Raw genomic sequence first — 89,966 nt, 5'->3', positions numbered from 1 at the left:
GGTGGCCGCGGCGCAGGCCGTCGGCCGGGTCCCGGCCGGCGCCCTGGGCGCCCACGTGCACGCGCCCGCCGCCGGAACGGTGGTCCGCGCGGACGACGTCGTGGTCATCGCCACCGCCCCGCCCCGCGCCCGAAGATCCCGTGGAGGAGACATCGCATGATTGCCAGCGCCATCGGAGCCCTGGAGTTCAACAGCATCGCCCGCGGCATCTTCGCCGCCGACGCCATGGCCAAGGCGGCCGCGGTGGAGCTGTTCGCGTCGAAGAGCATCTGTCCGGGCAAGTACATGACCCTCGTTCACGGCGAGGTGTCCAGCGTCGAGGCCGCCATTGCCACCGGCAAAGCCGCCGCGCCGGGCGCCGTCGTCGACGAATTCATCATCCCCAACGCGCACCCGCAGGTGTTTCCCGCGCTCACCGGCACCGCCGCCATCGCCGCGCTGGCCGCGGTGGGCGTGCTGGAAAGCTACTCGGCCCTGACGGGCATCCTTGCCGGCGACGCGGCCGCCAAGGCCGCCGCCGTGGACCTCATCGAGATCCGCCTCGCCAACGGCATCGGCGGCAAGGCGGTCCTGACTCTGACCGGATCGGTCGCCGACGTCGAGGCGGCGATCCAGGCCGGGGAGGCGGCCATCGCCCATACCGGCCTGTTCGTGGCTGCGGTGATCATCCCGGCGCCCCATGGGGATGTCCAGAAATTCCTCGTCTGAGGCACGACACCGGATGGCCGTCGACCGACTGAAATTTCCGGAACTGGAATCCGACCCCCGCCGGCGGCCGCGGCTGATTTCCCAACGCTGATCCGGACGCTGCTGGGCCATCCCGACGCCATCGCCGAAATCAGCCCGCCCGTCCTCGATCGGCTGGGGCTTGAAGCCGCCACCGACTGGCTGGTGGAGCACCTGAACCAGCAGTCGGGTCTCGCCATCACGCTCGATTCCGACCCCAAGCCCGAACCGTCGACCATCGAGAAGCGGGCTCTGCTGTTCCAGGGTGTGCGGGAGCCGCTGGTAAACGCCATCAAGCACGCGGGCGCCCGCCGGATCCGGGTGTTGCTGCGACAGGAGCACGGGCAGGTGCTCACTGTCGTCGAGGACGACGGCAAGGAATTTGCCGCCGATCCGGCTCCGCCCCAACCCCTCACCCCGCGCGAGTTGGAAATGCTGCAACTCATCGCGGAAGGCAAAATCACGAAGGAAATCGCCGGTATCCTCTGCGTGAGCGACAAGACCGTTGACTCGTACCGGCTGCCGATCATGGCCAAACTCAATCTGCACTGCATCGCCGAGCTGACCAAGTACGCGATCCGCGAAGGCCGCGCGCCGCTCTGACCCGCCCGGCGGCCAATCGCTGCCCCGCGGCAGCGGACATCAGGATATTTGAAGGCCGTTATCAGGAAATCTCTGATTTACGCTCCAGATTCAGCGGCCTAAACTGGCAGCAGGGTGCGGATCGGGCTCTGATTATTGGCACTCATGTTCAGGGAACCCAGGACTTGGCGCATGAGCCGGACCCGACATACGGTGATTTGACAGCAATGAGTCGGGCCATCTGGGATTTTTCATCTCGACGGCTTTTGCAAACCCTTTGCCGGGCCTGCGGTTTCAGGGAGGCTGAAGAAGCCGGTTGTTTTCGCCCGCCGCCGGACGGGCCGCCTCACAATGGAAACTGCTTCGCGCCTCATCCGGTCCGGGTTACAATGTCCGTGTCATGAACCGCTCGCTCGCTGTCCAGGTGATCCGAATCGGTCTGGCCGGATGGCTGGGCTGCGCGCTGGCCGCCCAGGCGCCGGTCGCGCCCGCCGCCGCAGGACCGATGCTCACCGCCACCGACCGCTATTACGACGCGGGCCGCATCTCCGCCGCCGGACCGCCGATCGTCCACACCTTCACCATCGCCAATACCGGTACCGCCCCGCTGAATATCCTCGAGGTCGAGCCCATGTGCGAGTGCGCCCGCTTCAGCCTGGGCGCCAACCGGCTGGCGCCGCAGGAATCCACGTCGCTGGAAATCGTGCTGGACGTCCGCGACAAGCGGGGCTCATTTTACGACGGCGTCTGGCTGGTGACCGACGACCCGCGTCAGCCGCGCGCCGCGTTCTACATCGTTGGCGACGCGTACACCCGCCTCGATGTCTCACCGGACATCCTGAGTTTCAGCATGGCGCCGAAAGAGCATGTCAACGGCGCGACCGCGGAGCTGGCCGTCGCGATCAACGACGACGACGTCCACGCGCTCCAGTCGGTGAGCGGATCCTCCCCAACCGTCACGGCTGCCTTCACGCCCGTGGACGACCGCCACTACCGCGTGTCCGTCCGGCTCCAAGTGGCGGAGGCCGAAGTGATGCTGGACGAATGGGTGGAGCTGGTGTTTTCGGGAAAGGCGGAGGAGCGGGTGCGTGTGCCGGTGCGCGGCCTGGTCACGGGGCCCATCCAGCCGTCCACCCGCTATCTGGACCTGCTCGATTTCGCCCAGAGCAGCCCGCCGGAGCGGGTGGTCTACCTGTGGGACAGCGTGCCGTTCACCGTCACCCGTGTCGAGACGCCGCCCTGGCTATCGGCGGTCGCCCGGCCCCTGGAACGCACCGCGGGGGGGAAACCGGTCCACGTCCAGAAAATCACGTTCCGCCTGGATTTGGAAACCACACTCCCCATGCAGCCGCCGACGCACCTGGTCGTGCACACGGATCACCCCGCGGCGCCGCGGGTGATCCTGACGCTGGAGGATCGCCGCCACGCGGCCGGGCTGGTGCCGCCAGCGGAGCCCGCCGCACCGCCGCCGCCTCGCTGAGCGGCTCCGGGCGCAGGCCGGCCGCACCGCGGAATGTGCCTTGCGCGCCCCTGACGGGTGTGATAATTTGGCACGCTTGAGATGACCACCCAGGCGCCGACACCATGTTGAAAGTACGTCTCCTTGGCAGCGGCAGCGGCGGCAACTGCACCCTCGTTTCCTCGGGGGACTGCCACATCCTCATCGACTGCGGGCTCAATGCCCGGCGCATCAGCCACGGTCTGCGGGAGGCGGGCATCCGCCCCGATCGCCTGTCCGGGATCCTGATCAGCCACGAGCACCGGGACCACATCGGCGGACTGCCGGTCTTCCTCAAATCCGCGCCGGTGCCCGTATTCCTGTCCCCAGGCACCGCCGCCGGCACCGCGCTGAACGGCACGGAAGCCCCCGCGGAGCACTTCCAGGTCGGGCAGCCGTTCGGTGTCGGGCCCCTTGAGGTCATCCCCTTCGCCGTCTCCCATGACGCCGTGGACCCCTGCGGCTTCATCATCCGCTGCCGGGGCGTCCAATTGGCGCACGTCACCGATCTGGGCTGCATGACGGAGCTGGTCCGCCAGCGGATCCGGCAGTCCCACTGCCTGGTCATCGAGTCCAACCACGACGAGGAGATGCTCAAAATAGGCCCCTATCCCTGGCCGCTCAAGCAGCGCGTCCTGAGCCGGGTGGGCCACCTGAGCAACCGGGATCTCGGCCGGTTTCTGGCCCAGGACTTCGATGGCGCCGCCGCCACCATCGTGCTGGCGCATCTGAGCCGGAAGAACAACCACCCCGAGATCGCCCGCCAGAACGTCCGGGACGCGCTGGCGGAGCGCACGGCAGCCCGCGCCGACGCGTTCGAGATCATCGTCGCCGACCAGGACCGGCCCACCCCGCTGATTACCATCGACTGAAGGAGGCGCGCCCATGATTCCCCGCTACACCACCCCGGAGATGGCCAGGATCTGGAGCGAGGAACGCAAGTTCGACAGCTGGCTGCAGGTGGAACTGGCCGTCTGTCGGGCGCTGGGCCGGCGCGGTATGATCCCGGCGGAGGCGGTCGCGGCCATCGAGGCGAAGGCCGCGTTCTCGATCCCGCGCATCCAGGAGATCGAAGCCGTCACCCATCACGACGTGATCGCGTTCACCACGGCGGTGGCCGAACAGGTGGGCGAGCACTCCCGCTTCTTCCACTACGGACTCACCTCCACCGACGTGGTGGACACCGCCCAGGCGCTGGTGCTCCGGGAGGCGGTGGCGGCGATCCGCACCGAGACCGACGCGCTGGCCGCCGCACTCAAGACGATGGCTTTCCGCCACAAAACCCTCCCCGTCATCGGCCGCACCCACGGGGTCCATGCCGAGCCCACCACCCTCGGCCTCAAGTTCGCCCTCTGGTACGCCGAGCTGCAGCGCCAGCGGCCCTTTCTCGATCTGGCCGGCCGCGGAGTGGTCTGCGGCAAGATCTCCGGCGCGGTGGGCACCTTCGCCCACCTGAACCCGGAGATCGAAGCCGAAGTCTGCGCGGAGCTCGGGATCGACCATGCGCCCATCAGCACCCAGGTGCTGCAGCGCGACCGTCACGCCCAGTTCCTCTCCACCCTCGGCGTTCTGGCCGGCACTCTCGAACAGATCGCCCTCGAGATCCGCCACCTCCAACGGACCGAGGTGCGCGAGGCGGAGGAGCCGTTCCGCACCGGGCAGAAGGGCTCGTCGGCGATGCCGCACAAGCGCAATCCGGTCAGGTGCGAGCAGATTTGCGGTCTGGCCCGGGTGGTCCGCAGTCACGTGCTGGCCGCCCTCGAGGACCAGGCGCTGTGGCACGAGCGGGACATCTCCCACTCTTCGGTGGAGCGGATCATCCTGCCCGACAGCACCACCCTGGTCCACTACATGCTCCGCACCCTGACGGGCATCGTCGCCGGCCTGCACGTCTATCCGGAGGCCATGCGGCGCAATCTCGCGTTGACCCGCGGGCTCATCTACTCGGGTCAGCTGCTGTTGGCGCTTACCGAACGGGGTGTCCTGCGCGAAACCGCCTACGCCTGGATCCAGCGGGCGGCCATGCGCGCGTGGGAGACCGGCGGCGACTTCCAGGCGCTGGTCCTGGCCGACGCCGACATCCGGCGCCACCTGTCGGAGGCCGAGATCGCCCGCCACTTCAGCCTCGAGCACCAGCTGCGCCACGTCGATGCGATCTTCCGGCGGGTGTTCGCCGAGGAGGCCGTGGAATCATGAGGATCACGCTCCGCTCCGTCGCCGCCCTGTTGTTCGCCGGGCTGGCTCCAGCCGTCGCCTGCCCCGCCGGGCCAACGACCGACCGCATTGCGCTCGCCGCGCCCATGGTGCTGGAGTACACGGGCCAGGTGGCCGGGTTGAACGCCCAGTCAGGAACCCGGACGGTGTTCCGGATCCGCGCCGTCGCGCCGGAGTGGCGGGTGGAGTGGGAGGAGGCGTTCCGCCTGGGCGCCTTCGTCGTCCCGGCCAGGGTGCTGGCGGAATCTCGCCGCTATTACCGCAGCGTCGTCCTGGAGAACGGACGGGAGCTGCCGCTGGACGGTACGCTCCTCGTGCTCAGCGCCGCGGTGTATGACGAACTGGAAGGGGGACGGCAGGCCAAGCTCCAGATCCAGCGCTATCCAAGCTGGCTGCGGCAAACGGGGGAAACGACGATGACCGTCGATGGCCGGTCGGTGCCTGCGCTCGCGGCCACCGACAGCCTGGGCCGTACGTATTGCTTCCAGCGCGACCGGGCCTTTCCCCTGCTGCTCCGCTACCAGGCCAACGCGTACACCGAGTGCCTGACGCGCATCCACCACGGCGACGTGCTGTTCCGCTGGTATCACTGACGCGCCGCCCGCGCCCGGTCCGCCTCAGGTCGTCTCGGCGGCGACACCGTCGGGGCCGTTGACGATGGTCACCCGGCGACGGTCGTCGCCGAGATGTTCCATCCGGACTTCCACCGCCCCCGGCTGCGCCGCCTCGAGCCGCTCGGCCCATTCAACCAGCAGCAGGTCGGCCGTCTCGTCCAGATCGTGATACCCGATGGACTCGAGGTCGGCCGGTCCGCTCAGCCGGTACAAATCGACGTGCGCGACGCGGCAGCGGCCGCGGTACTCGTTGACGAGGGTGAAGGAGGGGCTGCGCACGTCGGCCGGCGACACGTCCAGCTCGCGGCACATCCCCCGGATGAAGACGGTCTTCCCCGCGCCCAGCTCTCCGAAAAACAGGACGGTGGCCGGCAGCGCCAGCCGCCGCGCCAGCGCCCGGCCCAAGGCGAAGGTCTCCGCCTCCGATTCAGTGATGAACCGCGTCCGGCTCACGATTCGCGGATCCGCCGGATGGCGGGGCAGATGAACCGGACGATGTCGCGGGCGATGACCGACTCCTCGCTCAGTTTCTCGGTGGCCAGGTCCCCCGCCAGGCCGTGGACGTAGACCGCCGCGTTGCACGCCAGCGCCCACGCCTCCGGGTTCTGGTGGTTGATCCGGGCACAGAAGGCGCCCAGGATGCCGGAGAGCACATCCCCGGAGCCGGCTGTGGCCATGCCCGGATTACCGGTGGGGTTGATCCAGACCTGGCCGTCCGGATCGGCGGCCACGGTCCGATGTCCCTTGAGGATGAGGTAATGCCCGTACTTGCGGGCGAAATCCTGGGCGATCATCTCGCGGTTTTCCTGCACCTCGCCCGTGCGGCGGGCCACCAGCCGGGCCATCTCGCCGGGGTGCGGCGTCAGCACCGCCGAGACCTGGATCCGCTTGAGCAGCTCGGGATCTTCCGCCAGGCAGTTGAGGGCGTCGGCGTCCAGGATCACGGGGACCTCCAGTTGGGGCAGCAGGTCCCGAATCAGGGCGACGGAATCGGGTTGGCATCCGAGACCGGGCCCAATCACCAGCACGTCGCGCGTCTTGAGCAGCTCCAGGATGCGGCCGGCGGCGGCCGGGCTGAAACACCCGTCGTCGCCGCCCGGCAGCGCTTCCACCATCAGCTCGGGGACGTCGCCTGCGGCCACGGCGGCCAGCGCGGCCGGCACGGCGATGGTCACCAGGCCGGCGCCGCTGCGGAGCGCCGCCAGTCCGGCCAGTTTCACGGCGCCGGTCTTGCCGCGCCCGCCGCCGACCACCAGAATGTGGCCGAAGTTGCCCTTGTGGGTGTCCTTCTTGCGGGGCAGGAAGAAGCCGCGCACGTCGTCGGCCGACAGCAGGTTCAGGGCGTGTTCCGGAACATCGAGCAGGAAATCCGGTGTGCCGATGGACACCGTGTACAGATCCCCCGTGTAAACGCCGGCGTCGCCCAGGATCAGGCCCGGCTTGGGCGCGGTGAAGGTCACAGTGAGGTCGGCGAACACCGCGGTTTCCACCGGGCGGTATTCGTCGGCGAACAGGCCCGAGGGTAGGTCCACGGCCACCACGGTCGCCGGTGAATCGTTGACGGCGCGGATGACGTCGGCCTGGAGCCCCTCCGCCGGCTGGTTGAGGCCGGTGCCGAGGAGTGCGTCCACAACGAGATGGAACGACTGCAGATCCTGGCGGAGCGATTCGAGGTCGTCCGACGCGGTGACTTCTGCGATGGGGATGTCCCGGTAATTCCGGATGATTTCCAGGTTGACCCGGGCGTCGCCCGTGATCCCGTCGGCGCCGCCGATGACGTAGACGTGGGGCGTGATCCCTCGCAGGAACAGGTGCCGGGCGATCACGAAGCCGTCGCCGCCGTTGTTGCCCCGGCCGCAGATCACACCGATGTGGAACGAGTCGAGCTTGTCGAACTCCTCCTCCAGGACCTGCACGACGGCAATGCCGGCGTTCTCCATGAGGGTGGTGCCGGGGATGCCGATCTCTGTGGTGGTGCGGCGATCCACTTCACGCATCTGCGCGGATGTCAGCAATTTCATATGATCACCTTCCGTCGGTTGATTTGACGATCCGGTCCAGGCGGATGAACGCCTCGGCCACCTCTTCGGCGGTGTTGTAAAAATGGGGCGACATGCGGACGGCGCCGTTGCGGACCGCCGCTTGGACGCCGGCCGCCGACAGCCGCGCCACCAGGTCGACGGCATCGCAGCCGGGCACGCGGAACGACACGATCCCCGAACGCGCCGGTCCGTCGGGCGAGAGCACCGTCCAGCCCCGCTGTCCGGCCGCTTCGGCCGTCAGTTCCGCCAGGGTCAGGATACGGGCGGCCACGGCCGCCGGTCCCAGCCGGAGGTAGTGGCCCACCGCGGCTTTCAGGTTGTGCACGCCGAACGCCGACAGGTTGCCGGTCTCAAACCGCCGGGCCGCCGGGGGAAACTCCAGCCGGTAGTTGAGCATGTGCTCCCAGTCGCGCACGCCCATCCACCCCACTGCGGCCGGATGGAGCCGGTCCAGCAGTTCCGCCCGGCAGTAGAGGAACCCGATGCCCTCGCCGGACATCAGCCACTTGTGCCCGCCGCAGGCGAGGAAGTCCACGCTCCCGCTGCCCACATCAAGTGGCAGCGCGCCCAGTTGCTGGATGGCATCCACGCAGAATAACACTCCGCGGTCGCGGCAGAACGCGCCCAGGGGCGCCAGATCCAGACGAAAACCGTTGAAGAACTGGACCGAACTCACCGAAACCACCCGCGTGCGCCCGTCCATTCGGGCGATGATGTCCGCCGCCTCGCAGCGTCCGTCCCGGAGCGGGACGTACCGGACATCCACGCCCCGGCGGGCCAGGTTCTGCCAGGGAAACACGTTGGCGGGAAACTCGATGGCCGGCAGGACCACGTTGTCGCCCGGCTGCCAGTCCAGGCCGTTGGCCAGCACGCTGATCCCCTCGGAGGCGTTCCGGGTGAATGCGATCTCCTCTGGCCGGGCCCCGACAAGCTCGGCGAGGAGCGTGCGGGCATCCTCCACCACCTGGAGGGTTTCCTGCCAGTGGTGGTCGCCATCCCGCGAGATCGCCTCAAGATAGTGGCGGGCGGCGTCCAGCACGTAGGCCGGCAACGGACCCACGGCGGCGTGGTTGAGGTAGATCCACCGCCGCGTCACCGGGAAGAGCTCGGCGCGCCGGTTCGGGTCAACTAGGGGTTCGGTCCGATTCATGACGGTGGCTCACTGGGTGATAACGTATAATTATATCATCGAGATGGTGGGTGGGCCGAGTCGGTTGTTGATGAGAAAAATCCATCGCCCGGCCGAAACATCCAACTCGACACTCCGTAGGAGTATGTATCAGCGTCGAGGAGACGTTATGCGTCGTGGAATATGCTTCAGTTTGCTTTTGATACTCTGCCTGGCCGCCGTGCCCGCAACGCCCACGCGGGTCAAGGTGGAAACCGGCGGCCGGACCATGACACCGCAAACCCGCGACCAGGTGTACCGGCTCATCCACCTCCACTTCGAATACAACGTGGAACGACGGTTCGAGGCGGCGGAAAACACACTCCGGCAGGCCCTGCAACTGAACCCGGACCATCTCATGACCAACTATTTCATGGCCAATGTGATGGAATTCCGGGGCATGGACGATGAAGCCCGCCGTTACAAGGCCCGGGTGGACGCCCTGATGCCCGGCGCCCCGCCGGCCGAGCAGATCTGGCTCCGGTTACCCCAGAAATGGCGCATGGGCAAGGAGCAGGTTCAGGAGACCCATCTCAAGCTCAAGGAACTCATGGTTCAAAACGGCAGCGACCCGGTGCCGTTCTATGTGGCCGGGCTCTTCTACACCACCATCAACAAGCAAACGCTCGCCGCCGAGTGCTTTGAGCGGGCGCTGGAGCTGGCTCCCTACATGGGCCAGGCGCACAACCTGCTGGGCTATACGTACACGTACATCTACAAGTACGACTTGGCGATCAAGCACTTGGAAATGTACGCCAAGTTGTACCCGGACCATCCCAACCCGCATGACAGCCTCGGCGAGATCTACCTGATGACCGGCCGGTACGACGAGGCCATCGCCCAGTTCCAGGACGCCCTGGACCTGGATCCCAACCTGGACTACGTCCACGAACACATGATCCAGGTGCTCAACGCCAAGGGCCAGCACACCCGAGCCATGAAGTACGCCCAGAAGATGTGGGAACGGGCCACCAGCAGCGATGCGAAGACCACCGCGCTCCTGCAGATGGCCGAAATCCATCACCACAAGGGCGAGTACGACAAAGCGTTGAAAAAAGCCCAGGCCGCACTGGAGCTGGCGCCGCGCTCCCCGCTGGCCTATTACGCGCTGGGAATCTCCAACCTGCAGTCCGGCCGGATGGACGAGCTGCGCAAACTGCTGGACGCCTGGCAGAAGCTGATTGCTACCCGTCAGAGCACCGATCCTAAAGACGCGAACAGCATGTCGAGATACAAGGGCGATCCCCTCTATGATTATCTGGTGGGCCGGATGAACACCTCGCTGGGCAACTTCAGCACAGCCATCGAGCTGTTCCGCAAGGTATCCGATGCGATCGCCATACCGCACCGCGCTATCTTCGCCCGTTGGGCGCTCGCTGAGGCCTACCTGGCTTCGGGCCAGATCGATCTGGCGCGGGACGTCATCAACCAGAACCTCTCCATCAATCCCAACCACGCGCCCAGCCTGTTGCTGAAAGCCAAGATCGCCGCGGCCACGGCGCAGAAAGATGAGGCGCGCCAGCTGGTGGCGCGCTGCCTGAACGTGCTGCAGGACGGCGACAAGCGCGCCCCACTCTACCAGGACGTCAAGCAACTCAGCGCCCAGCTGGTGGAATGACCCCCGGGCCGGATGCGCCCCGCGCCAGCGGCCCCAATAGACGAGAGCGCATGATCGCATCACCCGCCGAATTCGGTTGGCACTGGCGAATGCTCAAGCTGGCGGCGTTCGGCCTGTCTGTGGCCGTGCTGGCTCTTCTGCTGTATGCCGCATCCATCCTGAACCGGACGCCGACCCCCGGCTTCGACGTGGAAAACCACTATCGCTGCGTGCTCAGGGGTTCCGCCGGCCTGCCGCTGCAAACGGGCGACATCATCCTGTCCGTTAACCGCCAGCCCATCGTCCGCCCGCAGGATTGGGTGGAGATCCGGCGCCAGATCGCCCCAACGGACATGGTCAACGTCAGCGTGCGCCGCAGCGGCAAGACCTACCAGCTCCGGGCCACGCTGGGCGATCTGGTCGCGGCGGGCCCTGTGTTCAACCCCGACAACCTGGCCCTGCAGGTGGAATCCGCCCCGATTCTCACGCCGCTCCGGCCCGGAGACCGCATTCTCAACATCAACGGTCGGATCGTCCAGAGCGGCCGCGCCGAGGAAATCCGCGCACAGCTGGCATACCGCGACGGCCCCTCGACCCTGCTGGTGCTCCAGACGGGTCGGCTGCAGCTCGTCACGCTGTCGCCCGCCGAGATGGACCGCCTCCGGACGAACCTGGTGGAAAAATACGGCGTGTTCGTCAGCGCCGTCCACCCCTCGCTCGCCGACCGCCTGACCGTGGGCGACCAGGTCCTGAGCATCGACCAGCAGCCGGTCTTCAACCGCACGCAGGTGCTGCACAAGCTCAACCGGCTCGGTTTCGGCGCCACGTACTCCCTGAACATCCGCACGGCGGACGACTTCAACTGGGCGGACCTGACCGTCCAACTGTCGCTGTGGGAGGCGCGCCACCCGGCAACGTTGCTGGGGCTGCTCTTCGGCTTGGTGGGTGGGCTCATCTCGATCTTCCTGCTCGTTCGCTATCCCAACCCGCTCCTCAGCCTCCTGCAGTCGCTGGTCTACTTCGGGATGGCCAGCCTGCTGCTGCTGGGCTGGACGCTGACCTTCCCCCCGCTGGCCGGACTGGTCGGGTGGGCGCTGCCGGGCGCCCTGGCGCTGCCCGTGGTGCTGCTCGTCCTGATCGCCCACCATCCCGTCCGCGTGCCGGTGATCGCCAATCCCCGCGTGCTGGTCCTGGCCGGTGCGGCGCTGCTGGCCGCTGCCGGCGCGGCGTGGTTCGGCGGCGCCGGCGTCATCCCGCCGGAGGCTGGCGACGTCTCGCCTGGCCTGACCGTGCTGGAAACCGCCGCCCGGCTGGCTGCCCTGGCGGTCAGCGTCGGGCTCATCGCAGTCAGCCTCGTCGCGTTCCAGTCGCAGCGCCAGCCGCACGAGCGCACCTCCGCCAACATCCTGTACTTCGGCCTCATCGCCGGCACGGTCCTGCCGGCTGCCGGTTTCGCCACGGAGAGCCTCTTCCCCGAAACGCGGCTGTCGACAGGCACCGCCCTCGCAATCCTGGCCGCGGCGCTGTTCGGCCTGACCCTCCTGTTCGACTTTGTACGCAAACGCGTGTTCTACGCCGACATCGTCCTGAAGAAGAGCATCGCCTATACCCTGGTCTCGGGCGTCATCCTGTTCCTCTACTTCCTGCTCCTGGTCTGGTACGGCGACGACCTGCAGCGATATCTCAAGATCGGCCCCATGTGGCTCATGATCCTGTTTCTGCTGGCGGCGGCGTTCCTGATCGAGCCGCTGAAGGCCTCCATCGCCAAGCTGTTGGACCGCGTCTTCTACCGGGCCCACATCAACTATCGCGAAACCATCCTCGAGACGTCCCGGCAGCTGAACTACACGATGGACATCCCCACGGTCATCGACCTGAGCCTGAACAAGATCTCCGCCGTGGCATACCTGAAAGGCGGCTACTTCTTCCTCCGCAGCGGTGAGGCCGAGGTGTTCGAATGCGCCGCGGCCCGCAACCCCGAGATCGAGGATTTCCGCTCGGTCCAGATTCCCGCGTCGTGGCAGGTGGTCCACTGGCTGATGGACAAGCGGGACCCCATCGAGCTGTTCGACCGGCTCAACCACCGGCGCTTTCTCGCCCTGCCCCCCGAGGAGATCGCCCTTCTGCGGTCACTGGAAGCTTCGGTGATCGCCCCGCTGTTGTCGCGCGACCGGCTGCTGGGCATCCTGCTGCTGAAAGCCAAGCTGTCCGGCGAGCTCTTCTCGTACGAGGACATCAACTTCCTCGGGATTCTGTGCAACAACGCGGCCATCGCTCTGGAGAACGCCCGGGCCCGGGAGAAGGAACAGGCGTTCATGCAGACCATGCACCACCAGAAGCGGCTGGCCCTGATCGGGCAGATGGCCGCCAACATCGCCCACGAGATCCGCAATCCCCTGGTCGCCATCAAGGGCCTCGGCCAACTGGTGAGCGACAGCTTCGACGGCGGCGACCCGCGCGCCCAGCACATGAAGGTGCTCAATGCCGAGGTGAACCGCCTGCAGAACGTGGTCTCGGAGCTGGTGCGTTTCGCCCGGCCCATGGAGCTCGCCAAGGATCTGATGGACCTCAACGCGTGCATCCAGGACGCGGTGGACCTCTATGCGGAGGAGAGCCGCAAGCGCCGCGTCAACCTGGAATTCCGGCCGGGCCGTGAAGCGATCCGACTGACGGCCGACTTCGAGAAGGTCAAGCAGGTGCTCATCAACCTGCTCCAGAACGCCCTGGACGCCACGCCGCCCGGCGGCCGGGTGCTGGTGGAGTCGTTCCTTGACGACGCGGCCGGCGCCTTCGAGGCGGCCGGCATCCGCGTCACGGACACCGGCCCGGGCATCCCCGCCGAGTTGCGGGAGAAGATCTTCGAACCCTTCTTCTCCAACAAGGAGTCCGGCACCGGACTGGGTCTGGCCATCGCCCGGAGCATTGTGGAGGAACACGATGGCGCCATCGCCGTCGGGTCGAGCGCCGACGGCGCCGGTGCTGTGTTCGAGGTCCGCTTTCCCGTCCTGGAGGCCAAGGGGGTCAATTCGCGATGAAACGTGCCGATTTGCTGGTCATCGACGACGAGTTTCCCGTGCTCTACACGATCAAGGCGATCCTCGAGAAACATTACACCAGCATCGCCACATTCACCGATCCGAAAGAGGGGCTGGCCTTCCTGGCGGAAAAAGGCTGCCGCGTGCTCATCACCGACCTGCGGATGCCCAAGATCAACGGCGTTGAGGTGCAACGTCGCGCCCTGGCCGCGGACCCGGACATCCAGGTGATCATGCTCACCGCCCACGGCTCCGAGAAGGTGGCTGTCGAGGCGCTCAAGATGGGGGCGTTCCACTACATCACCAAGCCGTTCGATCCCGAGGAGCTTCTCCTGCTGGTGCGCAAGGCGCTGGACCAGTATGCGTTCCGCAAGCGAATCCAGTATGACACGGAGATGGCCCGCTCCCTCCAGATCAACCTTCTCCCCGCCACCACTATGGCCACCGACCGCTTCCGGATCAGCGCCCGCTACATCCCCGGCGGCAACGTGGGCGGCGACTACTACGACTACCAGCTTCTGTCGGGCGGCGCGCTCGGCGTCATCATCGCCGACGCCGCCGGGCACGGCGTCAGCTCCGCCATGATGATGGCGATGCTCAAGATGGCGTTCACCACCGCCGCGCCCGCCTGCGGAAATCCGTCCACCCTGCTGGAGATCATCAATCGGTCGTTCATCCCGATCCTGAAGGGGCGGACATTTTTCACCGCCTTCTACGGTATTTTCCAGCCCGAGCCGCTGCGCCTGACCTTCGCCAGCGCCGGTCACCCATTCCCCCTCTTCCTGCGCACCGCCGAGCAGCGGTTTCTGGAGTCAGACATCACCGGTCCGGCCATCGGCCTATTCCACGACGCCGCTTATGTCGACAACGAGATCTCCATTCAGACCGGCGATCGCATCTTGCTCTACACCGACGGCCTCACAGACCTGGACGAGGACGGCGCCGCCTTCGCCGAATTCCGAAACCAGATGCAAGCGCTTGCGTATAGTAATCAGCCGGATTTACTGGACGTGCTCAGTCAGCCCGTCGTCCAACGGCACCCGTCCCACGCGGACGACATCACCATGGTGCTGATCGAGTGTTGACAGCGCCGCCGCGGGAGGATTCGTGCGAGATCGAATGAACCAACTCGTTGAAAAAACAGACCTTACTTTCCACGAACGGGTCAAGGAGTTCGAAAAACTCCTCATGCTCGACGCCCTCGATCGGACTAACTGGGTGAAGCTGCGCGCCGCCCGCTCCCTTCGAGTCACCTACCGGATATTCAACTACAAATACGAGAAGTTCGGGCTCCGCGCACTCAACCCGCGCCGCCGGAAAAAGCGCGAATCGCAGCTCGTGTGCTGATTGTCTGCGGCGGACGCTGTTATTCTCTCCATGGCGCCGGGTCGACCTGGATCAGTCCGTCTCCCTGGCGACCGCATCCTTTCTCCATCCAACTCGGTTTCGCAGGATTTCTGCTTGATGCAGTCCGTTGTTTCGCCGACGGATCCTTGGTCAACCGCGCATGGATCAGGTCCGGTTCATCGGACTGGATTGACCCCGCGCCCCCCGCGCGAACGAGAGTCCAGATTGAAGAATTCCGCGAACTGTCGCTGCGCGCGCTCCGGCAGAAGGGGATTGGCCGTCTGCCACCCGGCCAGGCGCTCGGCCAGATTGGCATCCGGAATCAACTCCGCCACCAGTTCGTATTCCCGCACCAGATCCGTTTGAAACAGAGCCGGGTCGTCGGTGGCCACGGTCAGCGGCACGCCCCACGCGTACATCGTCCGGAGCGGGTGCGCCGCCAGGTCCGGGACCACTCCCGTGGCCCGGTTGCTCGTGGGGCAGACGTCGATCACCGCGCCGAGCGCCGTCACCAGTTCGGCCACGCGCTCCGACCGCCCGGCAGGCAGGCCGTGGCCGATCCGGTGTGGCCGGGCCGCCCGCAGATCCCGCAGCATGCTCTCGGCCGAGCCGGTCTCGCCCGTGTGCAAGGAGATGCGGAGACCGCGTTCCCGCGCCGCCTGAAATGCCGGCGTCAGCGGCTCAAGCGGCGCTGCGGTCTCGTCGCCGCCCACGCCGATGCCGACGACACCCCGGCTCTGGTGGCGGCACGCCAGTTCCAGCGTGCGATGGAAGTATTCCTCGGGGAACTGCCGCACGTTGTCCAGCACCACGCCCCAGCTGATCCCCCGCGCCCGCCCCTCGTCGGCGGCGGTCTCCAGGATGGCCGCCAGCGCCCGGTCGGGATCCAGACCGTACTTCATGCACGCGGCGGGCGTGTGGAAAAATTCGCAATGGACCACCCCGTCGCGCTGCAGCCGGCCGAAAAACGCGGCGGTGATGTCGCGGAAGTCGTCCTCACTGTGGATCGCTTGAATGACGGCCTTGTAGGCGTCGAGGAACCCGTGAAAATCGCTGAAGGCCAGCTCCGCGCAGATCGATTCCGGCGGGCGCTCCGCCCACGGAAGGCCATGACGGCGGTGGAGCATCTGCAACAGCGACGCGTCCACGCTCCCCTCGAGGTGGACGTGGGTTTCCGCCTTCGGTGCGGCCCGCCAGTCGACGACCGGTGCCCGTCCCGGATCGCCGGCTTCCCGCCCGGTCATGACGCCTCCCCGGACGCGGCGTCCTCGAAGAGCTGGAGGATGCGCAGCGTCTCGATGAACTCACCGGAGATGAAATCCTGGAAGGTGCGGAGATCCACACCGGCGGGGGTGATGCGGCGCACCGCCTCCCAGCACAGCGGCGAGGTGAACACGATGTCCGACTCGCGGGCGATCCGCTCCAGCAGTGCGGTGTTGTCGACCGGGGCGATGAGAAACTGCTTGTCGGTGGCCGGCCGGAAGATCTTGGCAAAGACGTCGAACGAGGTGTGGAGGGTGCGCATGTCGCGGACCACCACGCCCACGTTCCGCTCGCGCATCACCTGGGCGATCTCGCCGAAGACGCCGGGATTGATCTTGATCTCCAGCAGCCGCTTCCCCAGCGCGGCGGCCAAAGGGCGCACCGCGGCGATGTGCCAGGAGGTGGTGAGCACATACGGCACGGCGCGGATGGCGGTGTTGGCGGGCGCCAGCTCCCGTTCCAGATTCTCGAGGAGCACCGGATGAATGACGATGTCCAGCCGGCGCTGGAGCTCGGCGGTGAACACTTCGATTTCCTCGGCGTCGTCCACCACAGCGCAGCGCAGCGGATGGAGCCCGACGCCGGTGGTGTAGCGCAGCAGCAGGTGGGCGAACTGCTCGTGGGGCACGCCGAGCAGGTGGGATTTCTCCAGCGTCGTCTTGATGAGGTTCATGATCGCCCCGCGGCGGCGCTGGGTGAAATCCTCGCCGGCGAGCTTGCGGACAAAAACCCCCTTGCTGCGCACCATCTGGACGTAGCCCTCGACCTGCAGGGCGCGGTAGATCTTGAGGATGGTCTTGGGATTGACCGCGGCCAGCTCCGCCAGCTCCCGCACCGACGGCAGCGGATCGCCCTCCTGGATCTTGCCGGTGTAGAGCGACGAGATGATCTGGTTCTTGATCTGCTCCTGGAGGGGCATGCCGCAGTCGGCGACGATCCGGAAACTCACCCGCTGCATGGATTCACCTCCCGCGCGCGCCGTGGAGCTCCGACCGACTGGGGCCACCTTTGGGGTGGACGTCCGGAGCGGGGTTTGCTATACTCGGCGTCCCGCTTTCGGGCGGTCGGTCTTTGGATGGTCCCCATCCGCGGAGGAGTACCGAAGTGGTCGTAACGGGGTCGACGCGAAATCGACTTGCCCCGGCAAAACCGGGGCACGTGGGTTCGAATCCCACCTCCTCCGCCATTTTTTCTCCCGTCTCCGTCATCTCCACCCACCCCGGCACCATTCGCGTCCATACTCGCAATCCGTAATCGTAATCGGGGCTCGAGGCTTGAGGCTTGAGCCTCGATTACGATCACGATCACGATTACAAATTACGATCACGATTACGAGTACGTCTCACGACTTCGACTCACCTTGCTCCCCTGATCTCCTATCTCCTATCTCTGTTCACCGTTCACTGTTCACTGCTCACCAACTCACCGACTGTTTTCCAGCACCTCCTTGCCCGACGGGAGGGACGCGTCGAGGAACTCGCGGTAGGAGATCCGGCGGTAGTCAGCCGGAACCTGGAAGGCCGCGGCATCTCCCGCCCACTCGCTGACCTCGGTCACCTTCTTTCCACTCATCGTCCGGCCGGCGCGGTAATCCACCGACTGAAGCTCCAGCCCCTGCAGAAACAGCGTACCCAGCGCCTCCTGGATCGCCTGCTCGCGCGCGTTGCGCGCCGCGCTCCGGAGCTCCCGCTCGAAGATGGCCGTCACCGCGTGGAAGCGCGCCACCACTTGCCGGAGCCTTTCGGCAGGAAAGTAGTCCCCCGGACGGATCGCCTCGTCGAGCCAATATTCGCCCTCCAGGCTGTCGCCGAGCCAGAGCTTAAAGTGACGTGCCGGGCGCCCCCCTACCCGCTCGCGCCCCACCTCCTCCAGCCGTGCCGGCGGCGCCGGGGCTGCGGAGACGGGCGGCTCCGGCTGCGGGCCGTACGTGTCCCGGACCCGCGCCGCCAGCCGGGTGATTTCGCGCTCCATTTCCGCCAGCATGGCGTCCACCGGACCGCCGCACCAGGTCTGTCCTTCGCGATCCATCAGCACCAGCCGGTCGTCCCGCAAATCGATGATGACCGCGGCGGTCTCGGCCTCCTCCTTCCATCGCCCGTCAAACCAATAGATCCGGCTCGTATCGCGGGTCTCGACGCCGGCGCCGCCGGCTCTGGTCTCCAGACGGAAGGTCAGGCCCGCCTTGTCGGCGGCCGCGGCGGGGACAGCGGCAACCAGCACGGCCAGTCCCCAGGCCAGTAATCTAATCGGTTTCAGGTTCATGGTAGGGATCTCCAAATTGGTTCACCGACGCAATCTCGGCCAGGGGCTTGCGCCGGCGCTCCACCTCCACCGGCTCGTCCATCCGGACGCCGCCCGCGGGGTAGCCGATGACGATGAGAGCCAGGATCTGGTGGCTGGCGGGCACCGCCAACAGCTCTCGCACCCGGCCCTCGGAGAACCAGCCGATCCAGCAGCTGCCCAGGCCCAAGGCGGTGGCCATGAGGCAGATGTGCTCGCCCACGATGCCGATGTCAAGGCGATGGCAGTCGCGATCGATCCACCCCGCCGCCTGGTGGATCAGCGGGTGCGGCCGGGCGCACAGCACCAGCACCAGCGGCGCGGTGTCCATCCACTTGTTGACGCGTGTGCCCACCGGCGCGGCGGTGGCCAGCTCCCCGATCAGCTCCGACCGGTCCACGGCCACGACGTGCCACGGCTGCAGGTTGCACGACGACGGCGCCCACTGAGCGGCCTTGAGCAGCAACGCCACTTTCTCCGGCTCCACGGGCCGGGTGTCGTACCCGCGCACACTGCGGCGGCAGCGCATCAGACGGCTGAGATCTACGGCATTCATGCGGACGCCCCCGTTGGCTTGAGTCATCCAATGTGCCATTATATAATAGCGGTCCAGACGGCGCCAAAACCTATCCCGGGAGCAACCCATGAGCCAGCCGCCCGATCACACCATCGAGGTGCAGTGCCCGCACTGCCAGTCCCGCCTCACCGTGGACCGCGAGACGGGCGAGGTGCTGCTGTCGAAAAAGCACGAAAAGCGGGAGGTTGAATCGTTCGACTCGGCGATGGCAAACGCCCGGGACTGGGACCGCCGCAAGGAGAACCTCTTCGAGCAGGCCTTCGAGCAGGAAAAGAAGCGCAAGGACATGCTCGAGAAAAAATTCCGCGAGGCGCAGAAGCAGACCGAAGGGGATGACACCCCGCCGCCGAAACCCTTCGATTTCGACTGACGCCCGGTCGCCTGCGCCGGCCGCCCCGTCGCCCCGACATTCTCACTTGGAGGAACCATGGCCCCCAGAACCGGACTGAGCCGATCCGCCCTCATCGCCCTGCGGGACTGCCTGCTGCTGAATCCGGACGAACGCGTGCTGATCCTGACCGACCCCACGTGCCACCGCATCGGGATGGCCCTGCTCACGGCCGCCCGGAAGATCGGCGCCTACGCCGTGTACACCGAGATGCCGGCCATGGAACGCAACGGCCAGGAGCCGCCGCCGGCGCTGGCCGAACTGATGAAGGGCTTCCCGGCCGTGGTGGCCGCCACCAGCAAGTCGCTCACCCACACCGATGCCCGCCGCGAGGCGTGTCGCGCCGGAGCGCGGGTGGCCACCATGCCGGGCATTCTGGAAGAGACCATGATCCGGTGCCTGGCCGCCGACTACTACGCCATCGCCGAGCGAACCGAGCGGGTCACCCGGCTGCTCAACGACGGCCACCGGGTGCGCGTAACCACCGCCGCGGGAACTGACCTGTCGTTTTCCATCGAGGGGGTGAACGCGATCTCCTCCACCGGACTCATCCACCAGCCGGGCGCCTTCGGCAATCTGCCGTCGGGCGAGTCGTACATGCGCCCGCTCGAAGGGACCGCCGCGGGCGTCGTGGTGGTGGACGGCTCCATGGCCGGCGTGGGCAACCTGCTGGCCATGGGCGAGACCATCCAGATCGCCGTGAATGGTGGTATCGCCACCACCATCACCGGTCGCGAGGCCGCACGCAAGCTCGACGGACTGCTCCGCGCCGTGGGTCCCGATGCCTACACCGTCGCCGAGTTCGGCGTGGGCACCAACGACGCCGCACGGATCATCGGCAACATCCTGGAAGATGAGAAGGTGATGGGCACGATCCACATCGCCTTCGGCAACAACGTCTCCATGGGCGGCATGGTCAACGTCCCCATCCATCTGGACGGCATCATCCAGTCGCCCACCGTGGAGCTGGACGGCCGGCTCCTGATGGACAATGGCAGGCTGTTGCTGGATTGATCGGGCGCTGTCGCGCGCCCCGGCTCCGGCTGCCGCCTACTCCGCAACGAGGCGGTGAAAGCGCTTTTTGCCCAGCTTGATGACGACGGCGCCGTCCGTCAGGTCCGCCTCGCCGAGGCGACGGGCGGCGCTCTCCACCTTCCGGTCGTTGACGGTCACCCCCCCTTGGCTGACGAGGCGGCGGGCCTCGCCCTTGGACGGCACGAGCCCGGTCTCGACGAGCGCCTGGACGATGTCCAGACCGTCGATGAAACGCTGCCGGGGCAGCGTCGTTGACGGGATGATGTCGGCGGCCTCGACCCGAATGCCGGCGACAGACGACGAGGTGGCCACGCACCCCTCCGGGTCGGCCGAGCCGAACTGGCCCACCGCCGACAGGTAGGCCTGACGGGCCTTCTCCGGCCCGTGGGCCAGCGCGGTCGCCTCGTAGGCGAGAATCTCCTTGGCCCGGTTCAGCAGCGGCGGCTGCAGCGCCCCGAGGCGCCGCACCTCGTCCATGGGCAGCAGGGTGAACAGGCCGAGAAAGCGCGTCACATCGGCGTCCTCGGTGTTGCGCCAAAACTGGTAGAAATCGAACACCGGGGTCCGCGCCTCCGCCAGCCACACGGCGCCGGCGACGGTCTTGCCGAACTTCTCGCCGCTGGCGTTCATGAGCAGCGGGAACGTCAGGCCGTACGCCTGCCGGTTGAGCATCCGCCGGCACAGGTCGGTCCCGGCCACAATGTTCCCCCACTGGTCCTGCCCGCCCATCTGGACGAGGCAGTCGTGGTCGCGCATGAGCACGTAGAAGTCGTACGCCTGCAGGAGCTGGTAGTTGAACTCGAGGAAGGTGAGGCCCGTTTCGAGCCGGATCCGGTACGACTCGGCGGTAAGCATCCGGTTCACGCTGAAGTGGCGGCCGACGTCGCGCAGGAATTCGATGTAGTTGAGCGGAAGCAGCCAGTCGGCATTGTTCAGCATACATGCCCGGCCCGCGTCAAACGAGATGAAATGGGCCAGCTGCCGCTGCATGGCGTCGCCGTTGGCGCGGATCCGCTCCAGCGTCATCATCTGGCGCAGCTCGCACTTGCCGCTCGGGTCACCCACCATGCACGTGCCGGCGCCGATGAGAACGATGGGGCGGTGTCCGGCGCGCTGCATGTGCACCAGGGCCATGATGGGCACCAGACTGCCCACATGGAGGCTGTCCGCGGTGGGGTCAAAGCCGATGTAGCCGGTGACGGAGCGCCCCTGTCCGAACAGCTCCCGCAGGGCCGGCTCGTCGGTGCACTGGTAGATGAAGCCCCGCTCTTCCAGGATATCGTACAGGTTCTGCGCGCTCATGATGTTCCTCTCCGCACGTCAATGGCCGATTATTATACCAATCGGCGGACCGAAGCGCGCACGGAAATAATTCGAGGCCGCCTCCGGGGGCGGCCTCGATGTTCACAGTCCGGTTCCGTCGGGCGGATCAGGCCAGCGGCTTGCCGCAGCCGGAGCAGAACTTCGCCCCGCCCGGGTTTTCGAAGCCGCAGGCGCATTTGACCGGCGCGGCGGCCAGGGGCGCGCCGCATGCCGAGCAGAACTTGCCGCCCGGCGGGTTGTCCGCCTTGCACTTGGGGCACGGATTCAGGCTGACCGACTGGCCGCAGGCGGAACAGAACTTCGCCCCCGGCGCCACAGCCGCTGCCTTGCAGTGCGGGCACACAGCCGCCGCAGCGCCTTGGGCGGCGCCTGCCGCCTGCCCGGCGGCCATCGCCTGAGAGATCATCCCGGGCATCATCATGCCGAACCCGGCGCCCATGCCGAGGCCCATGCCGGCGCCGGCGCCACCTTCACCGCCGCCCTGCTCGGCGGCCTTTTCCATCGCCTTGGCGGCCTTGAACTGCATGAAGCGGCCCATGTCGCCCACCGCGCCCATGCCGGCCCGCTCGTCGATCATCTTCTGCACTTCTTCGGGCGGCGTGATGGCGGTGATGAAAAAGTCCACCAGCTCGATGCCGTACTTGCTGAAATCGTCGGTGATGCGCGACTTGCAGGCGACGCCCAGTTCGTCATAGATGCTCGGCAAGTCGAAGATGCTTTCGAGGTTCTCGCCCAGGACGTCGTTGAGGCGGGCGACGATGAAGTCGCGGAAGTAATCCTCGATCCCCTCGGTGGTGACCACACCCCGCGTCCCCACCACCTCGGCCACGAACACCCGCGGGTCGCGCACCTTGCACGAGTACTTGCCGAAGGCGCGCAGCCGGACCATGGCCAGTTCCTTGTCACGGAACACGATGGGCTCCTTCGTCCCCCACTTGAAATCGAGGAAGGTCTGCAGGCTGACGAAGTAGACCTGGGCTCGGAACGGCGAGGTCCCGCCAAACGGCTTGCCGATGAGCCCGCCGAGCAGCGGGATGTTCTGGGTGGTCAGGGTGTGGCGCCCGGTGAGGAAGGTGTCCAGCGCCTTGCCGTCGCGGAAGAAGACGGCGGCTTGGTTCTCCTGCACAATGAGCTGGGCGCCCAGCTTGATGTCGGCCGAGCCGCCGCTCTCGGGCCAGCGGTGGACGAACTCCTTGCCGGTGTTGTCGAAATACTGAATGATTTCAAGCGCCATGTGGATATCCCTCTACGGTTCGGATTCGGTCACTCACCGGCCAGGCCGCGAATGGAATTCTCGCGGTCGTTCCACCGGCTGTCCAAGGCTTCGAGCCGGTCTCGGCAGCCGTCCAGCACCGCTTGAAATGCGTCGGCGTCCTTGGCCAGGCCGCGCAGCGTGGCCAGCTCGGCCACCAGTTCTTCCACGTCCTGGAGGGCCGCCTGGTCGAAGGCGTAGAGCTGGTCCAGTTCGGCCTCCCGGACCTTGACGGCGTCGAAGAAGCCGCTGTAACCGTGGCTGGCGTAGCGGATCTTGCTTTCCACCTGGTCCAGCAGATTGCTCACCGGCGTCACCCCGCCCAGTAGCTTGACCTTGCCGGCATCGGTCACCGCCCGGGTCGCCTTGCGGAGGCTTTTTTTCCCCTCCATCAGCCGCTGGCTGATAAACTGCCGCAGCAAGTGGTCGGTTTCCCGGCGGTATTCCTTCTCCAGGTAACCTTTGAAGCCGGGAATTTTCAGCAGGATGTTCTCGAGCCAGTTGCGCTGGCTGCCGCTCTTCTCTCGTGGATCCATGGACATCTCCTTGTTAAAGATCACGGCATCTGTTTGCCGCGGAGGTCTTTGATAGCAGCCGGCGTCCGCGCCGGCGGCTCAGATCACGGTGTTGTCCGGCAACATGGTGTTCTTCGGGATGATCACGATCCCGTCGCACACCACATACTGGTCGGTCTCGAAGTTCTGCGCGTTGTCCTTGTTGAGGATCTGGACGTTGTTGCCGATGCGGACGTTCTTGTCCAGGATGGCCCGGCGGATGGTGCAGTAATTGCCGATGCCGATGTCGGGCCGGCCCAGACGGCGGTTTTCGTTGAGCATGGCCGTGTCTTCGAGATAGTCGGCGCCCATGATCATGGAGTCCCGGATCTCGGTGCCGCTCCCCACCCGCGAGCGGATGCCCAGGATGGAATTCCAGACCAGCGCTCCGCTCAGCACGCACCCTTCCGAGACGATGGAGCTGTGGATCTGGCAGCGGAAGATTTTCGAAGACGGCAGGAAGCGGGCGTGTGTGTAGACGGGGTAGGCGGCGTCATAGATCTCGAACTCCGGGTTGGCCTTCGTCAGCTCCAGGTTGGCCTGGTAGAACGATTTGATGGTCCCGATGTCGGACCAGTAGCCGTCGAAGGGATAACCGTAGACGTTCAGGTTCTTGATGGCGTGGGGGATGATGTCTTTGCCGAAGTCGTTGAACCGCTCGATGCGGAGCAGCTCGGCCAGCACGTCGGTGTTGAACAGGTAGATGCCCATGGAAGCCAGGTACGGTTTGGCGTTGAGCACCGCGTGGTACTTCTCGGGGATCGCCGCGATCTCCTCCGCCGTGAGGCGCAGCGGCGCCGCCCGATCCAGAGGCGGCTTCTCGACGAAGTCCACGATGCGGGTGTTCCGGTCCACCTTCATGATGCCGAAGCCGGGCACGTCCGCCTCGGGCACGGGGATCATGGCCACGGTGACGTCGGCGCCCTTCTCCTGGTGGAAGCGGAAAAAGTCGCGGTAGTCCATGCGGTAGAGCTGGTCCCCCGAGAGGATGAGGAGGTGGCTGGTGTGGCCCGTGTCAAAATGCCGGAAGCACTTGCGCACGGCATCGGCCGTCCCCTGGAACCAGTCGCGCGACTCGTGGGTCTGCTCGGCGGCCAGGATGTCCACGAAGCCGTCGGTGAACATGTCGAAATGGTAGGTCTGGGCGATGTGCCGGTTGAGCGACTCGGAGTTGAACTGGGTCAGAACAAAGATCCGCCGGATGTCCGAGTTGAGGCAGTTGCTGATGGGGATGTCGATGAGGCGGTACTTGCCGGCTAGAGGGACGGCGGGCTTGGAGCGGTCCTTGGTCAGCGGGTACAACCGGGCGCCTTGGCCGCCGCCCAGGATGATGGCACTCAGGTTCTTCATGCACGCCCTCTCGGTAGCGGTGCCCTCATTATAAGCGGAAAAACTGGTCACGACGCAAGGGAAATGCTGTTTTCTTCAGGGGATATCCCACCGATCGCCGGGCGGGGCAGCGGCGCAACCGCAGCGCGGGCCGTCAGGATCGCAGGCGGGGGTCCTCCGCCGCCGGGTCGAGCTGGTCCACGTCCGCCTGCGCCACGATTTCCAGGCCGTAGCCGTGCAGCGCCGTGAACCGGCGCGGATGGCTGGTGAGGAGGATGATGCGATCCAGTCCCAGCGAGCTGAGGATCTGGGCCCCGATGCCATAACTCTTCTGGTCGTCCTGCTGGTACAGCTCCGCGCCGTAGGAGTAGCCGGGGCCGTGCGCGCCGACGCGGCAGGCGCGGATCTCCTGCAGCAGGCGCGGCTCATCCTGCCCCACCCGCAGGTAGAGCACCACGCCCCGCCCCCGGGCCTGGATGAACTGCAGGCATTTGCGCAGGTAGGCGCCGGACGGGTTGTGGCGCGACAGGAACACGTCGCCCGGGACCGACTCGGCATGTACCCGCACATGGACCGGCTCGCCGCCCCGGACGTCCCCCATGACCATGGCCAGGTGCTGGCGGTGGTTCAGGCGGTTCTGGAACACCCGGGCGGTGAAGCGGCCGAATTCGGTGTCCAGCTCGGCGTTTTCGACCTCGGTGACAAACTGCTCCGTGCGGAGCCGGTACTGGATCAGGTCGGCGATGCTGACGATCCTGAGCTGAAAGCGCGCAGCGAACTCGCGCAGTTGGGGCAGGCGGGCCATGGTCCCGTCCGGGTTCATGATCTCGCAGATCACACCGGCCGGGTAGAGTCCGGCGATCCGGGCCAGGTCCACGGCCGCCTCGGTCTGGCCGGCGCGCTCCAGCACTCCGCCCGGGCGGGCCCGCAAGGGGAACACGTGGCCCGGCCGGGCCAGGTCGCACGGCCGCGTGGCGGGATCGATGGCGGCGCGGATGGTGGTGGCCCGGTCGGCGGCGGAGATGCCGGTGGTCACCTGGCGTTTGGCCTCGATGGACACGGTGAACGCCGTCCCGAAGTTCGACGTGTTCTCCGTGACCATGAGCGGAATCTGCAACTCCTCCAGGCGCTCGACGGTGAGCGGCAGGCAGATGAGTCCGCGGCCGTGCATGGCCATGAAATTGACGGCTTCGGGGGTCACCCGTTCCGCGGCCAGGGTCAGGTCGCCCTCGTTCTCCCGGTCCTCGTCGTCGATGACGATGACCATCCGCCCGGCGCGGATGTCCTCGATGGCTTCTTCGATGCGGTCCAGTGTCACCGGCTGACGTCCTCCCGTACCCGAATCCGCTCAATTGTAATACAGTTGCCCGCCGATTGGAACCGGCCAGCCGCGCGGGCGCGTCCGCTGACGGACGGGTCACTCGCCGGTTGTATCCCCCGACGCGGTGTCTTCCAGGTCGGCCGGGTTTTCGATCCCCTTTCCCAGCGCCCGGGTCAGCACCGTGATGCCCAGCAGGAACAGGAACGTGGACACGTGGATGCAGATGGCCCACCCGGCATGTTCCGCCAGATGCTCGCGCATGCCGGGCAGAAAATCGTACTCCTCGAGGTAGATGACGTTCCAGTGGCCGTCGAGGACGGGGTACGCGTCGAGGAAAAATCCGCGGCCCCGATGCGTCTGATGGAAGCGGTCCGGCGCGTCCAGCGGCAGCCGTGACAGGGTGGTGTCCCCCCAGATCACCCGGCCGTTCCGGTCCGCCAGCAACACCCGCCCCCGCTCGGGCAGCAGCGCCTGGTTCCGGACGAACTCCTCGACGACGGGTCGGGCGCCGCACCGGAGCATGAGCCAGCCGGCCTCCCGGCCGTCGGCCAGGAAAATCCGCTCCCCCATGGTGAACCACGGCTCCGCCGAATCCGTGAACAGCCGGGTCACTCCGAACGTATCCCGTGCCCAACCGTCCAGCCCCTGCTCCGAACCCACATAGAAGGCGGTCCGGCTGCGGAAATCGGCGTCGTCGCGGGAGACGAATTCCAGATTCCGGATCCCGTCGTGGGACTTAAGGACCAGGAGCAGCAGCTCGTCGATCGCATCCCGGTTCTCCGGGATCATCCGGATCCGCCAGGCGCAGAGCCGCTGAACCTGGCGCAGCTCGTCGAGCTGCGCCTGGATCTTCATGCCGTGCACCTTGTTCCAGTAGGTCCGGTTGCGGATCCACTGGGTGCGCGCCGCTTCACGGTGCTGGAACCACGCCTGGTACGCCAGCACCGCGTGGACCGGCAGCGGCAGCAGGCACAGCACCAGCGCCCCCACGACAAGCCAGTTGCTCTGGAAAACCAGCGTCCGGCGGCTCCAGAGGCCCCAACGGTTCTCGATCAGGACGCCCATGCGACGCGCCTCGGGCGGGATGAACTGGAAGATGAGCTCGCCCGGAAACACGAGCAGGATGGCGAAGTAGAGACTGGTGGACAGCAGCAGTTCCCACCCTGGCGCCTCCACCCACTGCAGGAAGTACACCCGCCGGAACACCGCGTAGAACAGCCCGTTCACCAGGGGCACCAGCAGCAGGCCGGCGGCGCCGTACGCCAGCAGTGCCCGCACGTCCAGGCGGCGCATCCGGGCGAAGCAGCGGTCCCGAACGATCGGCACCACCGTGCCGTTGATCATGTGCACCGCCAGCGAGGCCAGGTACAGCGCGGCCGAGTGCTCCCCCGGCCGGATGAGGTAGGCCGCCGTGACGGCGATGAACGGGCTGACGACGCCGCCCCAGATACCGAACAGGATGCCTCCGAGGATCACCAGCACGTAGCTCGGGTCGATGAGCACGGGGAATGAGCCGAGGAACACCCGGACCGGGCCGATGAGCACCCCCGGAAACAGGAGCACGGCCCAGAACAGGCTCACGGCCAGAATCTTCCAGCTGAACTCATCCGACGTCAGAGTCATCCGAGCTTCCGCCGCGGGACGTTGATGGAAATACCTTTCCAAATTACCAAAACGGCCCCGCGTTGCAAAGAAAAAACATCTGTGCTACCATCGCACCACAAGTGCTACCCCCACGGACTTTTGCCCGAGGATGCCGGGTTCGGCGGAACGGGCGAAGCGGGAGATGAGATGGGAGACTCCGCGTTCCAAACCGATTTGAACCAGCTGGTAACCTCGTTCTTCAAGTACCTGAGTGACGAGATCACCCCGGCCAACGCCCAGGACACCCTGCAGCTCATCCTGCGCACCGAGGGGAAGGGCCTCCTGGACCCGGCCCAGGTGGCCAAGCTCTGCAACCACTGGGCCGTCGGCCAGAACAAAAAATCGGGCATCCCCATCTACCAGTGCCTCGGCACCACCGTCCTGCGGATCTACCAAGCGGATTCATTCTGCTCCCTGCGCCTGTTCCAGCTGGACAAATTCATCCGGCCGTTTATCAACGAGCTGTACCGCCTCTGCCCGGCGGAGGAGCGGGACATTTTCAAGGAAGAGCTACCCAACATCAAGCGCCAGTTCCTCAAATCGCTCGAGGCGGAAACTCAGAAGGCCATGCCGGAATACGAGGTCCAGTTCCACGTGGACGACACCACCCAGGTCACGGAGGGCGAGTGGATCCAGATCACCGGCGAACGGTTCACCCTCCTCATGGACAAGCTGACCCCGGTCATCGACGACCCCGCGCTGGCCCCGGACGTCCGCCGGACCCGGGTGCACGAGCTGATGGAGGAGATCCAGAAGACCTTCATCAACATTATCCACGACCAGACCCTCAAGGAACGGCTCATCGCCTTGATCGAAAAGGCCCGCCTGTTGCTCAACCGGCGGCATATCGAGGCGGCCAACGAGATTCTCGGGTTCGTGGCCCAGACGGTGGATCAGCGCAAGGATCAGTTCTTGGAGCGGGAGGTTGCCAGCGTGCTCACGCTGAGTTCCATCGACACCTCGTTCCTCGATGAGTACCTCCGCGATCCGGAGCGGAAGAAGATCCTGAAGCCCCTGTTCTCCAACATTTTCGAGACCCGTCCCACCAATCTGCTGGGCAGCCTGGTGCAGGAGCAGGACGCCGAGGGGCGCAAGCGCCTGCTGCAGTTCCTGACGGTCTACGAGCCGGAGATCTTCTATCAGATCATCGCCGAGCTCCAGAGCCAGCAGCTGACCCGCTGGTACTACAAACGCAACCTGATTTACCTGCTGGGCCGGCTGCAGAAGCCGGCGGATTACCCGGTGCGGGACATCCTCGACATGATGCTCGCCTACATCCATCCGGACGTCTTTCCCGCCCTGACGCAGGAGGCAGTCCGCTGCTACCTCAACTACGACACCATGGGCGGGCTGCAGCTCGTGCTCCAGATCGCCACAGCGTCCCACGTCTCGGACGCCATCCGGCTGGAGAAGTTCTACAAACCGGAGGTGCTGGACGAGTTCAAGGCCAGCGTTCTGAAGGGCGCCGGCGAGTTCGATTTCTCCAAGCAGACGCGAGCCGTCCAGATGATCCTGGACGCCATCCGCCAGGAACTGGGCAAGGCGACCATCGTCATGGGCCGCGCCATCGGGGGGTTGAATCCGAAGATGGTCACCGGTCTTATCGAACTGCTGTCGACCACGCCGTCGCGCCAGGCCGAGGACGGTCTGAAGGGCATCGCGGGGGACTTCAAGATCGCCGTGGTCCAGACTGCGGTCCAGCAGACTCTGGAGGCGATGGCCCGGGAGCGGAAAACGTTCCTCTGAGGCGCGGGGAGGGGGAGACGCCCGGGATCACGGGCCGGAATCGGTGCGCCAATACTCTTCCGCAAAAACAGGCAGTTCGATCACGTAGCCGATGCCCTTGCCGGTTTCAGCCTCGGTGAAGATCACGCCGCCGTGGTTGCGGATAACGTTGAAGCAGAACGCGAGCCGGACACTGGCGTCTTCAAGCGGCTGATCCGAAACCTGGACGAGCGCCCGGACTTCCGGCATGTTCGACGGCTCAACGCCGGGGCTGCCGTCGGTGATCACGACCTGGACCATTTCCAGGCGTTTGAGCATCGCGATGTCGAGGATGCCGCCGCCGTGATCCTGAGCCATGGTCTGGGCGGCCAGCTCGATCAGGGTGCGGAACACCTGGGCGATGTTCTCGCGCTCAAGGTACAGCTCGGGCAGATCCGGCTCCATGTTCAAGTTCAGGGTCACGCCCAGCTTGTGGATCATGGGCTGGAGCTCGTCCGCCAGATGCTCGAGGAGAGCGTTCAGCCGGACCGGCACCTTCTCCAGAGGGCGGCGCTCGGCCGAGGCCACCAGGTTCTTGACGATGACGATGGCCCGCGTCAGCTCCCGGTCGATCTTGCCCAGGATATCCCGCGCCCCCTCGTCGTCGGCCAGTTTCCGGCCCAGCATCTGGATGTAGCCGGACACGGCGGCCAGCGGGTTGTTCAGCTCATGAGAGATCCCCTCGATCAGCGAACCCACCGAGGACACCCGCGTCTGTAGACGCGCCTGCCGGGCCATTTTCTTCTCGCCCGTGATGTCCTTGGCGACGATGATGGCGCCCTGGAAGCCCGACACCGGGTCGTGCAGCGGCGTGGCCACGAGGCGGATCACCTTGCCGTACGGATCGGCCAGCGGCAACTCGATCTCCATCAGTTCCTGCCCCTGCCGGCCCAGCCGGTCACAGATCGTCCCCTGCACCTCGCTGAACTTGTCAAAGAACGCGCCCTTCTCGAACTCGCTCAGATCGCCGAGGAAGGCCTTCCCGGACGGGTTCAGCAGGGTCAGGTGGAAGTCGTCGGTCATCAGCATGACGCCGTCGGCCAGCTTCTCCATCATTTTCTGGAGACCGAGGCCGGACATCCGGCTCAGGTCCCCGGCCTGTCGCTGCCGGCACTGCTCCAAGTTCAGCAGGCTGGAGATCACCCCCGCGATGACCGAGAAGAACTGGATCTCGTGCCGGGACACCCGCCGGTGGTTGCCGGCAGCCACATTGAGCACGCCCCAGACCCGGCCGGGGAGCCGGAGCGGCACCGCCAGGTGGGTTCGGATCACGGTCCCGGCCGCGGGACCGAAGCACGGCTCGAGGCGCTTGAGCGAGATGGGCTGGGCCGTACGGAAGACATGGTCCATCACCGCCGCCCGCAGCTCGGCATTCTGCTCGGGATCCACCGTGTCGCGGGCCACACCTTTGTGGGCGATGAGTTGAGCCGGTCCGGACTCGTCCGGCTGGTGGTAGATCCAGACGGCGGTGTAGTCGCGGAAGCTCAGGATCAGGTCGAAGATGCGCTCCAGGTTGATCTGGATGTTGTCCTGTTCGGCCACGTGCTGGAACACGTCCACCAGGGTGAGGAGCATCTCCTGATAGACGTACACGATGTTGCTGGGTGGGTTGCTGGCGTCTGAACCCATTTAAGCCGCCGGACGCGATCTTTTTCTTGACCCTGTTTGCAATTTTACTTAAAGTATCAATATCCTGTGACAGACGTTACGGTTTCATGAAGGAATCGCTGTTATTCGAAGAAGCCCTCGGCGAATTCGGGAAAGGACTCTACCACAAGGCCATCGCGTCCTTCCGCGAAGCCGCCGCCCGTGATTCCGAAGCCGAAGGCACTTACGCGTCTCTCTCTAAAGGTTTCATTCTAGAATGCTACAAGCTCCTTGGCATCAAATATACCTCACAACAACTGCACAAGCAAGCACTGGACATCCTGGACCAGGGGCTGACCGAATACCCGGACCACAGCATCCTGCTGCTTAACAAGGGGATCATTCTCAACAACTCCGGTAACTTCCCGGCAGCGGTGCGGGTGTTCGAAGCGATCTTCACCCGCGAACCCAACTTCCCCAGCATCCGGATCTGCCTGGGGATCGCCCGCCTGAATCTGGGCAGCCTGGACCGCACCGAAGAAATCCTGCACGACGCCATCGCGCTGCCTCCCTTCGATGCCACGGTCTATCACCTGCTGGCCATCGCCCGGTTCCGGCGGCGTATGTACCCTGAAGTCGAAAAGATGCTTCTGCGGGCCCTGGAATTCAAACGCCCCTTCCCCGAAGCCCAATTGGACCTGATGGCCGCCTACATCGTGCTTAAGCGCTACGCAGACGCCTTCCGGATCCTGGAGGAGCTGATCCCGTTTCTCAAACAGCGGAACCGCTTCCAGATCCCCCTCGGCTTCCTTGCCCGGCAGCTGCGGATGGACGCCGGTCACCCGTTGTTGCGCAAATACCCGTTACCCAAAAATGACAGCGACGTTTCCGAGGCCGCCGTGCAGAAGTGGGTGGACGAGCGGTTCCACAAGACCATCGAGATTGACGTGCAGGCCCTGCCCTTCCAGGACCCGGAGGGGGACATCATCCGCAACTCCTGGTTTCGCCAGCTCCTGGTGAAGCATTACCAGAACCTGCTGGTGGATGGCGTGGACCTGCCGGAGGTGTATTTCCGTCTGGGCCGGGAGGCCCAGCGCCTCAAGAAACACTCCGAGGCGCTGGAGTACTTCCGCCGGTGCCTGCTTCGCAATCCGAAATTCGTGCCCGCCAAGATCAGCATGGGCTTCTGCTACAAGGACTTGGGGCGCGCCGCGGAGGCGCTGGAGAAATTTGAGGAGTCATACCGCGACTTCAAGAGCATTCCCGAGACCATTCTGTTCAGCAACGAGTCGCCGGAAGATGAGCGGATCGGCTCGGAAAAAGCCGATCTGCTGCGCGCCGAGGTCCACATTCTGAACCTGGCCCTGGGGCAGAACCCCGGCTTTGCCGACCTGTATTACAACCTGGGCCGGCTCTATTACTACCTGGAGCAGCCCGACGAGGCGTACCAGAATTTCGAGAAGGCCTGCACGCTGAACCCCTTCTTCATCCGGGCCATCATCGGTCAGGCGCTCACGCTGATGCAGCTGAACCAGACTGAGAAGGCCAGCGCGCTGCTCAACTCGTTGACCACTCGCAACAACCTGTTCTGGAAAGTGGTATACAACCTGGCGAACTTGCACCGCGAAACCGGCAACTTCGCCCGGGCCCGCGAACTGCTCGAAGAGCTGCTCCCCCTGGAGAACGAGTTCGCCGCCATGGCCCGCGACCTGCTGGCCAAGCTGCCGTCCTGACACCCCCCACGACATGCGCGTGGCGCAGGCGTCCCGCGCGATCCGGATCCTACCGGAGCGCGCGCTCGATGAGACTGGTCAGGCTTCAAAGCGCGCCGTCAAGCATACCCCCTGCGTTTCACTGTTTACCGCTCACTGTTCGCACGGCATGACGCCGCTCCGGATCCGCACGCGGAGCGCGGTGCGGCGTCACACGACTCCGGTACCCATCCGCGGTCCGACGCCGGATCCCGCCGCGCCAGCGACAGTACGATTTCAGTCCTCACGGCCTCTGGCCGCGAGCTCGGTCACGGCACGATCGCGCAATACTCGCGTCATCGCCGTCTGTCACCTTCGCCGAACGCGGCCCGCGGCACGATCCCGCCGCGCCAGCGGCGGCGGGGTGTAGACCCCGGAGCGAAAGATCCGGGAAGGCGACGGGCGCGGGAGGGCAAAAAGCTCCACAGGAGCGGGGGAAGGCAAGGCCCGAGCGGCCCCGCAGCAAAGGTTCTTCCCAGACCCAACACGAACGCGGCGCGTGGATCCCGCCGCCGTTGGCGCGACTTCCCCTGTCTCTCAAAAAAAAAAAAAAAAAAAAAACCGGCGACCCGGGCCTCTCGGCCCGGGCTACATGCCTCGGCCGCTGGCGCGGCCTCAGGCGAAGCAGCGCCCGTCCGCCGGACGGGCGCCGCTACACATGGCAGGAGGTGGCGGGATTTCGATTGATCCTCGCCACCATGAGACGCTGAGCCTTGGGCGAACCACTCAACCGTGCCGAGGTGGCGGGCCGCGTCCGGCGGACGCGGCCTACGGCGGGCAAGTATCGATCGGGGGTGAACGAGATCCTGGGCTCGATGACGATTACGAGCACGATTACGAATTACGAGCGCGAGATCCCAACTCCTATCTCCGATCTCTTCACTCCTCACCGTTCACTATTTACTGTTTATTCTTCCCGCCCCGCTCAGGACAACAGGTCGCGCAGTCGGTCCATGGTGAGGCCGCCGGAGCCGTCCGGCTCAACGGGGGGGCGGCCGCCGGTCACATCGAGCCAGCGGGCCACATATTTGCCCAGGATGTCGAACTCGAGATTCACTTCCTGCCCCGGCGCCGCGGTGGCCAGGGTGGTGTTCCGGATCGTGTGGGGGATCAGGGCGATGCGCACGGCGCGCGCCGCCAGCTCCGCCACGGTGAGGCTGACACCGTCCACGGCGATGGCGCCGCGGGCCACCACCAGGTGGCTGAACCCGGCGCCGTACTCCACCGTCAGCATCCAGGAGTCGGCGGCTTTTTCCACCGCATGGACGCGGCCCACACAGTCCACGTGCCCCGTGAGCAGGTGGCCCCCCAGCGGCCGCTCCAGGGTCAGCGCCGTCTCCAGGTTGACTGCCTGCCCCGCCGCCAGCCGGCCCAGGTTGGTCTTGGACAGCGTCTCCGTCGAGATATCCACCCAAACGCGCTCGCCCTGCGTGCGCGTCACCGTCAGGCACACGCCGCTGACCGCCAGGCTGTCGCCCACGCGGAGCCGCGGCGCACAGCCGGGCGCGGCGAGCTGCAGCTGATGGGCGCCCGCGGCCGTCACCCGGCCCACTTCCTCGATCAATCCCGTGAACATGGGTTCCCCCGCCGCTGCTCCACCAGCGCCTCGATGCGGTCCAGCACCTCGTCGATGGTCAGACCGGTGGAGTCCAGGTAGTAAGCGTCGTCGGCGCACCGCAACGGCGAATCCTCACGGGTCTTGTCTCGCCGGTCCCGCTCCCGGATCGCCTGCCGGGTGGCGGCCATGTCGGTTCTCACTCCGCGGGCGGCGTCCTCGGCGCAGCGCCGGCGGGCCCGCTCCTCCTCCGAAGCATCGAGGTACACCTTGACCTCGGCATGGCTGAATACCACCGTGCCGATATCGCGCCCATCCATGACGATGCCGCCGCGCCGACCCAGCTCCTGCTGGATTCGGACCAGCACCCGCCGCACCGCCGGAATCGCCGACACCTTGGACGCCCCCTGGGCCACCTCGGGGGTGCGGATCGCGTCGGTCACGTCCCGACCGTCCACGCGGACGCCCACGCCGTCGGGCCGCGGCTCCAGCTCGATCCGCAGGGCGCCGGCCATGCGCGCCACCGAGTCGGGATCGTCCAGGTCGATCCCCGCCTGGAGGGCCCGCCAAGCGACCGCCCGGTACATGGCGCCGGTGTCGATGTACTGGTAGCCGAGCCGGCGGGCCAGCCGCTTGCCCAGCGTGCTCTTGCCCGAGCCGGAGGGTCCATCGATGGCGACAATGAGGCGTTTCATTTTCCGAGGCAACCCAGCTCCTTCATCGCGGCCTCGAACACGGCGAGGCAGCGCGCGTTTTCCTCCGGCCGCCCCACCGTGATCCGGACGGCCTCGGGGACCCCGAAGCCGCGCAGCGGCCGGACCAGCACACCCTGGCGCTGCATCTTGTCAAACAGCGTCTCGCCGGGGATGGCGAGAAGGACCATGATGAAATTGGTCACGCTGGGGACGAACGGCATATCCAGCCGCCGGAAGGCGTCCTGCAGGAAGTCGCGGCCGGTCCGGTTGTTCTGGATCGACCGGGCGACGAAGTCGTCATCGTCGAGGGCGGCGACGGCCGCCTCCTGCCCCAGGGCGTTGGCGTTGAACGCGAGCTTCACCCGGTTCAGGATATCGATCAGCTCGGGTGCGCCCACGCCGTAGCCCACGCGGATCCCCGCCAGGCCGTAAATCTTGGAAAACGTGCGCAGCACCAGCAGGTTGGGGTACCGGGCCAGCAGCTTCAGACCGTCCGGGTAGTCGGGTGCGTCGACGTACTCGAAATAGGCCTCGTCGAGCACCACCAGCGTCTCGGGCCGCACCTTGTCCAGAAACCGGGTGAGGCTGGATTCAGATAGATAGGTCCCGGTGGGATTGTTGGGATTGGCGATGAAGACAATCCGGGTCTGGGGTGTCAGCGCCGCCGCCATGGCGTCGAGATCGAAGCCGTACTCGCGGACGGGGATCCGAACCACAGGGTTCCCCATGTACGCCCCGCACAGGTAGTACATGACGAAGCTCTTTTCCGAAGTCAGGATCTCGTCGCCGGGCTTCAGGAAGGCGCGGCCCACGTTGACGATGATCTCGGAGGAGCCGTTGCCCAGACACAGCATCTCGGGACCGACTTTCAGTTTCTGACTGAGCTTCTCGCGCAGGTAGAACCCGCTGTCCTCCGGGTAGTAGTTCAGGTCGTCGAGACTCCGGCGGATGGCCTCCACCGCCCGCGGCGACGGGCCCAACGGATTTTCGTTCGAGGCCATCTTGATCACGTCGTCGAGGTGCAGCTCACGCTTGACCTCCGCGATGGGCTTGCCCGGCTGGTAGGGTTTGATGGTGAAGATGTGGGCGGGAACGACATCTTTCAACATGGCGCCTCCACGATGCATGGATTGGGTCCGGCTCACCGGGGACGTTCATATTGTATTAAAATTTTCCAGAATCACGAAAACTATTTCGGACGGGGCCGGCCCTTTCCGGCCGCCACGGGCAGCGACCGGAGGCGGCTGACCTCCGCGTCGGTCAGGGGGCGGTAAAAGCCCACGGGGAGCCCGGCATCGGTCAGGGAGCCGATGGCCACGCGCTTGAGCTGGAACACCGGGTGGTGGATGAATTCGAACATCCGGCGCAGCTGGCGGTTCCGCCCCTCGAACAGGGTGACCTTGAGCCAGGAATAGGAGTGGGCCTTCTCGCGGGTCTTGGCGATCTCGCACGGGGCGAAGCGTTCTCCGTCGATGGTGATCCCCCGGCGCAGTCGGTCCAGCTTGGCCTCGTCGGGCGTGCCCGCCACCTTGACCAGGTACACCTTGGGGCAGTGGGTGCCGGCCCGCTGGATGCGGTACGCGACCGCGCCGTCGTTGGTTAGGATCACCAGGCCGGTGGAATCGAAGTCGAGCCGGCCCACGGGATAGACCGGGATCTTCGACTTCACCAGGTCCAGCACCGTGGGACGGCCGCCGGGATCCGACACGGTGCACAGGTAGTTGCGCGGCTTGTTCAGGAGCAGATACACCCTGGCCGGCTCGGCCTTGAGGAGCTTGCCGTCCACGGTGACGCGGTCGGCGGCCCCGTCGGCCTGCGCCCCAAGCGCCACCACCCGGCCGTTCACCGCCACCCGGCCCGCGCGGACCAGCTCCTCCGCCTTGCGCCGCGACATGCCGAGACAGCGGGCGACGATCTTCTGGACGCGCTCCATGCGCTCATCCCTCCGCATCGAAGCCGGGGAGCAGGTCCTCCTCCGGCTCCGGCGCCACCGCGGCGCCGACGGTCCGGATCCCCTCAAGCTTGAGATCGAACAAATCCTTCTGGCGGACATGGTCGGCCTTGTCGCCGAAGATGTCCTCGAACTCCTCCAACGAGGGGAGCTCCTCCAGGGAGCCGAGGCCGAAATAGGTCAGGAATTCCCGGCTGGTCCCGTACTGCATGGGAGAGCCCAGCACCTTCTTGCGGCCGCGGGCGATGATGAGTTTCTTCTCCAGTAGTGTCTTGATCACCGCGGAGGATTTCACCCCGCGGATCTGCAGGATTTCGGGCACCGTCACGGGCTGCCGGTACGCCACGATGGCCAGGGTTTCCAGCGCAGCCATGGACAACTTGCACGCCGGGCGCTCCTTGAGGAAACGTCGTGCCTGCTCGTGGTACTCCAACCGCGTCGCCAGCTGCCAGCCGCCCGCCACGAAGCGCAACATCACGCCGCTACCCGGCTCGTCGTACCGGCGCTGAAGTTCGTTCAGGGCCGACTCGATGGCCCCGGGCTCGGTGCCGCGGAACACCACCTGCAGCTGATCCATACTCACCGGCTCGTCCGAGACGAACAGGATCGCCTCGATGGCCGCTCTCAGTTCAACTGGGTTCATGCGCTGCCGCCTTTCGGATGATCCAGATTTCAGAAAACAGCCCGTCCTGGCGGAGGCGCACGTCGCGCATGCGGGCCAGTTCGAGCAGGGCCAGCATCAGCACCACCACGTGGGTACGCGCCGGACTGAGGCGCACCAGATCGGTGAAGCGCAGCTTTTTCTTCTGCTCGAGCATCTCCCGAACCTGGGCGATTTTCTCCGCCACCGTGACGTTTTCCCGCTCCATCTCCAGAACGGCCCGTTCGTCGAGCTGGCGGAGCACGTTCTTGTAGGCCGCGATCAGGTCGAACAATGACACGGAGAGCAGTTCCTCTTCGGGCGGAACCACCTCCCGAATGCGGTCGGCGGTCATCACGCCCGTTTCGATCTGCTCCCGGGTATACAGCACCTGGGCGGCGTTCTTGAACTGCTCATACTCCAGCAGGCGTTCCACCAGTTCCTGGCGGGGGTCCTCGGCAACCGCCTCATCGCCCTCGGGGCCGGGTTCGGGCGGGAGGAGCATCCGGGACTTGATATAGATGAGCGTGGCCGCCATCTCCAGAAATTCACCGGCCAGGTTGATGTTGAGGTCCTGCATCAGCTCGATGTACTCGAGGTAGCGATTGGTGATCAGGGCGATGGGAATGTCGTAGATGTCCACCTGCTCCTTGCGGATCAGGTGCAGGAGCAGATCCAGCGGGCCTTCGAAGTCGGCCAGCCGCACCTCGTGGCTTTCGCCCCGGTCGATGATGGTGGGCTGGACGACCGGACCGGCTTCCGTCTGGCCGGCCGCGCCGGCGGCCGCGGGCTGGTCCGCATCCTCGGTTTCGCCGCGGCTTGCTCCGCCTTCGGCGACAGCCGTGGCAACGGCATCTCCGACCGGCGCGGCGGACGCCTCGCGGTCGCTGGCGGCGGGCGGGACCTCCGCGTCCGGCTCCTCCGCGGGCGCGCCGTCCGCCACGATGGCGGGCGCTGCGGGTTCCGACGACTCCGCAGCGGGTACCGCGCTCCCCATGACGGCCGGAGCCGCCGCGTCCCCGGTGCCGATCGCGGGGTCCACGCCGGCGAACGCCGGAAACCCTCCATCAGCGGTGACATCGGGGTGAACCGGTTTGCGGGCTTCCACCGGAAGATCGCCGCCGTCCGCACCGGCAGGCTCCACCGTGCCGGCGGTCTCTATCGCTGGCGCGCCCGTGAGGGAGTCATCATTCAGAATCGGTACGCGATCGACCGCCGGAGCGGACGCGGCCGTCCCGCCGGCTTCCGGCAGGTTCTCCCCGCGATCGATGAGGGTGGGCGGCATGTCGTCTCGATCGTCCATGGCTACACGACAGCGAACAGCAACCCGACCAGGTGCAGGACCGGGCTGATCACGATGCGGAGAATGCCGCTGATGAACAGCAGCATCAGGATGAAAAAGCCGAACGGCTGGATCTGCTCGTACACCGGCTTCAGCGAGGGCGGCAGGAAATGCTCCACGATGTGGCTGCCGTCCAGCGGCGGCACGGGGATCAGGTTGAACACCATGAGCATCATGTTGATGTAGACGCCGTAGACGAAAAACATCAGCAGCGGGTCGGCGAACATCTCCGGCAGCCGGTAGGCCGCCCCCGACAGCTTCAGCACCGCATACACGAGGAACAGCAGGCCGGCCAGGCCCAGGTTGCTCAGGGGGCCGGCGAGCGAGATCAGCATGTTGTCCCGCGACGGGCGCTGCAGGTGCAGCGGATTGACCGGCACCGGCCGGGCCCAACCGATGAGCGGGATCTGGTACAGGAACGCCATGATGGGGAAGAGCACGGTGCCGAACAGGTCCATGTGGGCCACCGGATTAAGCGTCACCCGCCCCAGCAGCCGCGCCGTGGAGTCGCCCATCCGGTCCGCCGTCCAGGCGTGGGCGCACTCGTGCACCGTGAGCGCCAGCAGCAGCACCGGGTAGCCCAGCAGGAGCAGGCCCCAATTGGCGTTGGCCAGAAAGCCGGAGACGTCCACGCGCCTACTCCTTCAGCAGCTCGCGGGCGATCACGAGGCGCTGGATCTCGCTGGTCCCCTCGTAGATGGTGGTCACGCGGGCATCGCGGTAGAACCGCTCCACCGGGTATTCGCGGGAAAACCCGTAGCCGCCGTGGATCTGGACGGCCTGGGCCACAACCTCGTTGGCCATCTCGGAGGCGAACAGCTTGCACATGCTGCTGTACCGGAAGATCCGGCGGTCCACGTCCCCCTTGCGGCTGGCGGCGTACAGCACCAGCAGCCGGGCGGCCTCGATCCGCGTGGCCATGTCGGCCAGCTTGAACTGGGTCGCCTGAAAACCAGCCAGCGGCTGGCCGAAGGCCTCGCGGACCTTGGCGTAGCGCAGCGCCTCCTCAAAGGCACCCTGGGCGATGCCCACGGCCTGGGCGCCGATGCCGGTGCGCGACGCGCAGAGCACCGAGAGCGCCACCTTGAGGCCGTCGCCCTCGTTCCCGAGGCGGTTGGCTGCGGGAATGGCGCAGTTGTCCAGCACCAGCTCGGAGGTCTTCGAGGAGCGGAGCCCCATCTTGTCCTCGACGGTGCCGGACTGGAATCCCGGGGTGCCGGCCTCCAGGATGAAGGCGCTGATGCCCTTGGAGCCAAGGCCGGGGTCGGTCACGGCCATGAGGACGATGGTATGGGCCACCGGACCGTTGGTGCACCACGCCTTGACCCCGTTGACAATGTATCGGTCGCCGTCGCGGACGGCGCGGCACTTGAGGTTGGCGGCGTCCGAGCCGGCCTGCGGCTCGGTCAGGGCGAAGGCGCCCAGCGCCTCGCCGGTGGCCATGGGCGGCAGGTACCGGCGCTTTTGCTCGTCGGTGCCCCACCGCACGATGGGATAGGCGCCCACCGAGTTGTGCACCGCCACCGTGACCGCCAGGGATGCGTCAACCCGCGCCAGCTCCTCGATGACCAGGGCGTAGGCGATCGGGTCGATGTCGGCCCCGCCGTATTCGGCCGGAATCACCGCGCCCATGAGGCCCATGCCGCCGAGCTGCTTCAGCAGGTCGGCGGGAAATTCGCTGTCGCGGTCACGCGCCGCCGCGCCGGGGCGGACTTCGTGCTCGGCGAAATCGCGAACGGTGTTCCGGATCAGTTCCTGGTCGTCAGTGAGTTCGAAACGCAACCGCCGCCTCCTAAAAATCTTCCCTCCAGATGGGGCGTTATTCTATCATAGGCACAACACGTTTTCATTGCCGAATTGTGGGTGCGCCGATGGAAGACGTCGTGCAAGTGTTCAAGGCTGTCCTGAAGAAAGCGCTGGAAGTGGAGGCCTCGGACGTTCATCTCTGCGTTGGATCGCCGTGGAAGTACCGCATCCACGGCCACGTGGTTCCCATCAAGCAGCTGCCGGCGCTCAAACCGGCCGACACCGAGGCCATCGCCCGTCACATCCTCAGCATCACCAGCCTGGTCCACCCGGACGATCTGGATCGCTACATCTTCGACTTGAAGGACACCGATTGCTCCTACTCCCTGCCGGGCGTGTCCCGCTTCCGGGTCAACATCTGCCGCCAGCGGGGCACCTTCTCCATCGTGCTGCGGCTGATCCCGTTCAACGTGCCCACCATCGAGACGCTGGGGCTGCCCGAGGTGGTGCGCACCATCGCCCGGGAGGAGCGCGGCCTCGTGCTCGTGACGGGGATCACCGGCAGCGGCAAGTCCACGACGCTCGCAGCCATGATCAACGACATCAATCAGTCCAAGCCGTGCAAGATCGTGACCATCGAGGACCCGCTGGAATACCTGCACCGCGAGAACATGGCGTCGATCATCCAGCGCGAGGTGGGCTCTGACACCGAGAGCTTCGGCAAGGCGCTCCGGGCGTCGCTGCGCCAGGATCCCGACATCATTCTCGTGGGCGAGATGCGCGACCGGGAGACCATCGACATCGCCCTGAAGGCGGCCGAGACCGGCCACCTGGTGCTGAGCACCCTGCACACGATGGACGCCCCCAAGACCATCCAGCGCATCGTCAGCGTGTTCGAGCTCAGCGAGCAGAAAACCGTCCGCCTCCGGCTGGCCGACTCCCTCATCGCGGTCATCTCCCAGCGGCTGCTCCGGCGCAAGGACAAGGTGGGCCGGATCGCGGTGCTCGAGGTCATGCGGACCACCCTGACGATCAAGGATTTCATCGAGAATCCCGACAAAGAGGGGAGCATCAAGGATTTCATCGCCACCGGCCGCGACCAGTACGGCATGCAGACGTTCGACCAGCATCTGATGGAGCTGTACCGGGCCGACATCATCGACTTCGAGACGGCCAAGAGCGCCGCCACCAGCGCCGCCGATTTCGAGCGCAACGTGGCGTTCACTTGAGGCGCGGGCGCCCGGTCCATCCGGACGGATAGGGTTCGGAGCAGGGCTCCGGTCCGACTGACAACCTGACGTGTCCCCGAATTGCAACGCAGACAGGCCCGGCCCCCGGTCGAACGCCGCCGCCGCCGCCGGAGTGCCGGCGCCGAAATAGGCGGCGGGCCGGCGAGAACCGCCGGCCCGGGGCCGCACAAACGCAAAAACCCGCCCAAGGGGCTTGCGCCCCCTGGCGGATTCGAATTAGCGGTTGCGGTGGTTAACGCTCGAAGGTATCGGCGGGATTACCAACGCCGCGGCCGCGGACCGGCATCATTCCGGCGGGGCTGCGCTTCGTTCACCTTGATGGGGCGACCGTCGAGGTCGGTTCCGTTCAGAGCCTGGATCGCGGCCATGGCCTGTTCATTGTTCGGCATGGTCACAAAGCCGAACCCGCGGGGGCGACCGGAGTCCCGGTCGGTGGGGATGGCCACTTCTTCCACGTCGCCGAACGCCGCGAACTTTTCGCGGAGCCGGTCTTCGTTGGTCGAGTAGCTCAGGTTACCCACGTAGATCTTCATGTCACTTCTCCTGTGCGTGAGGCCACGGCGGCTGATAGCTGACGCGGACGTCACAAAAATGGTCTGGCGTGCCCTCGTGGGGTCTGCGCCGGTGGAATTATACACATTCCGATCGAAAACCCAAGAAAAAAATTCACGAAATTAAAATTTTTTTAGACTCCTTTCCGCGCCCGTCCACAGGGATTTCGGAACTCGGGGGCCGACCGGTGTCCGCCGCGCGCGACCACCCCGGTGACGGAACGAATCCACGGTCCGGAAAAATCGACCATCCCCTCGTCATGGGGCTCTGGTACAATAGCGAGTCGCAAACCAGGAGCGCCCGGCGATGACCGACAACCTGACCCCGATGATGCGCCAGTACCACGACGTCAAGCGGAAGCTGCCCGGCAAGATCATCCTGTTCCGCTTGGGCGACTTCTACGAGATGTTCTTCGAGGATGCCGTCGTCGCCGCCCGGGAGCTCGAAATCACCCTCACCTCCCGCAACAAGGACAAGCACGGCCAGCCCATCCCCATGTGCGGCGTGCCTCACCATGCCGTGGACGGCTACGTCGCCCGCCTCATCAAGAAGGGGTACAAGGTGGCCATCTGCGACCAGCTCGAGGAACCCCGTCCGGGCAAGCTGGTCAAGCGGGAGGTCACCCGGATCATCACGCCCGGCACCGTCACCGAAGACGTGATGCTGGAGCCGAAGGACAACAATTTCATCGCCTGCGTCTTCCAGCGCGGCGACGGCTTCGGCGCCGCCTTCCTCGACGTGAGCACCGGCGACCTGCTGGTCACCCAGCAGACCGACGGCGAGACGGCCGCCCGGCTCGTGGTGGAGCTCAACCACTTCCAGCCCTCCGAAATCCTGTTTCCCAAGGCCAATGCGCCCCTCTTCCAAACCGAAACGTTCGGCGCCATCCTGGACCGGTCGGCCCTGAGTGAACAGGACGACTGGCTCTTCCACATCGAGTTCGCCCAGCGGGTGTTCCTCGACAGCTTTCGCGCGGCCGCCCTCGACGGGTTCGGCCTCGCCGGCAAGGAACTGGCCGTGAGCGCCGCCGGCGTCCTGCTGCACTACGTCCAGGACGCCAACAAGCTGCCCATGGAACACCTGCTCGCCTTCCAGTATTTTGAAGCGGCGGACTTCCTCAAGCTGGACACCGAGAGCGTCACCAACCTGGAGCTGGTCCGCGCCCTCGACGGCGGCACGAAGCACACCCTGCTGCACACGCTGGACTTCACCGGTACGAACATGGGCGGGCGGATGCTCAGGAACTGGATCCTGCGGCCGCTGATGGATCCGGCGCACATCGCGGCGCGCCAGGGCGGCGTCGCCGAGCTGGCAGGCGGGTACCACCTCCGGCAGCGCCTGCAGGCATGCCTCGGCGAGATCCAGGATGTGGAGCGCCTGCTGTCCAAGATTTCGGCCGGCATCGCCCGGCCGCGGGACCTGCTGGCGTTGCGCGCCTCGCTGGGTCAGTTTCCGCTGTTCCGCGAGCTCGCCGCGCAGCTCCAGAGCCCCGTGTTCCGGGACGCCGTCGGACGGTTCGATCCGCTGGCCGATGTCCACGACCTGCTGCAGCGCGCCATCCACGACAACCCGCCCCCGACCATCAACGAGGGGGGCGTGATCCAGTCGGGCTACTCGGCCGAGCTGGACGAGCTGCGCGAGATCTCGCGCGGCGGCAAGCACTTCATCGCCCGGTTGGAAGCCCAGGAGCGGGAGCGCACCGGCATCGGCACCCTGAAGGTGGGCTACAACCGCGTCTTCGGCTACTACATCGAAGTCACTCGGGCCAACCTGGCGGCGGTGCCGGCCGCGTACATCCGCAAGCAGACCCTGGCCAACGCCGAGCGCTTCATCACCGAAGAGTTGAAGGAGTACGAGGAGAAGGTGCTCTCCGCCGAGGAGCGGATCGTCCGGCTGGAGCGGGAGCTGTACGCGGACATCCGGCAGCGCCTGATGGAGCAGTTCCCCCGGATCAAGGCGTCGGCCCAGGTGATCGCGTTGGTGGACGTGCTGGCCTCGCTGGCCGAAGCGGCGGTGCGCCACCGCTACCAGCGGCCGCTGGTGGACGACTCGACCGTCATCCAGATCTCCGGCGGCCGCCATCCCGTGATCGAGCACATCGAACCCGCCTTCATCCCCAACGACTGCCTGCTCAACGACGCCGACCACCAGCTGGTGATCCTCACCGGGCCCAACATGGGGGGCAAGAGCACGTACCTGCGCCAGACCGCACTCATCGCCATCCTGGCCCAGATGGGCTCGTTCGTCCCCGCCGAGTCCGCCCGAATCGGCCTGGTGGATCAGATTTTCACCCGCGTGGGCGCCTCCGACAACCTGGCCCGCGGGCGATCCACCTTCATGGTGGAAATGGTGGAGACCGCCGGCATCCTGCACACCTGCACGCCGCGCAGCCTGATCCTGCTCGACGAGGTGGGCCGGGGCACCGCCACCTTCGACGGGCTGTCCATCGCCTGGGCCGTGGCCGAGTACCTGCACAACACGCCCGCCCACCGGGCCCGGACGCTGTTCGCCACCCACTACCACGAGATCACCCGCCTGGCCGCCCTCTACCCGGGCATCCAGAATTACTGTGTCACGGTCAAGGAGGGGATGGGCGAGATCGTGTTCCTGCGCAAGGTGGTCCCGGGCACCGGCAGCCGCAGCTACGGGATCGAGGTGGCCCGGCTGGCGGGCATGCCGCCGGCGGTGCTGGAGCGGGCCGGATCCATACTCAAGAAGCTGGAACGCAAGGAAATCGACCTGGCCGCCTCCCCGCGCGGCAAGGGTTCAGAGGATGAGATCATTGCCGAGATCCAAAAGCGGTTGTTCTGAGTGGATGGCGGCCGCCCTGGCCGAGGCGCAAGCGGCCGCCCGGGAGGGCGAGGTCCCCGTGGGCTGCGTTGTCGCGCTCGACGGCCGGGTCATCGCCGCCGACCACAACCGGACCATCCAACTCGGCGATCCCACCGCTCACGCCGAAATTCTGGCCATCCGCCGTGCCGCCGCCGCGGTGGGCAACCATCGCCTGACCCGGTGCGAGCTGGCGGTGACGCTGGAACCGTGCGCCATGTGCGTGGGCGCGTGCGTGCAGGCCCGCCTGCATCGGGTGATCTACGGCTGCGCCGATCCCCGCTGGGGGGCGCTCGGCTCCCGGCTGGACCTGGGTCGCCCGGGACTTTTCAACCACGATCTGGCCGTGGCGGGCGGGATCTTGGCCGACGCGTGCCGGGAGTTGCTGCAGGAATTCTTCCGCAGCCGCCGCGGTCGCCGCCCGACCGACGAGTCGTCCAAGGATGGGCCATGCGCATCATTCTGAAGATCCAGCCGCACCGCCTGATCAAGTACGCCTTCCTGCTGGCGCTGGCGGCTGCGATCGTGGCGGCGGGCGCCGGCCTCTATCTGTACAGCCATTATGCCCGCCTTGTGGACAAGGCGCTGCTCGTCCGGCCGTGGGATCGGACCCCCACCGTCTACAGCGCGCCCACTCGGCTCTTTCCCGGTCAGCGGCTCACGGCGTCGGCCTTGGCCAACCTGCTTTACCGCCGGGGGTACCTTCGGTCGTCCCGGCTGGACCGACCGCCGGTGTTCACCGTGGCCATGGACGGACGCTCCGTCACCATCGCCAACGAGCGCGACTGGGCGGATCTGCAGCCGACACCGCCGGTTCCCGTGCGGGTGGAGTTCGCGGAGGATCGGATCGCCCGGATCGTCCCGGCCGCCGGCGCGCCTCTGCCGGTGTTTCACATCCGGCCGGCGGTGCTGGCCGCCCAGCAGGCCGGCCGGCGCCGGGCGCGGGTGCCGTTCGGCGAGCTGCCCCAGAACCTGGTCTACGCGGTCCTCGCAGCCGAGGACCAGCACTTCTTCACGCACGGCGGCATCGACTGGCAGGGCATCCTGCGCGCATTCTTCCGGAACGCCCAGGCCGGCGGCATCCGGGAGGGCGGCAGTACCATTTCCCAGCAGTTGTCTAAAAACCTGTTCCTGACGACGGAGCGGACGGTCAACCGCAAGTTTTCCGAGGCGATGATCGCCCTGATCCTGGAGACGCGGCTGTCCAAGGAGCAGTTGTTCGAAATTTACGCCAACGACGTGTACCTCGGCCAGTGCGCCTCGTTCTCGGTGTACGGCCTGGCCGAAGCGGCCGAACTGTACTGCAGCAAGAGCGTCCGGAACCTGGATCTGGCCGAATGCGCGCTCCTGGCCGGCCTGATCCGCTCGCCCAACCAGACCCAGCCCCTCCGCCACCCGGAGGCAGCCCGCCGCCGGCGCGATCAGGTGCTGGCGGCCATGGAGGACGCCGGTTTCATCCTGCGTCCCGAGCGCGCCGCCGCGGCCGCCCGGCAGCTGCCCACCGCCAACACCACCCTGCTCGGCGCGGTCAAGGCACCCTATTTTCTGGATTACCTGGCCGCCCGATCCGCCCCCGTCCCGGCGCCGGACGGGACCGCCCCGGTGGTGATGACGTCCCTCAACCTGGAGCTGCAGCAGGTCGCCGAGACGGCTCTGACGGAAGGATCCAACCGGGTCCGCGCCGTCCTGCGGGGCAAGTACCCCGACGAGCCGGCGGACTCCTTCCAGGCGGCGTTCGTGGTACTGGACGCCGCCAGCGGGGAGATCCTGGCCATGACCGGCGGTCTCGAATACACCGCGTCCGCCTTCAACCGGGCCGCATCGGCGCGCCGCCAGGCCGGCTCCGTCATCAAACCGTTCATCTTCGCCCGGTTGCTGGACCTGGCCCGCCGGCCGTCCGGCCCCGTGCTCACCGCCGCCAGCGTCGTGGTGGACCGGCCGTGCACCATCCGCTACGGCGGCCGCGCCTACCGGCCCCACAATTACCGCAACCAGTATCACGGCGCGGTGACCATGAAGACGGCGCTGGCCAAGTCACTCAACGCGGCCACGATCCTCTTCGCCCAGCAGGGCGGCTTCCCGCAGGTGGCGGAAGCGGTCAATCGGCTCGGCTTCTCCGGCCGCGCCGTCCCCTACCCGTCCACCGCCCTCGGTACGGTGGACGTCTCGCCGCTGGAGGTGGCCGCCGCGTACACCGTGTTCCTCAACGGCGGACGCCGGCTGCCGCCCAGCCCCTGGCGCACCGGCACCGCGGCCCGTCCGGCCGGCGGACCGGCGGTTTTCAGCCCGGAATCGGCCTTCATCGTCCTCGACATGATGCAGGCGGCCGTGGCCCGCGGCACCGCTCAGAACATCGGCCGGCAGGGCATCACCTGGCCCATGGCCGCCAAGACCGGCACGGCCCGGGACGGATGGTTCGTGGGCCTGACCGGCAACCTCATCGGCTGCGCCTGGATGGGCTATGACGACCGCCGCGAGTTCCCGCTCAGCGGCGGCGAAAGCGCCCTGTTCATCTTCACGGAATTCCTCAGCCGGGCCGGCGACATGTACCCGGTCGCCCCACTGGCCCCGGAGCCTCCCCCCGGGTTGACGGCGGGCACGGTGTGCCCCGTCTCGGGGCGTCTGGCCCGAGCCGGCTGTCCGTCGCCTGAGACAAGCTGGTTCGTCGCCGGCACCGAACCCCGAGAAACTTGCCTTTCAACGCATTAAGTTGATACAATTATGTTTTATGGACAAACCAGCGCTCGATTCCATCGAGGGAAAGAAGATCCGTGACTTCATCACCCTGAAGCCTTACGACGGCGTGTACTCGCTCGAGGGGCTGTCGCAGGAAAACATCATCCAGTCCTACATCTTCACCGACGAATCCATCCACAACTTCATCACGCTGTTCCAGGAACTGGCCAAGGAGCCCGGGACGGAGCGCCGGTCGTTCATCCTGTCCGGCGACCGCGGCGTGGGGAAAACCCACTCGCTGGCGGTGATTCGGGAGGTGCTGCAGCAGCCGGACGCGGGGCGCCTGATCCAGAGCCCGGCGATCCAGCAGGCCATCGCCCGGCTGAACCGGAAGCACTTCGTCGTCGAAATCCACTGCCAGCCCAGTCAGGAGGAGTCCCTCAAGGAGCTGTTCTACCGGGCTTTCGCCGAGAGCTACCGAAAAGTGTGCCACGACGAACTGCCGCCCATGGAACACTGGCTGGAGCTGGAGGACTCCGACGAGCAGATCCGGTTCATCTGCGACTTCATCCCCGAGGGCCAGGAGATGCTGATTCTCCTGGACGACATCTCCGAAAAGCTTCTCGCCTACCGCAACGTGACCCGGATCACGGGCGATTTGGAATTCGTGCTGACCATCGCCCTGGCCACCAGCATGTACCCGGTGTTCATGGTGGCGACGTTCTTCGACCACCTGCTCAACCCGCCCGCGTTCAACTCCCGCTACCAGAACATCCACCAGAAGATCGTCGAGTACCAGCTGCCGGGCGCGTTCATCATCCAGCACATCACCAAGCGCAACGTCCTGGACCTGGCCAACCGCAACATCATCATCAAGACCGACCTGCAGCGGCGGCAGCTGCTGGAGATTTACAACCACCTGACGAAGACCGTGCCCTACTTCCGCCATGACCCGGCGCTCTTCCTGGACCTCTACCCGGTCCATCCGGTGGTGTTCCAGGTCAGCTTCTACCTGCACCGCTACATCAAGAACTTTTCCCTGCTCCCGTTCATCTACTCCACGGCCAACAAAATCCTGGGATACCGTTGCTCGGCCCTGGCCACCATCGATCTGGTGTTCGACCTGCTGTACCACGAGTTCAAGAAGGTGCCCGAGCTGCAGATCGCCCTGCAATCGTTCGAGACCATCCAGAAGGACACCATCCCCAACCTGCCCGTGGGCCAGCGGCTGCTCGCCCGCCTGGTGCTCAAGGCCGTCTTCCTGCTGAGCATCACCGAGGAGTGCCGTCCCACCATCGAGAACGTGATCGACGCGCTCCTGCTGTCCGACTACCAGAACAAGCCCGTCACCCCCGACGATATCGCCCAGATCCTGCTCTTCTTCGAGGAACAGGCGCCCCAATGCCTGCGCAAAATCCAGCAGGAGGAGGGTCTGGAGTTCCAGCTGGTCACCCTCGACCACACGTCCCTCGATTACGTCATCCAAGAGGTGCTCAAGGAGGACGCCGGTCTGGACGAGAAGATCCAACGTCTGATCTACCAGAAGGCGATCCAGGTGCTGCCCGGCATGAACCTCACCCGGGAGAACTACACCCAGCCGGTTTCCAGCGAGCCGCTCGCCATCACCTGGCGGGGCACCACACGCCGCGGCATCGCCGGCTGGGCCGATCGGTACGAGCAGCTCCACGTGACGCCCCTCAAGCTCCGCAGCCAGTCGCTGCTCCAGGAACTGGCCGACAAGACCGACACCGAGGACTGGTGCGACACGTTCCCCGAAGGCCTGCCCAAGCCGCACGGCCCGGCCGATTCCGGCACCGCCTACGGCGCGGCCAAGATGTACGACTGGCAGCTCTGGATCCTGTCGCCGCACCACGAGAAATGGCCGCTGAAGACCATCCGGGAGCTGGTCAGCCAGTACCCCCAGCTGCTGATCCTCCAGCCGGGCCAGCTGACTCCCGGAGAGATCCAGCGCTTCGCAGTGGCCGCCGTCCTGTCGTCGGAAGAGCACCGCTACCGCTTTTTCGACATGGAGGAGGAATACCAGAACCGCCTCCGCGCGGTCGACGAGGAACTCCGCGTCATCCTGCAGAAAAAATATTTTGCCGACGGCATCCTGCACTACAACCAGACGTCCCAGTGCCTGGCCGACGGTTGCCCGGAGCCGGATCAGCTGCACCAGTTCCTGAAGCAGTTGCTGGTGGAAGTCTACGATGAATACTTCCCCCTGCACCCCAAGTTCGAACTTGTGGACGCCGCCGAGAAGAGCCGGTCCCAGGCGGCGGAGATCTTCCTCCGCAAGGACATCGACCGGCCGGAGAGCCGCGAGTTCGCCGAGAAGGTTCTCCTCCCCCTCCATCTGGTCAAGAAGGCGGGCAACACCTACCGCTTCGAACCGGAATCCGACAATTTCCTTGAATCCCAGTTCATCGCCGAGGTCATCTTCCTGATCGGATCGTACCCGCAGATCACTTTCCCGCTGGCCTTCTTCTACAAGTCGTTCGCCAACTCGCCCTACGGCCTGAACCAGTCGCTGGTGGACATCATCCTCATCGCCCTAGTGGCGGCGGGCAAAATCAAAATCTTCCAAAGCAACAAGGCCGACCTCGACGTGCTCAACCGTATGAGCCTGTCGGGCGAGTTCGACCTGACCTACTTCGACTCGGTCCAGGCCATCGAGGAAAAAGTGCTTCCCCTGCCGGAACTGCTCCAGTGGGGCTACACCCTGTGCAACACCCAGATCGAAGCTACGGGCGGCATCACCCAGTCGCGCAAGCATCTCAAAAACCTGCTCCCGGAATGGCTCGATTTCGAGCGGTGCAACTCGCTGGAGCAGATGCTGCAGCAGATCCCCAACGAGATGGTCACCACCCTGCTGTGGCGGGAGCTGCAGTCATGCCACCGCAACGCCAAGGCCATCGAGAACATCGTCGAGAACATCGTCAACCAGCAGTACAACCTGGACGACGGCCTGGCTGTGCTGGCCCGCACCTTCTCCAACAACCTGAAAGCGTTCCAATCGGTGCTCAAGGAAATCAGCAACATCCGCGAATTCCTACAATGGATGACGGCCTTCCAGGAGACAAAGAGCTACATCCTGACCTCCGACAAGACCAACGACCAGTCGATTGAGAACCTCCGCCTGGAGCTGTCCAATTTCTTCGAGCGGCCCACCAAGCTCATCGACGCAGGGCGGCGCACCTACTACCAGGAGAAGTTCCAGCTCTTCAAACAGGCCTATCGGCAGCACTACCTGTCGGTCCATGACCGGCACCTCGACAGCCTCACCAACTCGAGCGAGCTGGCGCTCCTCATGAAAACCGAGTGGTGGAAGAACCTGCCGAAGCTCGCCCGCGTGATCACGATCAACTCCTACAGCGTCAAGTCGCTGTACCGGATGATGGCCATGCTCCAGGAGCGGGAGTGCGATTTCCCCACTGCGGAAGTTCTGGAGCGGTCCCCCCGCTGCCTGTGCGGCTTCCGGATCAACTCCTCCACCAACGTGGAGGCGTTGATCAACCGGATCATCGACACCGTCGAGCGGCTGAAGGTCGAATACCAGACCTTCTTCTCCACTTACCGCAAGATGGTCATCCGGGAGCTGCAGAAGATCTCGTCCGTCGAGGACAGCGTGGCCCGCGAGGTGGTCAACTGCATCAATGGTAACCTGTACGTACCCATCTCTCTGGACGCCCTGAAGCTCGTCAGCTTCATCCTGAAGCGGAAGATCAGGGTGGTGTCGCTCCAGTCGCTGAGCGGCGAAACCGTAGACCGGGCCATGCCCCGCGACGAGTTCATCCAGAACATGTCGCGCACGCTGAAGGAACTCGAGGAATCCCGCGAACTCTACTTCATGCTCGAGGGCGAGCTTTGAGACCGGCGGGGCGGACGGGCGCGGCGGCGGTCCTGCTGCTGAGCCTCGGCGTCGTGCTCCTCGCCGCCACCCCGGCCCGACCCGACCTCCGGACGCTGGCCGGCCGCTGCGAAGCCAAGCTCATCCAGCTCAAATCGAGCCGGCCCCCGGCGTCGCTCCGTGTTTCGGAGGACGAAGTCAACGCCTACATCGAGGTGCACCGGGACGAGCTGTTCTACTCCGCGGCCCGCGAGATCCGGGTCCGGCTGGACAAGGACCGCGTACACGCCCAGGTGATCGCCGATCTGGCGCGGGCGAAGATCAAGCTGGAATCCCCACTGCACCGGGCCTTCGTCTGGATCCTGTCGGGCGAGCACCGCTACGAGGCGCAGATCCATTTCCGCTCCGACAACGGGGTGGGCCGCTACCGGTTGGAAAAGCTCAGAGTGGACGGCGTGACCGTGCCCGACAGCCTGGCGGCGGTGCTGGCCAATCAGGCCGGCCGGCTCAACCGCCCTCCCATGCCGCCCGGAGAAGACTTTCCCCTACCCTATAAGCTCAGGCGTTGCGAGGTGCTGCCCAAGGCGTTCGTCTGCCACCCGCGCCCGCGCTGAGCCCCGGCAGCCGGCGGCTCGTGGGCCGGTGCGGGCAGGCGATCCCGGCCGCGGGAACGTTCCGCCTCACACCTGGTCCAGCAGGTGACCCAGCTTGTCTTTTTTGGCCTTGAGGTAATGGCTGGAAAGTTCGTCGGGGGGCATCTCCAGCGGGATGCGATCTGTGACGCGGATCCCCGCGGCCTCCAGCGCGCGGATTTTCGACGGATTGTTGGAGAGCAGCCGCACCCGGCCCACCCCTAGGCTGTGCAGGATCCCGCCGCAGGCCGCGTATTCACGCAGATCGGCCTCGAAACCGAGCATCTCGTTGGCCTCCACCGTGTCGGCGCCCTTGTCCTGGAGCTGGTAGCTCCTCAGTTTGTTCAGGATCCCGATCCCGCGGCCCTCCTGGAGCTGGTAGATCAGCAGACCGCAGCCGGATTCCTGGATGAGGCGCAGCGCCGTCCGGAGCTGGTAGCCGCAGTCACAACGACGGGAGCCCAGCGCGTCGCCGGTGAGGCACTGCGAGTGGATGCGGAGCAGCGGCACCGTCTCACCATCGAGCGGTCCGCGCGCCAGCACCACGAACGGCTCACCCGTGGGCAGATGCTCGAAGCCGTAGATTTCGAAATTGCCGTACCGGCTGGGGAACTCCGCCCGGGACACCAGCCGGACAGCAGGGGTTGATTGCGGATTCGCGTTCATCTCATCACCTTGATGCTTCAAGCTTTTCCGACCGCGGATTGTATCATTTCCATTAACATCCCCCAAGCCATTTGATACAATGCCCCGAGTGAACGCTATCCATCTGCTCCGCGCACCGGTTGCCCTGCTGATCGGGCTGACTGCGGCGGGTTCGGTCACCGCCCAGTCCGCCACGGCCTGGAAATCAACCTATGTCCAGCGATATCAGAACAAGACCCTGTTCCTGAAAGTCCCCCTCCCTGCGGGGACCATTAAGGTGTTCGTCTCTGGCAGCCGCTACCGGCTGACCTCCGAGGGCGAGGGGACCACCGTCTTCGGCGTGGGGCAACAGGTGCGGATCACCGACGTCGACTTCGGCGGCCGGGAGGTGCGCCTCAAGCTCACCTCCCTGGATCTGCGCCAGCAGGCCGAGATCCGCTACCAGTTCCCCGCGCCGCTGGATGAACGTCCCCCGGGCGAGGAGTTCCACCAGGTGCTGGCCAAGTTTTTCACTACCGGTTTGAGCTACACCGAGATCGAGTCGGCCAAGCGCGAATACATCGAGGACCGGTATGCCGGATTCGTCGAGGTGGAAGCCCGGACCGCCGACATGCCCGATCAGGGCGTGCACGAGATCGTCACCCGCGCCAACCCGGTGGGCAAGGCGCTGTGGCGCGATCTCCAGTCCGCCGGCGCCCGCGTCGAGGAGCTGTCCGGGCGGCTGGCGGCCCTGGAGCGGGACAAGAACGCCGTGCAGTCCAAGCTCAACGCCATGCAGCAGGAGAAAACCGTCCTCGATTCAGCCGGCAAGGACCTGCGCGAGCGGATCCGCCTGCTGCAAAACACCGAAGCCGAGCTGAAAAAACAGCTGGCCCGAACCGACGGGGAGGCGCAGACGCTGGAACGGGCCATCCGGGCCGCCTGCACCGAGGCCGGGCTGCAGTCGGCACCGGCGACGCCGGCCGCCGAACTCCTCGACACGCTGGCCGGCGCCTACACACAGCTTTCCGCCGGCAACCGGGCTTACCAAGCCCGCGTCCAGGAGATGGAGGCCGCCATCGCGCGGCTTGAGAACACCCAGGCGGAGCTGACCCGAAATCTGGCCGCCACGCAGGCCGAAAAGCAGACTCTGGCCCGCCAGCTCGAGATCCTGGCCACCAAGGACAAGGACCTGGCCCGGGAAATGTTCCAGCTGCAGCACGACAAGAACGTGATCCAGTCCAAGCTTCTGTCGCGGCAGGTGCTGAGTTTCCGGGTGAACCGCAAGCGGCAGGCCGACCGGCAGACTTACCGGGTGGACGTCCGGCTCAAGGAGCTGCCGCTGGGCGCCATCGAGATCACGGCGCCCGCGACGCTGGCGGCCGGCCGGCCGCAGCGCCTCACCCTGGCGGCCGCGATGCGCCCGGCCCGGGAGCTGGATGCCCGGCAGGACCCCGATTTGGCCCTGCTCCTGAAATCATTGAAGGATTTTCCCCAGCTCGCCTTCACGCTGGAAAACCGGACCGACCGGCTCGAACTCCGCCAGATCCAGTCACCCGAGCGCGACAACACCGATCTGTGGGTGTGGGAGATCGTTCCCCAGGCCGGCCAGGACGCCGACCTCGTGTTCCGCTTCCACTCGGCCATCGAATCGGAGCCGCTCCCCCTGTTCGACCTGCCACTCCTCATCCCCTACCCCACCGTGGAGCGCACCTTGTTCGAGTACTTCCAGCCGGTGCCGCTGGGGATCGGGCTCGCGGCGGGGCTGCTTGTCGCCCTACCCTTTTTCCTCATCCATCGGCGCCGCAACCGGCGCTTGTCTCCGCCGGCTCCGTCAACCCCCACGCGCCGCCTGCACTTCGACAAAAAGGAACTGTGACGTGCGCCGGTCGGCGCAGTTGTCCCGGCCGGACGGATTTGTTATAATTTTTCCAAATTTTCCAGAGGACCGCCTATGAGCCTTGAGCGCCTGATGGACAAGATCTACATCGTCAAGCCACACCCCGCGCCCACGGGCCCGGAGGTGAAGAACCACTACGCCAAGTGGATCAGCCCGCGCGCCAAGGACATCCGGGTGGACCGGATGTTCGATCTTCCCTATGCCAACATCAACTTCATCGCCGCCTACGCCCGCGGCGAGTTCGAGACGGGCGAGCGCTACATCGACCTGGGCGTCGTCGGTTTTCCCATGATTGTCCGCGCACCGTTCTCCTCCCTCTCCGCCAACGAATTCCGATTCCCCAGCCGCAACATCGACCAGAATGTCCGGCACGTGGTGACCGAACTGATCGCCAACGGCCGGATCGTCGGCATGAGCGAGGAGACGTACCGCTTCCTGCACGGCAAGCAGATCCACTGCCTGGACGCGTTCGCCGTGCCGGCCTACATCGCCGCCTACTTCTGTATGGTCCGCGACAAGGTGCCCATCCGCTGCGACGGGTGCAAAAAATTCATCTGGATCGAAGTGGGCAAGCTGCCGGTCAATGCCGTCCGCACCAAATGCCCCACCTGCAGCCATCAGTTTCAGGTGCAGCGGCCGCCGGAGATCGACATGCAGCTGTCGCGCTACCTCTCGGCCACCGGCACCAACCTCATGCCCCAGCAGGGGGATCTGCTCCTGGGCGGCACCGGCGAATTCCGAGGCCAGGGCCAGCCCGCCGGAATGGCCCAGTCGGACGGGCTGGAACTCGACCTGGAGGGCATTCTCGGACCGACGACAGCCGCTCCAGCCGTTCCAGCCCCGGCCGAGCCGGCCGCCGCCGACCGGCCGCCGATGGAAGACGCGCTCGCCGCCATCATCGGGTCGCCGGCGTCGGCCGACGCCGCACCAGCCATCGATTTGGACGACGATTTCTTCAAGGAGATCACCCCGGACAAGGCGGCCGCCGCCAAGGCCGCCGCGCCGCAGGGTCCGGCGGTGCTCGACAATGAACCGAAGGAGTCCGTGTCGGACATCCTCAACTCCGCCGACATCATCGCCGACGTCTTTCAGACCAAGCCCCAGGCCCAGAAAGCGGTCTGCCCGTCGTGCGGCACCGAGGTGGGCGGCGAGAAAGTCTGCCCCAACTGCTTCATGGAACTCATGCCCGCCGATGCCGCGTTCAGCTCGGCCGGCGAGCTGGAGGTTCCGTCCGAATCCCGGATTGAAATCCGGCTCAAGGACCTGCCCGACGAGAAGCCCGCCACTGCGTACGCGCCGCCCGAGGCGGAGGCGCCGGCCGGATCCGGTCCGACCGCCGCCGCAGCGGGCCAGGCGCCCGCCGGCGCCAAAGTGGACGCAAAAGAGCCGGGCGACGGCCTGACCTCGGCCTGGGACGACAAGGTTTGGTCGGTGAAGATCGGTGACGAGATCTACGAAAACCTGGACATGCGGACCATCGAGGAGTGGATCCTGGGCGGCAGCGTCCTGGCCACCGATCTGATCCGGAAAGGCGAAGCCAAGTGGGCCGAACTGGGTGCGGTCCCCTATTTCCGAAACTCCTTCAAGATGGCGCGCGACAAGGTGCGGATGGGCGGCACCGACGCGCTGGCCAGCTTCCAGCCCGCCACGCCGATGAAGCGGGTGATCGCCGTGATCATCGATCTGGTCATCACCGGGCTGCTCAGCCTGCTGGGCAGCGTCGCGCTGGGTCTGAGCGCCGGCGAGGAGGAGGGTTTCTTCCCGCTGCTGATGAGCCTGCTCGGCGCCGTGCTCCTCCCCTTCATGTACCTCACCTTCACAAACGGCGTGCTGGGCCGCTCCATCGGCAAGCGGCTGCTGAACTTGGCCGTGATCGATAAACAGGGCAATCCCATCGGCCTTAAAAACGGCGCCGTGCGGACGCTGGTCTGGGCGTTCGTGATCGGCTGGTTCTTCGCCCTGAACAATCCGGCCCAGCAGGCGCTGCACGACAAAGCGGCTGGCAGCTACGTGATCCAGCTGGAATAGCCGGGTTCAGGCCCCGATGTAACGCATCAACGACGGCAGGGATTGTTTGAACCGGACCAGCTCGTCCAGGTCGGACGCGATGAAGCGGTCGAAGGTGTCGTGAAAGTAGATCCTTCCGTCGTGCAGGAAAGCCACCCGGTCGGCAATCATCCGCGCGCACTTCAGATCATGGGTGACAACGATGGACGTCACCCCCAGCTGCTGCTGCAGTCCCTTGATCGTCCGGCTGATCAGCTTGGCGGTGAGCGGATCCACGCCGGTGGTCGGCTCGTCGTACAGGATCGCCAGCGGCTGGACCGCGATGGCCCGGGCGATGGCCACCCGTTTCTTCATGCCGGTGCTCAGCTCCTGGGGATAAAGGTCCGCGACCTTGGCGAGATCGAGGTGCTCGAGAATCCGCTGGACGTGCGCGACAGTCTCCGGATCCTCCTGGCCGCGGGACTCTGACATGGGAAAGGCCACGTTTTCGAACACGGTCAGTGAATCAAACAGCGCCCCGGATTGGAACACATAGGAGAACCGCCGGCGGACGGGGATCAGGTCCCGTTCGCGCAGGCGGGTGATGTCCTGGCCCTGGAGGAAAATCTGGCCGGAATCCGGCGCCAGCAGGCCGGTGATGATGAGGAGGGTGACGCTCTTGCCGATGCCGCTCCTGCCCAGCACCACCAGCGTCTCGCCCGCTTCCACCTGCAGGCTGATGCCCTGCAGCACCCGGTTGTCGCCGAAACTCTTGGTGATGTCCCGCAGTTCGATCAGCGGCACGCCCTCACCCCGATCACGCGTTGAGCTTCCGTACTTCCTCGATCAGCAGCGGCACGACCTGGAACAGGTCGCCCACGATGCCGTAGTCGGCCACCTTGAAGATGGGGGCGTCGGGATCCTTGTTGATGGCCACGATGTACTTGGACGACGACATGCCGGCCAGGTGCTGGATCGCGCCTGAGATGCCGACGGCTATGTAGAGCGTCGGCGATACCGTCTTGCCCGTCTGGCCCACCTGATGGTGGTGGGCCACCCAGCCGGCGTCGACCACCGCGCGGGACGCGCCCGCAGCGCCGCCGAGGGCGGCGGCCAGTTGCTCGATCAGCGGGTAATGCTCCGCCGCCTTGATGCCCCGGCCGCCGGACACGACGATCGCGGCCTCGGTCAGCTCCACCTTGCAGCCGGCGGTCTCGCGCACCTCGGCCACGCGGGTGCGGACCCGCGCCGGATCCACGGCTGTCGCAAGCTCCACGACGGTCGCAGCCGCCGGGGCCTCCGCCGCCGGGAAGACGTTGGGCCGCAGCGTCAGGAACGCGAGCGCCCCCGCCGGCTTGAGCACCTCGAAGGCCTTGCCGGCGTATATGGGCCGCTTGATCAGCAGCTCGCCGCCCTCAACCACGACCTCGGTGGCGTCCTGGATCACCGACCGCTCGAAGCGGGCGGCCAGCGCCGGCAGGCAGTCCTTGCCGACAGCCGTGGCGCTGGCCACGACCCAGGCCGGGGATTCCTGCCGCACCAGTTCCGCGAGCAGTTCCACGACGCCGTCGCGGGAGTTGTAGACGTCCGCCGGCGCCACCCGGAAGAGGCGATGGGCGCCGAAGCGGGCCGCCTGGGCCGCCGCAGCGTCGTCACCGACGATCACGGCGTCCACCGTCCGCCCCAGCGCATCGGCCAGGCGTCGAGCGGTGGCCAGGGTCTCCAGCGACCCCTTGCGGATCCGGCCGTTCCGATTTTCAACATATACCAAAAAGCCTTGGGCCATGATGATCTCCCTTCCTCTCTCAGAGCACCTTCGCTTCCGTATGCAGAAGCTCCACCAGCTGCTTCACCTGGGCCTCGGGCTCGCCCCCGATGAGCCGGCCGGCAGCACGGGCCGGCGGCATTTCCAAACGGATCACCTCCCAGCTCCGCTGCGCCAGCGGGGCCAGGCCCAGCGCCGCGAGGGCGTGCGTCTCAATGGTCTTCTTCTTGGCCGCCATGATGCCCTTCAGTGAGGCGTAACGCGGGGTGTTGAGCCCCTTCTGGGCCGACACCACCGCCGGCAGCGACAGCCGATCGACTTCCTCGCCGCCATCGATCTCGCGCGTGGCGGTCAGCTCGCCGCCGGCGAGCTCCAGTCCGACCACCACGGCGGCGGCCGGCCAGCCCAGCACCTCGGCGGTCAACGTCGGCACCTGCTGGTAATCCTGGCCCACGCCCTGCTTGCCGAAGAGGAGGAGCTCGATGCCTTCCTTGCGGGCCACGGCGGCCAAGATTCGGGCCACGTCGTACGGCTCGGTCTCGATGACGGCCGGGTCGGTCACCAGGACGGCCCGGTCGGCGCCCATGGCCAGCGCGTTGCGCATTACCTTGCCGGTCTCCTCGTCGCCGACGGCGATGACGATCACCTCGCCTTGACCGACTTTCTCCTTGAGCTGCAGCGCGGCTTCGATGGCGAACTCGTCATACGGCGAAATGATGAAGGACACGCCGTCGAGGCTCACCTGCCGGCCGTCGGGCGCGATCCGGATTCGGGTTTCCGTGTCGGGAACCTTCTTGATACAGACTCCGATTTTCATGCCACCTCCGATTGGGCGGGGGACTTCAGGCTCCGTACCGCTTGAAGAGCAGCACGGCGTTCGTTCCGCCGAAGCCGAACGAGTTGGACAACGCATAGCGCAGCGGCACGCGCACGGCGGTGTTGGGTGTGTAGTTCAGGTCGCATTCCGGATCGGGGAATTCGTAGTTGATCGTGGGCGGGATCACCTGGTCGCGGAGCGCCAGCGCGGTGACGGCTGCCTCCAGTCCGCCGGCTGCACCCAGCAAGTGGCCGGTCATCGACTTGGTGGAGCTGATCCGCAACCGGGCGGCGTGATCACCAAACGCCCGTTTGATGGCGATGGTCTCCAGCTTGTCGTTGAACGGCGTCGAGGTGCCGTGGGCGTTGATGTAGTCCACGTCCTCCGGCCGGATGCCGGCGTCCCGGACGGCCGCCAGCATGGCGCGGTACGCTCCGTCGCCATCGGGCGGCGGCGCGGTGATGTGGAAAGCGTCGCCGGTCATCCCGTAGCCGACGATCTCGGCCACGATCGGCGCGCCCCGCCGGCGGGCGTGTTCCAGCTCCTCGAGCACGAGGACGCCGGCGCCCTCGCCCACGACGAAGCCGTCCCGCTCCTTGTCGAAGGGGCGGCTGGCAGCGGTGGGGTTGTCGTTCCGCGCCGAGATCGCCCGCATGGCCGCAAATCCGCCGATCCCCATGGGCGTGATCGCCGCCTCGGAACCGCCGGCGATCATGACATCGGCGTCGCCCCGCTGGATGATCCGAAACGAATCGCCCAGCGCGTGCGACGACGTGGCGCACGCCGTGCAGCAGGCGCAGTTCGGGCCCTTGAGGCCGAATTTGATCGAGACCATCCCCGAGGCCAGATTGATGATCGTGGCCGGGATGAAGTACGGCGAGATCTTCCGCGGGCCGCCCTTGAGCAGCTTCTCGTGCTCGGCCTCGATGGTGGCGAATCCGCCGATCCCCGAGCCGATGTACACGCCGGCCCGATTCAGGTCCGTGGTCTCCAGCGGCAGCCCGGAGCCCTTCACGGCGAACTCGGACGCGGCCAGGGCGAAGTGGATGAACCGGTCATACTTCCGGACTTCTTTCTTGTCCATGAAGTCTTCCGGGTTGAAATCCCGCACCTCCGCCGCGATCCGCACCGGAAATTCGGCGGCATCGAACAGGGTGATGGGGCCCACGCCGCTGACGCCGGCGACGATATTCTGCCAGGCCTTGTCGGTCCCGGTCCCCGTGGCCGAGACTATGCCCACACCGGTCACTACGACTCGACGAGTGTTCATCGTTTTTTCCTTGTAGATAAATTGAGGGGAAGCGCGCGCGCTTCCCCTCGGATGTTGTGCTCAATGGTTAGGCGTCAGCGGCCTTTTCCTTGATGTACTCGATGGCCTGCGCCACGTTCGTGATCTTTTCGGCGTCCTCGTCCGGGATCTCGATACCGAACCCGTCTTCGAAGGCCATCACCAGTTCCACGGTGTCCAGGGAGTCGGCGCCCAGATCATCGATGAAGGACGCTTCCGGAGTCACATCCGCTTCGTTGACACCCAACCGTTCGACGATGATCTCCTTCACTTTCTGTTCGATACTGGCCATGATATCCTCCACTCGAAAAGTTGTTGATAACGGTTAATCCCGAATTACATGTACATGCCGCCGTTGACATCCAGCACGAAGCCGGTGATGTAGGCGGCGCCCGGGCTGGCGAGGAACGCCACCGCGTGGGCGACATCCTCCGGCTGCCCGGGTCGGCCGAGCGCAATGTTGCGGCTGAACTCCTGCTTCACCGCCTCGGGCAGGCTCCGGGTCATCTCGGTGTCGATATAGCCCGGTGCCACGGCGTTGACCGTGATGTTGCGGGAGGCCACTTCGCGCGCCACCGCCTTGGTGAAGCCGATGAGGCCCGCCTTCGTCGCGCAGTAGTTGGCCTGGCCGGCGTTGCCCATCTCGCCGACCACCGAGGCGATGTTGATGATGCGGCCTGCGCGCTGTCGCATCATCACCGGAATCACCGCCCGGGTGCACAGGAAGGCGCCGGTCAGATTCACATCCAGGACCCGCTGCCACTGCTCGATTTTCATCCGCATGATCAGGTTGTCCTGGTTGATGCCGGCGTTGTTGACCAGAACGTCGATCCGGCCGAAATCCGCCTGCAGCTGCTTGAACACGGCGGCCACCCCACCCTCATCGGTCACGTTGAGCGCGTAGGCCCGGAACTCGCCGGCCGGCAATCCCTTGGACGCCACCAGCGCCTCGGCGGTCGTCAGGTCCATGTCGGCGACGGCCACCGCAAACCCGGCCCCGAGCAGGGCGTTCGCAATGGCGGCCCCGATGCCGCGGGCTCCGCCGGTCACCACCGCCACGGGCTTGTCCATCATCTCCTCCTCACGCGGTCTTGAGCGCGGCCAGCACGGCGTCGACCTCGGCGGGTTTTTCCACCGCGAACGTCCGGACCTCCGCGCTGATCTTGCGCACCATCTGCGACAGGACCGTCTTGGGCCCCACTTCGACGAACACGTCGGCGCCCGCAGCGACCAGCCCTTCCACCGACGCCTGCCACCGGACCGAGCCGGTCACCTGGCGGACCAGGCTGTCCCGGGCGTCCGCGCCCGCGGTGATGAACCGGGCGTCCACATTGGTGACGAGAGGCACCGCCAGGTCGCCGAAAGCGATCCGGCCGAGATCCTGGGCCATCTTCTCCTGCGCCGGCCGCATGAGCTCGCAGTGGAACGGTGCGCTCACGGGCAGGCGGATCATCCGGCCCAGACCCTGCTTCTTGGCGTACGCAATGGCCCGGTCCACGGGCTCGGCGTGTCCGGCCACGACGATCTGCCCTGGGCAATTGATGTTGGCCGGCACCAGCACCTGGCCCTCACGGACCGCGGCGCAGACGCTCTCGACGGTCGCCAGGTCCATGCCCATGCAGGCGGCCATTGCGCCGACGCCCACGGGCACCGCCTCCTGCATGTAGCGGCCCCGCTTGCGGACGGCGAGCACCGCATCCTCAAAGGTCAGGCTGCCGGCGGCGACAAGGGCGGAATACTCGCCCAGGCTGTGCCCGGCGACAAAGTCGGGCTTCAGACCGCACTGCTGGAGCACCCGCAGGACGGCGGTGCTCACAGTCAGAATGGCCGGCTGGGTGTTCTCGGTGAGCTTCAGCTCATCTTCCGACCCCTGGAAGCACATGGCGGACAGGGGAAAGCCGAGGACCTCGTCGGCGCGCCGGAATACCTCGGCGGCCGCGGGGTGGCTGTCATGAATCTCCCGGCCCATGCCCGAGTACTGGGACGCCTGGCCGGGGAAGATGAACACAATCTTGCTCATGCGGACCGACACTCCTTTACTTCTTGTGCTCCGAAACGACTTCCTTGATCAGCTCGGACGCGATGACGTTGCGCTGGATCTGGTTGGTGCCTTCGTAGATCTGGGTGATCTTGGCGTCGCGGAACATCTTTTCCACGGGATAGTCCTTCATGTAGCCGTAGCCGCCCAGGATCTGGATGGCGTCGGTGGTTACCTTCATGGCGGTGTCCGACGCCAGCAGCTTGCACATCGCCGACAGCTTCGAGATGTTCTTGGCCTTGCCGGCGTCGATCATCTGGGCCGTGCTGTAGATCAGCGCCCGGGCCGCCTCGATCTGCGTGGCCATGTCAGCCAGCATGTGGTTGACGGCCTGGAAGGAGCTGATGGGCTTGCCGAACTGTTTGCGGGTGTGCGCGTATTGTAGGGCGTACTCGAATGCCCCGCCGGCGATGCCCAGCGCCTGGGCCGCCACTCCGGGGCGGGTGTAATCAAAGGTGCGCATGGCCACGACGAAGCCCATCCCTTCGCGGCTGATCAGATTTTCCTTCGGCACCCGGCACTCGTCAAGGACCACCTCGGTGGTGGACGACGCGCGGATGCCCAGCTTCTTTTCCTTCTTGCCGAACGACAGGCCCGGGAAGTCCTTCTCCACGATGAACGCCGAAGCGCCCCGCGGCCCCTTGGACTTGTCGGTCAGGGCGATGACGGTGTAGATGTCGGCCACCGAGCCGTTGGTGATCCACTGCTTCGTACCGGTTAGGTAGTAGTAATCGCCGTCCTTGCGCGCGACGGTGCGAATGCCCCCGGCGTCGGAGCCGGCGCCGCTCTCGGTGATGCAGAAGGCGGCCAGCTTCTTGCCGCTGGCGATCTGCGGCAGGTACTTCCTCTTCTGTTCCTCGCTCCCCATGAGGATGAAGGGATAGGAGCCGAGGCCGCAGGCCGCGTAGCTCACCGCCACGCCGCCACAGACCTTGCTGAGCTCCTCGGTCACGAGGCACAGTTCATAGATGCCCTTGCCGAAGCCGCCGTACTCCTCCGGGATGTACACGCCGAACAGACCCGCCTCGGCCAGCACCTTCATGATCTCCCAGGGGAATTCCTCTTTCTCGTCCAGTTCGGCGCGGACCGGCTCGATCTGCTCCCTGGCGATCCTGCGGGCCAGGTCCCGGATTTCCCTCTGCTCCTCGGTCAGTGCCATATCCCACATAATCAGACCTCACATTGGCGGTTTTGCTGCATGAACAGTTCGATTTCCTGTTCGATCTTGCTGGACATCTGCTGAAGATGGAACTCACGGACCACCCGGATGGCGTTCTTGATCGCATTGGCGTTGGAACGGCCGTGGCCGATGATGACGGGCGAGCGTACGCCCAACAGCGGCGCGCCGCCATACTCGGAATAGTCGATCTTCTTCTTCAGCTTGCGGAAGGCGGGCTTGGTCAGCAGGGCGCCCACCTGGGTGGGGAGCCCGCGGGCCAGTTCCTGTTTCAGCAGATGCATGATGGCGGCAATGACCCCCTCGCTGATCTTGAGGGCCACGTTACCCACGAAGCCGTCGCACACCACGACGTCCACGTCGCCGACATAGACGTCGCGCCCCTCGATATTCCCCACAAAGTTGAGCTGTGAGTGTTTCAGCGCCTGGTGGACTTCCTTGATCAGGTCGTTGCCCTTGATCTCCTCCTCGCCGATGGACAAGAGGGCCACCCGGGGCTTCTCAATCCCGAAGATAATCTTGGCGTAGACATGCCCCATGATGGCGAACTGCTCGAGGTGCAGGGGCTTGCAGTCGACGTTGGCGCCGACGTCCACAATGATCGTCGTGCCCTTGATGGAGGGGACCACGGTGGCCAGCGCCGGCCGGTCCACGCCGCGACAAGTGCCGAACACGAGCTTGGCCAGGGTCATGCCGGCTCCGGTGTTGCCCGCAGTGACAAAGCCGTCCGCCCGGCCTTCCTTGATCAGATTCATGGCCAGGCGCATCGAGTTGTTCTTTTTCTTCCGGATGGCCATGACCGGATGCTCGCACATGCCGATGTACTCATCGGTATGCACGATCTCCAGCGGCAGGCCGGCCGCAGGCACCTCCTGGAGGTGCTGCTCGATGACCTTGCGGTTGCCCACCAGGATGGCCTGGGTACCGGGGTACTGCTTCAGAGCCTGCACGACTCCGAGTACCTCCGGACCGGGATGGTTGTCGCTCCCCATCGCATCCACGGCCACCCGGAACGTAGGTTCGGCGCCCATACTGCTCCAGCGCTCTTATTCTTCCTTCTTGACTGCGATCACCTGGCGGCCCCGGTAGTAACCGCAGTGCGGGCACGCCCGGTGGGGCAGTTTCGCCTCCCGGCAGTTCGGGCAGAGGGAGATGCTCTTGGTTTCCAGCGCATCATGAGCCCGCCGCTTGTGCGTCCGGGAATGGGAATGTCGGTGTTTGGGGTGGGCCATCGGAGTCTCCTTACTTTTTCATTCGTTTTTGCATTTCCCGCAGCAGCAGCCAGCGAGGATCCGATTCTGCGGCGGTGCACGCGCACGCGCCCTGGTTGAGATTGGCGCCGCAGCGGGCGCAGATCCCCTGGCAGTCGTGCTGGCACAGCATCTTGGCCGGCAGGTTCAGGATGATCTGCTCGGTCATCAGATCCGTGAGGGAGATCCGCGGATCGGTATAGACGTTCTCATCCAGCCGATCCGCCTCGATCTCGTCCTCGGTCTCGGTGCCGGCCGTCCGGGCCGGAATCATGGCGATCTGGAACGACGGGTTGATCGCCAGCACGAACGGCTCCAGGCAGCGGTCGCAGAACACCCGCACCGGACCCGCAATCGTTCCCTTGATCAGGACTTCCTGGCGGCTGTTCTTCGTGACCTCCACGTTGAGGCAGAACGCGTCCGCCAGTTCGTACCCCTTGTAGTCGAATCCCACATCCGCCGGTGAGAACGTATATTCGTGGCGGACGGTTTCGACTTCAAGTTTTGAAATATCCAAAAACATCAGTCTACTCTCGAGTCCGGCTTGCGGTCCGTCGGAGCGGATTCGGCGGTCCGGTGTCAGGAGTTGGCCGAACGCGCGTCACCCAGGCGGGCCTTCAGAAATTCGATTCGGCTGCTGATGACGGATTCGTACGGACTGAAAAAGTCCCCGCTCTTGCCCTTCGCGTCCAGTTCGGCCTTTGCGGCCTTCAGGACGTCATAGGCCTCCTGGATGCTGCCCTTCTCCTCCAGGCAGAGCGCCTTGGTGTACGCGACGCTCTCCCTGGTGACGGCCGGGTTCGTGGCCTGACTGAGCTCGTTCAGGAGGGGGAGCGCCGCATCATACTTGCGCTGCACCCGGAGCGTCTCGGCCAGAGCCAGCTTGACCACCTGAATCTGGAACGGATCGTCGGAGTCCTGGAGCACGGCGCGGAACGTTTTCTCCGCATCGGCGGCCCGGCCGAGCTCGCGCTGGCAGACGCCCTTGTAATAGGCCGCCAGCAGGCCCTCCTGGGCGCTGCCGTAGTTCTGTTCGACGCCCTGGAAGGCCTTCAGCGCCGCCTCGTACTTGGCGGTCTCGCTGGGATAGACGCCCTCCTGCGGCGCCTTGAGGGTGGGGTCCACCCGGGCGTTGTAGATCTCCCGCGCCTCCTGCAAGGCCGTGGCCCGCGAGGACTGGCTCCGGTTGTACCAGAGCGTGCCCAACATGACAACGATGATCGCGCCCAGAATCACCGCGAGGCCGATCACGAGGTATCGCCGGTTCTCCAGACACAGAGCCCAAAACTTCTGCAAAGCTTCGGTGATGGGGTCTTTTTTCTTGATTTCCTTGCGTGTCAGTCGCTTGCCCACGTTCAAACCACCTTGTTGCAATGATTACCTATTTTTGCGCCTGGAGGGATTTGAACCCCCGACACCCGGATTAGGAATCCGGTGCTCTATCCTCCTGAGCTACAGGCGCGAAACCTGTCCGCCCGAAAAATAAGAATGTGCTTTTAGCACTATTTACCGGCTTTGTCAACCGAATTACCTGATCCGCTTGCAATTTCTGCGGGTCGCGATCTACTTCTGATACTTCAGGATTGAAAAAATTTCATATTCGGGCAGGGACTTGCGGCCGCTCAGGAATTCGAGCTCGATGACGAAACCCATGCCGGCCACCTCTCCCCCCTGCCCCCCGACCATCTCGGCGACCGCCCGGGCGGTGCCGCCGGTGGCCATCAGGTCGTCGATGAGCAGGATCCGATCACCCCGGCGGACGGCGTCGGCGTGCATTTCGAGGGTGTCGGTGCCGTACTCGAGCTGGTACGACTGGCTCACCGTGCGGTACGGCAGCTTGCCGGGCTTCCGCACGGGGATGAACCCCAGCCCCAGGCGGTTGGCCACGGCGGCGGCGAAGATGAATCCGCGCGCCTCGACGCCCACCACGGCGTCCAGTTTCTGGTCGCGGTAGTGACGGGCGAAGATGTCGATGACCTCGGCGAAGCCCTTTGCGTCGCGCAGCAGCGTGGTGATGTCGTAGAACAGGATGCCCGGCTTGGGAAAATCGGGGATCTCGCGCACGATCTGCTTGAGTGCTTCCATGCTCACACCTCGATGCGGAAATCTGCGCCCACCGACACGGCCTCGATGGGACAGCGGACCACCCGGATCACCTGCGCGTGGGCGGGACCGCGCCGCAGCAGGTCTTCCAGCTCCCGCAGGGCGTCCGGCGTCCCCTCGGCCACCACCTCGACGGATCCGTCGGGCTGGTTGCGCACGTAGCCGCACACACCCAGACGGGCTGCCTGCCGGTACACGTAGTACCGGTAGCCGACGCCCTGGACCAGTCCGCTGACCTCGAAACGAGTGGGCATAAAATAAAAATGGTCGGGGCGAGAGGATTTGAACCTCCGACTTCACGGTCCCGAACCGTGCGCTCTAACCAGCCTGAGCCACGCCCCGACTCAGAAAATCGAAGGCGGATTTAACCACCTTTTACGGGGGGAGTCAAGCGAAAAGGTGGCGGCTGCGTCAATCGGCTGTCCACCCGTCCCGTCCGATGAGACGGACGAAAACGCAGGCGCCATGTGCCTCGGTGACGAAGGCGTCACCCGCCTGGCGGACCGCGAGCAACGTCTGGCAGGACCGGTCGCCCACCGGGATGACCATGATGCCGCCGTCACGGAGCTGCGCGCTCAGGGCCGCCGGGATTCTCGGCGCGCCCGCCGTCACCAGGATGCGGTCGTAGGGCCCGTCCGCCGGCCAGCCGAGGGTCCCGTCGCCAATGCGGCAGACGACGTTGGTCAAACCGAGTTGGCGAAAGCGGCAGGCCGCCTGCTCGCTGAGCTCGGGGATCCGCTCCACCGTCACCACGCGGCGGCAGAGCCGGGCCAGAATCGCGGCCTGATAGCCGGTGCCCGTGCCGATCTCCAGGATGGTGTGATCCGGCGCGGGGGCCAGCAGCTCCGTCATGACAGCCACCATCCACGGTTGGCTGATCGTCTGTCCGCAGTCGACGGGGAGGGCCCGGTTGACGTAGGCTTCATCGACGAGGTCGGCCGGCACGAAGCAGTGTCGGGGTGTCTCCCGGAAGGCATCCGCCACCGCCGGGGTGGCGATGGCGTTTTCCCGCACGAGAAACTGGACCAGCGCGTGACGGGCCTCCGCCAGCGCCCGGTCAGTCCTGCTCATAGGTCTCCCGGACCGCCTCGATCATGTCGTACGAGGTCTGGTCGCGGTGCAGGGGCGTGATGGAGACGAAGCCGTTGGTCACGGCCCAGAAATCGGTATCATCCGCCTGGTCCCAGGAACTCTCGTCCTCGCCGATCCAGTAGTACTTCATGCCGCGCGGATCATCGTTTTCGTAGATGGACGAGCGGGCGAACTTCCGGCTCAGCCGGGTGGTGCGGACGCCGCGCGGCGGGGCATCGGGGAAATTCACGTTGAGAAAGATACCCGGCGGCAGCGGACTGTCCAGGAGCCGCCGGCAGAGCGTCGCCGCCTGCCCGGCCCAGAAGGCGAAGTCCATCACCGCGGCGTAGCGCAGCGAAAACGCAACGGACGGGATGCCGTACATGGAGCCCTCACGGGCGCCGGCCACCGTGCCGGAGTACACGGTATCGTCGCCGAGGTTGTTGCCGGCGTTGATCCCCGAGACCACCAGGTGCGGCGGTTGTTGGAGCATCTTGTTCATGGCGACGAGGATGCAGTCGGCGGTGGTTCCGTCCACGGCGTACCGGTCGTCGCCGGCCGCGTGGATGCGCAGCGGTGACATGAGGGTGAGCGCGTGGGACGCGGCGCTCCGCTCGCCGGCGGGAGCCACGGTGACGACCCGGGCCAGCGGGGCCAGGGCGCGCTCCAGGTGGGTAAGCCCCGGCGCGCCGATGCCGTCGTCGTGGGTGAGGAGTATCAGGAATGACCCGCTCATGTGAACCGGAAGGAGGAACCGGATAAAAAAAATGGTCGGGACGAGAGGATTTGAACCTCCGACCACACGCACCCCAAGCGTGTGCGCTACCAGGCTGCGCTACGTCCCGACGCTGATCCGTGAAAATATCCGCCCAAAAAGAGCGCTATTGTATGCTCGGAACACAGGGGCGTCAAGGAGAAAATCCGGTCACGAGGGAAGTTCCCACCGTTCCAGAAGATCGAGGATCTCCTGCAGCTCCGCCCGCAACCGGCGGACAGCCTGGAGGTCGGGCCCCGCGGACGGCGCAGCCGGCGGCGCGGTTTCCGGTTCAGGGGCCGGCCGGTGGCCGGCCAGCGACTCCCGGATCTGGCGCTTGGCCCCGGCAATTGTGAAGCCGTCCTGGTAGAGGAGCTGTTTGATGCGCAGCACCAGCTCGATGTCCTTCTGGCGGTACACCCGCTGGCCGGCGCTGTTTTTCAGCGGGTGCAGCACGGGAAACTCCGACTCCCAGTAGCGGAGCACGTGCGCCTCGATCCCCGTGATCTCGCACACCTCGCCGATCTTGTAGTAGAGCTTATTCGTCACTTCCATCGTCGATGCCCAGCCACGTGTTCCGGGAATAATGGTAGACGACGGTCTTCCGGGGAGCGACCACCACGAGCTGGCCCGTCTTCGGATGCCGGCCCCGCTTCCCCTTGCGGACGACCACCTCCATCACCCCGAAGCCCTTGAGTTTGACACGCTCGCCCCGAACCAGGGACTCCTTGATCAGATCGAGCACCTCGGACACCACCGCCTCCACCTCCCGGTGGGTCAGACCACCGTGGGCGGCATAGACGCGTTCTTCGATTCCGGCACGTTTCATGAGTTCATCCTGCAGACGGGTATCGGTGTCGCCTGCGATCCATCATAAGCCTCGCAAAGCGATTTGTCAATAACCATCGAGGGTTCAACTGCGCTGGATCAAGCGGATCGGGTTGGCGTAAAACTCAAACTCCCTGCGTATTTGATTGATGATGAACCGTTCCTCGGAAACGGCCAGTCGTTGGCCGCGGCGGAGGAAGACCACGAAGGTGGGCGGCGCCACCGCGACCTGGGTCATGTATTTGACGCCGTGGTCTTCCGCGGGCAGGGCCTGAATCTGCCGCTCGCGGAGCATTTTCCGGAAGAAGGCGTTGAGCGTGCCGGTGGTGATCCGGAGGCGGCGGGTCTCGGCGGCCCGGCGCATCACGGGGAACAGCCGGTGGACGTTCCGGCCGGTCTTCGCCGAAAAGAACACCAGCGGTGCGTAGTCCAGGAAGCGGAGCTGGCGCTTCGCCTCCGCCTGGAACGCCTTGCGGAAACGATCCGGATCGGGGATGAGATCCAGCTTGTTGACGCCCAGAATCAGCGCTTGGCCGGCCTCCACCGCATAGCTGGCGATGGTGGCGTCGGTATGGGTCACGCCCTCGATGGGATCGAGGAGCAGCACGGCCAGGTCGGCCTGCTCCAGGTGCTTGCGGGCGAGGATGACGCTCAGCTTCTCCGCGTGCAGGTGGGTGCGGCTCTTCTTGCGGATGCCCGCCGTGTCGATGAGCCGGTAGCGGCAGCCGTCGGTTTCAAGCTCGGTGTCCACCGCGTCGCGGGTGGTTCCGGGAATCTCGCTCACGATGACCCGTTCGGAGCCGACCAGCGCGTTCACGAGCGACGATTTGCCCACGTTGGGCCGACCGATGATGGCCACGCGCGTCTCGGGAAGGGGCACGTCCGGGGCGTCCGGGACGGGAAAATCGGCGCATACCGTCTCGAGGAGGGTGTCCAGACCGCGCTTGTGCTCCGCCGATACCGGATAGACGTAGTCGACGCCGAACTCGTAGAACGGCAGAGTGTAGGGCTCGTGGCGCGGGTCGTCCACCTTGTTGGCCACCAGGTAGAACGGCCGACCCGATTCCATCACCAGGCGGTGGATCACCGCGTCCATGGGGTGCACCCCCGCGGCGGCGTCCACCACCATCAGCACCGCGGTCGCCTCGGATAGGGCCACGGCCGCCTGCTTGAGAATCTCGCGGGGGATCCGCTCGCGCTCGTCGGGCAGGATACCGCCGGTGTCCGCCAACCGGAACCGCTTGCCGTTCCAGTCCACCTGGCCGTAGAGCCGGTCGCGGGTGATGCCCGGCTCGTCGCCGACGATGGCGCGGCGGCTGCCCACCAGTGCGTTGAACAGGGTGGATTTGCCCACGTTGGGCCGGCCGATGATCACCACCACGGGGAGTGCGGGAGCGGACACGGGCACCTCGTCAGCGGGAGATGCGCTCGAGGCCCTTACGGGCTCCGGCGGCGGCCTTGAGCGCCAGCGACCGTGCCTGTTCCCAGGCGGTCCGGAGCTCGGCCGGCTCCTTCAGGTCGGCCTCAATCGCGTTGAGGACCTCGATGTCGTGATCCGCCTGTTTCTTCAGATCGATCAATACCTTCTCCACGACCCGGCCGCGGTGGGAGGCGAAGACGTCCTCGACGTTCAGCAGCATGACCCGGAGCGCCTCGCGGTAATCGCGGAGCAGCCGCTCGTCGGACCGCTCGTCGAGCGCGCCCATGAGGGGATCCCGGTCGCGGCGCTTGCCGCAGTCGAAGGCCTTGTCGGGGCGGTGGCGGCACTCCAGCGCATCGATTCGGCGGGAGACGACGCGCAGCCGGTAGTAGCTGCGCAACTCGAAGCCTTCGGCGTCGCGCAGCAGCGTGTCCTCTTTCGGCAGCAGGTAGTCGTCGGCGGGCCGGCCCCAGCCGGCGAGCACCGCCACCGTCAGCCATGCGGCCGCCAGGACGCGTCTCATTCGATCACGGTCTCCTCGTCCAGGTTGTTGATGAAGCGGAAGAGCTGGCGCCGGATGTAGACCAGCTTGCGGACTGGCGGATCGAGGCTCTCCCGATGAATGAGGGGCAGATCGCGCTGGATCCCCTCCAGGAGCACGGCATCCTTGCGGAACTGGATCTCCACCTGGCGGAGCTGCTTGTTGTTCCGGTTCTTCGGGTTGTCGAAGCACTCGCGGATATCCCGCAGCACGTAGTCCATCACCTGGCTGAGCTGGTCGCCGAGCCGGGCGGTCCGCTCGTAGTTGCGCAGTTGCACCGCGTGCTGGACCGCCTTGACGTAGCGCGCCACCACCTGTTCGTGCAGTCGGGCGCACTTGACCGGGGTGGCCATGCGCAGCTTGTTCACCTCTTCCACGGTGAAGAGGTCGTAGCTGTAGTCGCGCGCCAGCAGGCACGCAGGCAGCACCACGACCAGGGCCAGAGCCGGCAGGATCCGGTATCGCATCGTCACATCCGCTCCGGGATGGGAATGCCCAGGATGTCGAGGCCCTGCTGCATCCCCTGATAATAGATGTGTACCACCGCCAGAAAGACGAGCCGCCACACGGGGTCCTCCTCGCCGATGATACGGTGCTTGTTGTAGAAGTTCGAAAACCGCTGGGCCAGGGTGTACAGGTACTTGGCGAATGCGGCGAGCTCCTGGCCGGCCAGGCTGGCCCGGGCGGCGTCGCGGAGCTTGAGCGATTGCGTGAGGAGCTCCCACACGTCGTCGGGCAGTTCGACGGCGGGCGCCGCCAGCAGACCGTCGAGGGCCGTCACCGCGTCCGCCTCACCCAGCCCGTAATGCTCGCGGTACTGCACCCCGATGTTCCGGGCGCGCACCGCGGAGTACTGCAGGTAGGGCCCCGTCTCGCCGTCGAAGTTGAGGGCGTCGTCGAAATCGAAAACGATCAGGGCCTTGCGTGAGAACCGCACCATGAAGTAGCGCAGCGCGCCGATGGCGATGTCGCGCGCGGTGCGCGCGGCCTGGTCGGGCGCCATGTCGGGGTTTCGGACGTCCACCTCGCGCCGCGCCTTCTCCTCGAGGCGGTCGAGCAGGTCGTCGGCCTTTACGCCCAGCCCCTTGCGCCCGCTGACTTCGACGTGGGCGCGCTGGCGGTCCTCCTCGGACAGCTCCGTGCCCAGCTCCTGGGCGCAGCGCGGTGACAGCGCCACGATCTCGTAGGCGAAATGCACGCTCCGCTCGGCTTCCTCGGTGTAGCCCAGCCGGCGCAGTCCTTCGAAGACGACGTTCTGGGTGTAGGCCTGGCGCGCGTCGATGACGTTGAACACCCGGTCGCCGGCACCGAAGCGGGGCGGCTGCAAGTCCGAGGCGTCCGCGGCCGGCGCGCTGCTGGACACCCACACCGTGTGGCCGTCGTCGTAGGCGCGGAACGGCTCGTAATGGAAGTCCTTGTCCAGCCGCCCGATCTTCCAGAGCTGGTAGGCGATATCCTTGCCGGTGTAGGTCACGGTGCCGTTGGAGCGGACGAGGATCTTGGTGTCTTCCTGCCCATCCTTCTGGTAGCGCATGATCCAGCAGCCGGCGTTGGGGCCAGTCGTCTCCAGCTCCGCCGCGCCGCGCGCCTTGAGCTGGGCGAAGGCGGTGTCCCAGAAGTGCAGGTGCAGAATGTCGCTCTCCCGCGGCAGGACGTCATAGCGGATGTCGAGCCGTTCCATGGTGTCGAGGTGGCAGTTGACGATCCGGGTGGCGATCAGGTCGGCCAGTTCGGCCACCGCGTTGTCGCCCGCCTCGATCTGGTGCAGCACCTCGCCCCGGAGCCGGGCGTTGGCCTCGGACGCTTCGTAGAAGCGCGCCACCCGGGCGTACAGGTCCCAGCACAGGTAGTCGAAGCGGCCCTCGATGGCGGCGACTTCGGCGACGCCCTGGTGCTCCAGGTGCAGGAAGCCGACGACCACGTCGGCCACCTGCACGCCGGTGTTGTCGATGTAGTTCTGCACCTCCACCCGCTTGCCGTTGAAGCGGAGCAAGCGCACGAGGCTATCGCCCAGGATGGCGTTGCGCAGGTGCCCGATGTGGGCCGCCTTGTTGGGATTGATGTTGGTGTGCTCGACGATGGTCTTGCCGGCGTCGGGCTCGAACTCCGGCCACAGCCGGCCGGACCGCAGCGCGCGCACGGCGTCCAGGAACAGGCTCCAGCGGTCCACCGTCAAATTGATGTAGCCGCCGCCGGCGGTGTCGATCCGGCGGACGAAGGCGGGCGCCCGGAAGCCGTCGAGAAACTGCTGGGCGATCTGCTGGGGCGACCGGCGCAGCACCTTGGCCAGCTCGAACGGGAACGACACGCCAAAATCGCCGAACTCCAGCCGGGCCGGGTACTGCACCTGGACACGGTACTGCTCGCGGTTGACGCCGAACACCTCGGCCAGGCGCGCCTGCAGGCAATCCGCCAGTTCGTCCTTGATCCGGTAAAACATCCGCTCACCTCATGTGGATTCCCGCCGGCGGAAACCGCCGCCACGTGCCGCGGCGGGGGCCGGCCGCGGAGTCGACGGTGACGATGGTATCAGATGCGGCGGGAAATTTTCAGCTTCAGCTCGTCGGTCCCGAACTCCGAGGAGGCCTGGACCAAGATGGCCGCCTGCCCAGCTGAGAATTCGGGCACGATGATGTTCAGCGTGTACACGCCGTTCTTGTCGGTCCGGCCGGTGTAGACGGCGGGGCGGAAGGTCATGCCGATGACCTTGATCACCACCTTCGTGTCCGGCAGCGGCTGGGAGGTGGAGGCGTCGCGGGAATAGACCCGCAGCACCGCCGGCTGGCCGGAGACGATCTCGGTGCCGGCGACCACCTCGACCTTGAGCTTCTTCGGCTTGGCTTCCTTCTGGATGAATCTCTGCAGCAGCATGTTGAGCGAGCCGTCGATCTCCTGCTCGATCTCCCGAACCGACTCCTGGATGTCCTCATCCATCTCGGCCATGCCGGCCACCTGGGCGGCCGACTCGCGCTCGGGACCGGCGTGCGCCGGCTCCTGCTTTTCCGCCTCCTCCACTTTCTTGCGCAGCGTTTCCAGTTTGCCGGCCTGGATGATCCGAAGGATCGTCTTGTGCTGGTCGTTCATCAGGGCCTTGATTTTGGCTTCGTCCGAGCCCTCGACGACCAGGTGGTCATAAGCGGTCTTTTTCGACAGGAGAATCGCGCCGCCCTTGTAGACATGGGTGATGATCTTCCTCATGTCCAAGCCCATGTCCTCCGTCTGGACGTGGTAGATGATCCCGCTGAATGTGACTTCCGTGTTGTAACCGGTGATCATGCGGATGTACTCCAATCGTACGCCATATATAACAGAAATCGGAGAAGCGGACAACGAAAATCACTTGACATCAAAACCGGGGGTCGTTTAGTATAAGTCTTTACAAACGCTTGATAAAACGAGCTTTGACATTCACCATTCCTGACGACACCGAAAGGTGGCCATGATTGTCGTTCTGTTCTACATCAGCGCCGTCCTCGCCGTCCTCGCCGCCCTCAATCTCATCCTGCAGAAAAAAACCATGAACGCCGCCCTGTCGCTGGTCGTCTGCCTGGCGGCGCTGTCCGTCATCTACTTCATCCTGAGTGCGCCGTTCATCGGCATCATCCAGCTGGTGGTCTACGCCGGGGCGGTGATGGTGCTCTTTCTCGTGGTCATCATGCTGCTGGATCCGTTCTCCGAAGTGGTCCTGCGGAACCACAACCGGCTGTGGGTCTTTTTCAGCATGCTGCTGGGTGGCGGGCTGTTCACCCTGCTGGCCTTCGCCTTTTCCACCTGGCAGCCGCCGGCGGACACCCCGGACATCCCCGGCGCCGCCCGGAACACCGAGACGCTGGCCGAGCTCCTCTTCAACAAATATCTGCTCCCGTTCGAGGCGGTCTCGATCCTCATTCTGGTCGCCATCATCGGCGCCGTGGTGCTGGCCAAGAAAAAGCACCCCGCAGGGAGTTAGCCCATGCCCGTCCCGTCGCTCCACGTCCTGATCTTGAGCGCGCTGCTGTTCGCCATCTGCGTCATCGGCGTGCTCATGCGCCGCAACCTGGTGGTCATGTTCCTCTGCGTCGAGTTGATGCTCAACGCCGCCAACCTGGCCCTCATCGGCTTCAGCCGGAGGCTGGGCCAGCTCGACGGCCAGGTGGTGGTGTTCTTCGTGATCGTCCTGGCGGCGGCCGAAGCCGCGGTGGGACTGGCGCTGGTGATCGCCCTGTACCGCAGCCGCCGGACGCTGGACGCCGACCAGCTGAACCTGATGAAGTACTGACGGGATGGCGAGGTGGCGATGAACAGCCTGCTGCTCTGGATCCCGCTGCTTCCCCTGCTGGGCTTTCTCCTCAACGGACTGTTCGGCCGCCGCCTGCCCAAGCCGCTGGTTCACTGGATCGCCTGCGGCGTCACCGGCGCGTCGTTCCTGCTGGCGGTGATCGTTTTCCAGCGCTTCCTCGACCTGCCGGAGCGCCTCGTCCAGGCGGACTACTTCCGCTGGATCGAGTCGGGCGACTTCGCGGCCAGCTTCGGGTTTCTCCTCGACCCGCTGTCCATGGTGATGACGCTGGTGGTCACCGGCGTGGGCTTCCTGATCCATGTCTACAGCATCGGGTACATGTGGGCGGAGGCCGGCTACTACCGGTTCTTCGCCTACATGAACCTGTTCATGTTCGCCATGCTCATGCTGGTGCTGGCCGACAACTACCTGCTCCTCTTCCTGGGCTGGGAGGGCGTCGGGCTCTGCTCCTATCTGCTCATCGGCTTCTACTTCCACAAGCCGAGCGCCGCCGCGGCCGGCAAGAAGGCGTTCATCGTGAACCGGATCGGGGACTTCGGCTTCGTGGTGGGGCTGCTGCTCCTGTTCGTGACGTTCCGCACGCTGGACTTCAGGACCCTGTTCGCGCAGGTCGCCGCCCTGCCCGTGGAGGCGCACTACGGCGTGCTCACCGCCGTCACCCTGCTCTTCTTCGTGGGCGCCACCGGCAAGAGCGCCCAGATCCCGCTCTATGTCTGGCTGCCCGACGCCATGGAGGGCCCCACGCCGGTGAGCGCGCTGATCCACGCCGCCACCATGGTCACCGCCGGCGTTTACATGGTGGCCCGCTCCAATCCCATGTACGGCCGCGCGCCCGAGACGCTGTTCTGGGTGGGGCTGATCGGCGCGCTGACCGCCGTCTTCGCCGCCACCATCGGCCTCTTCCAGCGCGACATCAAGCGGGTGCTCGCCTACTCCACCGTCAGCCAGCTCGGCTACATGTTCGTGGCGCTCGGCGTGGGCGCATACGCCACCGGCATCTTCCACCTGATGACCCACGCCTTCTTCAAAGCGCTGCTCTTCCTCGGATCCGGCAGCGTGATTCTGGCCCTGCACCACGAGCAGGACATGCAGGCGATGGGCGGGCTGCGGAAACACCTGCCGGTCACCGCCGCCACCATGTGGATCGGCGCGCTGGCTATCGCCGGTGTGCCGCCCCTGGCCGGTTTCTTTTCCAAGGACGAGATCCTGTGGCACGCGTTCGCCGGCGGCGCGCGCGGCCACCTGGTGTTCTTCGGCCTGGCCACGCTCGCGGCCGGCCTCACCGCGTTCTACATGTTCCGGCTCATCTTCCTCACCTTCCACGGCCGGACCCGCGTGCCCGAGGAGCAGCGCCACCATGTCCACGAATCGCCGCGGCCCATGACCGCGGTGCTGGTCGTGCTGGCGCTGCTCGCCGCCGTCGGCGGCTTCGTGGGGCTGCCGGCCTGGCTGGGTCCCAACGCGTTCCGCGACTTTCTCCAGCCGGTCTTCGCGCAGCTGCCGCCCGCCGACGGAGGCGCCCCCGCCCCCCACAGCCTGGCGCAGGAGCTGGCGGTGACCGGCGCGGCGGTGCTGGTGGGGCTGCTCGGCATCGCCGTTGCCTGGGTGGTGTTCATCCGCCGCGGCGCGCTGCCCGACGACGAGAAGCGGCTCGGCGCCGCGCACCAGCTGGTCTTCAACAAGTATTACATCGACGAGCTGTACGACCGCATCATCGTCCGGCCGCTGACGTGGATCTCCGAGCAGTGGCTCTGGAAGATCTTCGACGCCGGCCTTGTCGACGGTCTGGTCAACGGCGCCGGGGCGCTGGTCCAGGGGCTCGGCGACGGGGCGCGGCGCGTGCAGAACGGGCTGGCCCGGACCTACCTCGGCTGGGTGGCGGTGGGCGCCATCGGCGTGGGGCTGTACGTACTCTTCCTGTTTGGCTAGGCGTATGGAACACCTGCTGAGCATCGTCGTCTTCCTGCCCATGCTGGGCGCCGTCGGCCTGGCCTTCATCCCGCGGGCGCGCGTCGGGGCGCACCGGGCCGTGGCGCTGGCCGCCGCGCTGGCCGGCTTCGCCGCGTCCCTGGTGCTGCTGGCCCGGTTCCAGTCCGCCAGCCCCGACTTCCAGCTCGAGGAGTTCCACCGCTGGTTCGCCATGGGCGGCTTCCAGGTGAACTACCACCTGGGCCTGGACGGCATCTCGCTCTTCCTCGTGCTGCTCACCACCTTCATCACGCCCGTAGCCATCCTGGGCTCGTGGTCCGTCACGAAGCACGTCCGCGAGTACATGATCTTTATGCTGGTGCTCGAGTCGGGCATCCTCGGCGTCTTCCTGTCGCTGGACCTGGTGCTCTTCTACCTGTTCTGGGAGGTCATGCTCATCCCGATGTACTTCCTGATCGGCGTCTGGGGGAGCCAGAACCGGATCTACGCGGCGGTGAAATTCTTCCTCTATACGATGTCCGGCTCCCTGTTCATGCTGGTGGCCGTCATCGCGCTCTACTACTGGCACGGCCAGGCCGCCGGCGCCTTCACCTTCGACTACCCGCAGATCCTGGCGGCCATGGAGGCGGGGCGCTTCGCACTGCCGCTGGACCGCCAGATCCTGCTCTTCCTGGCGTTCGGCGTCGCCTTCGCCATCAAGGTGCCACTCTTCCCCTTCCACACCTGGCTACCCGACGCGCACACCGAGGCGCCCACCGCCGGCTCGGTGGTCCTGGCCGCCGTGCTCCTGAAGATGGGCACTTACGGTTTCCTGCGCTTCTGCCTGCCGCTCTTCCCCGAGGCCAGCGTGACCCTCGCCCCGTGGGTCTGCGTCCTGGCCCTCGTCGGGATCATCTACGGGGCGCTGGTGTGCATGGTCCAGCCCGACCTCAAGCGCCTGGTGGCCTACTCGTCGGTGAGCCACCTCGGCTTCGTCATGCTGGGCCTGTTCGCGTTCAACATTTACGGCGTCCAGGGAGCGACGTACCAGATGCTGAATCACGGTCTGAGCACCGGCGCGCTGTTCCTCCTGGTGGGCATGATCTACGACCGGCGGCACACGCGCCTCATCGCCGAGTTCGGCGGGTTAGCCCACCCGATGCCCGTGTTCGCCGCCCTGTTCATGATCGTCACCCTGTCGTCCATCGGCCTGCCCGGTCTCAACGGCTTCGTCGGCGAGATCCTCATCCTCCAGGGCGCGTTCGCCGGCAACGCCACCTACGGCATCCTGGCGGCGACGGGGCTGATCCTGTCGGCGGTCTACATGCTCACCATGTACCAGCGGGTCTTCCTGGGCCCGCTGAACCGCGACGAGAACCGCGCCCTGGTCGACCTGAACCTGCGGGAGAAGCTCATCCTGGTCCCCATTGTCATCCTCATCGTGTGGATGGGCATGCATTCGAGCACCTTCCTCCGGCCCATGGACGCCAGCCTCCAGAAGGCGCTGGCCCGCGTGCAGCAGGTCCGGCAGCCGCCGCCCGTGATCCACGAGGTGGACCGGCTGCCGGCGGGCGGCGTCGGGACGGGCACCCCGGTCCCGCAGGCCGCCGCGCCCACCATCCGGTAGGAGTTCGTCGTGAACGAGCTGTTCATCCCCGCCATCCTCCCCGAGATCGTCCTGTGCGCGGCCGGCGTCCTGATCATGGTCGCGGAGCCCTTTCTGGGCCGGCACGGCCGGACCGCCGGCGCCGTGCTGACCGTGGCCGGGCTGGCGGGCAGCGCGGCCGCCGTCCTGCTGACGCCGCAAGTTCCGGTCGATGCGCTGTTCCACGGCATGGTCACCCTGGACCTGTTCGGCGCCTACTGCCGGCTGCTCTTCGCCGCTATCGGGATTCTGATGGTGCTCGGCTCGGCGGCCTACCTGCGACGGGAGGCGCTCCCCCACGGCGAGTTCTACACGCTGCTGCTGTTCGCCACGGCGGGCATGAACTTCATGGTCACCGGCGCCGACCTGGTCATGACCTTCGTGGGCCTGGAGATCCTCTCCATCGCCACCTACGTGCTGGCCGGCTTCCGGCGGCGGGACCCCCGCTCCAACGAATCGGGGATGAAGTACTTCTTCATGGGCGCCTTCTCCTCGGCGATTCTGCTCTACGGGATCGCCCTCATCTACGGCGCGGCCGGCAGCACGAACTACGGCGCCGTGCTCCGCTTCATGCGCGCCTTCACGCACGTGGCCGACCTGCCGCTGCTGCTGGCGCTGGGCATCGGCCTGGTGGTGGCGGGCTTCAGTTTCAAGGTGGCCGCCGCCCCCTTCCACGTGTGGACGCCCGACGTGTACGAGGGGGCGCCGACGCCGGTGACCGCCTTCATGTCCGTCGGCCCCAAGGCGGCGGGATTCGCCGCCCTGATCCGCATCCTGTTCCAGCTCGTCCCCCCCGACCAGCCGGTCTGGACCCAGCTGCTGCTGGTGGCGGCGGTGCTCACGATGCTGGTGGGCAACCTGGGCGCCATCCCCCAGCGCAACATCAAGCGGCTGCTCGCCTACTCATCCATCGCCCACGCCGGCTACCTGCTCATCGGGCTGGTCACCGCCAGCGTCACCGGCCTGGCGGCCATGCTGTTCTACTTCGCCGCTTACCTGCTGATGAACATCGGCGCCTTCGCGGTGGTGGCGCTGGTGTCCGGCCCCGGCGAGACGCGCGTCGCCATCGACGACTACCGCGGCCTGGGTTTCCGCCAACCCGTTCTGAGCTTCCCCCTGACCGTCTGCCTCGTGTCGCTGGCGGGCATCCCCGCCACCGCCGGGTTCATCGGCAAGTTCTTCCTGTTCAGCGCCGCGATGGAACGGGAGCTGTACACCCTGGTCATCATCGCCATCCTGAACAGCCTCGTGAGCGTGTACTACTACCTGCGGGTGGTGGTGGTGATGTTCATGCAGGAGCCCGGTGAAGCCGCGGCCGTCGAGGTACCCGCCGCCGCCGGCGTCGTGATCGTCGCCTGCGGCGTACTGACCATCGTCCTCGGACTCTTCCCCACCCCGCTCCTCCAGGCCTCCAGCGACGCCATCCTGAGTTTTCTGGGGCGCTGACGGTTGCAGCTTTTTTATGGCAAAAGCCAACATTGTTTGCAGGCATTTTGCACACTAGTCTGAAAGTGTTTTGATTTCTTACTCCATTTTTGCCATACTCCGATGTGGTTGAGAGAGCGGCTCCGCCGGCGAGCCCGAAACGATTCGTCGGATGCATGCCCGGGGACGAGAGACGGAGCGACGTCCACCGGGATTTCGGACCGATGATCCACCCACAACCACAACGACACTCGGGGAGTTTACCGCCATGCGTCCGGAACATCTCAAAGTCCTCATCGTGGACAGTGACGCCAACGTCCGCGAACTGATCACCGGCTGGCTGAAGGCCGACGGCTTTCACGCCGCTGCCGAATCCAGCGGCGAGGCTGCCATGCGCCGCCTGCGGGAGGAGCACACCGACTGCATCCTGGCCGCCATCAATTTGCCGGACATGGACATCCTGGAACTCCTCCGCCAGGCCAAGCTGCTGGACCCGGCGATTGAAGTGATCATGCTCACCAGCAATGTGGCTGACGCATCCACCGTGCAAGCCATGCGCCTGGGCGCCTTCGACTACATCGTGCCGCCGCTGCAGCGGGAATCGGTGGGGCTGGCGGCCCTCAAGTTCGTCAAGTACCGCAATCTGATCGACGAGAACGCCAATCTCAAGTCCGGCCTGGAGGCTTATCGCAAAGACGGCGATATCTTGGGCCGAAGCCCGACGTTCGAGCAAATCCGGCACCTGATCGCGGACGCGGCCGCCACCGACATTCCCGTCCTCATCACCGGCGAGAACGGCTGCGGCAAGGAACGGGTGGCGCGCGCGATCCACGCGGCGTCGAGCCGGTGCAGCCTGCCCATGGTGATGGTCAGTTGCAGTGCGATCCCGGAACACCGGGCGGAACGGGAGCTCTTCGGCTCCGAGTGCGGGGCTCCGGACGGCGTCCCGTACCCGAAGCGGGGCCGGCTGGAGATCGCCTTCGGCGGCACCCTCTTCCTGGACCATGTGAGCGCACTGCCGGCGCGGATCCAGGGGGAACTCGTGCAGGCCCTCCAGCGGCAGATGTTCCGGCGGGTGGGTGGCACGCTGGAGCTTCCGGTGGACTGCCGCATCATCGCCGCCGACAGCGCGGACCTGGCGGCCCTGGTGCGGACCGGCGAATTCCGCGAGGACCTCTACCTGCTGCTCGGCGCCGTCCAGATCCACATCCCACCCCTGCGCGACCGGCGGGAGGACATTCTGCTGACGGCCGAGTATTTTTTAAGAAGAATCTGCGCGGCGATGAACAAGAACATCGTCGACTTCAGCGAGCCGGCCCGCCAGCTCATGCAGCAGTACCACTGGCCCGGGAATGTCCGGGAACTGGAAAACGCGGTGGAACGGGCGGTGGTGGTGACCGTGTCCACCTACATCCAGCCTATGGACCTGCCGCCGCTTCAGACCGACCCGGCCACGCTGCCGGCGTCCCTGTCGCTGGAGGAACTGGAGAAACGGCATCTGCTCAAGGTGCTGCCGCTGATGAAATGGAACATCAAGAAGGCCGCCGAGGTGCTGGGCGTCGAGCGGACCACGCTCTATAACAAAATCCGGCGGTACGGGATTACGCGGCCGCTTCGCCGGCCGTCCGGATCGGTCCAAGTACCGCAGCAGTGAACGTACCGCGCGTTCAATGAACGCGCGCCGGCGGTTGAAGATCATCTGTCTCGGTCGGAGCCGAAGCCGGCGCCTCTCAACGTCACGGCGTTGATTGGAGCGATCATCATTCTTTTCTTCGTGCCGTCTGGCCGCATTCGTCGAATGCGGCTTACGGCCGTTACGGGTACGTCCGCACGAGGCGGAAGCCGATGGTGGGTAAGCTGACCAGAAGCACATCGTGGGACTCCCGATTGGCCGCGCGGCAGTACCGGGCGTTGCAGTCCCAAGCCCCGCCGCGCAGAACCCGACGGACCCCCGAATCCGGGCCCGCATAGTCGGTCATGGCGACCGTGGGGTAGGCGGCGTACCAGTCCCAGCACCACTCCCAGACGTTCCCAAGCATGTCCTCCTGGCCAAAAACATTCGCAACCGTTTTCGTGCCCGCCTTTTGTGGTCGACTGCAATTCGCTCCGAACCAAGCCAGTGATTCCAGGACATGGTACATTCCAGAGGTCGAGACAAGTCCGCAGTTTGCCGTTGTGTAGTCGTGTTCCTCCCAACCGAGGTTATTGGGAAACGGATTGTTCTGGTCCCCTCCCCGGCACATGAACTCCCACTCCCCTTCGGTGGGCAGCCGAAAGCCGGGGGCGCCGAAATCGCAATAGAACGATCCCGACGTGTAGTTGGCCGCCGTCACCGGCACCGTGAAGGCCGCGTCCTTGTAATAGCAGGGCTTCAGGTTGCGATGCGCCGACAGCAGGTTGGCGAACAGCAACGCCTCCTGCCACGCAATCCGCTGGACGGGATGATCCTCGGTGTCGCCGCCGAAAAGCTGGCTGGGATCCGCCGGCAGGGACGGCTGCACGGCTTGGAGGGCCGCCCACATCCCCCGGGTCACTTCAGATTGCATCGTCACGAAGTTCCGGCTGATGGTGTGGGCGAACTGGTTCTCGTTCGTCTCCCGGCACGGCGCGTCCGCCGGCGATCCCTGGGTGAACTCGCCGTGCCGTATGTACAGCATCCAGCCCACGATGTCATCGACCCAGACCAATTCACCCGACCGGTTCTGGGGCAGGGGCTGGGCGGCGAAGAACAGGTGCCGGTCCTGGGCGGTGTTGCCCGTGATGCTGATGGGCGCCGGACTCAATGGAACGCCTTCGGCTACGATGGTGTCCAGTTCCGGGTATTCGATGTTGGTCCAGATGCCGTCCGTCAGGCGGACGTATTTGGCGTGTGGGTCCAGAGGAACCTTCCTGAAGCCCAGCCAGCTTTGGCCCAGAGCCGCCCAGAAGTCGAACTCAGCGACCACCGTGTCATGATTGACGGCCGCCAGGCCGGTCCAGTCCATCCACGGCCGGACGGTGTTCGGCAGGAGCCACAGCCAATGCCGGTCACCGGTCAGGTAGAACTCGCAGGCGCTGGGCGTGTCGCCGTACTGGAACTCCAGCTTCACCAGCAGGTACCGGCTCGATGTGATGTGCGCCGAACCCTCGTACTGCAGCCACGTGCTGTCCAGCCGCCGCCACGTGTACGGCGCCACCGTGTCGGACTGCGCCCCCAGGTCCGCCCCCGCCTCGTCGTACCGGTACAGGTCGATGTGCCCGTTGGCGTTGCTCGGGTTGTAGATGCTGATCCCCGTGCGCCAACCGGCGGCCGCCGTGATGTGGCTGGCCCACACGTCCGTCCCCGCCGGCGTGATGGCCAGCGGGTCCTGGATGGGCAGGGCCGGCTGGGCGGCGAAGAACAGGTGCCGGTCCTGGGCGTGGTTCCCCGTGATGCTCAGCGGCGCCTGGATCGGCGCGCTGGCGGTGACCACGAACGTGTCGGCGTCGGTGTACCCGATCCCCGCCCAGATCTGGTCCGACAGACTCACGAACTTCGCCTGCGGCGCCAGCGTCACCGGCGTCGCCATCACCGCCACCGGCACGCCGTCCTTGTGCGCCTCCACCGTGATGTCGACGGGCGCAAAGCCCGTGTTGAGCACCGCCAGTCCCGTCCAGTCCATCCACGGCCGCACCGAGTTGGGCAGGATCCATTGGTTCTGCACGCCGCCCTTGAGGTAAAACTCGCACACGCTGGGCGTGTCGCCGAACTGGTAGGCCACCTTGACCACCAGGTTGTCGTCCGAGACGATTGCGGCCGAGCCCTCGTAGTTCAACTCCTCGGGCGGGATCGTGCACCACGAATCTCCGTGGACCACGCCCGGCACCTGGCCGAGCGGCGCGCCGGTGGGACTGTATTTCAGAATCGTGAAATTTTGATCCTCGAACTCGAACCAAGTCCGGGCATACACCATGATGCTGGTCTTCCAGCCGGCCGCGGCGGTGACGTGGGCGGCGCTGACGAAGGTGCCGGCGACGGCCGAGCCGGCCAGCAGGACCAGCAGCACCGTCAGCCCGATCAGCCGGGTGCGGCGCAGCCCATGACCTGATCGTTGGATGACAGTTCGATGCAACATCATGCACCTCCCCTGACCATACAGTTGTAAGGGTTATCGGAAGTGTCCAATTTCTGTTGCGTTCCCGGGCGGGTGGCGTGCGTGTTCGTAGTCCCATGACTCCTGCCGGCGCCCGCAATGCGATGCGTGCGTCGGATTGACCGACGGGCCGAGATGCCATTCCACCAACAGAGAGACTGAGCAGATCACTCGGATTATTTCGCTAATTATCACACATGTATCATATCAACACAATAAATTTGTGATGTCGTATGGTTCCAGCCAAACCAGTCGGAGTGGCGACCACGCTGGCTGGGTCAAGCCCTGGGCGGGAGGTATTGCGGAAGAAAGGCTTTGCAGACAGCAACGCCGGGCGTAAAGGGGCGACTCTTCCAGAAACCTGTCCGGAGGTTCGAACAGCTCCGTCTCTATTCGCAGGGAGCCCGGCGATCCTCCTGGCCTCCCGCGCCGAAGCCGGCCGGCGATCCGATCGTTATGGATACGTCCGCACGAGGCGGAAGCCCACCGAGTTGAGGCGCGCGTCCGGGCCGAAGGATTCCCGGTTGGTGGCGCGGCAGTGCTGCGCGTCGCGGTCCCAGGCTCCGCCGCGCACCACCCGCTGCGTCCCCGAACCCGGACCCGCATAGTCGGTCACGGCCCCCGCGGGATAGGCCGCGTACCAGTCCCAGCACCATTCCCAGACGTTGCCCAGCATGTCGGTCTGGCCCCAGGGGTTCACGATGGTGGATCCCACGGGGGCGGTCCGGCCTCCGGAATTGGCCGTGAACCAGGCCAGCGTTTCCAGAGTCGGATACATGCCGGCCGTGGACGCCACGCCGCAGTTCGCCGCCGAATAATTGTCCTCCATGAAATACGGTTGGTTGGGGAATGGGTTGGTGTCGGAGCCGCCCCGGCACACGTACTCCCATTCACCCTCGGTGGGCAGCCGGAAACCGGGTGCGCCGAAATCGCAGAAGAAAGGTCCGGCGGTGTAATTGGCCACAGTCACAGGGACGGTGAAGGCCGCGTCCGTGTAATAGCAGGGCCGCAGGTTCCGGTGCGCCGAGAGCAAATTGGCGAACAGCACCGCCTCGTGCCACGTGACGCGCTGGACGGGTTGGTCGGCGGTGTCGCCGCCCCACAAGTGGCTGGGGTCCGCCGGCAGGGAGGGCTGCACGGCTCGGAGCGCCGCCCACATCCCCCGGGTCACTTCGTATACCATGACGGCGAAGTTCCGGCCGATCGCATGAGTGAACGGGGTTTCGTCCGTGCCCCGGCACGGTTCGCCTGACAGTGAACCCTGTTCGAAGGAATCGTGGCGGCCGTAATTCAGGAGGCCCACGATGTCGTCGTTCCAGACCGTTTCCCCTGATTCATTGGGCGGTATGGGTTGAGCGGCGAAGAACAGATGCCGGTCCTGGGCGGTGTTGCCGGTGATGCTGATGGGGGCGGCGATCAGCCGGCCATTCCAGATCGAGGTGCTGGAGATGCTGGCGGTGTCCAGGTCCGGGTAGCCGATGTCGGGCCAGATGCCGTTCGTCAGGCGGACCAGCTTGGCCTGCGGATTCAGCTCGGTGCTCATGAAACCGACGGCGAGGTGATCGAGGTACGACACGAACACCAGCTCCTGCACCGTTGAATCCGTGTTCACGGCGGCCAGGCCCGTCCAGTCCATCCACGGACGGACGGCGTTGGGCAGAACCCACCGATGGTACTGGCCGCCGGTGAGGTAGAACTCGCAGGCGCTGGGCGTGTCGCCGTACTGGAACTCCAGCTTCACCAGCAGGTACCGGCTCGACGTGATGTGCGCCGAGCCCTCGTACTGCAGCCACGTGCTGTCCAGCCGCCGCCACGTGTACGGCGCCACCGTGTCGGACTGCGCCCCCAGGTCCGCCCCCGCCTCGTCGTACCGGAACAGGTCGATGTGCCCGTTGGCGTTGCTCGGGTTGTAGATGCTGATCCCCGTGCGCCACCCCGCCGCCGCCGTGATGTGGCTGGCCCACACGTCCGTCCCGTCCGGCGTGATGGCCAGCGGATCCTGAATGGGCAGGGCCGGCTGGGCGGCGAAGAACAGGTGCCGGTCCTGGGTGTGGTTCCCCGTGATGCTCAGCGGCGCCTGGATCGGCGCGCTGGCCGTGACCACGAACGTGTCGGCGTCGGTGTACCCGATCCCCGCCCAGATCTGGTCCGACAGGCTCACGAACTTCGCCTGCGGCGCCAGCGTCACCGGCGTCGCCATCACCGCCACCGGCACTCCGTCCTTGTGCGCCTCCACCGTGATGTCGACGGGTGCGAAGCCCGTGTTGAGCACCGCCAGCCCCGTCCAGTCCATCCACGGCCGCACCGAGTTGGGCAGGATCCATTTATCCTGCACGCCACTCTTGAGGTAGAACTCGCAGACGCTGGGCGTGTCGCCGAACTGGTACGCCAGTTTGACCACCAGGTTGTCATCCGAGACGATCTGGGCCGAACCCTCGTAGTTCAGGGTTTCGGGCGGGATGGTGACCCAACCGGAACCGTACTCGACGGTGCCGGTTTCCGAACCCAGGTGGCTCCCGTCAGGACCATATTTGTGCAGCGTGTACTGGATGCCGAACGGGTTGTTGTAGGTGGGATTAAACATCGAGATGCTGGTCTTCCAGCCGTCCGCGGCGGTGACGTGGCCGGCCCAGACGTCGGTGCCGGCGGCGGCGGCGCCGGCCAGCAGGACCAGCAGGACCGCCAGCCCGGCCAGCCGGGCGCAGCACGACCAATAACCGGAACGACAAATGAAACGCTGATTCGACATCAGACACCTCCCGCAAGAAGGCAATATTCACGATAATCGAAGGCGCCCGGCTCTCGCTGGGGCGCTCTGGCAAAGCAACCGGTCGCTAATGGTTTTCGCATGCAGTCGGCTCACGCGCCTTGGCGGACAAGGGGTCAGCAAGCACGCCATCGGCGGTTCCATCGTCAATTTCAAAAGTATTGTAATTATGATCGATGCATCACGGCAACACAACGAGTTTTTAGCCACCACCGGCAGCGGTGTGCCGGCGGTGATTCGGCCAATGGCCAAAAGGCCGCCTGCGTCGCAGGCGGCCTTCGGCGGATATACGACAGGAACCGGGGGCAATGCGCCCCCCTGCGCCAGGTTACGGTTTGGTCAACGAGGTGTAGTAGGTCAGCTTGGTCCGCTCGATGAAGCGGTGGAACTTGATCACCACCGATTCGCCCGCCTTGAGGCTCCGGATGCGCTCCACGAACGCGCGGGCCGTCTCCACTTTGGCGCCGTCCAGCGTCATGATGAGGTCGTTTTTGATGAGCCCCGCGTCGTCGGCGAGCGAGCCCGGCTTGACCTCGGTCACCAGGATGCCGCCGGCGTCCGCCTTGAAGTCGAGCTGCTCGGCCAGGCGCGGCGGGATGTCCTCGACGGTGAGGCCGATCTCGGGCTTCGGCGTCTCGTCGGCCGCGTCGATGTCCATGGGCCGGCCGCTGCGGGCCGACAACTGCCCCGGCCGTTCCTTGAGGGTGAGTTCCTTGGTGATCTCCCGACCGTCACGGACCAGGGTCACCGGCACCTTGGTGCCGGGGGCCAGGTTGGCGACCACTCCGCGCAGTGCGTCGGGATCGCCCACCGGCTTGCCGTTGACGGCGACGATGACATCCTCGGGCTGAATGCCGGCGGCCTTGGCGGGGGAGTCGTCGCCGCTCAGGTCGGTGACCAGCACGCCGCTCTTCCCCTTGAGCTTGAAGTGCGCCTTCATGGCGTCGGTCATGGGCAGGGTGTTCATGCTGATGCCCAGGTAGCCGCGCCGGACCTTGCCGTGCTCCACGATCTGGTTGTAGACACCCACGATCACGTCGGACGGCACGGCGAAACCGATGCCCAGGTTGCCGCCGGTGCGCGTCTCGATGAAGGTGTTGATGCCCACCACCTCGCCGCGCAGGTTGACCAGCGGGCCGCCGCTGTTGCCGGGATTGATGGCGGCATCGGTCTGGATGTAGTTGCTGAACAGCGACTGGCTGGGGAACGCCCGCCCCTTGGCGCTGACAATGCCGGAGGTGACAGTCTGCTCCAACCCGAACGGACTGCCGATGGCCACCACCCACTCGCCGATCTGGAGTTTGTCCACGTCCCCGATCCGGGCGAACGGCAGGGGCTTCGTGTCGTGGATCCGGATCACCGCCAGGTCGGCGCCGCCCTCGGCGCCGCCCGGGTCGGCGCCCACCACGGTCGCCTCGAACTCGCGGCCGTCCCGGAGCTTGACGGTGATGGAGTCGGCGTCCTCCACCACATGGTTGTTGGTGACGATGAAGCCCTTGCTGTCCACAATCACGCCCGAGCCCAGGTTGCGCTGGACGTAGTCGCGGGGCATCTCGTCGCCGAAGAAGCGCCGCCAGAAGTCGTCGCCGAAGGGCCCCATCTCCTGGTGCATCTTGCTGAGCTTCAACTTGGTCTTGGTGCTGATGTTGACCACCGCCG

Annotated in this window: 79 protein-coding genes and 4 tRNA genes; 30 read left to right on the top strand and 53 right to left on the bottom strand. The window is 65.8% G+C overall.

Annotated elements, in window-relative coordinates; genetic code table 11:
* The 7 genes from GX414_03015 to GX414_02985 all read left to right on the top strand — a co-directional run.
* Positions 1-160 (top strand): hypothetical protein (locus GX414_03015; GenBank protein ID NLI46059.1); only part of this gene is annotated, 160 nt, incomplete at its 5' end.
* Positions 160-708 (top strand): BMC domain-containing protein, encoded by a 549-nt coding sequence (locus tag GX414_03010; GenBank protein NLI46058.1) that lies wholly within the window; start codon positions 160-162, stop codon positions 706-708. The genes GX414_03015 and GX414_03010, both read left to right, overlap by 1 nt.
* Before the next feature lie 450 nt (positions 709-1,158).
* Positions 1,159-1,329: a helix-turn-helix transcriptional regulator gene (locus GX414_03005; protein NLI46057.1), complete on the top strand. Its 171-nt coding sequence runs from the start codon at positions 1,159-1,161 to the stop codon at positions 1,327-1,329.
* Between the two features lie 379 nt (positions 1,330-1,708).
* Positions 1,709-2,788, top strand: coding sequence for a DUF1573 domain-containing protein (locus GX414_03000; protein ID NLI46056.1), 1,080 nt, complete (start codon positions 1,709-1,711; stop codon positions 2,786-2,788).
* A gap of 104 nt (positions 2,789-2,892) precedes the next feature.
* Positions 2,893-3,678, top strand: coding sequence for an MBL fold metallo-hydrolase (locus tag GX414_02995; protein NLI46055.1), 786 nt, complete (start codon positions 2,893-2,895; stop codon positions 3,676-3,678).
* Positions 3,679-3,691: 13 nt separating this feature from the next.
* Complete coding sequence (locus GX414_02990; GenBank protein NLI46054.1) at positions 3,692-5,002, top strand: adenylosuccinate lyase; 1,311 nt, start codon at positions 3,692-3,694, stop codon at positions 5,000-5,002.
* Entirely contained in the window at positions 4,999-5,613 is a 615-nt protein-coding gene (locus GX414_02985; GenBank protein ID NLI46053.1) for a hypothetical protein, read from the top strand. The genes GX414_02990 and GX414_02985 overlap by 4 nt, the downstream gene beginning before the upstream one ends.
* A gap of 24 nt (positions 5,614-5,637) precedes the next feature.
* On the opposite strand, the gene tsaE is transcribed toward GX414_02985, so the two are convergent.
* From tsaE to GX414_02970, 3 genes are read right to left on the bottom strand one after another with little or no spacing between them, the layout of a single operon-like run.
* Positions 5,638-6,087, bottom strand: coding sequence for a tRNA (adenosine(37)-N6)-threonylcarbamoyltransferase complex ATPase subunit type 1 TsaE (gene tsaE / locus GX414_02980; protein ID NLI46052.1), 450 nt, complete (start codon positions 6,085-6,087; stop codon positions 5,638-5,640).
* On the bottom strand, positions 6,084-7,655 hold the full coding sequence (locus GX414_02975; protein ID NLI46051.1) for an NAD(P)H-hydrate dehydratase: 1,572 nt from the start codon (positions 7,653-7,655) through the stop codon (positions 6,084-6,086). The genes tsaE and GX414_02975 overlap by 4 nt, the downstream gene beginning before the upstream one ends.
* Positions 7,656-7,659: 4 nt before the next feature.
* Positions 7,660-8,826 carry an aminotransferase class V-fold PLP-dependent enzyme gene (locus GX414_02970; GenBank protein NLI46050.1) on the bottom strand — a complete coding sequence of 389 codons (1,167 nt, stop codon included), beginning with the start codon at positions 8,824-8,826 and terminating at the stop codon, positions 7,660-7,662.
* Between the two features lie 148 nt (positions 8,827-8,974).
* Here GX414_02970 and GX414_02965 point away from each other — a divergent pair, with 148 nt between their 5' ends.
* The 4 genes from GX414_02965 to GX414_02950 are packed head-to-tail and all read left to right on the top strand — an operon-like array spanning position 8,975 to position 14,823.
* On the top strand, positions 8,975-10,462 hold the full coding sequence (locus GX414_02965; GenBank protein NLI46049.1) for a tetratricopeptide repeat protein: 1,488 nt from the start codon (positions 8,975-8,977) through the stop codon (positions 10,460-10,462).
* A gap of 50 nt (positions 10,463-10,512) precedes the next feature.
* A complete protein-coding gene (locus GX414_02960; GenBank protein NLI46048.1) occupies positions 10,513-13,476 on the top strand; it encodes a GAF domain-containing protein in 2,964 nt (987 codons plus the stop codon).
* The gene (locus GX414_02955) at positions 13,473-14,561 is read left to right on the top strand and encodes a response regulator (GenBank protein NLI46047.1); all 1,089 of its coding nucleotides are present in this window, start codon (positions 13,473-13,475) and stop codon (positions 14,559-14,561) included. The genes GX414_02960 and GX414_02955 overlap by 4 nt, the downstream gene beginning before the upstream one ends.
* Before the next feature lie 34 nt (positions 14,562-14,595).
* Positions 14,596-14,823 carry a hypothetical protein gene (locus GX414_02950; GenBank protein ID NLI46046.1) on the top strand — a complete coding sequence of 76 codons (228 nt, stop codon included), beginning with the start codon at positions 14,596-14,598 and terminating at the stop codon, positions 14,821-14,823.
* Between the two features lie 176 nt (positions 14,824-14,999).
* Here GX414_02950 and GX414_02945 read toward each other — a convergent pair whose 3' ends face one another.
* Positions 15,000-16,067, bottom strand: a complete 1,068-nt coding sequence (locus tag GX414_02945) for an adenosine deaminase (protein ID NLI46045.1) — start codon at positions 16,065-16,067, stop codon at positions 15,000-15,002.
* A complete protein-coding gene (locus tag GX414_02940) occupies positions 16,064-17,044 on the bottom strand; it encodes a GntR family transcriptional regulator (protein ID NLI46044.1) in 981 nt (326 codons plus the stop codon). The genes GX414_02945 and GX414_02940 overlap by 4 nt, the downstream gene beginning before the upstream one ends.
* A 132-nt stretch (positions 17,045-17,176) precedes the next feature.
* Here GX414_02940 and GX414_02935 point away from each other — a divergent pair.
* Positions 17,177-17,272 (top strand) — tRNA-Ser (locus GX414_02935).
* 236 nt (positions 17,273-17,508) lie between these two features.
* Here the strand turns inward: GX414_02935 and GX414_02930 are convergent.
* Complete coding sequence (locus GX414_02930) at positions 17,509-18,348, bottom strand: hypothetical protein (protein ID NLI46043.1); 840 nt, start codon at positions 18,346-18,348, stop codon at positions 17,509-17,511.
* Positions 18,329-18,922, bottom strand: coding sequence for a nitroreductase (locus GX414_02925; GenBank protein NLI46042.1), 594 nt, complete (start codon positions 18,920-18,922; stop codon positions 18,329-18,331). The genes GX414_02930 and GX414_02925 overlap by 20 nt, the downstream gene beginning before the upstream one ends.
* 88 nt (positions 18,923-19,010) lie before the next feature.
* Here GX414_02925 and GX414_02920 point away from each other — a divergent pair, with 88 nt between their 5' ends.
* A complete protein-coding gene (locus tag GX414_02920; protein ID NLI46041.1) occupies positions 19,011-19,313 on the top strand; it encodes a hypothetical protein in 303 nt (100 codons plus the stop codon).
* A gap of 57 nt (positions 19,314-19,370) precedes the next feature.
* Positions 19,371-20,345 carry an aminopeptidase gene (locus GX414_02915; protein NLI46040.1) on the top strand — a complete coding sequence of 325 codons (975 nt, stop codon included), beginning with the start codon at positions 19,371-19,373 and terminating at the stop codon, positions 20,343-20,345.
* A 36-nt stretch (positions 20,346-20,381) separates the two neighbouring features.
* On the opposite strand, the gene GX414_02910 is transcribed toward GX414_02915, so the two are convergent.
* From GX414_02910 to GX414_02885, 6 genes are all read right to left on the bottom strand, one after another.
* The gene (locus GX414_02910; GenBank protein NLI46039.1) at positions 20,382-21,653 is read right to left on the bottom strand and encodes a tyrosine--tRNA ligase; all 1,272 of its coding nucleotides are present in this window, start codon (positions 21,651-21,653) and stop codon (positions 20,382-20,384) included.
* A 142-nt stretch (positions 21,654-21,795) separates the two neighbouring features.
* Entirely contained in the window at positions 21,796-22,923 is a 1,128-nt protein-coding gene (locus GX414_02905) for an SPFH domain-containing protein (protein ID NLI46038.1), read from the bottom strand.
* A 29-nt stretch (positions 22,924-22,952) separates the two neighbouring features.
* Complete coding sequence (locus tag GX414_02900; GenBank protein ID NLI46037.1) at positions 22,953-23,477, bottom strand: hypothetical protein; 525 nt, start codon at positions 23,475-23,477, stop codon at positions 22,953-22,955.
* Between the two features lie 78 nt (positions 23,478-23,555).
* Positions 23,556-24,845, bottom strand: a complete 1,290-nt coding sequence (locus tag GX414_02895; GenBank protein ID NLI46036.1) for a glucose-1-phosphate adenylyltransferase — start codon at positions 24,843-24,845, stop codon at positions 23,556-23,558.
* A 133-nt stretch (positions 24,846-24,978) separates the two neighbouring features.
* Entirely contained in the window at positions 24,979-26,142 is a 1,164-nt protein-coding gene (gene ribB, locus GX414_02890) for a 3,4-dihydroxy-2-butanone-4-phosphate synthase (protein NLI46035.1), read from the bottom strand.
* 99 nt (positions 26,143-26,241) lie between these two features.
* A complete protein-coding gene (locus GX414_02885) occupies positions 26,242-27,768 on the bottom strand; it encodes a hypothetical protein (protein ID NLI46034.1) in 1,527 nt (508 codons plus the stop codon).
* 168 nt (positions 27,769-27,936) lie between these two features.
* Here GX414_02885 and GX414_02880 point away from each other — a divergent pair, with 168 nt between their 5' ends.
* Complete coding sequence (locus tag GX414_02880; protein NLI46033.1) at positions 27,937-29,535, top strand: hypothetical protein; 1,599 nt, start codon at positions 27,937-27,939, stop codon at positions 29,533-29,535.
* Between the two features lie 27 nt (positions 29,536-29,562).
* Here the strand turns inward: GX414_02880 and GX414_02875 are convergent, their stop codons facing one another.
* The gene (locus GX414_02875; protein NLI46032.1) at positions 29,563-31,182 is read right to left on the bottom strand and encodes a GAF domain-containing protein; all 1,620 of its coding nucleotides are present in this window, start codon (positions 31,180-31,182) and stop codon (positions 29,563-29,565) included.
* Positions 31,183-31,268: 86 nt separating this feature from the next.
* On the opposite strand from GX414_02875, the gene GX414_02870 reads away from it, so the two are divergent.
* Positions 31,269-32,873, top strand: coding sequence for a tetratricopeptide repeat protein (locus GX414_02870; protein ID NLI46031.1), 1,605 nt, complete (start codon positions 31,269-31,271; stop codon positions 32,871-32,873).
* Positions 32,874-33,816: 943 nt separating this feature from the next.
* On the opposite strand, the gene GX414_02865 is transcribed toward GX414_02870, so the two are convergent.
* The 8 genes from GX414_02865 to GX414_02830 form a co-directional block, all read right to left on the bottom strand.
* Positions 33,817-34,467: a riboflavin synthase gene (locus GX414_02865; GenBank protein ID NLI46030.1), complete on the bottom strand. Its 651-nt coding sequence runs from the start codon at positions 34,465-34,467 to the stop codon at positions 33,817-33,819.
* Complete coding sequence (locus GX414_02860; protein NLI46029.1) at positions 34,452-35,141, bottom strand: (d)CMP kinase; 690 nt, start codon at positions 35,139-35,141, stop codon at positions 34,452-34,454. The genes GX414_02865 and GX414_02860 overlap by 16 nt, the downstream gene beginning before the upstream one ends.
* Complete coding sequence (locus GX414_02855; protein ID NLI46028.1) at positions 35,138-36,250, bottom strand: histidinol-phosphate transaminase; 1,113 nt, start codon at positions 36,248-36,250, stop codon at positions 35,138-35,140. Before GX414_02855 ends, GX414_02860 begins: the two co-directional genes overlap by 4 nt.
* An 80-nt stretch (positions 36,251-36,330) precedes the next feature.
* Positions 36,331-37,074, bottom strand: a complete 744-nt coding sequence (locus tag GX414_02850) for an rRNA pseudouridine synthase (protein NLI46027.1) — start codon at positions 37,072-37,074, stop codon at positions 36,331-36,333.
* A 4-nt stretch (positions 37,075-37,078) separates the two neighbouring features.
* Positions 37,079-37,735: an SMC-Scp complex subunit ScpB gene (gene scpB, locus GX414_02845; GenBank protein NLI46026.1), complete on the bottom strand. Its 657-nt coding sequence runs from the start codon at positions 37,733-37,735 to the stop codon at positions 37,079-37,081.
* Positions 37,722-39,035, bottom strand: a complete 1,314-nt coding sequence (locus GX414_02840; GenBank protein NLI46025.1) for a segregation/condensation protein A — start codon at positions 39,033-39,035, stop codon at positions 37,722-37,724. Before GX414_02840 ends, scpB begins: the two co-directional genes overlap by 14 nt.
* 2 nt (positions 39,036-39,037) lie before the next feature.
* A complete protein-coding gene (locus GX414_02835) occupies positions 39,038-39,706 on the bottom strand; it encodes a site-2 protease family protein (GenBank protein NLI46024.1) in 669 nt (222 codons plus the stop codon).
* Positions 39,707-39,710: 4 nt separating this feature from the next.
* Positions 39,711-40,856 (bottom strand): acyl-CoA dehydrogenase, encoded by a 1,146-nt coding sequence (locus GX414_02830; protein ID NLI46023.1) that lies wholly within the window; start codon positions 40,854-40,856, stop codon positions 39,711-39,713.
* A gap of 89 nt (positions 40,857-40,945) precedes the next feature.
* On the opposite strand from GX414_02830, the gene GX414_02825 reads away from it, so the two are divergent.
* The gene (locus GX414_02825) at positions 40,946-42,049 is read left to right on the top strand and encodes a PilT/PilU family type 4a pilus ATPase (GenBank protein ID NLI46022.1); all 1,104 of its coding nucleotides are present in this window, start codon (positions 40,946-40,948) and stop codon (positions 42,047-42,049) included.
* Positions 42,050-42,327: 278 nt separating this feature from the next.
* On the opposite strand, the gene GX414_02820 is transcribed toward GX414_02825, so the two are convergent.
* Positions 42,328-42,603 carry an RNA-binding protein gene (locus tag GX414_02820; protein NLI46021.1) on the bottom strand — a complete coding sequence of 92 codons (276 nt, stop codon included), beginning with the start codon at positions 42,601-42,603 and terminating at the stop codon, positions 42,328-42,330.
* A gap of 325 nt (positions 42,604-42,928) precedes the next feature.
* Here GX414_02820 and mutS point away from each other — a divergent pair, with 325 nt between their 5' ends.
* The 5 genes from mutS to GX414_02795 are packed head-to-tail and all read left to right on the top strand — an operon-like array spanning position 42,929 to position 52,591.
* A complete protein-coding gene (gene mutS / locus GX414_02815) occupies positions 42,929-45,433 on the top strand; it encodes a DNA mismatch repair protein MutS (GenBank protein NLI46020.1) in 2,505 nt (834 codons plus the stop codon).
* 4 nt (positions 45,434-45,437) lie between these two features.
* A complete protein-coding gene (locus GX414_02810) occupies positions 45,438-45,917 on the top strand; it encodes a nucleoside deaminase (protein NLI46019.1) in 480 nt (159 codons plus the stop codon).
* Positions 45,902-48,160, top strand: coding sequence for a hypothetical protein (locus GX414_02805; protein ID NLI46018.1), 2,259 nt, complete (start codon positions 45,902-45,904; stop codon positions 48,158-48,160). Before GX414_02810 ends, GX414_02805 begins: the two co-directional genes overlap by 16 nt.
* Positions 48,161-48,179: 19 nt before the next feature.
* Positions 48,180-51,998 (top strand): hypothetical protein, encoded by a 3,819-nt coding sequence (locus tag GX414_02800; GenBank protein ID NLI46017.1) that lies wholly within the window; start codon positions 48,180-48,182, stop codon positions 51,996-51,998.
* Positions 51,995-52,591, top strand: coding sequence for a hypothetical protein (locus GX414_02795; GenBank protein NLI46016.1), 597 nt, complete (start codon positions 51,995-51,997; stop codon positions 52,589-52,591). The genes GX414_02800 and GX414_02795 overlap by 4 nt, the downstream gene beginning before the upstream one ends.
* A 66-nt stretch (positions 52,592-52,657) precedes the next feature.
* Here GX414_02795 and ribA read toward each other — a convergent pair whose 3' ends face one another.
* Positions 52,658-53,275, bottom strand: a complete 618-nt coding sequence (ribA, locus tag GX414_02790; GenBank protein ID NLI46015.1) for a GTP cyclohydrolase II — start codon at positions 53,273-53,275, stop codon at positions 52,658-52,660.
* Positions 53,276-53,363: 88 nt separating this feature from the next.
* On the opposite strand from ribA, the gene GX414_02785 reads away from it, so the two are divergent.
* Positions 53,364-55,112 (top strand): hypothetical protein, encoded by a 1,749-nt coding sequence (locus GX414_02785; protein NLI46014.1) that lies wholly within the window; start codon positions 53,364-53,366, stop codon positions 55,110-55,112.
* Between the two features lie 75 nt (positions 55,113-55,187).
* Positions 55,188-57,161: a hypothetical protein gene (locus tag GX414_02780; protein ID NLI46013.1), complete on the top strand. Its 1,974-nt coding sequence runs from the start codon at positions 55,188-55,190 to the stop codon at positions 57,159-57,161.
* Between the two features lie 6 nt (positions 57,162-57,167).
* Here the strand turns inward: GX414_02780 and GX414_02775 are convergent, their stop codons facing one another.
* The 26 genes from GX414_02775 to GX414_02650 form a co-directional block, all read right to left on the bottom strand.
* Entirely contained in the window at positions 57,168-57,923 is a 756-nt protein-coding gene (locus GX414_02775; GenBank protein NLI46012.1) for an ATP-binding cassette domain-containing protein, read from the bottom strand.
* Between the two features lie 13 nt (positions 57,924-57,936).
* Complete coding sequence (locus tag GX414_02770) at positions 57,937-58,905, bottom strand: electron transfer flavoprotein subunit alpha/FixB family protein (protein ID NLI46011.1); 969 nt, start codon at positions 58,903-58,905, stop codon at positions 57,937-57,939.
* A gap of 19 nt (positions 58,906-58,924) precedes the next feature.
* Positions 58,925-59,701 carry an electron transfer flavoprotein subunit beta/FixA family protein gene (locus tag GX414_02765; protein NLI46010.1) on the bottom strand — a complete coding sequence of 259 codons (777 nt, stop codon included), beginning with the start codon at positions 59,699-59,701 and terminating at the stop codon, positions 58,925-58,927.
* Positions 59,702-59,726: 25 nt separating this feature from the next.
* Complete coding sequence (gene fabF / locus GX414_02760) at positions 59,727-60,971, bottom strand: beta-ketoacyl-ACP synthase II (protein ID NLI46009.1); 1,245 nt, start codon at positions 60,969-60,971, stop codon at positions 59,727-59,729.
* A 67-nt stretch (positions 60,972-61,038) separates the two neighbouring features.
* Positions 61,039-61,281, bottom strand: a complete 243-nt coding sequence (gene acpP, locus GX414_02755; protein NLI46008.1) for an acyl carrier protein — start codon at positions 61,279-61,281, stop codon at positions 61,039-61,041.
* Between the two features lie 44 nt (positions 61,282-61,325).
* Positions 61,326-62,063 (bottom strand): 3-oxoacyl-[acyl-carrier-protein] reductase, encoded by a 738-nt coding sequence (fabG, locus tag GX414_02750; protein NLI46007.1) that lies wholly within the window; start codon positions 62,061-62,063, stop codon positions 61,326-61,328.
* Positions 62,064-62,070: 7 nt separating this feature from the next.
* On the bottom strand, positions 62,071-63,009 hold the full coding sequence (fabD, locus tag GX414_02745) for an ACP S-malonyltransferase (GenBank protein ID NLI46006.1): 939 nt from the start codon (positions 63,007-63,009) through the stop codon (positions 62,071-62,073).
* A gap of 16 nt (positions 63,010-63,025) precedes the next feature.
* Positions 63,026-64,195: an acyl-CoA dehydrogenase gene (locus GX414_02740; protein NLI46005.1), complete on the bottom strand. Its 1,170-nt coding sequence runs from the start codon at positions 64,193-64,195 to the stop codon at positions 63,026-63,028.
* 2 nt (positions 64,196-64,197) lie between these two features.
* Positions 64,198-65,235 carry a phosphate acyltransferase PlsX gene (plsX, locus tag GX414_02735; GenBank protein ID NLI46004.1) on the bottom strand — a complete coding sequence of 346 codons (1,038 nt, stop codon included), beginning with the start codon at positions 65,233-65,235 and terminating at the stop codon, positions 64,198-64,200.
* A 15-nt stretch (positions 65,236-65,250) separates the two neighbouring features.
* Positions 65,251-65,436, bottom strand: a complete 186-nt coding sequence (rpmF, locus tag GX414_02730) for a 50S ribosomal protein L32 (protein ID NLI46003.1) — start codon at positions 65,434-65,436, stop codon at positions 65,251-65,253.
* A gap of 10 nt (positions 65,437-65,446) precedes the next feature.
* Positions 65,447-65,977: a DUF177 domain-containing protein gene (locus tag GX414_02725; protein NLI46002.1), complete on the bottom strand. Its 531-nt coding sequence runs from the start codon at positions 65,975-65,977 to the stop codon at positions 65,447-65,449.
* A gap of 56 nt (positions 65,978-66,033) precedes the next feature.
* Positions 66,034-66,807, bottom strand: coding sequence for a tetratricopeptide repeat protein (locus tag GX414_02720; GenBank protein ID NLI46001.1), 774 nt, complete (start codon positions 66,805-66,807; stop codon positions 66,034-66,036).
* A gap of 35 nt (positions 66,808-66,842) precedes the next feature.
* A tRNA-Arg gene (locus tag GX414_02715) sits at positions 66,843-66,916 on the bottom strand.
* Between the two features lie 101 nt (positions 66,917-67,017).
* Positions 67,018-67,539, bottom strand: coding sequence for an adenine phosphoribosyltransferase (locus GX414_02710; protein ID NLI46000.1), 522 nt, complete (start codon positions 67,537-67,539; stop codon positions 67,018-67,020).
* A 2-nt stretch (positions 67,540-67,541) separates the two neighbouring features.
* The gene (locus GX414_02705; GenBank protein NLI45999.1) at positions 67,542-67,811 is read right to left on the bottom strand and encodes an acylphosphatase; all 270 of its coding nucleotides are present in this window, start codon (positions 67,809-67,811) and stop codon (positions 67,542-67,544) included.
* 10 nt (positions 67,812-67,821) lie between these two features.
* A tRNA-Pro gene (locus GX414_02700) sits at positions 67,822-67,899 on the bottom strand.
* A gap of 69 nt (positions 67,900-67,968) precedes the next feature.
* Positions 67,969-68,628: a protein-L-isoaspartate(D-aspartate) O-methyltransferase gene (locus tag GX414_02695; protein NLI45998.1), complete on the bottom strand. Its 660-nt coding sequence runs from the start codon at positions 68,626-68,628 to the stop codon at positions 67,969-67,971.
* Positions 68,615-69,364: a 5'/3'-nucleotidase SurE gene (surE, locus tag GX414_02690; protein ID NLI45997.1), complete on the bottom strand. Its 750-nt coding sequence runs from the start codon at positions 69,362-69,364 to the stop codon at positions 68,615-68,617. The genes GX414_02695 and surE overlap by 14 nt, the downstream gene beginning before the upstream one ends.
* A 32-nt stretch (positions 69,365-69,396) precedes the next feature.
* Positions 69,397-69,473 (bottom strand) — tRNA-Pro (locus GX414_02685).
* 80 nt (positions 69,474-69,553) lie between these two features.
* On the bottom strand, positions 69,554-69,937 hold the full coding sequence (locus tag GX414_02680; protein NLI45996.1) for a MerR family transcriptional regulator: 384 nt from the start codon (positions 69,935-69,937) through the stop codon (positions 69,554-69,556).
* Positions 69,921-70,211, bottom strand: a complete 291-nt coding sequence (locus tag GX414_02675; protein NLI45995.1) for an integration host factor subunit beta — start codon at positions 70,209-70,211, stop codon at positions 69,921-69,923. The genes GX414_02680 and GX414_02675 overlap by 17 nt, the downstream gene beginning before the upstream one ends.
* 84 nt (positions 70,212-70,295) lie before the next feature.
* Positions 70,296-71,618 carry a ribosome biogenesis GTPase Der gene (gene der, locus GX414_02670; GenBank protein NLI45994.1) on the bottom strand — a complete coding sequence of 441 codons (1,323 nt, stop codon included), beginning with the start codon at positions 71,616-71,618 and terminating at the stop codon, positions 70,296-70,298.
* A gap of 4 nt (positions 71,619-71,622) precedes the next feature.
* A complete protein-coding gene (locus tag GX414_02665) occupies positions 71,623-72,153 on the bottom strand; it encodes a hypothetical protein (GenBank protein ID NLI45993.1) in 531 nt (176 codons plus the stop codon).
* The gene (locus GX414_02660; protein ID NLI45992.1) at positions 72,150-72,638 is read right to left on the bottom strand and encodes a hypothetical protein; all 489 of its coding nucleotides are present in this window, start codon (positions 72,636-72,638) and stop codon (positions 72,150-72,152) included. Before GX414_02660 ends, GX414_02665 begins: the two co-directional genes overlap by 4 nt.
* Positions 72,639-72,640: 2 nt before the next feature.
* Entirely contained in the window at positions 72,641-74,611 is a 1,971-nt protein-coding gene (gene argS / locus GX414_02655; protein ID NLI45991.1) for an arginine--tRNA ligase, read from the bottom strand.
* Positions 74,612-74,700: 89 nt separating this feature from the next.
* Positions 74,701-75,447 (bottom strand): DUF4198 domain-containing protein, encoded by a 747-nt coding sequence (locus GX414_02650; protein ID NLI45990.1) that lies wholly within the window; start codon positions 75,445-75,447, stop codon positions 74,701-74,703.
* A 163-nt stretch (positions 75,448-75,610) separates the two neighbouring features.
* On the opposite strand from GX414_02650, the gene GX414_02645 reads away from it, so the two are divergent.
* From GX414_02645 to GX414_02620, 6 genes are all read left to right on the top strand, one after another.
* Positions 75,611-76,120 carry an NADH-quinone oxidoreductase subunit J gene (locus tag GX414_02645; protein NLI45989.1) on the top strand — a complete coding sequence of 170 codons (510 nt, stop codon included), beginning with the start codon at positions 75,611-75,613 and terminating at the stop codon, positions 76,118-76,120.
* A 3-nt stretch (positions 76,121-76,123) separates the two neighbouring features.
* Positions 76,124-76,429 (top strand): NADH-quinone oxidoreductase subunit NuoK, encoded by a 306-nt coding sequence (gene nuoK / locus GX414_02640; protein ID NLI45988.1) that lies wholly within the window; start codon positions 76,124-76,126, stop codon positions 76,427-76,429.
* A gap of 18 nt (positions 76,430-76,447) precedes the next feature.
* Positions 76,448-78,379: an NADH-quinone oxidoreductase subunit L gene (gene nuoL, locus GX414_02635; protein NLI45987.1), complete on the top strand. Its 1,932-nt coding sequence runs from the start codon at positions 76,448-76,450 to the stop codon at positions 78,377-78,379.
* A 4-nt stretch (positions 78,380-78,383) separates the two neighbouring features.
* Positions 78,384-79,985 carry an NADH-quinone oxidoreductase subunit M gene (locus GX414_02630; protein NLI45986.1) on the top strand — a complete coding sequence of 534 codons (1,602 nt, stop codon included), beginning with the start codon at positions 78,384-78,386 and terminating at the stop codon, positions 79,983-79,985.
* 9 nt (positions 79,986-79,994) lie between these two features.
* A complete protein-coding gene (locus GX414_02625) occupies positions 79,995-81,449 on the top strand; it encodes an NADH-quinone oxidoreductase subunit N (protein ID NLI45985.1) in 1,455 nt (484 codons plus the stop codon).
* 247 nt (positions 81,450-81,696) lie between these two features.
* Complete coding sequence (locus GX414_02620; protein NLI45984.1) at positions 81,697-83,082, top strand: sigma-54-dependent Fis family transcriptional regulator; 1,386 nt, start codon at positions 81,697-81,699, stop codon at positions 83,080-83,082.
* 160 nt (positions 83,083-83,242) lie between these two features.
* On the opposite strand, the gene GX414_02615 is transcribed toward GX414_02620, so the two are convergent.
* The 3 genes from GX414_02615 to GX414_02605 form a co-directional block, all read right to left on the bottom strand.
* Positions 83,243-85,522 (bottom strand): formylglycine-generating enzyme family protein, encoded by a 2,280-nt coding sequence (locus tag GX414_02615; protein NLI45983.1) that lies wholly within the window; start codon positions 85,520-85,522, stop codon positions 83,243-83,245.
* 472 nt (positions 85,523-85,994) lie between these two features.
* A complete protein-coding gene (locus GX414_02610) occupies positions 85,995-88,289 on the bottom strand; it encodes a formylglycine-generating enzyme family protein (GenBank protein ID NLI45982.1) in 2,295 nt (764 codons plus the stop codon).
* A gap of 346 nt (positions 88,290-88,635) precedes the next feature.
* A partial coding sequence (locus GX414_02605; protein ID NLI45981.1) for a PDZ domain-containing protein occupies positions 88,636-89,966 on the bottom strand: 1,331 nt, incomplete at its 5' end.

The organism is Acidobacteriota bacterium, from assembly GCA_012517875.1.
Lineage (GTDB): Bacteria > Acidobacteriota > JAAYUB01 > JAAYUB01 > JAAYUB01 > JAAYUB01.
Note: the sequence above shows the minus strand (reverse complement) of the source record. Positions and strands in the feature narration are given on the sequence as shown.

Bases quoted from the DNA above. Each gene is read 5' to 3' on its own strand.
- GX414_03005 (NLI46057.1), top strand. From the start codon at position 1,159: ATGCTGCAACTCATCGCGGAAGGCAAAATCACGAAGGAAATCGCCGGT.
- GX414_03000 (NLI46056.1), top strand. From the start codon at position 1,709: ATGAACCGCTCGCTCGCTGTCCAGGTGATCCGAATCGGTCTGGCCGGA.
- GX414_02995 (NLI46055.1), top strand. From the start codon at position 2,893: ATGTTGAAAGTACGTCTCCTTGGCAGCGGCAGCGGCGGCAACTGCACC.
- GX414_02990 (NLI46054.1), top strand. From the start codon at position 3,692: ATGATTCCCCGCTACACCACCCCGGAGATGGCCAGGATCTGGAGCGAG.
- GX414_02985 (NLI46053.1), top strand. From the start codon at position 4,999: ATGAGGATCACGCTCCGCTCCGTCGCCGCCCTGTTGTTCGCCGGGCTG.
- GX414_02975 (NLI46051.1), bottom strand. From the start codon at position 7,655: ATGAAATTGCTGACATCCGCGCAGATGCGTGAAGTGGATCGCCGCACC.
- GX414_02970 (NLI46050.1), bottom strand. From the start codon at position 8,826: ATGAATCGGACCGAACCCCTAGTTGACCCGAACCGGCGCGCCGAGCTC.
- GX414_02965 (NLI46049.1), top strand. From the start codon at position 8,975: ATGCGTCGTGGAATATGCTTCAGTTTGCTTTTGATACTCTGCCTGGCC.
- GX414_02960 (NLI46048.1), top strand. From the start codon at position 10,513: ATGATCGCATCACCCGCCGAATTCGGTTGGCACTGGCGAATGCTCAAG.
- GX414_02955 (NLI46047.1), top strand. From the start codon at position 13,473: ATGAAACGTGCCGATTTGCTGGTCATCGACGACGAGTTTCCCGTGCTC.
- GX414_02950 (NLI46046.1), top strand. From the start codon at position 14,596: ATGAACCAACTCGTTGAAAAAACAGACCTTACTTTCCACGAACGGGTC.
- GX414_02945 (NLI46045.1), bottom strand. From the start codon at position 16,067: ATGACCGGGCGGGAAGCCGGCGATCCGGGACGGGCACCGGTCGTCGAC.
- GX414_02940 (NLI46044.1), bottom strand. From the start codon at position 17,044: ATGCAGCGGGTGAGTTTCCGGATCGTCGCCGACTGCGGCATGCCCCTC.
- GX414_02930 (NLI46043.1), bottom strand. From the start codon at position 18,348: ATGAACCTGAAACCGATTAGATTACTGGCCTGGGGACTGGCCGTGCTG.
- GX414_02925 (NLI46042.1), bottom strand. From the start codon at position 18,922: ATGAATGCCGTAGATCTCAGCCGTCTGATGCGCTGCCGCCGCAGTGTG.
- GX414_02920 (NLI46041.1), top strand. From the start codon at position 19,011: ATGAGCCAGCCGCCCGATCACACCATCGAGGTGCAGTGCCCGCACTGC.
- GX414_02915 (NLI46040.1), top strand. From the start codon at position 19,371: ATGGCCCCCAGAACCGGACTGAGCCGATCCGCCCTCATCGCCCTGCGG.
- GX414_02905 (NLI46038.1), bottom strand. From the start codon at position 22,923: ATGGCGCTTGAAATCATTCAGTATTTCGACAACACCGGCAAGGAGTTC.
- GX414_02900 (NLI46037.1), bottom strand. From the start codon at position 23,477: ATGGATCCACGAGAGAAGAGCGGCAGCCAGCGCAACTGGCTCGAGAAC.
- GX414_02895 (NLI46036.1), bottom strand. From the start codon at position 24,845: ATGAAGAACCTGAGTGCCATCATCCTGGGCGGCGGCCAAGGCGCCCGG.
- GX414_02885 (NLI46034.1), bottom strand. From the start codon at position 27,768: ATGACTCTGACGTCGGATGAGTTCAGCTGGAAGATTCTGGCCGTGAGC.
- GX414_02880 (NLI46033.1), top strand. From the start codon at position 27,937: ATGGGAGACTCCGCGTTCCAAACCGATTTGAACCAGCTGGTAACCTCG.
- GX414_02875 (NLI46032.1), bottom strand. From the start codon at position 31,182: ATGGGTTCAGACGCCAGCAACCCACCCAGCAACATCGTGTACGTCTAT.
- GX414_02870 (NLI46031.1), top strand. From the start codon at position 31,269: ATGAAGGAATCGCTGTTATTCGAAGAAGCCCTCGGCGAATTCGGGAAA.
- GX414_02865 (NLI46030.1), bottom strand. From the start codon at position 34,467: ATGTTCACGGGATTGATCGAGGAAGTGGGCCGGGTGACGGCCGCGGGC.
- GX414_02860 (NLI46029.1), bottom strand. From the start codon at position 35,141: ATGAAACGCCTCATTGTCGCCATCGATGGACCCTCCGGCTCGGGCAAG.
- GX414_02855 (NLI46028.1), bottom strand. From the start codon at position 36,250: ATGTTGAAAGATGTCGTTCCCGCCCACATCTTCACCATCAAACCCTAC.
- GX414_02850 (NLI46027.1), bottom strand. From the start codon at position 37,074: ATGGAGCGCGTCCAGAAGATCGTCGCCCGCTGTCTCGGCATGTCGCGG.
- scpB (NLI46026.1), bottom strand. From the start codon at position 37,735: ATGAACCCAGTTGAACTGAGAGCGGCCATCGAGGCGATCCTGTTCGTC.
- GX414_02840 (NLI46025.1), bottom strand. From the start codon at position 39,035: ATGGACGATCGAGACGACATGCCGCCCACCCTCATCGATCGCGGGGAG.
- GX414_02825 (NLI46022.1), top strand. From the start codon at position 40,946: ATGGAAGACGTCGTGCAAGTGTTCAAGGCTGTCCTGAAGAAAGCGCTG.
- GX414_02820 (NLI46021.1), bottom strand. From the start codon at position 42,603: ATGAAGATCTACGTGGGTAACCTGAGCTACTCGACCAACGAAGACCGG.
- mutS (NLI46020.1), top strand. From the start codon at position 42,929: ATGACCGACAACCTGACCCCGATGATGCGCCAGTACCACGACGTCAAG.
- GX414_02810 (NLI46019.1), top strand. From the start codon at position 45,438: ATGGCGGCCGCCCTGGCCGAGGCGCAAGCGGCCGCCCGGGAGGGCGAG.
- GX414_02805 (NLI46018.1), top strand. From the start codon at position 45,902: ATGCGCATCATTCTGAAGATCCAGCCGCACCGCCTGATCAAGTACGCC.
- GX414_02800 (NLI46017.1), top strand. From the start codon at position 48,180: ATGGACAAACCAGCGCTCGATTCCATCGAGGGAAAGAAGATCCGTGAC.
- ribA (NLI46015.1), bottom strand. From the start codon at position 53,275: ATGAACGCGAATCCGCAATCAACCCCTGCTGTCCGGCTGGTGTCCCGG.
- GX414_02780 (NLI46013.1), top strand. From the start codon at position 55,188: ATGAGCCTTGAGCGCCTGATGGACAAGATCTACATCGTCAAGCCACAC.
- GX414_02770 (NLI46011.1), bottom strand. From the start codon at position 58,905: ATGGCCCAAGGCTTTTTGGTATATGTTGAAAATCGGAACGGCCGGATC.
- GX414_02765 (NLI46010.1), bottom strand. From the start codon at position 59,701: ATGAAAATCGGAGTCTGTATCAAGAAGGTTCCCGACACGGAAACCCGA.
- fabF (NLI46009.1), bottom strand. From the start codon at position 60,971: ATGAACACTCGTCGAGTCGTAGTGACCGGTGTGGGCATAGTCTCGGCC.
- acpP (NLI46008.1), bottom strand. From the start codon at position 61,281: ATGGCCAGTATCGAACAGAAAGTGAAGGAGATCATCGTCGAACGGTTG.
- fabG (NLI46007.1), bottom strand. From the start codon at position 62,063: ATGATGGACAAGCCCGTGGCGGTGGTGACCGGCGGAGCCCGCGGCATC.
- fabD (NLI46006.1), bottom strand. From the start codon at position 63,009: ATGAGCAAGATTGTGTTCATCTTCCCCGGCCAGGCGTCCCAGTACTCG.
- GX414_02740 (NLI46005.1), bottom strand. From the start codon at position 64,195: ATGTGGGATATGGCACTGACCGAGGAGCAGAGGGAAATCCGGGACCTG.
- plsX (NLI46004.1), bottom strand. From the start codon at position 65,235: ATGGGCGCCGAACCTACGTTCCGGGTGGCCGTGGATGCGATGGGGAGC.
- rpmF (NLI46003.1), bottom strand. From the start codon at position 65,436: ATGGCCCACCCCAAACACCGACATTCCCATTCCCGGACGCACAAGCGG.
- GX414_02725 (NLI46002.1), bottom strand. From the start codon at position 65,977: ATGTTTTTGGATATTTCAAAACTTGAAGTCGAAACCGTCCGCCACGAA.
- GX414_02710 (NLI46000.1), bottom strand. From the start codon at position 67,539: ATGGAAGCACTCAAGCAGATCGTGCGCGAGATCCCCGATTTTCCCAAG.
- GX414_02705 (NLI45999.1), bottom strand. From the start codon at position 67,811: ATGCCCACTCGTTTCGAGGTCAGCGGACTGGTCCAGGGCGTCGGCTAC.
- GX414_02695 (NLI45998.1), bottom strand. From the start codon at position 68,628: ATGAGCAGGACTGACCGGGCGCTGGCGGAGGCCCGTCACGCGCTGGTC.
- surE (NLI45997.1), bottom strand. From the start codon at position 69,364: ATGAGCGGGTCATTCCTGATACTCCTCACCCACGACGACGGCATCGGC.
- GX414_02680 (NLI45996.1), bottom strand. From the start codon at position 69,937: ATGGAAGTGACGAATAAGCTCTACTACAAGATCGGCGAGGTGTGCGAG.
- GX414_02675 (NLI45995.1), bottom strand. From the start codon at position 70,211: ATGAAACGTGCCGGAATCGAAGAACGCGTCTATGCCGCCCACGGTGGT.
- GX414_02665 (NLI45993.1), bottom strand. From the start codon at position 72,153: ATGAGACGCGTCCTGGCGGCCGCATGGCTGACGGTGGCGGTGCTCGCC.
- GX414_02660 (NLI45992.1), bottom strand. From the start codon at position 72,638: ATGCGATACCGGATCCTGCCGGCTCTGGCCCTGGTCGTGGTGCTGCCT.
- argS (NLI45991.1), bottom strand. From the start codon at position 74,611: ATGTTTTACCGGATCAAGGACGAACTGGCGGATTGCCTGCAGGCGCGC.
- GX414_02650 (NLI45990.1), bottom strand. From the start codon at position 75,447: ATGATCACCGGTTACAACACGGAAGTCACATTCAGCGGGATCATCTAC.
- GX414_02645 (NLI45989.1), top strand. From the start codon at position 75,611: ATGATTGTCGTTCTGTTCTACATCAGCGCCGTCCTCGCCGTCCTCGCC.
- nuoK (NLI45988.1), top strand. From the start codon at position 76,124: ATGCCCGTCCCGTCGCTCCACGTCCTGATCTTGAGCGCGCTGCTGTTC.
- nuoL (NLI45987.1), top strand. From the start codon at position 76,448: ATGAACAGCCTGCTGCTCTGGATCCCGCTGCTTCCCCTGCTGGGCTTT.
- GX414_02630 (NLI45986.1), top strand. From the start codon at position 78,384: ATGGAACACCTGCTGAGCATCGTCGTCTTCCTGCCCATGCTGGGCGCC.
- GX414_02620 (NLI45984.1), top strand. From the start codon at position 81,697: ATGCGTCCGGAACATCTCAAAGTCCTCATCGTGGACAGTGACGCCAAC.
- GX414_02615 (NLI45983.1), bottom strand. From the start codon at position 85,522: ATGTTGCATCGAACTGTCATCCAACGATCAGGTCATGGGCTGCGCCGC.
- GX414_02610 (NLI45982.1), bottom strand. From the start codon at position 88,289: ATGTCGAATCAGCGTTTCATTTGTCGTTCCGGTTATTGGTCGTGCTGC.